The sequence below is a fragment of the Mycobacterium sp. HUMS_12744610 genome, from assembly GCF_041206865.1.
In the GTDB taxonomy this organism is placed as follows: domain Bacteria; phylum Actinomycetota; class Actinomycetes; order Mycobacteriales; family Mycobacteriaceae; genus Mycobacterium; species Mycobacterium servetii.
In genome coordinates, this window is the sequence record NZ_JBGEDP010000001.1 from 4,356,473 (window position 1) to 4,468,939 (window position 112,467).

The 112,467-nt window shown below is 69.9% G+C and carries 105 protein-coding genes and 14 pseudogenes (1 of these 119 running past the window's edge); 66 read left to right on the forward strand and 53 right to left on the reverse strand.

Annotation, left to right across the window (positions count from 1 at the left end; translation table 11 throughout):
• The first annotated feature begins 86 nt into the window (after positions 1-86).
• The 4 genes and pseudogenes from AB8998_RS20940 to AB8998_RS20955 all read left to right on the forward strand — a co-directional run bounded on the left by AB8998_RS20940 (position 87) and on the right by AB8998_RS20955 (position 2,559).
• Positions 87-672 (forward strand): annotated as a pseudogene (locus tag AB8998_RS20940) (IS607 family transposase).
• A 1-nt stretch (position 673) separates the two neighbouring features.
• Positions 674-826 (forward strand): annotated as a pseudogene (locus AB8998_RS20945) (helix-turn-helix domain-containing protein); the annotation flags it as partial.
• Between the two features lie 371 nt (positions 827-1,197).
• Positions 1,198-1,833, forward strand: a complete 636-nt coding sequence (locus AB8998_RS20950) for a helix-turn-helix domain-containing protein (protein ID WP_369738277.1) — start codon at positions 1,198-1,200, stop codon at positions 1,831-1,833.
• Between the two features lie 72 nt (positions 1,834-1,905).
• Positions 1,906-2,559, forward strand: a complete 654-nt coding sequence (locus tag AB8998_RS20955) for a helix-turn-helix domain-containing protein (protein WP_369739605.1) — start codon at positions 1,906-1,908, stop codon at positions 2,557-2,559.
• 19 nt (positions 2,560-2,578) lie between these two features.
• On the opposite strand, the gene AB8998_RS20960 is transcribed toward AB8998_RS20955, so the two are convergent.
• Complete coding sequence (locus AB8998_RS20960) at positions 2,579-3,814, reverse strand: IS256 family transposase (RefSeq protein ID WP_369741377.1); 1,236 nt, start codon at positions 3,812-3,814, stop codon at positions 2,579-2,581.
• Between the two features lie 117 nt (positions 3,815-3,931).
• Here AB8998_RS20960 and AB8998_RS20965 point away from each other — a divergent pair, with 117 nt between their 5' ends.
• Together AB8998_RS20965 and AB8998_RS20970 are read left to right on the forward strand one after the other, a co-directional pair.
• Entirely contained in the window at positions 3,932-4,699 is a 768-nt protein-coding gene (locus tag AB8998_RS20965) for an integrase core domain-containing protein (RefSeq protein WP_369739606.1), read from the forward strand.
• 55 nt (positions 4,700-4,754) lie between these two features.
• A complete protein-coding gene (locus AB8998_RS20970; RefSeq protein ID WP_369738281.1) occupies positions 4,755-5,585 on the forward strand; it encodes an ExeA family protein in 831 nt (276 codons plus the stop codon).
• A gap of 126 nt (positions 5,586-5,711) precedes the next feature.
• Here AB8998_RS20970 and AB8998_RS20975 read toward each other — a convergent pair.
• The 3 genes and pseudogenes from AB8998_RS20975 to ligA form a co-directional block, all read right to left on the reverse strand.
• Positions 5,712-6,164, reverse strand: a pseudogene (locus AB8998_RS20975) (glycosyltransferase); the annotation flags it as partial.
• Between the two features lie 134 nt (positions 6,165-6,298).
• Positions 6,299-7,192, reverse strand: coding sequence for a metal-dependent hydrolase (locus tag AB8998_RS20980; protein WP_369739607.1), 894 nt, complete (start codon positions 7,190-7,192; stop codon positions 6,299-6,301).
• A gap of 78 nt (positions 7,193-7,270) precedes the next feature.
• The gene (gene ligA, locus AB8998_RS20985) at positions 7,271-9,355 is read right to left on the reverse strand and encodes an NAD-dependent DNA ligase LigA (protein WP_369739608.1); all 2,085 of its coding nucleotides are present in this window, start codon (positions 9,353-9,355) and stop codon (positions 7,271-7,273) included.
• Between the two features lie 77 nt (positions 9,356-9,432).
• Here ligA and AB8998_RS20990 point away from each other — a divergent pair, with 77 nt between their 5' ends.
• Positions 9,433-9,681, forward strand: a complete 249-nt coding sequence (locus tag AB8998_RS20990; protein ID WP_369739609.1) for a type II toxin-antitoxin system VapB family antitoxin — start codon at positions 9,433-9,435, stop codon at positions 9,679-9,681.
• Positions 9,668-10,096 carry a type II toxin-antitoxin system VapC family toxin gene (locus tag AB8998_RS20995; RefSeq protein WP_369739610.1) on the forward strand — a complete coding sequence of 143 codons (429 nt, stop codon included), beginning with the start codon at positions 9,668-9,670 and terminating at the stop codon, positions 10,094-10,096. The genes AB8998_RS20990 and AB8998_RS20995 overlap by 14 nt, the downstream gene beginning before the upstream one ends.
• 13 nt (positions 10,097-10,109) lie before the next feature.
• Here AB8998_RS20995 and AB8998_RS21000 read toward each other — a convergent pair whose 3' ends face one another.
• Positions 10,110-11,132 (reverse strand): uroporphyrinogen decarboxylase/cobalamine-independent methonine synthase family protein, encoded by a 1,023-nt coding sequence (locus AB8998_RS21000; protein ID WP_369739611.1) that lies wholly within the window; start codon positions 11,130-11,132, stop codon positions 10,110-10,112.
• Positions 11,133-11,232: 100 nt separating this feature from the next.
• Between AB8998_RS21000 and AB8998_RS21005 the strand changes: the two genes are divergently transcribed.
• Positions 11,233-11,868, forward strand: coding sequence for a sensor domain-containing protein (locus AB8998_RS21005; protein ID WP_369739612.1), 636 nt, complete (start codon positions 11,233-11,235; stop codon positions 11,866-11,868).
• Here AB8998_RS21005 and mnmA read toward each other — a convergent pair.
• The 4 genes from mnmA to AB8998_RS21025 are packed head-to-tail and all read right to left on the reverse strand — an operon-like array spanning position 11,865 to position 15,852.
• Entirely contained in the window at positions 11,865-12,941 is a 1,077-nt protein-coding gene (mnmA, locus tag AB8998_RS21010) for a tRNA 2-thiouridine(34) synthase MnmA (RefSeq protein ID WP_369739613.1), read from the reverse strand. The two genes, AB8998_RS21005 and mnmA, sit on opposite strands and share 4 nt — an antisense overlap.
• On the reverse strand, positions 12,942-14,120 hold the full coding sequence (locus AB8998_RS21015; protein WP_369739614.1) for a cysteine desulfurase family protein: 1,179 nt from the start codon (positions 14,118-14,120) through the stop codon (positions 12,942-12,944).
• A 26-nt stretch (positions 14,121-14,146) separates the two neighbouring features.
• Positions 14,147-15,004, reverse strand: coding sequence for a lysophospholipid acyltransferase family protein (locus AB8998_RS21020; protein WP_369739615.1), 858 nt, complete (start codon positions 15,002-15,004; stop codon positions 14,147-14,149).
• Complete coding sequence (locus AB8998_RS21025) at positions 15,001-15,852, reverse strand: GNAT family N-acetyltransferase (protein ID WP_369739616.1); 852 nt, start codon at positions 15,850-15,852, stop codon at positions 15,001-15,003. The genes AB8998_RS21020 and AB8998_RS21025 overlap by 4 nt, the downstream gene beginning before the upstream one ends.
• A 238-nt stretch (positions 15,853-16,090) precedes the next feature.
• Between AB8998_RS21025 and AB8998_RS21030 the strand changes: the two genes are divergently transcribed.
• Both AB8998_RS21030 and AB8998_RS21035 read left to right on the forward strand, forming a co-directional pair.
• On the forward strand, positions 16,091-16,696 hold the full coding sequence (locus AB8998_RS21030) for a cryptochrome/photolyase family protein (RefSeq protein ID WP_369741685.1): 606 nt from the start codon (positions 16,091-16,093) through the stop codon (positions 16,694-16,696).
• Positions 16,693-17,082: an SRPBCC family protein gene (locus tag AB8998_RS21035; protein WP_369739618.1), complete on the forward strand. Its 390-nt coding sequence runs from the start codon at positions 16,693-16,695 to the stop codon at positions 17,080-17,082. Before AB8998_RS21030 ends, AB8998_RS21035 begins: the two co-directional genes overlap by 4 nt.
• An 84-nt stretch (positions 17,083-17,166) precedes the next feature.
• Here the strand turns inward: AB8998_RS21035 and AB8998_RS21040 are convergent, their stop codons facing one another.
• Entirely contained in the window at positions 17,167-18,123 is a 957-nt protein-coding gene (locus AB8998_RS21040) for an electron transfer flavoprotein subunit alpha/FixB family protein (protein WP_369739619.1), read from the reverse strand.
• A gap of 41 nt (positions 18,124-18,164) precedes the next feature.
• A complete protein-coding gene (locus AB8998_RS21045; protein ID WP_369739621.1) occupies positions 18,165-18,965 on the reverse strand; it encodes an electron transfer flavoprotein subunit beta/FixA family protein in 801 nt (266 codons plus the stop codon).
• A 227-nt stretch (positions 18,966-19,192) separates the two neighbouring features.
• Between AB8998_RS21045 and AB8998_RS21050 the strand changes: the two genes are divergently transcribed.
• The 4 genes from AB8998_RS21050 (at position 19,193) to AB8998_RS21065 (ending at position 24,302) form a co-directional block, all read left to right on the forward strand.
• Positions 19,193-20,020: a class I SAM-dependent methyltransferase gene (locus AB8998_RS21050; protein WP_369739623.1), complete on the forward strand. Its 828-nt coding sequence runs from the start codon at positions 19,193-19,195 to the stop codon at positions 20,018-20,020.
• A gap of 26 nt (positions 20,021-20,046) precedes the next feature.
• Positions 20,047-21,597, forward strand: a complete 1,551-nt coding sequence (locus AB8998_RS21055) for a 1,4-alpha-glucan branching protein domain-containing protein (RefSeq protein WP_369741686.1) — start codon at positions 20,047-20,049, stop codon at positions 21,595-21,597.
• 94 nt (positions 21,598-21,691) lie between these two features.
• Positions 21,692-22,936: a glycosyltransferase family 4 protein gene (locus tag AB8998_RS21060; RefSeq protein WP_369739624.1), complete on the forward strand. Its 1,245-nt coding sequence runs from the start codon at positions 21,692-21,694 to the stop codon at positions 22,934-22,936.
• A 13-nt stretch (positions 22,937-22,949) separates the two neighbouring features.
• The gene (locus tag AB8998_RS21065) at positions 22,950-24,302 is read left to right on the forward strand and encodes a TIGR01777 family oxidoreductase (protein ID WP_369739625.1); all 1,353 of its coding nucleotides are present in this window, start codon (positions 22,950-22,952) and stop codon (positions 24,300-24,302) included.
• Positions 24,303-24,304: 2 nt separating this feature from the next.
• Here the strand turns inward: AB8998_RS21065 and AB8998_RS21070 are convergent, their stop codons facing one another.
• The 3 genes from AB8998_RS21070 to AB8998_RS21080 all read right to left on the reverse strand — a co-directional run bounded on the left by AB8998_RS21070 (position 24,305) and on the right by AB8998_RS21080 (position 26,722).
• A complete protein-coding gene (locus AB8998_RS21070) occupies positions 24,305-25,750 on the reverse strand; it encodes a GH12 family glycosyl hydrolase domain-containing protein (RefSeq protein WP_369739626.1) in 1,446 nt (481 codons plus the stop codon).
• Between the two features lie 73 nt (positions 25,751-25,823).
• Positions 25,824-26,498, reverse strand: coding sequence for a phosphodiesterase (locus tag AB8998_RS21075; RefSeq protein WP_369739627.1), 675 nt, complete (start codon positions 26,496-26,498; stop codon positions 25,824-25,826).
• 53 nt (positions 26,499-26,551) lie between these two features.
• Positions 26,552-26,722, reverse strand: a complete 171-nt coding sequence (locus tag AB8998_RS21080) for a hypothetical protein (protein ID WP_369739628.1) — start codon at positions 26,720-26,722, stop codon at positions 26,552-26,554.
• Positions 26,723-26,821: 99 nt separating this feature from the next.
• Here AB8998_RS21080 and AB8998_RS21085 point away from each other — a divergent pair, with 99 nt between their 5' ends.
• From AB8998_RS21085 to AB8998_RS21135, 11 genes are all read left to right on the forward strand, one after another.
• On the forward strand, positions 26,822-27,295 hold the full coding sequence (locus tag AB8998_RS21085) for a hypothetical protein (RefSeq protein ID WP_369739629.1): 474 nt from the start codon (positions 26,822-26,824) through the stop codon (positions 27,293-27,295).
• 262 nt (positions 27,296-27,557) lie between these two features.
• Complete coding sequence (locus tag AB8998_RS21090; RefSeq protein ID WP_369739630.1) at positions 27,558-28,664, forward strand: polyprenyl synthetase family protein; 1,107 nt, start codon at positions 27,558-27,560, stop codon at positions 28,662-28,664.
• Between the two features lie 13 nt (positions 28,665-28,677).
• Positions 28,678-30,201: a phytoene desaturase family protein gene (crtI, locus tag AB8998_RS21095; RefSeq protein ID WP_369739631.1), complete on the forward strand. Its 1,524-nt coding sequence runs from the start codon at positions 28,678-28,680 to the stop codon at positions 30,199-30,201.
• Complete coding sequence (locus AB8998_RS21100) at positions 30,198-31,151, forward strand: phytoene/squalene synthase family protein (RefSeq protein WP_369739632.1); 954 nt, start codon at positions 30,198-30,200, stop codon at positions 31,149-31,151. The genes crtI and AB8998_RS21100 overlap by 4 nt, the downstream gene beginning before the upstream one ends.
• Positions 31,148-31,471 (forward strand): lycopene cyclase domain-containing protein, encoded by a 324-nt coding sequence (locus tag AB8998_RS21105; RefSeq protein WP_369739633.1) that lies wholly within the window; start codon positions 31,148-31,150, stop codon positions 31,469-31,471. Before AB8998_RS21100 ends, AB8998_RS21105 begins: the two co-directional genes overlap by 4 nt.
• Positions 31,468-31,779: a lycopene cyclase domain-containing protein gene (locus tag AB8998_RS21110; protein WP_369739634.1), complete on the forward strand. Its 312-nt coding sequence runs from the start codon at positions 31,468-31,470 to the stop codon at positions 31,777-31,779. Before AB8998_RS21105 ends, AB8998_RS21110 begins: the two co-directional genes overlap by 4 nt.
• A complete protein-coding gene (locus AB8998_RS21115; RefSeq protein ID WP_369739635.1) occupies positions 31,766-32,509 on the forward strand; it encodes a class I SAM-dependent methyltransferase in 744 nt (247 codons plus the stop codon). Before AB8998_RS21110 ends, AB8998_RS21115 begins: the two co-directional genes overlap by 14 nt.
• Positions 32,506-34,026, forward strand: coding sequence for a hydroxysqualene dehydroxylase (locus tag AB8998_RS21120; RefSeq protein ID WP_369739636.1), 1,521 nt, complete (start codon positions 32,506-32,508; stop codon positions 34,024-34,026). The genes AB8998_RS21115 and AB8998_RS21120 overlap by 4 nt, the downstream gene beginning before the upstream one ends.
• Positions 34,027-34,076: 50 nt before the next feature.
• A complete protein-coding gene (locus AB8998_RS21125) occupies positions 34,077-35,021 on the forward strand; it encodes a DUF5914 domain-containing protein (protein ID WP_369741687.1) in 945 nt (314 codons plus the stop codon).
• Positions 35,018-35,422, forward strand: coding sequence for a DUF2784 domain-containing protein (locus AB8998_RS21130; protein WP_369739637.1), 405 nt, complete (start codon positions 35,018-35,020; stop codon positions 35,420-35,422). The genes AB8998_RS21125 and AB8998_RS21130 overlap by 4 nt, the downstream gene beginning before the upstream one ends.
• Positions 35,423-35,476: 54 nt before the next feature.
• Positions 35,477-36,043 (forward strand): MarR family winged helix-turn-helix transcriptional regulator, encoded by a 567-nt coding sequence (locus AB8998_RS21135; protein WP_369739638.1) that lies wholly within the window; start codon positions 35,477-35,479, stop codon positions 36,041-36,043.
• Here the strand turns inward: AB8998_RS21135 and AB8998_RS21140 are convergent.
• From AB8998_RS21140 to AB8998_RS21150, 3 genes are read right to left on the reverse strand one after another with little or no spacing between them, the layout of a single operon-like run.
• The gene (locus AB8998_RS21140; RefSeq protein WP_369739639.1) at positions 35,984-37,282 is read right to left on the reverse strand and encodes a glycosyltransferase; all 1,299 of its coding nucleotides are present in this window, start codon (positions 37,280-37,282) and stop codon (positions 35,984-35,986) included. The genes AB8998_RS21135 and AB8998_RS21140 overlap by 60 nt on opposite strands.
• A 14-nt stretch (positions 37,283-37,296) precedes the next feature.
• Positions 37,297-38,340: a type 2 isopentenyl-diphosphate Delta-isomerase gene (gene fni / locus AB8998_RS21145; RefSeq protein WP_369739640.1), complete on the reverse strand. Its 1,044-nt coding sequence runs from the start codon at positions 38,338-38,340 to the stop codon at positions 37,297-37,299.
• Positions 38,337-38,846 carry a MarR family winged helix-turn-helix transcriptional regulator gene (locus AB8998_RS21150; protein ID WP_369739641.1) on the reverse strand — a complete coding sequence of 170 codons (510 nt, stop codon included), beginning with the start codon at positions 38,844-38,846 and terminating at the stop codon, positions 38,337-38,339. Before AB8998_RS21150 ends, fni begins: the two co-directional genes overlap by 4 nt.
• Before the next feature lie 46 nt (positions 38,847-38,892).
• Here AB8998_RS21150 and AB8998_RS21155 point away from each other — a divergent pair, with 46 nt between their 5' ends.
• Genes AB8998_RS21155 through AB8998_RS21165 form a run of 3 tightly spaced genes read left to right on the forward strand, consistent with a single transcriptional unit; the run spans position 38,893 to position 42,839 of the window.
• Positions 38,893-41,013 (forward strand): MMPL family transporter, encoded by a 2,121-nt coding sequence (locus AB8998_RS21155; protein ID WP_369739642.1) that lies wholly within the window; start codon positions 38,893-38,895, stop codon positions 41,011-41,013.
• Positions 41,010-41,489 carry a TspO/MBR family protein gene (locus AB8998_RS21160; protein ID WP_369739643.1) on the forward strand — a complete coding sequence of 160 codons (480 nt, stop codon included), beginning with the start codon at positions 41,010-41,012 and terminating at the stop codon, positions 41,487-41,489. The genes AB8998_RS21155 and AB8998_RS21160 overlap by 4 nt, the downstream gene beginning before the upstream one ends.
• Positions 41,490-41,504: 15 nt before the next feature.
• Positions 41,505-42,839: a cryptochrome/photolyase family protein gene (locus AB8998_RS21165; protein ID WP_369739644.1), complete on the forward strand. Its 1,335-nt coding sequence runs from the start codon at positions 41,505-41,507 to the stop codon at positions 42,837-42,839.
• A 20-nt stretch (positions 42,840-42,859) separates the two neighbouring features.
• Here AB8998_RS21165 and AB8998_RS21170 read toward each other — a convergent pair whose 3' ends face one another.
• Complete coding sequence (locus AB8998_RS21170; RefSeq protein ID WP_369739645.1) at positions 42,860-43,597, reverse strand: acetyltransferase; 738 nt, start codon at positions 43,595-43,597, stop codon at positions 42,860-42,862.
• Positions 43,598-43,741: 144 nt separating this feature from the next.
• On the opposite strand from AB8998_RS21170, the gene AB8998_RS21175 reads away from it, so the two are divergent.
• A complete protein-coding gene (locus tag AB8998_RS21175) occupies positions 43,742-45,052 on the forward strand; it encodes an outer membrane protein assembly factor BamB family protein (RefSeq protein ID WP_369739646.1) in 1,311 nt (436 codons plus the stop codon).
• Between the two features lie 3 nt (positions 45,053-45,055).
• Here the strand turns inward: AB8998_RS21175 and AB8998_RS21180 are convergent, their stop codons facing one another.
• The 8 genes from AB8998_RS21180 to ctaD all read right to left on the reverse strand — a co-directional run bounded on the left by AB8998_RS21180 (position 45,056) and on the right by ctaD (position 53,564).
• A complete protein-coding gene (locus AB8998_RS21180) occupies positions 45,056-45,748 on the reverse strand; it encodes an esterase (protein WP_369739647.1) in 693 nt (230 codons plus the stop codon).
• Between the two features lie 70 nt (positions 45,749-45,818).
• The gene (locus AB8998_RS21185; protein WP_369741688.1) at positions 45,819-47,060 is read right to left on the reverse strand and encodes a class I SAM-dependent methyltransferase; all 1,242 of its coding nucleotides are present in this window, start codon (positions 47,058-47,060) and stop codon (positions 45,819-45,821) included.
• The gene (locus tag AB8998_RS21190; protein WP_369739648.1) at positions 47,018-47,980 is read right to left on the reverse strand and encodes a class I SAM-dependent methyltransferase; all 963 of its coding nucleotides are present in this window, start codon (positions 47,978-47,980) and stop codon (positions 47,018-47,020) included. Before AB8998_RS21190 ends, AB8998_RS21185 begins: the two co-directional genes overlap by 43 nt.
• A gap of 9 nt (positions 47,981-47,989) precedes the next feature.
• The gene (locus AB8998_RS21195) at positions 47,990-48,763 is read right to left on the reverse strand and encodes an enoyl-CoA hydratase (protein ID WP_369739649.1); all 774 of its coding nucleotides are present in this window, start codon (positions 48,761-48,763) and stop codon (positions 47,990-47,992) included.
• Entirely contained in the window at positions 48,751-49,581 is an 831-nt protein-coding gene (locus AB8998_RS21200; protein ID WP_369739650.1) for an NUDIX hydrolase, read from the reverse strand. Before AB8998_RS21200 ends, AB8998_RS21195 begins: the two co-directional genes overlap by 13 nt.
• Positions 49,578-50,420, reverse strand: coding sequence for an ABC transporter ATP-binding protein (locus AB8998_RS21205; protein ID WP_369739651.1), 843 nt, complete (start codon positions 50,418-50,420; stop codon positions 49,578-49,580). The genes AB8998_RS21200 and AB8998_RS21205 overlap by 4 nt, the downstream gene beginning before the upstream one ends.
• A 114-nt stretch (positions 50,421-50,534) precedes the next feature.
• Positions 50,535-51,770, reverse strand: a complete 1,236-nt coding sequence (gene serB, locus AB8998_RS21210; protein WP_369739652.1) for a phosphoserine phosphatase SerB — start codon at positions 51,768-51,770, stop codon at positions 50,535-50,537.
• Between the two features lie 48 nt (positions 51,771-51,818).
• Positions 51,819-53,564, reverse strand: coding sequence for an aa3-type cytochrome oxidase subunit I (ctaD, locus tag AB8998_RS21215; RefSeq protein ID WP_369739653.1), 1,746 nt, complete (start codon positions 53,562-53,564; stop codon positions 51,819-51,821).
• Between the two features lie 176 nt (positions 53,565-53,740).
• Between ctaD and AB8998_RS21220 the strand changes: the two genes are divergently transcribed.
• Together AB8998_RS21220 and AB8998_RS21225 are read left to right on the forward strand one after the other, a co-directional pair.
• Positions 53,741-54,853 (forward strand): iron-siderophore ABC transporter substrate-binding protein, encoded by a 1,113-nt coding sequence (locus tag AB8998_RS21220; RefSeq protein WP_369741689.1) that lies wholly within the window; start codon positions 53,741-53,743, stop codon positions 54,851-54,853.
• A gap of 347 nt (positions 54,854-55,200) precedes the next feature.
• Positions 55,201-56,241: an NAD(P)-dependent alcohol dehydrogenase gene (locus AB8998_RS21225; RefSeq protein ID WP_369739654.1), complete on the forward strand. Its 1,041-nt coding sequence runs from the start codon at positions 55,201-55,203 to the stop codon at positions 56,239-56,241.
• On the opposite strand, the gene AB8998_RS21230 is transcribed toward AB8998_RS21225, so the two are convergent.
• Positions 56,230-56,655, reverse strand: coding sequence for a DUF3349 domain-containing protein (locus tag AB8998_RS21230; RefSeq protein WP_369739655.1), 426 nt, complete (start codon positions 56,653-56,655; stop codon positions 56,230-56,232). The genes AB8998_RS21225 and AB8998_RS21230 overlap by 12 nt on opposite strands.
• Positions 56,656-56,810: 155 nt before the next feature.
• Between AB8998_RS21230 and AB8998_RS21235 the strand changes: the two genes are divergently transcribed.
• The 3 genes from AB8998_RS21235 to AB8998_RS21245 all read left to right on the forward strand — a co-directional run bounded on the left by AB8998_RS21235 (position 56,811) and on the right by AB8998_RS21245 (position 58,239).
• Entirely contained in the window at positions 56,811-57,134 is a 324-nt protein-coding gene (locus AB8998_RS21235) for a hypothetical protein (protein ID WP_369739656.1), read from the forward strand.
• A gap of 60 nt (positions 57,135-57,194) precedes the next feature.
• Positions 57,195-57,737, forward strand: a complete 543-nt coding sequence (locus tag AB8998_RS21240; protein ID WP_369739657.1) for a restriction endonuclease — start codon at positions 57,195-57,197, stop codon at positions 57,735-57,737.
• Positions 57,738-57,810: 73 nt separating this feature from the next.
• Entirely contained in the window at positions 57,811-58,239 is a 429-nt protein-coding gene (locus AB8998_RS21245; protein ID WP_369741690.1) for a pyridoxamine 5'-phosphate oxidase family protein, read from the forward strand.
• A gap of 1 nt (position 58,240) precedes the next feature.
• On the opposite strand, the gene nrdF is transcribed toward AB8998_RS21245, so the two are convergent.
• The gene (gene nrdF, locus AB8998_RS21250) at positions 58,241-59,215 is read right to left on the reverse strand and encodes a class 1b ribonucleoside-diphosphate reductase subunit beta (protein WP_369739658.1); all 975 of its coding nucleotides are present in this window, start codon (positions 59,213-59,215) and stop codon (positions 58,241-58,243) included.
• 173 nt (positions 59,216-59,388) lie between these two features.
• On the opposite strand from nrdF, the pseudogene AB8998_RS21255 reads away from it, so the two are divergent.
• A pseudogene (locus AB8998_RS21255) lies at positions 59,389-59,848 on the forward strand (SRPBCC family protein).
• Positions 59,832-60,372, forward strand: a pseudogene (locus AB8998_RS21260) (TetR family transcriptional regulator). The pseudogenes AB8998_RS21255 and AB8998_RS21260 overlap by 17 nt, the downstream one beginning before the upstream one ends.
• On the opposite strand, the gene AB8998_RS21265 reads toward AB8998_RS21260, so the two are convergent.
• Both AB8998_RS21265 and AB8998_RS21270 read right to left on the reverse strand, forming a co-directional pair.
• Positions 60,362-61,915, reverse strand: a complete 1,554-nt coding sequence (locus tag AB8998_RS21265) for a flavin-containing monooxygenase (RefSeq protein ID WP_369739659.1) — start codon at positions 61,913-61,915, stop codon at positions 60,362-60,364. The pseudogene AB8998_RS21260 and the gene AB8998_RS21265 sit on opposite strands and share 11 nt — an antisense overlap.
• Before the next feature lie 91 nt (positions 61,916-62,006).
• A complete protein-coding gene (locus tag AB8998_RS21270; protein WP_369739660.1) occupies positions 62,007-62,672 on the reverse strand; it encodes a TetR/AcrR family transcriptional regulator in 666 nt (221 codons plus the stop codon).
• A 394-nt stretch (positions 62,673-63,066) separates the two neighbouring features.
• On the opposite strand from AB8998_RS21270, the gene AB8998_RS21275 reads away from it, so the two are divergent.
• Both AB8998_RS21275 and AB8998_RS21280 read left to right on the forward strand, forming a co-directional pair.
• Positions 63,067-63,477, forward strand: coding sequence for an MmpS family transport accessory protein (locus AB8998_RS21275; RefSeq protein WP_369741691.1), 411 nt, complete (start codon positions 63,067-63,069; stop codon positions 63,475-63,477).
• Positions 63,474-66,404, forward strand: coding sequence for an MMPL/RND family transporter (locus AB8998_RS21280; protein ID WP_369739661.1), 2,931 nt, complete (start codon positions 63,474-63,476; stop codon positions 66,402-66,404). Before AB8998_RS21275 ends, AB8998_RS21280 begins: the two co-directional genes overlap by 4 nt.
• Positions 66,405-66,461: 57 nt before the next feature.
• Here the strand turns inward: AB8998_RS21280 and AB8998_RS21285 are convergent, their stop codons facing one another.
• The 5 genes from AB8998_RS21285 to AB8998_RS21305 form a co-directional block, all read right to left on the reverse strand.
• On the reverse strand, positions 66,462-67,190 hold the full coding sequence (locus AB8998_RS21285) for a TetR/AcrR family transcriptional regulator (protein WP_369739662.1): 729 nt from the start codon (positions 67,188-67,190) through the stop codon (positions 66,462-66,464).
• A 134-nt stretch (positions 67,191-67,324) separates the two neighbouring features.
• Positions 67,325-69,490 carry a class 1b ribonucleoside-diphosphate reductase subunit alpha gene (nrdE, locus tag AB8998_RS21290; RefSeq protein ID WP_369739663.1) on the reverse strand — a complete coding sequence of 722 codons (2,166 nt, stop codon included), beginning with the start codon at positions 69,488-69,490 and terminating at the stop codon, positions 67,325-67,327.
• Complete coding sequence (nrdI, locus tag AB8998_RS21295; RefSeq protein ID WP_369739664.1) at positions 69,460-69,939, reverse strand: class Ib ribonucleoside-diphosphate reductase assembly flavoprotein NrdI; 480 nt, start codon at positions 69,937-69,939, stop codon at positions 69,460-69,462. Before nrdI ends, nrdE begins: the two co-directional genes overlap by 31 nt.
• A 69-nt stretch (positions 69,940-70,008) precedes the next feature.
• Complete coding sequence (locus tag AB8998_RS21300; protein ID WP_369739665.1) at positions 70,009-70,248, reverse strand: redoxin NrdH; 240 nt, start codon at positions 70,246-70,248, stop codon at positions 70,009-70,011.
• Between the two features lie 522 nt (positions 70,249-70,770).
• Positions 70,771-71,340, reverse strand: coding sequence for an NAD(P)H-dependent oxidoreductase (locus tag AB8998_RS21305; RefSeq protein WP_369739666.1), 570 nt, complete (start codon positions 71,338-71,340; stop codon positions 70,771-70,773).
• Between the two features lie 91 nt (positions 71,341-71,431).
• Between AB8998_RS21305 and AB8998_RS21310 the strand changes: the two genes are divergently transcribed.
• Positions 71,432-72,034: a TetR/AcrR family transcriptional regulator gene (locus AB8998_RS21310; RefSeq protein ID WP_369739667.1), complete on the forward strand. Its 603-nt coding sequence runs from the start codon at positions 71,432-71,434 to the stop codon at positions 72,032-72,034.
• Positions 72,034-73,066 (forward strand): annotated as a pseudogene (locus tag AB8998_RS21315) (DNA polymerase IV); the annotation flags it as partial. The gene AB8998_RS21310 and the pseudogene AB8998_RS21315, both read left to right, overlap by 1 nt.
• Positions 73,067-73,392: 326 nt before the next feature.
• On the opposite strand, the gene AB8998_RS21320 reads toward AB8998_RS21315, so the two are convergent.
• Together AB8998_RS21320 and AB8998_RS21325 are read right to left on the reverse strand one after the other, a co-directional pair.
• Positions 73,393-74,289: an SDR family oxidoreductase gene (locus tag AB8998_RS21320; protein ID WP_369739668.1), complete on the reverse strand. Its 897-nt coding sequence runs from the start codon at positions 74,287-74,289 to the stop codon at positions 73,393-73,395.
• A 29-nt stretch (positions 74,290-74,318) separates the two neighbouring features.
• On the reverse strand, positions 74,319-74,963 hold the full coding sequence (locus AB8998_RS21325) for a TetR/AcrR family transcriptional regulator (protein WP_369739669.1): 645 nt from the start codon (positions 74,961-74,963) through the stop codon (positions 74,319-74,321).
• 115 nt (positions 74,964-75,078) lie between these two features.
• Here AB8998_RS21325 and AB8998_RS21330 point away from each other — a divergent pair, with 115 nt between their 5' ends.
• Entirely contained in the window at positions 75,079-76,560 is a 1,482-nt protein-coding gene (locus tag AB8998_RS21330; RefSeq protein ID WP_369739670.1) for a cytochrome P450, read from the forward strand.
• A gap of 17 nt (positions 76,561-76,577) precedes the next feature.
• Here AB8998_RS21330 and AB8998_RS21335 read toward each other — a convergent pair whose 3' ends face one another.
• Positions 76,578-77,051 (reverse strand): 2-isopropylmalate synthase, encoded by a 474-nt coding sequence (locus tag AB8998_RS21335; protein WP_369739671.1) that lies wholly within the window; start codon positions 77,049-77,051, stop codon positions 76,578-76,580.
• Between the two features lie 363 nt (positions 77,052-77,414).
• Here AB8998_RS21335 and AB8998_RS21340 point away from each other — a divergent pair, with 363 nt between their 5' ends.
• Entirely contained in the window at positions 77,415-77,567 is a 153-nt protein-coding gene (locus AB8998_RS21340) for a hypothetical protein (RefSeq protein ID WP_369739672.1), read from the forward strand.
• 84 nt (positions 77,568-77,651) lie between these two features.
• On the forward strand, positions 77,652-77,807 hold the full coding sequence (locus AB8998_RS21345) for a hypothetical protein (protein WP_369739673.1): 156 nt from the start codon (positions 77,652-77,654) through the stop codon (positions 77,805-77,807).
• A 22-nt stretch (positions 77,808-77,829) separates the two neighbouring features.
• Here AB8998_RS21345 and AB8998_RS21350 read toward each other — a convergent pair whose 3' ends face one another.
• The 3 genes from AB8998_RS21350 to AB8998_RS21360 all read right to left on the reverse strand — a co-directional run bounded on the left by AB8998_RS21350 (position 77,830) and on the right by AB8998_RS21360 (position 81,581).
• Entirely contained in the window at positions 77,830-78,825 is a 996-nt protein-coding gene (locus AB8998_RS21350; RefSeq protein WP_369739674.1) for an anti-sigma factor RsbA family regulatory protein, read from the reverse strand.
• Between the two features lie 85 nt (positions 78,826-78,910).
• Positions 78,911-80,362 carry a FadR/GntR family transcriptional regulator gene (locus AB8998_RS21355; protein WP_369739675.1) on the reverse strand — a complete coding sequence of 484 codons (1,452 nt, stop codon included), beginning with the start codon at positions 80,360-80,362 and terminating at the stop codon, positions 78,911-78,913.
• 22 nt (positions 80,363-80,384) lie between these two features.
• A complete protein-coding gene (locus AB8998_RS21360; RefSeq protein WP_369741692.1) occupies positions 80,385-81,581 on the reverse strand; it encodes a thiolase family protein in 1,197 nt (398 codons plus the stop codon).
• Between the two features lie 52 nt (positions 81,582-81,633).
• On the opposite strand from AB8998_RS21360, the gene AB8998_RS21365 reads away from it, so the two are divergent.
• The gene (locus AB8998_RS21365) at positions 81,634-81,966 is read left to right on the forward strand and encodes a Zn-ribbon domain-containing OB-fold protein (RefSeq protein ID WP_369739676.1); all 333 of its coding nucleotides are present in this window, start codon (positions 81,634-81,636) and stop codon (positions 81,964-81,966) included.
• A gap of 134 nt (positions 81,967-82,100) precedes the next feature.
• Positions 82,101-82,468 (forward strand): annotated as a pseudogene (locus tag AB8998_RS21370) (winged helix-turn-helix transcriptional regulator); the annotation flags it as partial.
• A gap of 31 nt (positions 82,469-82,499) precedes the next feature.
• On the opposite strand, the gene AB8998_RS21375 reads toward AB8998_RS21370, so the two are convergent.
• Both AB8998_RS21375 and AB8998_RS21380 read right to left on the reverse strand, forming a co-directional pair.
• Positions 82,500-84,668, reverse strand: a complete 2,169-nt coding sequence (locus AB8998_RS21375; RefSeq protein ID WP_369739677.1) for an acyl-CoA dehydrogenase family protein — start codon at positions 84,666-84,668, stop codon at positions 82,500-82,502.
• A gap of 104 nt (positions 84,669-84,772) precedes the next feature.
• Entirely contained in the window at positions 84,773-85,531 is a 759-nt protein-coding gene (locus AB8998_RS21380; RefSeq protein WP_369739678.1) for an SDR family NAD(P)-dependent oxidoreductase, read from the reverse strand.
• A gap of 101 nt (positions 85,532-85,632) precedes the next feature.
• Here AB8998_RS21380 and AB8998_RS21385 point away from each other — a divergent pair, with 101 nt between their 5' ends.
• On the forward strand, positions 85,633-87,162 hold the full coding sequence (locus AB8998_RS21385; RefSeq protein WP_369739679.1) for an ATP-dependent DNA ligase: 1,530 nt from the start codon (positions 85,633-85,635) through the stop codon (positions 87,160-87,162).
• A gap of 217 nt (positions 87,163-87,379) precedes the next feature.
• A pseudogene (locus tag AB8998_RS21390) lies at positions 87,380-88,453 on the forward strand (carbon starvation CstA family protein).
• Positions 88,454-88,468: 15 nt separating this feature from the next.
• On the opposite strand, the gene AB8998_RS21395 reads toward AB8998_RS21390, so the two are convergent.
• A complete protein-coding gene (locus AB8998_RS21395) occupies positions 88,469-89,974 on the reverse strand; it encodes an FAD-dependent oxidoreductase (protein ID WP_369739680.1) in 1,506 nt (501 codons plus the stop codon).
• Between the two features lie 291 nt (positions 89,975-90,265).
• Here AB8998_RS21395 and AB8998_RS21400 point away from each other — a divergent pair, with 291 nt between their 5' ends.
• From AB8998_RS21400 to AB8998_RS21410, 3 genes are all read left to right on the forward strand, one after another.
• Positions 90,266-91,780: an Hsp70 family protein gene (locus tag AB8998_RS21400; protein WP_369739681.1), complete on the forward strand. Its 1,515-nt coding sequence runs from the start codon at positions 90,266-90,268 to the stop codon at positions 91,778-91,780.
• A 10-nt stretch (positions 91,781-91,790) separates the two neighbouring features.
• Positions 91,791-92,456 carry a nitroreductase family protein gene (locus AB8998_RS21405; RefSeq protein WP_369739682.1) on the forward strand — a complete coding sequence of 222 codons (666 nt, stop codon included), beginning with the start codon at positions 91,791-91,793 and terminating at the stop codon, positions 92,454-92,456.
• 293 nt (positions 92,457-92,749) lie between these two features.
• The gene (locus AB8998_RS21410) at positions 92,750-94,117 is read left to right on the forward strand and encodes an MFS transporter (RefSeq protein WP_369739683.1); all 1,368 of its coding nucleotides are present in this window, start codon (positions 92,750-92,752) and stop codon (positions 94,115-94,117) included.
• Positions 94,118-94,133: 16 nt separating this feature from the next.
• Here AB8998_RS21410 and AB8998_RS21415 read toward each other — a convergent pair whose 3' ends face one another.
• Positions 94,134-94,355, reverse strand: a complete 222-nt coding sequence (locus tag AB8998_RS21415) for an alcohol dehydrogenase (protein WP_369739684.1) — start codon at positions 94,353-94,355, stop codon at positions 94,134-94,136.
• A 46-nt stretch (positions 94,356-94,401) separates the two neighbouring features.
• The gene (locus AB8998_RS21420; RefSeq protein ID WP_369739685.1) at positions 94,402-94,866 is read right to left on the reverse strand and encodes a cyclic nucleotide-binding domain-containing protein; all 465 of its coding nucleotides are present in this window, start codon (positions 94,864-94,866) and stop codon (positions 94,402-94,404) included.
• 231 nt (positions 94,867-95,097) lie between these two features.
• Here AB8998_RS21420 and AB8998_RS21425 point away from each other — a divergent pair, with 231 nt between their 5' ends.
• The 4 genes from AB8998_RS21425 to AB8998_RS21440 are packed head-to-tail and all read left to right on the forward strand — an operon-like array spanning position 95,098 to position 99,520.
• On the forward strand, positions 95,098-96,306 hold the full coding sequence (locus AB8998_RS21425; protein ID WP_369741693.1) for an acetyl-CoA C-acetyltransferase: 1,209 nt from the start codon (positions 95,098-95,100) through the stop codon (positions 96,304-96,306).
• The gene (locus AB8998_RS21430) at positions 96,303-97,076 is read left to right on the forward strand and encodes an enoyl-CoA hydratase/isomerase family protein (RefSeq protein WP_369739686.1); all 774 of its coding nucleotides are present in this window, start codon (positions 96,303-96,305) and stop codon (positions 97,074-97,076) included. Before AB8998_RS21425 ends, AB8998_RS21430 begins: the two co-directional genes overlap by 4 nt.
• On the forward strand, positions 97,073-98,221 hold the full coding sequence (locus tag AB8998_RS21435) for a CaiB/BaiF CoA transferase family protein (protein WP_369739687.1): 1,149 nt from the start codon (positions 97,073-97,075) through the stop codon (positions 98,219-98,221). The genes AB8998_RS21430 and AB8998_RS21435 overlap by 4 nt, the downstream gene beginning before the upstream one ends.
• Positions 98,222-99,520 carry an acyl-CoA dehydrogenase family protein gene (locus AB8998_RS21440; protein ID WP_369739688.1) on the forward strand — a complete coding sequence of 433 codons (1,299 nt, stop codon included), beginning with the start codon at positions 98,222-98,224 and terminating at the stop codon, positions 99,518-99,520.
• A gap of 73 nt (positions 99,521-99,593) precedes the next feature.
• Here the strand turns inward: AB8998_RS21440 and AB8998_RS21445 are convergent, their stop codons facing one another.
• Together AB8998_RS21445 and AB8998_RS21450 are read right to left on the reverse strand one after the other, a co-directional pair.
• Positions 99,594-100,541 carry a phosphotransferase family protein gene (locus tag AB8998_RS21445; RefSeq protein ID WP_369739689.1) on the reverse strand — a complete coding sequence of 316 codons (948 nt, stop codon included), beginning with the start codon at positions 100,539-100,541 and terminating at the stop codon, positions 99,594-99,596.
• Positions 100,542-101,342: an SDR family NAD(P)-dependent oxidoreductase gene (locus AB8998_RS21450; RefSeq protein WP_369739690.1), complete on the reverse strand. Its 801-nt coding sequence runs from the start codon at positions 101,340-101,342 to the stop codon at positions 100,542-100,544.
• Between the two features lie 284 nt (positions 101,343-101,626).
• Between AB8998_RS21450 and AB8998_RS21455 the strand changes: the two genes are divergently transcribed.
• The 3 genes and pseudogenes from AB8998_RS21455 to AB8998_RS21465 form a co-directional block, all read left to right on the forward strand.
• On the forward strand, positions 101,627-102,064 hold the full coding sequence (locus tag AB8998_RS21455) for a hypothetical protein (RefSeq protein WP_369739691.1): 438 nt from the start codon (positions 101,627-101,629) through the stop codon (positions 102,062-102,064).
• Positions 102,065-102,143: 79 nt separating this feature from the next.
• Positions 102,144-102,467: a DMT family transporter gene (locus AB8998_RS21460; RefSeq protein WP_369739692.1), complete on the forward strand. Its 324-nt coding sequence runs from the start codon at positions 102,144-102,146 to the stop codon at positions 102,465-102,467.
• A 71-nt stretch (positions 102,468-102,538) separates the two neighbouring features.
• Positions 102,539-102,670: pseudogene (locus tag AB8998_RS21465) on the forward strand (diguanylate cyclase); the annotation flags it as partial.
• A gap of 109 nt (positions 102,671-102,779) precedes the next feature.
• On the opposite strand, the pseudogene AB8998_RS21470 reads toward AB8998_RS21465, so the two are convergent.
• Positions 102,780-103,794 (reverse strand): annotated as a pseudogene (locus AB8998_RS21470) (amidohydrolase family protein).
• A gap of 84 nt (positions 103,795-103,878) precedes the next feature.
• On the opposite strand from AB8998_RS21470, the gene AB8998_RS21475 reads away from it, so the two are divergent.
• The 4 genes and pseudogenes from AB8998_RS21475 (at position 103,879) to AB8998_RS21490 (ending at position 107,394) form a co-directional block, all read left to right on the forward strand.
• Positions 103,879-104,019 (forward strand): hypothetical protein, encoded by a 141-nt coding sequence (locus AB8998_RS21475; RefSeq protein ID WP_369739693.1) that lies wholly within the window; start codon positions 103,879-103,881, stop codon positions 104,017-104,019.
• Positions 104,020-104,145: 126 nt separating this feature from the next.
• Positions 104,146-106,313 (forward strand): annotated as a pseudogene (locus AB8998_RS21480) (glycogen/starch/alpha-glucan phosphorylase); the annotation flags it as partial.
• 6 nt (positions 106,314-106,319) lie between these two features.
• Positions 106,320-107,062, forward strand: a pseudogene (locus AB8998_RS21485) (alpha/beta fold hydrolase).
• Positions 107,063-107,163: 101 nt separating this feature from the next.
• On the forward strand, positions 107,164-107,394 hold the full coding sequence (locus tag AB8998_RS21490) for a hypothetical protein (RefSeq protein ID WP_369739694.1): 231 nt from the start codon (positions 107,164-107,166) through the stop codon (positions 107,392-107,394).
• 13 nt (positions 107,395-107,407) lie between these two features.
• On the opposite strand, the gene AB8998_RS21495 is transcribed toward AB8998_RS21490, so the two are convergent.
• Positions 107,408-107,833 (reverse strand): hypothetical protein, encoded by a 426-nt coding sequence (locus AB8998_RS21495; RefSeq protein ID WP_369739695.1) that lies wholly within the window; start codon positions 107,831-107,833, stop codon positions 107,408-107,410.
• Positions 107,830-108,840, reverse strand: a complete 1,011-nt coding sequence (gene fdxA, locus AB8998_RS21500; RefSeq protein ID WP_369739696.1) for a ferredoxin — start codon at positions 108,838-108,840, stop codon at positions 107,830-107,832. The genes AB8998_RS21495 and fdxA overlap by 4 nt, the downstream gene beginning before the upstream one ends.
• Positions 108,841-108,977: 137 nt before the next feature.
• Between fdxA and AB8998_RS21505 the strand changes: the two are divergent.
• Positions 108,978-109,254: pseudogene (locus AB8998_RS21505) on the forward strand (cupredoxin domain-containing protein); the annotation flags it as partial.
• A 24-nt stretch (positions 109,255-109,278) separates the two neighbouring features.
• Here AB8998_RS21505 and AB8998_RS21510 read toward each other — a convergent pair.
• Both AB8998_RS21510 and AB8998_RS21515 read right to left on the reverse strand, forming a co-directional pair.
• Complete coding sequence (locus AB8998_RS21510; protein ID WP_369739697.1) at positions 109,279-109,653, reverse strand: DUF488 domain-containing protein; 375 nt, start codon at positions 109,651-109,653, stop codon at positions 109,279-109,281.
• Between the two features lie 155 nt (positions 109,654-109,808).
• A complete protein-coding gene (locus AB8998_RS21515) occupies positions 109,809-111,020 on the reverse strand; it encodes an N-acetylmuramoyl-L-alanine amidase (protein WP_369739698.1) in 1,212 nt (403 codons plus the stop codon).
• Between the two features lie 480 nt (positions 111,021-111,500).
• Here AB8998_RS21515 and AB8998_RS21520 point away from each other — a divergent pair.
• The 3 genes and pseudogenes from AB8998_RS21520 to AB8998_RS21530 form a co-directional block, all read left to right on the forward strand.
• Positions 111,501-111,761, forward strand: a pseudogene (locus AB8998_RS21520) (type II toxin-antitoxin system antitoxin MazE5); the annotation flags it as partial.
• The gene (locus AB8998_RS21525; RefSeq protein WP_369741694.1) at positions 111,758-112,087 is read left to right on the forward strand and encodes a type II toxin-antitoxin system PemK/MazF family toxin; all 330 of its coding nucleotides are present in this window, start codon (positions 111,758-111,760) and stop codon (positions 112,085-112,087) included. The pseudogene AB8998_RS21520 and the gene AB8998_RS21525, both read left to right, overlap by 4 nt.
• Before the next feature lie 339 nt (positions 112,088-112,426).
• A protein-coding gene (locus AB8998_RS21530; protein ID WP_369739699.1) for a type IV toxin-antitoxin system AbiEi family antitoxin crosses the window boundary here: on the forward strand, positions 112,427-112,467 show its 5' end (the start). Its footprint extends 742 nt past the window's final position; only the first 41 of its 783 coding nucleotides appear in the window; the start codon lies at positions 112,427-112,429; its stop codon lies beyond the right edge, outside the window.

Genomic DNA, 112,467 nt, shown 5'->3' on the forward strand with positions numbered 1-112,467 from the left:
AAGCCGCACTCTCCTTTTGGGGGGCTGCCGGCTGTTGCGGGGTGAGTGGTCGGTAGTTGTCGGTGGTGTGCTGTAGGAACAACGGTATGAACCTGGCGGCGTGGGCTGAGCGCAACGGTGTTGCGGGGGTGACCGCGGATCGCTGGTTTCGGGCCGGGCTGTTGCCGGTGTCGGCGCAGCGAGTGGGTCGGCCTATTCTCGTCGATGAGGAGCCGATCGGCGCGGCTGGTCGAAGATCACGGACGGCTGTCTATGCGCGGGTCTCGTCGGCGGATCAGAAGGCGGATTTGGATCGGCAGGTCGCGCGGGTGACTGCGTGGGCCACGGCCGAGCAGATAACTGTCGGCACGGTGGTGACCGAGGTCGGGTCGCGCGCTGAACGGGCATCGCCGTAAGTACCTTGCGTTGCTGCGTGATCCGGCGGTGACGCGGATCGTGGTGGAGCACCGGGATCGGTTCTGTCGGTTCGGGTCGGAGTATGTCGAAGCGGCACTGGCCGCGCAGGGGCGTGAGCTGGTGGTGGACTCGGCGGAGGTCGATGCCGACCTGGTGCGCGATATGACCGAGATCCTCACCAGTATGTGCGCGCGGTTGTATGGCATACGCGCTGCACAGAACCGGGCCAAGCGCGCCCTTGCCGCTGCGGCATCCGACGGCGTGGAGGCGGCCTGAGATGCCGCGGTTCGAGGTTCCTGAGGGCTGGTGTGTGCAGGCGTTCCGGTTCACCCTGGACCCCACCGAGGACCAGGCCCGGTCGTTGGCCCGGCATTTCGGGGCTCGGCGCAAGGCATTCAACTGGACGGTAGCCACTCTCAAAGCTGATATGGCGGTGCTCGAAAGAGGCCTACGCCGATGGGATCGCCGGCGCCGCACGGCCGCCGAACAACCCCGAGACGGGGTGCAAGTCGCGTGACCACTAAAGATCACTCACTTGCAACGGTCAGCAGGAAGTCCTGGGCGATGTAGCGCCGCTGCCCCTTGTGGCGCGACTCTTTGGGTGAGCACGGCGGGGTGGTGGTGCGTCATGTGGGTTGAGGACGGGCTGGGCGTGACGCCGACCGGCGGGCGGGTTGTGGGTGGTGCTGTCACGGTGAGGACGGTCGGTTTAGGGTCCGGGTGATCTTGAAAGTCGACGGCCCTTCCCACGTGCTTTGACTGGGCTACTGGGAAGGGCCGTCCGAACGCCCGGAGGCGTCGTTGCTCAGTGTAGGTGTCGATCCTGTTGTTGTTGAACGTCAGTTGCGCTCGGGCGTGCTGAGCTGCCCGCGGTGCGGGCAGCGGTTGGCGCCGTGGGGGCACGCCGCGCCGCGGTTTGTGCGTCGTGCGACGGCGGTGGTGGAGCGGATCTGGCCGCGGCGGGCGATCTGTTCGAGCGCGGCGGGCTGTGGCCGCTCACACGTGCTGCTACCCCGGTTCTGTCTGGGCCGGCGGGTCGACGCGGTTTCGGTGATTTGGGCGGCGCTGCTGGCCCGGGCGGCGGGTTGGGGGTGGCGGCGGATCTGCGCGGCGGCGGGTCGCCCGGCCTCCACGGTTCGGGGCTGGCTGTCGCGGTTTTGCGTGCATGCCGAGTCGATCCGGGTCGGGTTCGCCCGGCTGGAACGCCACGCCAATACCGGCGCCGACATGGATCGTCTGGCTCCTGCGGCAAGCCCGGTCGCCGATGCGGTCGCCCAGATCGGTGTGGCGTGCGCGGCGGTGCGCCGGGTGGCCGGTTCGGCCGTGTTCGAGGTGTCGGCGGCCGAGCTGGTGGCGGCGTGCTCGGGTGGCTGGCTGTTGGGGTCGGGGCCGCCGGCGGTGGCGGCGTTGTCGATCAACATGAGCCCGCGTCTGTGAACGGCCGCCTCGGCGCGTCAGGGTCGAGCGCGTCACTGCCGTCGACCGTGGGAAGCGTTGAGGTGCCAATAGATGTCGAAGAAGAAGTCGCGGGCCGAGCGGGCGCGCGATATCGCGCTGTACCGGTATGCGCTGATTAGGCCGCTGGCCGATCCGGGCCTGTCAGCGACCGAGCGGGGTCGGCTGGTGCGGGAGCTGGCCGCCCAGGTGCATCTGGGCCCATCCGGTGAGCCGGTGACGGTGTCCCGCGCCAGCCTGGACCGCTGGATTAGGGCGTGGCGGGCCGGCGGGTTCGACGCGCTGATCCCGCCCGAACGCCAGGTGGCCCCGCGCACCGACGCCGAGGTGTTGGAGCTCGCGGCGCGGCTCAAGCGCGAACACCCCGCCCGTACTGCGGCCCACATCGCCCGCATCGTGGAGGCCGAGCAGGGGTGGGCGCCCTCGGCGCGCACTTTGCAACGCCACTTCGCCCGGCTCGAGCTCAACACCCGCCCGGACGGCAACCCGCCGGCCGCGTTCGGCCGATTCGAGGCCGAGGCGCCCGACCAGATGTGGATCAGCGACGGGCTGCACGGCCCGATCGTCGCCGGCCGCCGGGCGGTGTTGTTCGCGCTGCTTGACGACCACTCCCGCTACGTGCCCGGGCACCGGTGGGGCCACGGCGAGGACACCCTGGGCATGCAGGCCGCGCGAGCCTGTCACGATTTCTGTGTAAGTCAGAGGTGATTTGACTACGAGTTGTATTCTAGCACAATGGGATTCGCCCAGGGAATAGTCTGGCGAGTGTGTTGAGCGCCACAGTCCAGTTGTGCGTTCCAGTACCCGAATAGCCTCCTCTCTCGCTGGAGATGTTGCGCAGCCCGAGGTACAGCAACTTCATCGCGGCGTCCTTGTCCGTGAAATGACCACGGTTCTTGGTGATCTTGCGCAACTGGAAGTTGATCGACTCGATCGCATTGGTGGTGTAGACGATCTTGCGCAACTCCACCGGATAGTCCAGGAACGGAACGAATTCCCCCCAGGCGTTGTGCCACACGTCAATTGCACCCGGATATTGGGCGCCGAATTGCTGGTCGAACTCCTTGAGTGCGAGTTCGGCTCCATCGACGGTCGGCGCACTGTAGATCGCCCGCATCGCGGTGGCGACCTTCTTGCGGTCCTTATAAGACACGAAGCGCATCGCATTCCTAATGACGTGCACGACGCAGGTCTGCACCACGGTATCGGGATAGATCGAGCGGATCGCATCAGGCAGACCGGTCAGCCCGTCGCAGCAGGCGATGAGGATGTCGCGCACCCCGCGGTTGCGCAGGTCGATGACGACCTTCTGCCAGAACTTCGCCCCCTCGGAGTCCTGGATCCAGCAGCCCAAGGCGTGTTTGCGGCCCTCCAGATCCACGCCAATGGCCAAATAGGCGACCTTGGTGGTGATGACCCCGTTGTCGCCGATCCGCAGCCGCAGCCCATCGATGTAGAGGATCGGGTAGACCTCATCGAGCGGGCGGGCCTGCCAGGCCTTGATCTCATCGACCACCACCTCGGTGATATTGGAGATCAACTCCCGCGACACCGACGCCCCATAGACCTCCTGCAGGTGGGCTTCGATATCGCGGGTGGTCATTCCCCGTGAATACAGCGACAACACCACCGAATTGATGTTGTTGAGCCGGCGGGTCTTCTTCGGCACAATCGCCGGCTCAAACGAGCCGTTGCGATCACGCGGCGCATCGATCTGCACCGGGCCGTTGACGGTGGTCACCGTTTTCGGCGTGGTGCCGTTGCGCGAATTTCCCGATCCGCGTCCGGCCGGATCGCCGGCCTCATAACCCAGATGGTGGGTTAGCTCCGCATTCAGCGCCCGCTCCAGCACGGCCTTAGTCAGCTGGTTCAGCAAACCGTCCGCGCCGTCGATCGGGGTCCCGGTCTTCACCGCATCCTTAATCAACGAGTCCAGCGTCTCTTCGGTGAACATCTCGGCCAGCCGCCGCGCCGCGGTCGTCTCCTCAGCCGGCATCTGCATGGTCTTGGTCACAAAACACTCCTTCTGTCCGCCCAACGGCGGTCCGATGATGGACCACCCCGGACTTACACAGATGGAATGACACGCCCTGCGATGTGGGTCGCGGTCAAAACCCACGGCTGCCCGCGAAAACTGTACTGCGACAACGGAGCTGCCTACGTCAGCGGTCAGCTGGCCTGGTCGGCGGCGGTGCTCGACATCGCGCTGGTGCACAGCCGGCCCGGAAAACCGCAAGGGCGGGGCAAAATAGAACGCTGGAACCGCACCGTGCGCGACCAGTTCCTGGTCGAGATCGAGGCCGCCGGGGAGGTGGCCTCGCTCGAGGAGCTGAACCGGTTGTTCACCGCCTGGTGCCACCAGCACTACCACCGCAGCGTGCATTCAGAAACCGGCGCCACCCCGCTGGCGCGCTATCACGCCCAGGGCCGCACCCCGGCGCCGCGCCCGGACGCGGGGCTTTTGCGGCGCGCGTTTTTGTGGCGCGAGCAGCGCAGGGTCACCGCCACCGCCACGGTGTCGTTGCACGGCAACCGCTATGAGCTCGACCCCGCCCTGGTCGGCCGTGTCGTGGATCTGCTGTTCACCCCGTTCGACCTGACCGTCATCGACATCGAATACCAGGGCAAGGCGATGGGCCGGGCCATTCCGCACACCATCGGCCGCCACACCCACCCCGCGGTCAAACCCGACATCCCCGCACCGGTGCAAGCCACCGGCATCGACTACCTGCACCTGCTGGAGCAGGCACATCAAGCCGATGTGGGTCAGGCGATCAACTATCTCGCCCTGGCCGACAGCGACATCCAAGCACCCCGCCACGACCAAACCGGACCGCAAAACCCTTAAGCAGCAACGCTATCCACCTCGACCACCGTGGCGAGCCCACGGGGAACGGACCATCATGCTCGACAAGATCCAATCCTATTTCGGTTTGACGACCATGCCCTTCGGCCGCGCCCTGGCGCCGGGCATGCTGTTTCCCAGTGCCGACCACTCCCAGGCCGCCGCCCGCATCGGCTACGGCATCGCCACCCGCGGTATCACCGTGATCACCGGCGAAGTCGGTGTCGGCAAGACCGTCGCCGCCCGCGCCGCGATCGAGCGCGCCGAACCGGCACGTCACCACCTGATCTACATCCCCGACCCCACCGTCGCCGCCCGCGGCATCTACCACCACATCGTGACCGCGCTGGGCTGCCGGCCCAGCTTCCACAACGCCGCCCTGGTTCCCCAAGCCCGCGATGCGCTGGCCGCCGAAGCCGCCGAACGCGGCCGCGTCCCCATCTTGTGCATCGACGAGGCCCACCTGCTTTCCCACGACGCCCTCGAAGCGCTGCGGCTGCTCACCAATCACCGTCTCGACACCGAATCACCGTTCGCCACAATACTTCTCGGCCAACCCACACTCGCCGCCAAAATGTCCCTGGGCATCTTGGCCGCCCTGGAACAACGCATCACCGTGCGCCGCACCATGACCGGCATGACCAGCGAGGAGACCGCCGGATACATCCGCCACCACCTACAGCTCGCCGGCCGATCCGACCCGCTGTTCACCGACGATGCCCTCGCCCTGATCCACGACTCCGGTCGCGGCAAGCCCCGCGGTGTCAACCGGCTCGCCATCGCCGCGCTCATCGCCGCCTGCGCCGCAGGCAAAAACCTCGTCGACGAGTCCAGCGCACGATCGGCGATCACCGAAACCAACCACGACATCCAGCCCGCGACACCCTGAGCACCGCCGCGACATCACGACCACCGACAGCCCCGCTCGACACGATTGAGCGGGGCTATTTCACACCCGAACCAGCCTCAACAGGAATGACGCCACCATGTCCAAGATCAGTGACGCGCAACACCCCTGGCTGACCAACATCGCCAAGGCCAGGGGGGCCGGGGTGGCTTGCTCGAAATACACGTCGTAGCGGGTGTGCTTGGTCTGGACGACCGGAACACCATGCCGGCGAGCGGCGTCCACGCCGGCTATCGCCACGCCCAAGTCACCGTGGGTGTGCACGATGTCGATGGGCCCGCGGCGGGCAAACGCCTCGTCGATGATCGCGCGATTCGTCTTGGACGGCCAGACGAGGGCGAAGTCCTCGTGCCTGCCCAGCGTGCGGATCAGCGGGTCGATGAGCGGGACCGGCCTCAGCTCGACGACGCGCGGGTCGGCGTCGACCGAGCCGGGCATCGGTGCCGAGAAGACCGTGACCCGGTGCCCACACTGCTCGAGCGCACGACGCTGCGTGGCCACCGCAACCTGCGCCCCTCCGAGGCCGTCGGGGTGGAGATCGGTGAAAAGCGCGACATGCATCCAGGGCCTCCCGAAGAATCGGGTGACGACCGGCCGCGGACAAACGGGAGCCCAGGCAACCGGTCGCACGTCATCCTACGGAGGGCGGCGACGCGTGGGTTCGGAGCGCGGAGGGCGCCGGGACGGGCGGGCCGCTAGCGCTCGGCCCCGTTCTGGCTCGCGGCCAGCGCGGCCGGCGAGTGCTCCAGATACTCCATCGCCATCTGCGTGGACGCCTCGGTGCTCGGGTGGTGGCTGGGCCGCAGGTACCGCAGCGGCACGGTCACGGTGAGCTTCCACGGTCCCGGCACCCGGTATTGGCGCGCGGCGCGCAGCCAGTCGCGCCAGCGCGGCTTGGCGTCGGTGGTGGGGTCGTTGGCCATCAGGTAGCGCACCCCGGCCAGCCACCAGAACACGAACTGCGGCATGGTCAGCAGCATCGACAAGGCGCGCAGCGGGTAGCTGCCGCACACGTTCTGGTAGACGTCGTAGACCAGGGAGCGGTGCTCGATCTCCTCGGCCCCGTGCCAGCGCAGCAGGTCCAGCATCGTCGGGTCGGTGCCGGCATAGTCGAGGCCGCGGTTCTGGATGACCCACTGCCCGAGCACCGCGGTGAAATGCTCGAGCGCGGCGACGTCGGCCAGCCGCCGGTACAGCCACCAGCGCTGCAACGCCTTGGGCCACTTCTCGTGCTGGTCGCCGAGGACGGACAGCCACTTCTGCAGCTTGTCGGTGTAGGGCGCGGTGTCGATCCCCTGGTCGGCCAGGTGGTCGAGCACCATCTGGTGCGCCCAGGCGTGCCAGGCCTCCTGCTGGATGAACGGCTTGATCGCGGCCCGCAGTTCGGGGTCGTCGACCATCGGCTCGGCCTCGTTGACGACCTGGATGAACCAGCGCTCGCCGGCCGGCAGCAGCAGGTGCAGCACGTTCATCACGTGCGTGGAGAACGGGTCGTCGGGCACCCAGTGCAGCGGGGTGCCCGACCAGTCGAACCGCACCTTGCGGCGGTACGCCGGGTATCCGTCGTGCTGAACTTCGACAGCGGTCATCGGTGTCCCCCAATCCAACAGCCCACCAATTGGCGTGTGAGTACCCTCACACGCGGGCGCGCAACCGGCCGCGGGGAACTATTCGGGGGTTTCCCCGTCCGGGGGCCCCTGCTCGAGCAACCGGCGGAAGCCGTCCTCGTCGAGGATCGGGACCCCCAGCTCGACGGCCTTGTCGTATTTGGAGCCGGGCGAATCGCCGGCGACGACGAAGTCGGTCTTCTTCGACACCGAACCGGCGGCCTTGCCGCCGCGCGCCACGATCGCCTCCTTGGCCTCGTCGCGGGAGAACCCGGTCAGCGAACCGGTGACCACGACCGTCAGACCCTCGCAGGTGCGCGGCACGCTCGTGTCGCGCTCGTCGGCCATGCGCACGCCCGCGGCCCGCCACTTGTCGACGATCGTGCGGTGCCAGTCCACGGTGAACCACTCGGTGACCGCCGCGGCGATGGTCGGTCCCACGCCCTCGACCGCGGCCAGCTGCTCGGTGGACGCCGACTCGACCGCCTGCAGGTCGCCGAACTCGGTGGCCAGGGCGCGGGCGGCCGTGGGTCCCACGTGCCGGATCGACAGCGCCACCAGCACCCGCCACAGCGGCGCGGCCTTGGCCTCCTCGAGGTTGGCCAGCAGCCGCGCGCCGTTGGCCGACAGCGTTCCGGCCTTCGTCCGGAACAGCTCGGTGCGCAGCAGGTCGTCCTCGGTGAGCGTGAACAGGTCGCCCTCGTCGGCGATCACCCCGGCGGCCAGCAGCGCGGCGGCCGCCTCGTAGCCCAGACCCTCGATGTCGAGGGCGCCGCGGCCGGCGACGTGGAACACGCGCTCCCGCAGCTGCGCCGGGCAGGACCGGGCGTTGGGGCAGCGGATGTCGGCGTCGCCCTCCTTCTCGGGGGCCAGTTCGGTGCCGCACTCGGGGCAGTGGGTGGGCATGACGAACGCACGTTCGGAGCCGTCGCGCAGGTCGACGACCGGACCCAGCACCTCGGGGATCACGTCGCCGGCCTTGCGGATCACCACGGTGTCCCCGATCAGCACGCCCTTGCGCCTGACCTCGGCGGCGTTGTGCAGGGTCGCCAGCGCCACCGTCGAACCGGCGACCTTGACCGGCGCCATGAGGGCGAACGGCGTGACGCGCCCGGTCCGGCCGACGTTGACCCGGATGTCCAGAAGCTTGGTCTGCACCTCCTGCGGCGAGTACTTGTAGGCGATCGCCCAGCGCGGCGCCCGCGACGTCGAGCCCAGCCTGCGCTGCAGCGCCACGTCGTCGAGTTTGACGACGACGCCGTCGATCTCGTGGTCCACGTCGTGGCGGTGCTCGCCCCAGTAGCGGATCCGCTCGTGCACGCCGGCGACGCTGTCGACCCGGGTGGTGTGGCTGGAGACGGGCAGTCCCCAGGCACCGAGCGCAAGGTAGGCGTCGTGCAGGGTCGCGGGCCGGAATCCCTCGGTGTGCCCGAGCCCGTGGCAGATCATCCGGAGCCTGCGGCGGGCGGTGACCGCGGGGTCCTTCTGCCGCAGCGAGCCCGCGGCGCTGTTGCGCGGGTTGGCGAACGGCGTTTTGCCCTCCTCGACGAGGCTGGCGTTGAGGGCCTCGAAGTCGGCGAGCCGGAAGAACACCTCACCGCGCACCTCGAGCACCTCGGGTATCGGGTGATTCGGGCCGGCCGTGAGCCGTTCGGGGACGTCGTCGATGGTGCGCGCGTTGAGCGTCACGTCTTCGCCGACCCGCCCGTCGCCGCGGGTCGCCGCCCGCACCAGCCGGCCCTCGCGGTAGACCAGCGACAGCGCCACCCCGTCGATCTTGAGCTCGCACAGGAAGGCCACGTCGGTGCCGACCTCGGCGTGGATGCGGGCGGCCCACGCGTCGAACTCGTCGGTGCTGAACACGTTGTCCAGGCTGAGCATGCGCTCCAGGTGCTCGGCGGAGGCGAAGTCGGTGGCGAAGCCGGCGCCGCCGACCAGCTGGGTGGGCGAATCGGGGGTGCGCAGCTCGGGATAGCGCTCCTCGAGCGCCGTCAGCCGCAGCAGCAGCTCGTCGAACTCCGCGTCGGAGATGATCGGCGCGTCGCGCACGTAGTAGCGGAACTGGTGTTCGCGCACCTCGTCGGCCAGTTCGCGCCACTGCCGCCGAACCTCGGGCGGGGCGGGGCCGGCCTCTGCTGAACTCACCTTGGCAGGCTAACGGAGGGCGCAGACACGGGAGCCGTGCGCATCATGATGCCGATAACTGATGCTATGATGCGCAGGTGCGGACGACGATCAACATCGACGCCGACTTGCTCGCCGAGGCAAAGGTCCTGGCGGCGAAAACATCCCGGCCGCTCGGAGCGATAGTCGACGACGCGTTGCGCGCACTGCTGCGGCGGTGCGGCGACGAAGGCGGCCGCACCGAGTTCCGGTTGCCGACCCACGGCAGCGGTGGGTTGCAGGCGGGCGTCGACCTGGAAGACAAGGACGCCCTCGCCGAGCTGCTGGGCGACAATGCTGCTCCTTGATGTCAACGTCTGCGTCTATGCCATCCGCCGCGACAGCGCCCGGCACGCCGCGTATCGTGCCTGGATGGAAGATCGACTCGTCGGCGACGAGCCGGTCGGGATGAGCGAGCTCGTGCTGTCGGGTGTCATCCGCTTGATCACCAACCATCGCGTCTTTCGACAGCCGAGCACCACGGCTCAGGCGCTCGAGGCGTGCCGCGCTCTCCGAACGGCTCCCGCGGCCGTCGCGCTGCGGCCGGGGCCGCGGCACTGGGACATCTTCGACGCGCTGTGCGACCGGATCGGCGCCAAGGGCAACGCGGTGGCCGACGCCTACCACGCCGCTCTGGCCATCGAGAACGGCGCGACCTGGGTCACCACCGACCGCGGTTTCGCCCGCTTCCCGGGCCTGCGCTGGCGTCCGCCGTTCGACTGACCCGGACGCTCCCCTATCCGGGGCCGATCGCGTCCGGATCCTGCGCGAACGCCTCGGCGGCCTTGCGCGCGAGCCCGATCGCGGTGCGGGCCCACTGCTGGGTCGCACCGGCCAGCCCGCACGCGGGCGTGACGCCGATCCGGTCGCGCAGCGCCGCGCGGGAGAACCCGAGCCGGTCGGTCACCGCGACCACCGCGGCGGCCACCTCCTCGGCCGACGGGCGCCGCTCGGGCGCCGTCACGGCGACCACGCCGAGCATGACGGTGCGGCCCGACTCGACGAACGCGGCGACGCCGTCCAGGTCCGCGGCACCCAGCGTGCCCGCGTCCACCGATACGGCGCTGATCGCACTGCGCTGCAACAGGTTCCACGGAAGCTCCGGAGCGCAGCTGTGTAACAGCACGTCGGCGCCCACCTTGTCGACGCAGGCGTCGAGCAGCGGGCCGGCCACCGCCTCGTCCAGCGCGGGGACCGTGCTCAGCGACGTCACCCCGGTCAGCCGCCCGCCCAGCGCCGTCGGCAGCGACGGCTCGTCGAACTGCACCACCACGGGCGTCTCGAGCCGCCGGGACAGCGCGGCGCGGTGCGCGGCGACGCCCTCGGCCAGCGAGGCCGCCAGGTCGCGCAGCGCGCCGGGGTCGGTGATCGCCCGGTGCCCGTTGGCCAGCTCCAGCCCGGCGGCCAGCGTGATCGGCCCCGGCGCCTGCACCTTGACCACGCGTCCCCCGCCGCGCAGGCCGGCGATCTCCCAGGCCTCTTCGAGCGCATCGGAGTCCTCGTCGAGCAGGCTGACGGCCCGGCGGGTCACCGCCCCGGGCCGGGCGACGATGCGGTAGCCGCGCGTCGTGGTGTCGATGGCCACGTCGATGAGCAGCGCCCCGGCCCGGCCGAGCAGATCGGCGCCCACGCCGCGGGCGGGCAGCTCGGCGATGTGGGCGAGCGCGCCCCCCAGTTCGCCGACGACGACCTCAGCCGCCTGCCGCGGGGTGACGCCGGGCCACGAGCCGACGCCGCTGGCGGTCGCGAACACACTCACCGGGCAACCGTATGCGACGCCCCGCAAGACGCGCCCCGTCAGGGGTGTTTGCCGGGGGCCCGCCGGGGTAGTTTCAACCCTGGAACGGACGGTGTGGCGGATGGTGAGATTCACGCGGCCCCTGCTGATCACCGGCGCGGTTTTGCTCACCGCGGCGTGCACGCGGGTGGTGGACGGCACGGCGCTGCCGGGCTACGGCGCCACCCGGCACCCCGTGCACGGCATCGACGTCGACACGGTGCTGCTGGACCAGCCCCGCATGCGCGCGATCACCGGCGCCGGCGAGCACCTCACGATCATCCCGTCGATGGACGGCATCAGCCCGGTGGACATCGACGCGCTGGCCGACAACGCGCCGCAAGAATGCCGGTTCCTGTTCGCCGAGACCGCGACGTTCGGGCCCGACATCGAGGAGTTCCACAAGACGACGTTCCAGGATCCGCCCGAGGGGGCGCTGATCTCGGAGGGCGCCGCCGCCTACCCGGACGCCGACACCGCCCGGCGGGCGTTCGGCGCCCTGGTGGCCACCGTCGGCAACTGCGCCGACAGCCCGGCCGGCCAGCTGCTCGTCGGCGACTGGCAGGCCGACACGCATTCGCTGCACCTGCGCCCCGGCGGCTGCGGGCGCGACTACCGGGTCCTGTCGGTGGCCCTGCTGGAGGTCACCTACTGCGGCTTCCCGCAGTCGGTGTCCGACATCGTGATGACCAACATCGTCGCCAACGTGCCGAATTAGCGCCCGGTGCCCGCGATGGTGGCGCTGCCGATCACCTCGTCGCCGCCGGGATCGGGCCGGTACAGCACCAGCGTCTGACCGCGCGCCACCCCGCGCAGCGGGTCACACAGCCGCACGACCAGCTCGTCGTCGACCAATTCCGCGACCGCACTTGCCGTTTCGCCGTGCGCACGCACCTGCACCGCGCATTCGATTGCGCCGGACGGCGCGGCGCCGGCGGTGAACACCGGCGAGCGCCCGACCAGCTCGACGACGTCGAGGTCGGTCGCCGCACCCACCCGCACCGTGGCGGTCTCGGCGTCGATCGCCGTCACATAGCGCGGGGCGCCGTCGGACCCCGGCCCGGCGATGCCCAGGCCCTTGCGCTGCCCCACGGTGAAGCCGTGCACCCCGTCGTGGGTCGCCAGCACCGCCCCGTCGGCGTCGACCACGCTGCCGGGCCGCACCCCGATGCGCTCGCCCAGGAAGGTCCGGGTGTCCCCGGACGGGATGAAGCAGATGTCGTGGCTGTCCGGCTTTTCGGCGACCGCCAGGCCGCGCCGGGCGGCCTCGGCGCGAATCTGCGGCTTGGGCGTGTCCCCGATCGGGAACACCGCGTGGCGCAGCTGCCCGGCGGTCAGCACCGCCAGCACGTAGGACTGGTCCTTGTCGCGGTCGACGGCGCGGCGCAGCCGCCCCCCGGACAGCCGGGCGTAGTGGCCCGTGGCCACGGTGTCGAAACCCAGCGCGAGCGCCCTGGCCGACAGCGCCGAGAACTTGATCCGCTGGTTGCAGCGCACGCACGGGTTGGGCGTCTCGCCGCGCGCGTAGGACGACACGAAGTCGTCGATCACGTCCGCCTGGAACTTCTCGGCGAAATCCCAGACGTAGAAAGGGATTCCGAGTACGTCGGCGACGCGGCGCGCGTCGGCGGCGTCCTCCTTGGAGCAGCAGCCGCGCGAACCGGTGCGCAGCGTGCCGGGTGCGGCCGACAGCGCCAGATGCACGCCGACCACCTCGTGCCCGGCGTCGACCATGCGGGCGGCGGCCACCGATGAGTCCACACCGCCGCTCATCGCAGCGAGGACCTTCACCTAGGAGGCCCCCGCGGCGGCCAGGGCGGCACGGCGGGCGCGGTCCACCGCGCCGGGCACCACGGCCAACAGCGCGTCGACGTCGGCGTCGACGCTGGTGTGGCCCAACGAGAACCGCAGCGAGCCGCGGGCGCTGGCCGGGTCGGCCCCCATCGCGATCAGCACGTGCGACGGCTGCGCGACGCCGGCGGTGCAGGCCGAACCCGTCGAACACTCGATCCCGTTGGCGTCCAACAACATCAGCAGCGCATCGCCCTCGCAGCCGCGGAACGTGAAGTGCGCGTTGCCGGGCAGCCGCAACGGATCGGGCGCGCCGTTGAGGCTGACGTCGTCGACGCCGGCCAGCACGCCGTCGATCAGCCGGTCGCGCAACGCCCGCAGGCGCAGGCTGTTGGATTCCAGACCATCCACCGCGATCCGGGCCGCCGCCGCCATCCCGACGACACCGGCCACATCAGCCGTGCCGGAACGGATGTCGCGCTCCTGCCCGCCACCGTGCGACAGCGGCACGCAGCCCACGTCGCGGCGCAGCAGCAACGCGCCCACGCCGGCGGGCCCGCCGAACTTGTGCGCGGTCACGCTCATCGCCGACAGCGCGCCGGCGGAGAAGTCGACGGGCAGCTGGCCCACCGCCTGCACGGCGTCGCTGTGCATCGGGACGCCGAATTCGGCGGCGACGGCGGCGAGCTCGGCGACGGGCAGCACGGTGCCGACCTCGTTGTTGGCCCACATCACCGACACCAGTGCGACGTCGTCGTGGGCCTGCAGCGCCTCGCGCAGCGCGGCCGCCGAGACCGACCCGTCCGCAGCCGTGGGCAGCCAGGTCACCCGCGCGCCCTCGTGTGCGACGAGCCAGTTCACCGCGTCCAGGACGGCGTGGTGTTCGACCTCGGTGGTCACGATGCGGCGGTGACGCGGGTCGGCGTCGCGCCGGGCCCAGTAGATGCCCTTGACGGCCAGGTTGTCGCTCTCGGTGCCGCCCGCGGTGAAGATCACCTCGGACGGGCGCGCACCCAGCCGGTCGGCGATGAGCTCGCGGGATTCCTCGACCCGCCGCCGCGCCGCCCGCCCGCTGGTGTGCAGCGAGGACGCGTTGCCGACCGACCCGAGCGCGGCCGTCATCGCCTCGACGGCGGCGGGGTGCATCGGGGTGGTGGCGGCGTGATCCAGGTAGACCATGACGCGCCCCACGTTACCTGCCTGTGTCAGGCCACCAGCACGTGTCCGTCGCCCTGGCGCCGGGCGGCCCCCACGACCACCGCGGACTGGCAGCGGCCGGCCAGGTCCCGCCGATCGGTGCCCGGCAACTGCAGGGCTTCGACCTGAACCCGCGCCAGCGTGCGGCGCACGGTGAGCAGGCGGCGGATCGACCGCGGCAGCGTCTCGTCGCCGACGAAGGCCGGCACGGTCGACACGCTGCCGTCGGCGTGGTGGTAGGTCAGCCGCAGCGGCTGCACCGGGCGCCCGGTATCGACGGCGGCCTGGAACATCGCCGGGTAAAACGACCCGCGGCCCTGGTGCGATCCCCGGGCCTGTCCGCACCAGGTGGTGCCCTCGGGGAAGGCCACGACCGTCTGCCCCGCGCGCAGCCGCCCGGCGACGGCGTCCACCACCGCGGGCAGGCGCCGCAGGCTGGACCGCTCGATCGGGATGATCTTCAGGATCCGGGCCACCACCCCCGTCCCGCGGCCGGTGAACATGTCGGCGCGGGCCACGAACGACCCTGGCAACACCGAACCGATGGCGAATACGTCCAGCCACGACGTGTGGGGGCTGACCACCAGCACCCCGCGCAGATTGCGGATCGGGTTGCCCGACACCGTGATCCGCACACCGAAACAGCGCAGCACCAACCGGCAGTACAGGCGCTGGACGCGGGTCCGGCCGGGCAGGGGCACCGCCAGCAGCGGCAGCCCCGGCGCCAGCAGCAGCGCCAGCGTGCAGCGCAGCGCCACCCGCAGCGCCACCCACAGGCCAAACTCGTCCTCCGCGGTGCGCCGGCCGATGCAGCCGACGTCGCACTTGTTGTGGGGCAGCCAGGCGTGGCCGGTGGCGGGGTTCACCGCGCACCGCCGGCCGCGTCGGAGGTCAGCTCGGCGGCCGCCGAGACCGACCGCAGCCTGCGCAGGTATCGGGTGTCGGCGCGCCGCTTGTCCAGCAGGACGCAGAAGTCGGCGACGCCGAAGGCCGGATCGTGGGCGGGCTCGCCGCAGACCTGGGCGCCCAGCCGCAGATAGCCGCGCAGCAGGGCGGGAACCGACGGCCGCGCCGGCGCGGGGATGTCGTCGAGGGCCCTGCCGTCGATGACCACCGGCCGGCGCGGATGCACCCGGTACTGCGGCGGCGCCGCGTGCCGGCCCAGGATGAAGTCGCGGACCCCGCGCAGCCGGCTGCCGGGCGCCTCGTCGCCGGTCTCGTCGCCGATCGGCACCGACACGCACCCGGTGACGTAGTCGTAGCCGCAGCGGTCCAGGTAGGCCAGGATGCCGGCCCACATCAGCAGCACCACGCCGCCGTTGCGGTGGCCGTCGCGCACCACGGCGCGGCCCATCTCCACCAGCGACGGCCGTAGCGGGTCGAACGCGCGGAGGTCGAACTCGGTCTCGGTGTAGAGCCCGCCGGCCGCGATCGCGCCCGCCGGCGCCAGCATCCGGTAGCAGCCCACCAGCTCGCCGCTGTCGTCGTCGCGGACCAGCAGGTGGTCGCAGAACTCGTCGAACCGGTCGACGTCGCGCCGTTCGTAGCCGCTGGCCGGCAGGACGAAGCCGGGGGTACTGCTGAGCACGTCGTAGCGCAGCCGCTGCGCCGCCTCGATCATGGCGGGGTCGGTGGACAGCAGCAAAGAGTAGCTGGGGCCGGCCGGCGCGCTGGCCGGTTTGGCGCCGGGTATGAGGACAGAAGCAATGCTCATGTCACGACCGTGTCGCAACCGTTCGGCGAGTCGGCATCGGCGCGCTGACGTGTCGGTGCACGTCAGATGACGAAATGCACGCGCGCGGGGGCGCAGGGGCCCGGCCGCGGTTAACCTGACGCCGACAGAGGTAGGCCGGTTCACGTAGCCGTCACCGACAGTTCGGATGGGGCGGGAGCACCATGTGGCGTAACTCACCGGGGGGCGATGACCGCGGCGGTGGTGTTTCGCCGACCAGCTGGGCCCGCACTTCCTGGACCGGCCCGACCAGCCGGTGCTGCTCGTCGAGTCCCGGGCGGTGTTCGAACGGCGCCGCTTCCACCGGCGCAAGGCCCACCTGGTGCTCTCGGCGCTGCGCCACCGCGCGGTCGAACCCGGCGACCAGGCCTTGTTCTTGCAAACCCGCACCTACGGCGAGGCTCTGGACCGTGTCGCCGGACCGCTCAGCGCCTGCCAGCCGACGTCGTGGGCTGCCGAGAAGTTCGTGCGGTCGCGGCCGGGGATCGAGGTGCTGCCAGCCCGCGGCTCCTGCACGAGCCGCGCCGAGTTCGGCGAGTGGGCCGGGCGGCGTGAGACCCTGCGCCTGGAGGACTTCTACCGCGACGCTCGAGACGCGATGCTCAGCGGCGACCGGGTGATGGCGCACAGCCCGCTGTCGGCCCCCATGAACCTGGGGCTGCTGGACCCCCTGGACTGCGCCCACGCCGCCGAGGAGGCCTACCGCGCCGGGCGCGCGCCGCTCGTCGGCGTCGAGGGCTACATCCGCCAGCTGATCGGCCGGCGCGCTTACATCTGGCACGAGGTTGTCGCCCAGCAGCACCGGCTCGGGCGGTCGGCGCCGTGACGGGCGGCGCCGTCATGCTCACCGCCGAGAGGGTGATCGCGGCGCCGCCGGCGGCGGTGTGGGCGCTGCTAATCGACCTCGACGCGTGGCCGCGGTGGGGTCCGACGATCCGGCGGGCACGGCTCGACGCGCCCCACACCGAATTGGGGTTGCAAGCGACCGGCGCGGTGCAGACCTCGCTGCTGGTCACGGTGCCCTTCGTCGTCACCGAATTCGACCCGGGGCGGCACTGGGCCTGGAAGGTGGCGGGGGTGCCGGCCACCCACCACCGGGTCGACCCGGTCGGCGACGGCGCGCGGGTGAGCATCGCGGTGCCGTGGTGGTCGGCGCCGTATGTGACGGTGTGCTCGGTCGCGGTGCGCCGTATCGAGACGATGCTGGGGTGAGCAGCCCCCCCGCAAGCGGGAGGTACCCCCAGCAAAACCCCCGCGATGCGCGCGGGGGTTTTTGCGTTTGTTCGCGGCGGGGACTCAGCCCTTGCGGGCCTTGATCGCCTCCGTGAGTTGCGGGGCCACCTTGAACAGGTCGCCCACGATGCCGTAGTCGGCGATCTCGAAGATCGGCGCCTCTTCGTCCTTGTTGACCGCGACGATGGTCTTCGACGTCTGCATGCCGGCGCGGTGCTGGATAGCCCCGGAGATGCCCAGCGCGATGTAGAGCTGCGGCGAGACCGTCTTGCCGGTCTGGCCGACCTGGAACTGGCCCGGGTAGTAACCGGAGTCCACCGCGGCGCGCGACGCACCGACGGCCGCACCCAGTGCGTCCGCGAGTTCCTCGACCACATGGAAGTTCTCCGCGCTGCCGACGCCGCGGCCCCCGGAGACCACGATGGTGGCCTCGGTCAGCTCCGGGCGGTCACCGGCGACCGCGGGCTCGCGGGCGGTGATCTTGGTGGCGTTCTCGGCGGCGGCCGGCACCGCCACGCTGACCTGCTCGCCCGCCCCGGCCTGCGGCTCCGCCTCGACCGCGCCGGCGCGCACCGTGATCACCGGGGTGTCGCCGTTGGCTTGCGCCTCGACGGTGAACGCGCCACCGAAGATGGAGTGGACGGCCTTGTTGCCCTCCTTGACCTCGACCACGTCGACCAGCAGCCCCGACCCGATCCGCGCGGCCAGGCGGCCCGCGATCTCCTTGCCGTCGGCGTTGGCGGCCAGCAGGATGGCGGCCGGGGTGGCCGACTCGGCCAGCGCGGCCAGCACGTCGACGTACGGGGTGATCAGGTAGTTGTCGACCTCGTCGGACTCGGCGACGTAGATCTTGGCGGCGCCGGCCTCCTTGAGCCCGTCGACCAGCGGCTCGGCCGTGGCCGGCTTGCCGATGACGACGGCCGCCGGCTCGCCCAGCGCCCGGGCGGCGGTGATCAGTTCGGCGGTGACCTTCTTCACCGCGCCTTCGGCGTGCTCGACGAGCACCAGTACTTCAGCCATGGGTTCTTCGCTCTTCTCGTGTCTGGGATGTGCCTGGGGTGCTAGATGATCTTCTGGGCGATCAGGTACTGGGCGATCTGGTTGCCGCCCTCGCCCTCGTCGACGACCTTCTCGCCGGCCGTCTTCGGCGGCTTCGGTGTCGACGACAACACGGTCGACCCGGCGTTGGCCAGCCCGACCTCGTCGGCCTCGACGCCGATCTCTGCCAGGGTCAGCACGGTGACCTCTTTCTTCTTGGCGGCCATGATGCCCTTGAAGGACGGGAAGCGCGGCTCGTTGATCTTCTCGGTCACGCTGACCACGGCGGGCAGCGTCGCCTCGAGGGTGAACAGGCCGTCGTCGGTCTCCCGCTCGCCGGTGACCTTGCCGTTCTCGAGCGAGAGCTTGCGCAGGTGGGTGAGCTGTGGCAGGCCCAGGTACTCGGCGATGATGGCGGGTACGGCGCCGCCGGAGCCGTCGGTGGACTCGTTGCCCGCGATGACCAGCTCGGTGCCCTCGATGGTGCCCAGCGCGCGCGCCAGCGCCCACGCGGTCTGCACGACACACGAGCCGTGCATGCCGTCGTCCTTGAGATGGACGGCCTTGTCGGCCCCCATCGACAGGGCCTTGCGGATCGCCTCGGTGGCGCGCTCGGGGCCCGCGGTCAGCACGGTCACCGATCCCTCGACGCCGTCGGCGGACTCCTTCTCCCGGATCTGCAGCGCCTCTTCCACAGCGCGCTCGTTGATCTCGTCCAGCACCGCGTCGGCGGCCTCGCGGTCCAGCGTGTAGTCGCCGTCGGTCAGCTTGCGTTCCGACCAGGTGTCTGGGACCTGCTTGATCAGGACCACGATGTTCGTCATGAGTGTGGCTCGTCCTCCTCGAAGGGGCCCCGCAGCGCCCGGCTGCGCGACCTCGGTACACGATTCGCAACGCACGGCCCTGTTACTACCCGGTAACTTTGCGCGCTCTGCCTTCACACCATAGCGGGTAGTCGTGCGCGTTCCCGCGGCCTGTCCGCCCTCGCGAAGCCAGGGGTGCCCGCATCGCGGTTCGCGAATCAGACACTTCGCGTTAGCCTGCCTATGCGATGAACGCCTCCGTCCCCGACGTTCCCCCCCACCGGTCCGGCGCCGCCCCGGCCAGCGATGCGACCGCACCGGCCGCGCTGACGCTGACGGGCGAGCGCACGATCCCCGGCCTCGACATCGAGAACTACTGGTTCCGCCGCCACCAGGTGGTCTACCGGCGGCTGGCGCCGCTGTGCGCCGGGCGCGAGGTCCTCGAGGCCGGGTGCGGCGAGGGGTACGGCGCCGACTTGATCGCCGGCGTCGCCCGCCGGGTCGTCGCGCTCGACTACGACGAGGCCACGGTGGCCCACGTGCGCGACCGCTACCCCCGCGTCGAGGTCATGCAGGCCAACCTGGCCCGGCTGCCGCTGCCCGACGCGTCGATCGACGTCGTGGTCAATTTCCAGGTCATCGAGCACCTCTGGGACCAGGGCCGGTTCGTGGCCGAGTGCGCCCGGGTGCTGCGGCCGTCGGGGCTGCTGATGATGTCCACGCCCAACCGGATCACGTTCTCCCCCGGCCGCGACACCCCGGTCAACCCGTTCCACACCCGTGAACTCGACGCCGCCGAGCTGGCCGACCTGCTGGTCGCCGGCGGTTTCGCCGGACCCGAGCTCAGCGGCGTGTTCCACGGTCCGCGACTGCGGGAGATGGATGCCCGCCACGGCGGATCCATCATCGACGCGCAGATCGCGCGTGCGGTCACCGAGGCGCCGTGGCCGCCGCAGCTGGCGGCCGACGTGGCCGCCGTGAGCGCCGACGACTTCGAGTTGATCGCGGCCGATACCTGTGACAGCCGGCACATCGATGACAGCCTGGACCTCGTCGCGATCGCGGTGCGCCCGTGAGCCCGGCCGCGCGCCCGGTCCCGGGCATGTTCACCCTGGTGCTGCACACCCATCTACCGTGGCTGGCCCACCACGGCCGCTGGCCGGTCGGCGAGGAATGGCTCTACCAGTCGTGGGCCGCGGCCTACCTGCCGCTGCTGCGGGTGCTGCGTACCCTGGCCGACGAGGACCGCCGCGGGCTGCTCACCCTGGGCGTCACCCCGGTGGTCAACGCCCAGCTGGACGACCCGTACTGCCTCGACGGCATGCACCACTGGCTGGCGAACTGGCGGCTGCGGGCGTCGGAAGCTGCGAGCGTGCGCTCCGCGCCCCGGTCGACGTCGGCCGAATACCCGTCGTGTTCACCGGAAGCGCTGCGCGCGTTGGGGATTCGCGAGTGCGCCGAGGCGGACCGGGCGCTGGACGAGTTCGCCACCCGGTGGCGGCACGGCGGCAGCCCGCTGTTGCGCCGCCTGGTCGAGGCGGGCACTGTGGAGTTGCTCGGCGGCCCGCTGGCCCACCCGTTCCAGCCGTTGCTCACCCCGCGGCTGCGCGAGTTCGCGCTGCGTGAGGGCCTTGCCGACGCGCGGCAGCGACTGGCGCACTTCCCGACCGGCATCTGGGCGCCCGAATGCGCCTACGCCCCCGGCCTGGAAGACGATTACGCCGCCGCCGGGGTCACCCACTTCATGGTCGACGGCCCGTCGCTGCACGGCGACACCGCGCTGGGCCGGCCTGTCGGCGGGTCCGGCGTCGTCGCGTTCGGCCGCGACCTGCAGGTCAGCTACCGGGTGTGGTCGCCGAAGTCCGGCTACCCCGGGCACGCCGCCTACCGCGACTTCCACACCTACGACCACCTCACCGGGCTCAAGCCGGCCAGGGTGACCGGCCGCAACGTGGATTCGGGGGCCAAGGCGCCATACGACCCGGACCGCGCCGACCGCGCGGTCGACGTCCATGTCGCCGACTTCGTCGACGTCGTGCGCAACCGGCTGGCCGCGGAGTCCGAGCGCCTCGGGCGGCCGGCCCACGTCGTGGCGGCCTTCGACACCGAACTGTTCGGCCACTGGTGGTACGAGGGCCCGACGTGGCTGGCGCGGGTGTTGCGCGCCCTGCCCGCCGCCGGCGTGCGGGTGGGCACCCTGCGCGACGCGCTCACCGACGGGTTCGTCGGCACCCCGGTCGACCTGCCGCCCAGCTCCTGGGGGTCGGGCAAGGACTGGCAGGTGTGGGCCGGGGAGCAGGTGGCCGACCTGGTCCGGCTCAACACCGAGGTCGTCGACACCGCGCTGACCACCGTCGACAAGGCGTTGTCGCAGGCCGCGCCACTGGGCGGCCCGGTCCCCCGCGACCGCGTCGCCGACCAGGTCCTGCGCGAGACCCTGCTCACGGTCTCCAGCGACTGGCCGTTCATGGTGAGCAAGGACTCGGCGGCCGATTACGCGCGCTACCGCGCCCACCTGCACGCGCACGCGGCCCGAGAGATCGCGGGCGCGCTGGCGTCGGGCCGGCGCGACACCGCCGAGCGGCTCGCCGAGGGGTGGAACCGCGCCGACGGACTGTTCGGGGCCCTGGACGCGCGTAGGCTGCCCCGGTGACTTTCGCCTCTTCCCGCGAGCGTGCGTGTCTGCTCGACGACACGCCGCTCCGGACGGCATTCTGCGCACCCTCGCCGCGAAAAGGCGCCCGCGCGTGAAGATCCTGATGGTGTCGTGGGAGTACCCGCCGGTGGTGGTCGGCGGCCTCGGCCGGCATGTGCACCACCTGTCGACCGCGCTGGCCGAAGCCGGTCACGACGTCGTGGTCCTGTGCCGGCGTCCCACGGGCACCGACCCCAGCACGCACCCGACCTCCGACCAGATCGACGAGGGCGTCCGCGTGATCGCGGCCGCACAGGACCCGCACGAATTCGGCTTCGGCACCGACATGATGGCCTGGACCCTGGCGATGGGCCACGCGATGGTGCGGGCCGGGCTGGTTATCAGACGGCACGGCACCAGCCGGCCGTGGCGCCCCGACGTCGTGCACGCACACGACTGGCTGGTCGCCCATCCGGCCATCGCGCTGGCCCAATTCTACGACGTGCCAATGGTTTCCACGATCCACGCCACCGAGGCCGGGCGGCATTCCGGCTGGGTGTCCGGGGCGATCAGCCGGCAGGTGCACGCCATCGAGTCGTGGCTGGTGCGCGAATCCGACTCGCTGATCACGTGTTCGGCGTCGATGGGCGAGGAGATCACCGAGCTGTTCGGCCCCGGCCTGGCCGGCATCACCGTGATCCGCAACGGTATCGACGTGACGTGCTGGCCGTTCGCGGACCGCCGCCCGCGCACCGGGCCGGCCGAACTGCTCTACCTCGGCCGGCTGGAATACGAGAAGGGCGTGCACGACCTCATCGCCGCCCTGCCAAGGATCCGGCGCACCCACCCCGGCACCACCCTGACCGTCGCCGGGACCGGCACCCAACAGGGATGGCTCGCCGACCAGGCCCGAAAACACCGGGTGCTCAAGGCGATTCGGTTCGTCGGGCATCTCGGCCACACCGAGCTACTGGCGGTGCTGCACCGCGCCGACGCCGCGGTGCTGCCCAGCCATTACGAACCGTTCGGGATCGTTGCCCTGGAGGCCGCCGCGGCCGGCACCCCGCTGGTGACGTCGGACGTCGGCGGCCTGGGCGAGGCGGTGATCAACGGACGGACCGGCGTGTCGTGCCCGCCGCGCGACGTGGCGAAGCTGGCGTCCGCGGTACGCGCGGTGCTCGACGATCCGGCGGCCGCGCAGCGGCGCGCCCGCGCGGCCCGCGAGCGGCTGACCTCCGACTTCTCCTGGCAGACGGTCGGCGAGCAGACCGCCCAGGTATACCTGGCGGCCAAGCGCGCCGAACGCCAGCCGCAGCCCCGGCTGCCGATCGTCGAGCACGCGCTGCCCGATCGTTAGCTACCTTCGAGGCATGGCTCTGGAATTCTCGAGCGTGGTCGATGCGCCCCGCGATGACGTCTTCGCCTGGTACGCCAGGCCGGGTGCTTTCGAACGACTCTCGCCGCCGTGGCAGCCGATGCGGCTCGTGGCCGAGGCCGCCTCGCTGAAAGACGGACGCGCCGAGCTCGCGCTGCCGGGCGGGCTGCGCTGGATCGCCGTGCACCAACCGGACGGCTACGACCCCCCGCGGCGTTTCGTCGACACCGTCGGCGGCGACGGGATCGCCTCGCTGCCGACGCGCATCGCCATGCGCTGGAAACACATTCACGAGTTCGAGGACCTGGGCGAACGGACCCGGGTGATCGACCGGGTCGAGACGCCGGTGCCCGGTGCGGCGCTGCGCGCGATGTTCGCCTACCGGTACCGGCAGCTGGCCGACGACCTGGCGGCCCACCGGCTGGCGGCCGAGCGAGGCCTCGCACCGCTGACCGTGGCCGTCACGGGGTCTTCGGGATTGGTGGGTTCGGCGCTGACGGCATTCTTGAGCACCGGCGGCCATCGCGTCGTGCGGCTGGTGCGCGGCGCCCCGCGCTCCGGCGACGAGCGGCACTGGAACCCCGACGATCCCGACCCCGACCTGCTGACCGGGGTCGACGCCGTGATCCATCTGGCCGGCGCCTCGATCGCCGGACGGTTCACCGGAGCCCACCGGCGCGCGATCCGCGACAGCCGCATCGGCCCCACCCGCCGCCTGGCCGAACTGGCGGGCCGCACCGACCCCGCGCCCGCGGCGTTCGTCTCGGCGTCGGCGATCGGGTACTACGGGTACGACCGCGGCGATGAGGTCCTCACGGAGGACAGCGGCCGCGGAGACGGGTTTTTGGCCGACGTCGTCGCCGACTGGGAGGACGCGGCCGCGCCGGCCGAGGAGGCCGGGGTGCGCGTGGTGCGGGTGCGCACCGGCATCGTGCAATCCCCCCGCGGCGGCACCCTGCGGCTGCTGCGTCCGCTGTTCTCCGCCGGACTGGGCGGGCGGCTGGGCAGCGGCCGGCAATGGCTGTCCTGGATCGGCATCGACGACCTGGTCGACGTGTACCACCGCGCGCTGTGGGACGACGCGCTGACCGGTGCGGTCAACGCCGTTGCCCCGCAACCGGTTCGCAACGACGAATACACCCACACCCTGGCCCGTGTGCTGCATCGTCCCGCGCTGCTGCCGGTCCCGCCGCTGGGCCCACGGCTGCTGCTCGGCGCGCAGGGCGCCCGCGAACTCGCGTGCGCCAGCCAGCGCGTGCTCCCCCGCAAGCTCGAAGCGGCCGAACACCGGTTCCGCCGGCCCGGCCTCGATCAGACCCTGCGTCACCTGCTTGGGCGCACCGGCTGAGGTCAGGGAGTGCCGTTGATGCTGGCGGAAAATGTATCGACCGCCGCGCCGACGCTGCCGTTCCAGGGCTCGAACCCCGCCTGGATGCTGGTCAGGTACCACGAGCTGTTCACCGACGGCTCCCAGGTTTCGGTGTTGTCGACGAAGCCCAACACATTCATGTTGTTCCACGAGTTGATCGGCGAGTCCGCGACGTAGGAGACCACCTGGTTCTGGCCGTTGTAGCCTTCCCACACCGCGAACTGCTTTCCGTCGATCGTGGCGGTGCCCACATCGGAGCCGACCGGCTGGATGGGGCCGACATGGTTGAACCAGATCATGATCTCCTGCTGGTTGACCGTGGATGTGTTCGGCGTGGGATTCAGCCAGATGTCGTAGGAGGCGTCGTAGGTGCCGCTACTGGGGTAGGTATAGCTGATGCTGCTCGTCGCGGTTTGGATTTGGCTCAGCTGGTCCGGCAAAGGGCTGTGCGGGGAGATGTTGTTGTAGGCCCCGCCCAAATAGACCGACGGGTAGGACAGCGGCGCGCCGTTGGTGGGAGCCGAGCCGGTCAGGGCGGTGATCGCGAAACCGGTGGAGCTGACGGTGATCGTCTGCTGCCCGCCCCCGATGTTGTACGCGTTGTTCTGCACTATGTAGGCGTTTTCGATGATGGCCGTTCCGTATTGATCGGAGATCACGGTGCCGCCGCTGGAGCCACCCCCGCCCGTCGACCCGCCGCCGCCGCCCGTCAAGGGCGCGCCGGTCTGACCGTCGCTTCCCGCGCGGCCGATCAATCCTGGCTGCCCGCCCATGCCGCCCGCGCCGGGATTTCCGCCGTTGACGCCCGCGACCGCCTGTCCGCCGGTGCCGCCGTTGCCGCCGTTGCCGACCAGCAGGCCACCATGACCACCGGTCCCGCCCGCCGCACCGGCCCCGCCGGTGCCCCCGTTGCCGCCGTTGCCGAACCACCCGCCGGCCCCGCCGGCCCCGCCGGTCTGGCCGGACGCACCGGTGCCACCGTTGCCGCCGTTGCCGATCAACCAGCCACCCGATCCGCCGGCCTGCCCCGTGCCCGCCATGCCGTTGGCGCCGTTGCCGAACAACGGCCGCCCGGTCAGATCCTTCACCGGGGAGAACCACGGCACCTGGGCGATCGCGTTCTCCAGCGTGCCCAGGGAGGTGGTGTTGGCCGCCTCTGCGGCGCCGTAGGCGCCCTGCACCCGGTGCAGCGCCGCCACGAACTGGGCGTGAAACGCCGCCGCCTGGGTGCCCAGAGCCTGGAACCGTTGGGCGTGTGCGGAAAACACCGCCGCGATCGCCCCCGACACCTCATCTTGGGCCGCGGTCGCCACCGAGGTGGTCGAGACGTCCGCGGCGCTGTAGGCCGAACGCAGCGAGGAGCCGATACCGGCCGCCTGCGACACGGCCGTCGACATCAACTCCGGGTCAAATGCGGTGAATGCCACACCGCAAGACATTAACGCGTTTGTCCCGTGTGGTTGAAAGGGCGGCACGGGTCGGCCTCGATCAGGCCCTGCGTCACCTGCTTGGGCGCACCGGCTGAACTGCTTCGGCGTCGCGGCCCTCCCGGCTGCGCCGGTATGCGCTTTCCCGCAGGCCGGCCAGCCAGGCCGGGCGCAGGTTCAGCCCGGGCGCGAGGTTGACGACCGGGTCGAGCGACACGTCCTCGCCCGGCGCCGGATCGAACGGCCCGGTCATCCTCAGCCGGGCCAGCGGCGTGAAATCGCCTCTGCCGCGAGCTTGGTCGAGCGCCATCCCGATTCCGCCGGCCACAAGCCGCCGCCGCACGGCGGCCAGCGACAGCCCCGGGCCGTCGATGTCGCTGCAGAGCCGCGCCCGCAGCCACCAGTTTCTACCCCGATAGCCGAACGGCATGAGGCCGGTCATGGTCTGCCCGGTCCACGAGGTGGCGGGCCGTAGCGCCACCGCCCGGGCCAGCACGCCCGAACCCGAGGAGACGACCAGGACGTCCCATGGCGTCGACGCCTGCAACCGCACGGCCGGGCCGACGAAGCCTTGCAGCGGGCCCGGTGTCCCGGCGGCCTTGGACACCCGCGCGAGCACGCTCGACGAGGCGATCGGCAGCAGCCGTCCGTAGCCGTTGGCGCGCACGCGGATTCTCCGCTCGGCGGTCGCGCTGTTGTGCTCGAGCCATGCGGCGATCGCCGTGTGTGTGGCGCTGAGCGCAGCCATGCCCGACACCCGGCAGCCGCGGCGTCGTCGTGCGGAATCGCGCGCTGTCCCGATCACCGCGTGGTCACGCGCACCCCCGTGGACGGCCGCTGCCCCGGCAACGGGACGTCGATGAAAAGCTGTTGCATGACGGCCTGCCAGGACTCCACCCTGGCCTCCGGTTCGCCGGTCCCCTCGAACAGCCCCACCATCACGGCACCGTCGTCGCCGGCCAGCGCGTACACCGGCCCACCGAAGTCGCCCGCGCGCGAGGCGACGTCGGCGACGACGAACCATCCCCGTTCGACGGAGTCGACGTGGCCGCAGTCCTGTGAACCGTCGAGATGCCGTCGTGGCAGAGCCGCTCGGCCGGTTGGGCGCGGGCGCCCGGCCTGGACTGCAACTGGCGCCCGGTGGGCAGCACGTCGGAGGCGCTGACGTTGTCGCCCAACCCGATGACCTCGTACTCCACGCCCGAGCCGCCGGCGGCGGCGGTCCCCGCGGAGTTGTACCGGGCCACGACCACCGTGCCGAGCACGTTCTGGTGGTCGTCGGTGACGACCGATCCGCAGTCGCGGTTCGACGAATCCCAGCGTGCACACGGTGTCGCCCTGATGGATCTGAATGCCGGGAAAGGCGGTGGCCCCCGTGTCGGCGCGGGCCGGCGCCGCCACCAGGACGCCAACCGTGCTCGCGACCAGCAACGCGAACCCGATCGCCAGGCGATGGCAGAGGTCGCGAGCGAGGTCCCATTGAACCGGGCCGTCTCTTGCGTCCGTCGGGTATGTGGGACCGGCTACCCGGCGGCGTCTGCGTGAAACGGTCCGCGCCTTCGCCCGCCTCGCCGGTCTCGCGGGAAAAGAACTCTGGCCAACCACCGACTAATTCAGTAGATTAATGTTTAAGTAACTGAATGACACGACGGCCGGCCCACGTCCGCGCCACGACGTCCGCCGCCGCGCGGTGGTTTGATTTCTCGCCAAAGGGGTACATCGCGTGAATCTGAGCCGTTCGAGCCGGAGGCTGACCGACGTTGCCGCAGGTGCTTCGGTGGGGGCCGTGGGCGCTTGTCCACGGCCTTTGCGCAGCGAAGTTCCCGCCGACGGCGTGGCCGCACCACCCGACATCACCCAGCTGGACTCCTGGCGGGCCTGGCTGCGGCGTGCGGTGCTCACCGCGGTCACCGACTTCGTCACCGATCGGTGCGACGAGGAGCTGGGCTCGGCCGGCGTCGACGTGGCCGGCGAGATCCTGCTGGAGTTCCTCGACGGCGGCAAATGCCTGCGCTCGACGTTCATATACCTGGGCTGGCTGTGCGGCGCACCGGCGAGCGACGCGGCCCTGTGGGCGGCCGGCAGCCTGGAGTTGTTGCACGCGTTCGCCCTGCTGCAGGACGACGTGATGGACGACTCGGCGTCCCGGCGGGGCCGGCCCGCTGCGCACGTCCAGTTCGCCGACTGGCATCGCGGGCGCGGGCTGTCCGGCTCGTCGCGCCGCTTCGGGGAATCGGCCGCGGTCCTGCTCGGCGACCTGTGCCTGATCTGGGCCGAACAGATGCTGCGCGACAGCGGGCTGGCGCCCGACCAGCTGCAGCGGGCCTGGCCGCGCTACGACGCCATGCGCAGCGAACTGGCCGTGGGCCAATTCGCCGACCTGGCGAACGACGTGCGCGACCTGCCCACGATGGAGTCGGTGCTGGCCGTGGCCAGGCTCAAGTCGGGTAACTACACCGTGCGCCGCCCGCTGGAGATCGGCGCCGCGATGGCCGGCTGCGGCGAGCGCGTGCTGGGCGGACTGGGCGACTACGGCTGCGCCGTCGGCGAGGCGTTCCAGCTGCGCGATGACATCCTCGGCGTGTTCGGGAGCCCCGCCGTGACGGGCAAACCCAGCGGCGGGGACCTGCTGGAACGCAAGGCCACCAGCGTGGTGGTCGCCGCCCACCAGCTGGCCGACGCGTCGACGCGCCGCCAGTTCCGGGAGCTGATGGACGACGACCGGCTCGACGCGGCCGCCGTCGACCACTGGCGCACCCTGATCCTGTCCACCGGTGCGGTGCAGTGGATCGAGCAACTGATCGCCGAGCGTGTCGCCGCGGCGCGGAAAGCCCTGGACCGCAGCGGGATCGGCGGCGAAATCCGGGGCGCGCTGGTCGACATGGCCGGTGTGTGCACGCGGCGGGCGGCATGAGAGGCTCAAACTGATGCGCACGATACGGGGGCGCACCGACCACGTCGTGGTCGTCGGCGCCGGATTCGCCGGGCTGTCCGCGGCGCTGCACCTGGCCGGCCGCGGCCGCGAGGTAACGGTGGTCGAGCAGCAGCCCTGGCCGGGCGGGCGGGCCGGGCGGCGCGACGTCGCCGGCTACCGCATCGACACCGGGCCCACGGTGATCACGATGCCCGACATCATCGACGAGGTCTTCGCCGCGGTCGGCGAAAACCGTTCGCAGCGGCTCGATCTGCGGCCGGTGGACCCGGCGTACCGGGCGATGTTCGCCGACGGCGGTGCGATCGACGTGCACACCGACGCCGACCGCATGACCGCCGCGGTGCGGGAATTCGCCGGGCCGCAACAGGCCGCGGGCTACCTTCGGCTGCGGGACTGGCTGGACCGGCTGTACCGCACCGAGTTCGACGGCTTCATCTCCGCGAACTTCGACTCCCCGCTGTCGCTGCTCAACGGCCGGCTGGCCCGGCTCGCGGCGATCGGCGGGTTCCGCCGCTGGGACACGATGGTCAAGCGCCACATCAGCGATCCGCGCCTGCGGCGGGTGTTCACCTTCCAGTCGCTCTACGCCGGGGTCGCGCCGCAGCAGGCCCTGGCGGTCTATGCGGTGATCGCCTACATGGACACGGTCGCCGGGGTGTTCTTCCCCCGCGGCGGGGTGCGGGCCCTGCCCGACGCGCTGGCCGCGGCGGCCGCCGACGCCGGGGTGCGGTTCCGCTACGGCACGGCCGTCACCGCGCTGGACCGCACCGTCGACCGGGTCACCGCGGTCCACACCGCGCAGGGCGAGCGCATCGCCTGCGACGCGGCCGTGCTGACCACCGAGTTGCCGCAGACCTACGCGCTGCTGGGCCACCGGCCGCGCCGGCCGCTCGGGCTGCGCGCCGCGCCGTCGGCGGTGGTGCTGCACGTCGGCTGCCGCGCCGCCACCGCACCGCCGCCGGCGCACCACACCATCCTGTTCGGCAGCGCCTGGGAGCAGACCTTCACCGACATCATCCGCGACGGCCGGCTCATGACGGACCCCTCGCTGCTGGTCACCCGGCCGACGGCAAGCGACCCGGCCCTGGCCCCCGACGGTCGCGACCTGCTCTACGTGCTGGCGCCGGCACCGAACCTGTCGCGCGGCGGTATCGACTGGGCGGCCACCGGCGAGCGCTACGCGGACACCCTGCTCGACATCGTGCAGGACAGGCTGCTGCCGGGCCTGCGCGCGGACGCCGAGGTGCTGCACGTCGATACCCCCGCGGACTGGGCCCACCAGGGCATGGCGGCCGGCACCCCCTTCGCGCTGGCCCACACGTTCGCCCAGACCGGGCCGTTCCGGCCGGCCAACACCGTGCGCGGCATCGAGAACGCGGTGCTCGCCGGCTCGTCGACCGTGCCCGGCGTGGGGGTGCCCACTACGCTGATCTCGGGCCGGCTGGCCGCCGACCGCATCACCGGCACCTCCGGGCGGCCGGCGAGACGTTTCGACCTGAAAGCGCGGCGACCATGATCCGCACCGAACTCGACGCCGCGGGAATCACCGACCCGGGGTTGCGTGCGGCGTACCGCCGGTGCCGCCAGATCGCGGCCGAGCACGGTCGCACCTACTTCCTGGCCACCCGGCTGCTCGCCCCGGACCAGCGCCCGGCGGTACACGCGCTGTACGGCTTCGCCCGCCACGCCGACGACATCCTCGACGACCTCGACCCGTCCGTGGACGTCGCCGCGCGCGCGGAAAGCCTCCAGCGGCTCTCCGATCGTTTCTTCGCCGGCGGCGACCTTCGTGAGGAGCCCGTGCTGGCCGCGGCCGACGACACCGTGCGACGTTACGGAATTGCCGCAGACCTGTTCGAGGACTTTCTCGCCTCGATGCGGATGGATCTGTCCGTCACCGATTATCCCGACCGGGCCGCGCTGGACCGGTACATGCGCGGCTCGGCGGAAGTCATTGGGCTGCAGATGCTTCCGGTGCTCGGCACGGTGGTTTCCAGCGACGAGGCGGCCCCGTACGCGGCCGCGCTGGGGCGCGCCTTCCAGCTCACCAACTTTCTGCGCGACGTCGACGAGGACCTGCGGCGCGGCCGGGTCTACCTGCCCGCCGACGAACTCGCCGCCCACGGCGTCGACCGCGAGCTGCTGACGTGGTGTCACGACCACCACCGCACCGACCCCCGGGTGCGCGCGGCACTGGCGGCCCAGCACGACGTCACCCGCGACATCTACCGGTTCGCCGCCGAGGGCATCGCGCTGCTGCAACCGCGTTCCCGGCCCTGTGTCGCCACCGCACTGACGCTCTACTCTGAGATACTCGACTGCATTGAGAGCAGTGATTTCTCGGTGTTCGGCCGGCGCGCCACCGTCGGCATCTCGCGACGGCTGCAGGTCGCCGGCGGCGGGCTGCTGCGGTCGTGGCGCGCGCGGCTGGCCCCCCCCGAGCACCGCAAGCCCGGTGCGGCATGAGCGAGGGCTGGCAATACCTGATCGTGCTGGGGCTGTGCCTGGCGATCACGGCGCCGCTGGAGTTCTTCGGCGCCGGCGTCTACCGCCGGCCCCGGCGGGTCGTACGTGCGGTGGCCCCGGTCGCCGCGGTGTTCCTGGTCTGGGACGCGGTCGCGATCGCCGCCGGGGTGTGGACGTACAACCCGTGCTACATCAGCGGCGTCCACCTCCCGTTCCGGGTTCCCCTGGAGGAGGCGCTGTTCTTCGTGGTGATCCCGCTGTGCGCGTTGCTGACCTACAACGCGGTCACCACGATCCTCGACCGGGCCAGGCGGCGATGACCGGCCTGGGCTACACCCTGCCGGCCGTGCTGGCCGTGTTCCTCGTCGTGGCGCTGGAGTTCGGGCTGCTGCACACCGGGCTCTTCCGGCGGCCCGCCTACTGGCTGTCGATGCTGATCGTGCTCGGCTTCCAGGTGCCGGTCGACGGCTGGCTGACCAAGCGCAGCGCACCGATCGTGATCTACGACCAGCGCCAGACCAGCGGCGTACGGTTCCCGTTCGACATCCCGGTCGAGGATTTCCTGTTCGGCTTCGCGCTGGTCACCGCGGTGCTGATGCTGTGGGAGGGCCGACGTGCGCGTCGCTAGGGCGGGCCTGCCGCGCGGTGAGGTGCCCGGCGCCTTCGACGTCGGCGCCGCCGCCTACGACCGGCTGGTCGGCGCCAACCCGGGCTACCACGCCAACCTGCGGCGGTCGGCGGAACGCATGCGAATTCCCGGTCGCGGCAAGGGTTTACGGCTGCTCGATGCGGGCTGCGGCACCGGCGCGTCGACGGCCGCGCTGCTGTCGGTGGCCCCCGAGGCCGAGATCGTCGCCGTCGACGCCGCCGGCGGCATGCTGGAGGCGGCGCGCGCCAAGCCGTGGCCGCCGTCGGTGCGGTTCGTGCACTCGCGCATCGAGGACCTCGCCGCGCACGGTGAGGTCCGGGGGCCGTTCGACGGCATCCTGGCCGCCTACCTGCTGCGCAACCTCGCCGACCCGGACGGCCAGCTGCGGGCGTTTCGGGCGCTGCTGCGCCCCGGCGGGACCCTGGCGGTGCACGAGTACTCGGTGCGCGACTCGCGCGCCGCGACCAGGATCTGGCACGCGGTGTGCTGGGGCATCATCATCCCGTCGGGCTGGTGGCGCACCCGCGACACCACGCTGTACCGGCACCTGTGGCGCAGCGTGCTGGCCTTCGACGGTGCGGCGCGCTTCCGCCGCCGGATGCTCGAGGCCGGGTTCACCGACGTGGACAGCCAGACCATGCCGGGCTGGGAACGCGACGTCGTGCACACCTTCCTGGGATACGCGCCACCGGAGGACGCGAAACGATGACCGACCGCCGCCGCCAGATCCATCCCGCCCGGCCCGGGCTGCCCGACGCGAGCGGGCTGCCGTCGCGGCCCCGCGCCGTCGTCGTGGGCGCGGGCATCGCCGGGCTGACGGCCGCCACCGGGCTGGCCGAACGGGGGGTCGCCGTGGACCTCGTCGAACGCCAGGAGTACCTGGGCGGGCGGGTCGGCGGCTGGACCGAACACGACGCCGAGGGCGCCGGGCTGCCGATGAACCGCGGGTTCCACGCCTTCTTCCGCCAGTACTACAACCTGCGGGCCCTGCTGCGCCGCGTCGACCCGAAGCTGCGCATGCTCACCCCCGTCGAGGACTACCCCCTCATCGACGGCGCCGGCCGGCGGGACACGTTTCGCGGGCTGCCGCAGCTCCCGCCGTGGAACGCACTGGCGTTCGCGTTGCGCAGCCCGACGTTCCGGCTCGCCGACCTGGCGCGCCTCGACGTGCGCGCCGCCGCGCCGCTGGCGGCGGTGTCGGTGCCCGAGATCTACCAGCGGCTCGACCACGTCGACGCCGACACCTTCCTCAAAGACATCAACTTCCCCGAGTCGGCGCGGCACCTCGCGTTCGAGGTGTTCTCGCGCAGCTTCTTCGCCGAACCGGCACAGCTGTCGGCCGCCGAGCTGGCGACGATGTTCCACATCTACTTCCTCGGCTCCAGCGAGGGCCTGATCTTCGACGTGGCCAACGCGAACTTCGATGCGGCCCTGTGGGATCCGCTGGCCGCACACCTGGGCGGCCAGGGTGTCCGGGTGCACCTTGGCGACCAAGTCTCGCGCGTGGAACCCGCCGCGGCCCAAGGTTTTCACGTGCACACCGCGGCCGGCGAGCGACTGGAAGCCGACGCCGTGGTGCTGGCCCTGGACGTGCACGGCCTGCAGCAGGTCGTGCACGCCTCACCGGGCCTGGGCGACGAGCCGTGGCGCTCCCGGGTCGGCGGGCTGCGCACGGCGCCGCCGTTCCTGGTGCACCGGCTCTGGCTGGACCGGCCCGTCGACGCCGATCGCCCCGCCTTTCTCGGCACCGCCGGTCACGAGCCGCTCGACAACATCAGCGTGCTGGAGCGCTACGAACGCGAGGCAACCGACTGGGCCCGCCGCAATCGCGGCTCCGTGGTCGAACTGCACTCGTATGCCGCGCGCTCGGAATCCACGGCCGGCGCCCTCGACCAACTGCACGCCCTCTACCCGGAAACCGCGGCGGCCCGGGTGCGCCACGAGCGGGTGCTCCGGCGAAGCGACTGCCCGCTGTTCGCCCCTGGCACCCACCAATGCCGTCCGGCGGTGGTCACGCCGCAGCCGGGGCTGGTGCTGGCCGGTGACGGCATCCGCGTCGACCTGCCGGTGGCGCTGATGGAGCGTGCGGCCACCTCGGGCTGGCTGGCCGCCAACCACCTGCTGGGCAGGTGGGGGCTCGCCGGTCACCCGCTGTGCACCGTTCCCACCCGCGGGCGGTCGGCGGTGCTGCGCCGGCTGGCCACCGGCCGGGAGCGCCGACCGTGAGCGCCGCCGACCGCCTGCGTGGGCGCTGGCCCAAAGACTGGCCGCTGCAGATGGTTCCGCGGGTGGCGTGGACGAAGCAGGAACCCACCTACCGCGAGGCCAGGCCGGACGTCATCGACGCCGCGCTGGCGCGGTCGAAGCGCAGGCCGACCGGCAACTGGTTCGTGTTCGCGGCCAGCCGCGACGTGGGCGCCGGCCGGCCGCTGGGCGCCCGGGTCGGCGGGGTGGAACTGGTCGCCTGGCGCGACCGGCGGGGCCTGCTGCGGGTCGGTCCCGCCGGTTGCCCGCACCTGGGGGCCGATCTCGCCACCGGGATCGTGCGCGACGGTGTCCTGTTCTGTCGCTGGCACGGTCTGGCCCTCGACGGCGAGCGCTGCGAGTTCGGTTGGCGGCCTTTGCCCGCTCACGACGACGGCGTGCTGGCGTGGGTGCGGCTCGATGCCGTCGGCGGCGAGGCGCCGCTCGACGCGCCGGTGATCCCGCTCAGACCGGCCGGGGGCACGCTGGCGGCCGTCACCCGCCTGGACGGCAGCTGCGAACCCTGCGACGTCATCGCCAACCGGCTCGACCCGTGGCACGGTGCATGGTTTCACCCGTATTCGTTCACCCGGCTCGAGGTGCTCGCCACCCCGACCGAGGAGGACGACCGCTTCCTGGTGTCGGTCACCTTCCGGATGGGCCGGTTCGGGGTGCCGGTGATCGCGGAGTTCACCACCCCGGAGGCGCGCACCGTGCTGATGCGCATCGTCGAGGGCGAGGGAACCGGAAGCGTCGTCGAAACCCACGCCACCCCAACCGGTCCCGGCCCGGACGGGCGCCCCGGTGTCGCCGTGGTCGAGGCCACCGTCGCGACGTCGCAACGCCCCGGGTTCGCGGCCGCACGCCGCGCCGCCCCGCTGGTCACGCCGCTGATGCGCTATGCCGCCACCCGGCTGTGGCGCGACGACCTGGCCTACGCCGAACGCCGCTACCGGGTGCGCACGGGCGCTCGATGAAGAACCCGCATGCCGCGGTGGTGGCCGCCACCGTCGGCGCACACCTCGGGTACCTGATCTACCTGCCCAGCGGCGGCTTCCTGGCGTTGCGCTGGCCGCGCACCATCTGGCTGCACGTGGCAACGGTCTGCTGGGGCGCCGGCGTCGTGGCGCTCGGGTGGTCGTGCCCGCTGACGCGGCTGGAACGGTGGGCCCGGGACCGGGCGCGGATGGCTCCGCTGCCTGAGGGCGGGTTCATCGACCGCTACGTCGCGGGCGTGTGCTACCCGGCGGGCCGCACCGAAGCCGCCCAGGCCCTGGCCTTCGCCGCGGCCGCCACCTCCTGGATCGCCGTGGCCGCGGCGAAGGCCAGGCCGCGGGGCGCCGGCAGCCGACTTCCGCCACACGGCGGGGCGCATTAGGTCTTTCGACGACTGCGCCGATACCCTGGTACTTCTGATGAAGGATGCGGGTAGGTGACCAAGCGCCGCGCACAGAACCCACCGCCCGGCCGGACCGAGCTGGAAAAGCAGCTTTCGGCCGACATGCGGGAGATCACGGCGCAATCCGACCGCATCGGCCGGCACTTCGCCCGGACCAACGAGGTGAACAGCAACGACTTTCACGCCCTGCTGCACATCATGGTCTCCGAGACCGCCGGAAAACCGCTGACGCTGGCGCAGCTGGGTCAGCGGATGGACGTCTCGCCCGCGGCGATCACCTATCTCGTCGACCGGATGATCGAGTCGGGTCACATCCGGCGCGAACCCGACCCCGACGACCGCCGCAAGTGGCTGCTGCGCTACGAGAATGGCGGCATGGAACTCGCGCGCGAGTTCTTCACGCCGCTCGGCAAGCATCTGTCCGCCGCGATGGCCGATCTGAGCGACGACGACCTGCGCGCCGCCCACCGGGTCTTCACGGCGATGATCGAAGCGATGGGCAATTTCCAGGACGAGCTCGCCCCCGAGCCCGGCCGACGGTCAGCCGACATCGGGCGACACGCTGCGGCCCCGCGCCGGCGGCAGGTCAACCCGCGGTAGCCCCGGCGAAACCCCCTGTAGCAAGCGCTTTTCGATTAGGTCCGCGCCGCGCGCCACACCGCCGGTCGCGGCGAAGCCGGCCGCCACCCGGCGCGCGCCGTCGGCCATCGCGATCGCCGTGCGCACCGCCTCCCGCAGCCGGGCGGCAGTCAGCCTCTTCGCCGGCAGGCGGACGCCGCAGCCGGCCACCTGCACGCGGCGCGCGACCTCGGCCTGGTCGCGGCCGAAGGGCACCACGCAGACCGGGATGCCGCGATCGAGGGCCTTGACGGTCGTGCCCATGCCCCCATGGGTGACGGCGCAGACCGCGCGGTCAAGGACCACACCGTGATTCACAAACCGGCACACCGTCGCGTTGGGCGGCTGCGGCAGCGCGGGGGGCACGCCGGCGGGAAAGGTGGCGACCACGTGCACCGGCTCGTCGGCCAGCGCCTGCAGGGCGATACGGCCGAGCCGGGAGTCGGCCTGGGCGATCGAGGACGTGGTGACCAGCACGACCGGGCGGTCGACGGCGGCCATCCAGTCCGGTACGGCCACCGGGGCCGGCTCGAACTCACAGGCGCCGATGAAGTGCACGGCATCACCCCAGTCGGGGTGGGGATACTCGAAGGGCTCGCCGCCGACGGCCAACAGCAGCGGGGCGCGGCGCATCAACGCGTCCACCGAGTCGACCGCCGGCACACCGAGATCCGCGCGGACTGCGTTGACCCGCGGCATGACCCGGCGGTCGAAGAGGTGGGTCACGAACGGGCGCATCGACGCGTCGCGGACCGCACCCAGGACACCGGGCAGCGGCCGCAGGCCGGGGCCGAACGGCGGAGCACCGCGCGAGCGCAGGTAGGGGGTGAACGGCGAGAACACCAGCCAGGGAACACCGGTGGCTTCGGCCAGCGACATCGCCCCCCAGCAGTTGGCGTCGACGATGACCGCGTCGGGCCGCAGCCTCTCGATCCCGCGGCGCAGGTCCTCGACTTCGATGACTGCACGCCGGCACAGGACGTCGATCGTTTCCCGCAGGACGTCCAAGGCGTTGCGCGCCAGCCAATCCCGCCCCGTGATGGCCTCGATCCGCGGGTCTACGGCCTCGGTGTGGATGCCGAGCCTGCCCATGGCGTCGACGTCGGCGGCCAGGGTGCGCAGGTGCACCGCGTGGCCGCGGCCGGCCAGCTCCCGCAGCAGGGCTCCCATCGGGTACAGGTGCCCCAGTGCGGGGGACCCGTACGCCAGAATCACCGCCATGCGCGTTCCCGCCGTCAGGTGTCGGTCAGGCAGACGGAACGCAGGGCCCGCAGATCCGGTGCGCCGCAGCCGTGCAGGCACACCCGCAGCTCGTCGATGAACCGCTGCAGCCACGCCGTCGCCGCGTCCGCGGACTCGATCGCCGCGGGTAGCAGCGGGCGCGCGATCGCCACCACGTCGGCACCCAGGATCAGCGACTTGGCCGCGTCCATGCCGCTGCGGATACCGCCCGAGGCCACCAGCGGGATGTCCGGCAGGGCGGCGCGCACCTCCCGGATCGCCTGCGCGGTGGGTATGCCCCAGTCGGCCAGGTCCGGGTAGCGCAGTTCGCCGTAGCGGACCAGCTGCTCGACGCGCGACCACGACGTGCCGCCGGCGCCGGCCACGTCGATGGCGGCCACCGGCGGCGCACCCGAGAGCCGCAACAGATCGGCGACCGCCGCTCCGCCGAGGCCGTGGCCGACCTCCTTGAGCAGCACCGGATAGCCCAGCAGGTCGCTCAGGTCGTGCAGGCGGTCAAGCGACCCGGAGAAATCGGTGTCGCCGCCCCGCTGGACGGCCTCCTGAAGCGGATTGGTATGCACCGCAAGCGCATTGGCTCCGACACGGTGCAGGGCCCGGACGATGTCGGGCACCGCGTCCTTGGTCAGCTGGGCCAGGCCGATGTTGCCGAACAACAGCACGTCGGGTGCCACGTCGCGCACGGCGAAGCTGGAGGCGGCGGCCTCCCCCAACACGCTGTCGAGCATCACGCGCTGCGAGCCGAGCATCATGCCGATGCCAAGTCGCTGTGCGGCGGTGGCCAGATTACGGTTGATGGTTGCAGACAGCTCGGCGCCGCCGGTCATGGCGCCGACCAGCACGGGCGCCCGCAACGGCGCGCCGAGGAACTCGGTGGAAAGGTCGATATCGTCGAGATTGGTCTGGGTCAGCGCGTTATAGGGCAGGCGGTAACGCTCCAACCCCGTCGTGACGCCCCGGTAGTCGACGTCGCCGTCGAGGCACACGTCGATGTGGCGGCGCTTGCGCGTGGTCATCTCGCCCCGATCCATCCTCATGTGACACCCAAGTCGGCGCGCGCGACTTCCAGGTCGTCGAGGAACCGTCGCATCGCCATGATAAGCGCGGTCAACACCCGGTGCCCGGCGATCAGGTCGTCGTCGGGCAGGTCGGCCATGGCGGCGTAGGTATGCGCGGCCAGCGGGGTGAAGAAAGCCTCGGCGATGTCCCTGTGTTCGCCCGAGTACCGCAGGATGACCTTGCGGCGGTCGGAGGGGTCGGATTCGCGCCGCAGGTGACCGGAGTTGATCATCCGCTCGACGAGGTAGGTGATGGCAGCCGCGGACAGACGCATTTTGTCCCGCAGCTCTCCCGACGTCAGCGGGGCGCCCTCGCTCTCGGCCACCAGTATGTGCACCAGGGCGCGGAAATCGCTGGGGTGCACCTGGTGGGAGGCGGCGAAAACCCGCCCCAACTGGTCGGATTCGGCCGCAAGAGCGCGCGCGTCGGCCGCGATCAGCGCTTCGAGTCCCATCCGCTCCGGGGCACTCCGATCCGGGTTCATCAGAATGCCAGCGTACAGCGACCACGACTAGTTGTTAATTGGATTAATGTTTAAGTTAGTGAAACTCTCGGGCTGGGACGCAGTGGCGGCCACGGTGACGCGCCGGCGATCGTGGCTGCCCGGACTGGCCGCGGTGCTGCTGGGCGTCGGCGTGATGGTGCTCGTCGGCGGCAACGCCGCCGCGGGCCAGGCGCCGCAGTCGGTGCCGGCCGCCTCCGACTCCGCGAAAGTCGCCGCCCTGGCCCGCCAGTTCCCCGGCGGCGACCGCGTGCCGCTGATCCTCGTCGTCACCCGCGCCGACGGCGCACCGCTGGACGCCGCCGACGTCTCGGCGGCCCGGGCGGCCGGCGCCCGGATGCGGGCGGCCACCGGGCCCGGCGCGCCCGCCGCGGCCGCGCCGCCGATGGTGTCGGCCGACGGCAGGGCGGCCCTCGCAGTGGCGCCGGTGAGCGCCGACCTGTCGGGCCTGGACTTGGACAAACAGGTCGCCGCCGCACGTGCCGCCGCACGCGACGGCCTGCCGGCCGGCCTGCGGGCCCAGGTCACCGGGGGGCCCGCGTTCGGCGCCGACATCGCCAACGCATTCACCGACGCCAACGTCACCCTGCTGGCGGTGACCGCGGCGGTGGTCGCCGTGCTGCTGGTCGCCACCTACCGCTCGCCGGTGCTGTGGCTGGCCCCGCTGCTGGTGATCGGATTCGCCGACCGGGTCGCCACGGCGGTGGGCACCGCCGTGGCGAGGCTGACCGGACTCAGCTTCGACGGCTCCACCGCGGGGATCACCAGCGTACTGGTGTTCGGGGCGGGCACCAACTACGCACTGTTGCTGATTTCGCGCTACCGCCAGGAACTCCGGCGCCGAAGCGCGCACCCGGATCACCGGGAAGCGCTGCGCCGCGCGGTACGCAGGGCCGGGCCGGCCATCGTGGCCAGCAACGCCACGGTGGTGCTGGCGTTGCTGACGCTGCTCTGCGCGTCCACCCCCAGCACCCGCAGCCTGGGTGCGCTGGCAGCGTGCGGCCTGCTCGTCGCCGCGGTCTCCGTGCTCGTGGTGCTGCCGCCGGTGCTCGCGCTGTGCGGACGGCGACTGTTCTGGCCCTTCGTTCCGCGGCCGGCGGGCCACGCCCGCGAGTCGGGCCCCTGGCTGCGGGTGGCGCAGTGGGTCGACCGGCGTCCCGCCGTGGTCGCCGCGGTCGCGATCACGGCGCTGGCGGCCCTGGCCACGGGACTGCTGGGCACCCGGATCGGGTTGTCCCAGACCGAGCAGTTCCGGGTCCGGGCGGACTCGGTGGCCGGGTACGACGTCGTGGCCGCGCAGTTCCCGGCCGGCCTGGTCAACCCGACCCTGGTCGTCGCGCCCACCGCGCGGGCGCCGCGCGTGCAGCGCGCCATCGACTCGACCCCCGGGGTCGTCTCGGCGACCGAGTCGGGCCGGTCACCCTCGGGGCTGACCGAGTGGTCGGTGGTGACCGACGCTCCGCCCTCGTCCGATCGTGCCTTCGAAACCGTTGCGGCGCTGCGGCATTCGACGAAGGAGGCCGACCCAGGCGCGCTGGTGGGCGGGGCCGACGCGCAGGCCCTCGATGTTCGCGACGCCGCCACCCGCGACCGCCGGGTGCTCGTCCCGGCGATCCTGGCCGTGATCCTGGCGGTGTTGTACGCGCTGCTGCGCTCGGTGCTCGCACCGCCGATCCTGCTGGGCGCGACGATCCTGGGCGCCCTGGCCGCGCTCGGCGCCGGCGGCTGGTCCAGCAGCCACGTCTTCGGATTCCCGGCGCTGGACAACAGCACGCCGCTGTTCGCGTTCCTGTTCCTGGCCGCCCTGGGCGTCGACTACACCATCTTCCTGGTCACCCGCGCCCGCGAGGAGGCCGCGCGGCACGGCGCTCGCGACGGCATGGTCCGCGCCGTGGCGGCCACCGGTGGCGTGATCACCAGCGCGGGAATCGTTCTGGCGGCGGTCTTCAGCGTCCTGGGAGTGCTGCCGTTGATCGTGCTGACGCAGCTGGGCATCATCGTCGGCCTGGGAATCCTGCTCGACACGTTCGTCGTGCGCACCCTGGTCATCCCCGCGCTGTTCGCCCTAGCCGGTACCCGCATCTGGTGGCCCGCCGATCCCGTCCGTACCGAAAGCGTTGCACCCCAACAAGAACGGAGCACAGCATGAACAAGTCGATACTGGCCGGCACCTCGCTGGCCGTCGCCGCCGCCGCCGGCACCGGGAGCGTCGCCAGCCCGAACCGGGTACCCGCGTGGTACTCGCGGCTGCGCAAGCCGCGCTACCAGCCGCCCGGGGTCGCGTTCCCGGTGGTGTGGACCAGCCTCTACGCCGACATCGCGGCCACGTCCGCGGTGGTGATCGACCGGTTCCGCGCGGCCGGACAGCACGAGGAGGCGCGCGCCTACGCCGCCGCGCTCGGCGTCAACCTGACGCTCAACGCCGGCTGGAGCTGGCTGTTCTTCCGGTACCACAAACTCGGCGCGTCCGCCGTGGGCGCCGCGGTCCTGGCGGCCAGCAGCGCCGACCTGGCCCGGCGTGCCGCGCAGGCCGACCCCCGGGCCGGGCTGGCGCTGGCGCCCTACCCGCTGTGGTGCACCTTCGCCACCATGCTGGCCACCCACATCTGGCGACTCAACCGCTGAGCGGCGCGCCGAAAGATGCCGAAACTGTTCTGGTTTCGCCGCGACCTGCGACTGTCTGACCACCCGGCGCTGGCCGCCGCGGCGGCCGACGACGGCGAGGTGCTCGCCTGTTTCGTGCTCGATCCGCGACTGGAGGCGTCGTCGGGGCGGCGCCGCCTGCAGTTCCTGGGCGACTCCCTACGCCGACTGCGCGAGGACCTGGACGGCCGGTTGCTGGTCACCCGCGGACGGCCCGAGGAACGGATCCCCCGGATCGCCGGAGAGATCGGCGCGACGGCCGTGCACATCTCGGAGGACTTCGCACCGTTCGGGCGGCGCCGCGACGAGCGGGTCCGCGCGGCCCTGGACCCGGTGCCACTGGTGGCCACGGGCTCGCCGTACCTGGTGTCGCCGGGACGGGTCACCAAGCCCGACGGCAGCCCCTACCGGGTTTTCACGCCGTTCTTCCATCGGTGGCGCGACGTCGGTTGGTGGGGACCCGCCCGTTCCGGCGCCGAGCCGGCGCGCTGGATCGATGCGGCGAACGTGGGTATCGAGCAGTGCGAGATCCCCGACCCGGGCGCCGCGCTCGACCTCGCCGCCGGGGAACGCGCGGCCCTGGTGGAGTGGGACGCGTTCGTCGCGGACGGGCTGCGGCGTTACGCCAAGGACCGCAACCGGCCCGACCTCAATGGCACCAGCCGGATGTCGGCACACCTGAAGTTCGGCACCATCCATCCGCGCACCCTGGCCGCCGACCTCGACCTGCGGGGCAGCGGAGCGCAGGCGTACCTGCGGGAGTTGGCATTCCGCGACTTCTACGCCGACGTGCTGTACCAGTGGCCGGCCAGCGCCTGGAGCAACTGGAACGGCGATTTCGACGGCATCCGGACGGACAGCGGGATCGCGGCGAAACGCCGCTTCGAGGCGTGGAAGGCGGGCGAGACCGGGTTTCCGTTCGTCGACGCCGGAATGCGCCAGCTGCGCGAGACCGGCTTCATGCACAACCGGCTGCGGATGGTCGTCGCGTCGTTCCTGGTGAAGGATTTGCACCTGCCGTGGCAGTGGGGCGCCGAATGGTTCCTGGAGCAGCTCGTCGACGGCGACATGGCCAACAACCAGCACGGCTGGCAGTGGGCCGCGGGGTGCGGGACCGACGCCGCGCCGTACTTTCGGGTGTTCAACCCCGACAAACAGGGCGAGCAATTCGACCCCGAGGGCGACTACATCCGGCGCTGGGTCCCGGAACTGGCCGGCGCCGACGACGCGCACCTACGCAAAGGCGAACGGCCCCAAGGGTATCCGGAACCGATCGTCGACCACGACACCGAGCGGGTCGAGGCGCTGCGCCGCTACCGCGACCTCGGCTGAGTGCGGCCGCTACCGACGCCTCAGCGGGCCGCCTTCTTGCGCTCGATGTCGGCCAGCGCGGCGGCCAGTTCCGCGCGCTGGGCGGCCGAACTCTCCCACGACAGCTTCCGGTTCTTGACCACCTTGGCCGGCGCGCCGACCGCGATCGAGAAGTCGGGGATCACGCCGCGGACCACTGCGTGCGAGCCCAGCACGCAGCCCCGCCCGATGGCCGTGCCGCGCAGCACCGTCACCTTCACCCCCACCCAGGTGTCCGGGCCGATGCGGACCGGGGACTTGATGATGCCCTGGTCCTTGATCGGGACGTTGATGTCGTCCATGCGGTGGTCGAAGTCGCAGACGTAGCACCAGTCGGCCACGAGCACCGAATCGCCGAGCTCGATGTCCAGATAGCAGTTGATGACGTTGTCGCGGCCCAGCACCACCTTGTCGCCGAACCGCAGCGAGCCCTCGTGGGCGCGGATGGTGTTCTTGTCCCCGATGTGCACCCAGCGGCCGATCTCGAGCTGCGCCAACTCCGGTGTCGCGTGGATCTCGATGTTCTTGCCTAGGAACACCATGCCGCGGGTGATGATGTGCGGGTTGGCCAGCTTGAACTTCAGCAGCCGCCAGTAGCGCACCAGGTACCACGGGGTGTAGGCGCGGTTGGCCAGCACCCACCTCAGCGAGGCCAGCGTGAGGAACCGGGCTTGGCGTGGGTCCCGCAACCGTGATCCACGCCAGCGGCGATGGACCGGGGCACCCCACATGGACGTCATGGCCGGACAGCATAGCCGGATGGCGGAGTCGGCCGGCCGCGGAGCCGGGCAATCCGGCACCCGCGTGCCGACGCGGGTTACCCTCACCTGTACTCGTTCGCTGCTCGTGCCGAACGCCGTTGCGGAAGGATCTGGGAAACCGAGGTGCTTGCCCGACATCTCCTGCCTGGGCTCAGGCGCTGGCCGGCTGCGGTGCTGGCGGCCGTCGCCTCGGTGGGGCTGGGCGGATGCGGCAACACCGATTCGTGGGTCGACGCGGCACCGGCGCAGGGCTGGCCCGCCCAGTACGGCGACGCCGCCAACAGCAGCTACACCACCACGAGCGGGGCCACCAGGCTGTCGTTGCAGTGGACGCGTGCGGTCAAGGGCTCGCTGGCGGCCGGTCCGGCGCTCAGCGCACGCAGCTATCTCGCGCTGAACGCGCAGACGCCGGCCGGCTGCTCGCTGATGGAGTGGCAGAACGACGACCACGGCCGGCAGCGCTGGTGCGTGCGGCTCGTCCAGGGCGGCGGCTTCGCGGGCCCGTTGTTCGACGGCTTCGACAACCTCTACGTCGGCCAGCCGGGCGCCATCGTCTCCTTCCCGGTGACGCAGTGGACGCGGTGGCGCAAGCCGGTGATCGGGATGCCGACCACCCCGCGCTTCCTGGGGCACGGCCACCTGCTGGTCGTCACCCACCTCGGACAGGTGCTGGTCTTCGACACCCACCGCGGCGAGATGGTCGGTAGCCCGCTGGACCTGGTGGACGGCGTCGACCCGACCGATGCGACGCGCGGGCTGGCGGACTGCGCACCGGCCCGGCCGGGCTGCCCGGTCGCGGCGGCCCCCGCCTTCGCGCCGGCCAACGGAACGATCGTGCTCGGCGTCTGGCAGCCGGACGCGCCGGCCGCGCAGCTCGTCGGCCTGAAGTTCCGCGCCGGGCAGCTCTCCCGCGACTGGACGAGCGACGCGGTGGGCGGCGGCGTCATCGCCAGCCCGGTGCTCTCCGCCGACGGCTCGACGGCCTACGTCAACGGCCGCGACGAGCGGTTGTGGGCCCTGAGCACCGCCGACGGGAAGGCGAAGTGGTCGGTGCCGCTGGGATTCCTGGCGCAGACCCCCCCCGCGGTGAGCCCGCAGGGGCTGATCGTGTCCGGCGGCGGCCCCGACACCCGGCTGGCCGCCTTCACCGACGCCGGTGACCACGCCGAGCAAATCTGGCGCCGCGACGACCTCACCCCCCTGTCGTCGTCGAGCCTGGCCGGCGGCGTCGGCTACACCGTGGTCGCCGGCCCGCCGCAGGGCGAGGCGCCCGGCTTGTCGCTGCTGGTGTTCGATCCCGGCAACGGCCGCACCACGAACAGCTACCCGCTGCCCGCGGCCACCGGATACCCGGTCGGGGTCGCGGTCGGCAAGGACCGCCGGGTGGTGGCCGCCACCAGCGACGGCCAGGTGTACGGCTTCGGCCCGGCCTAGCAGCTACAGCGCCAGCGGCGGGATGGCGTTGCGGGGCACCTGGGCCTGCACGGGGCCGGAGAACGGTGGCAGCATCTCACCCGGTGCGAAGTAGAAGATCAGCGCGTCGTCGGTGATGGCGAAGTTCTGGTAGTGCGAGGGGTCCGTGCCGGTCGAGGGCAGGATGGTCGCCCCGAAGGGACTCTGGCGTTCCAGGTCGCGCTGCACGATCGGGAAGATGGCGTCCAGCGGCGCGGGGCCGGGCGCGAACAGGGTGTCGAAGGTGATGGGTTTCTTGGTGCCCAGGTTGTAGTTGAAGGCCTTGTACCAGTTGGACGGGTGCGCCCCGAGGTCCTCGAAGAACTTGAGCACCACGCTGCGGGTGGCGTGCGGCGGCTGGCCGGAACTGTGCTGTTCGCTGGTGGCCTCCAGCTGGTAGGGCTGGTTACGCGAACCCGAACTCTGCGCCACATTGACGAACCCGTCGCGGTTCCTGGTGATGTAGTCGGTCAGCGCCTGCTGATCGGGGTAGTCCACCGGAAACGTCAAGTCGAGGATGTAGGTCGGCGTCGTGACGTGCACCCGGCACATCTGGGTGACCTCCACAACGCCGCCCAGGCCGGCGCACGCCGACGGCGCGGCCCAGGCCGATGACGGGCCCGGCCAGCCCAGCAGCACCGCCGGTGCCAGCACCGCGGCCACGATCAGGGAACGCATCGTCGAATTATCCTCGCAAACTGAACAGGCAGGACGCCTGGAAGAATGACCGCCGTCAGCGTACCTGGCGTTATCGCGACGGGCGGCAGACGAACGCCGTCGCCCGCCCCGCGGCCCCGGCGCCGATCCGGGTGATGACCACCGACAGCGGCAGGCCACCGCGCAGCCGGAGCCGCCGCCGCAGCGCGTCGGGGTCCACGCGCACCCCGCGGACCAGGATCTCGAGGGCCCCGCAGTCCTGCGCCGCCAGCACCTGGCGCAGCCGGCGCTCGTCGAAGGCCACCTCGTCGAGCACCTCGAACCCCCGCACCCCCGGCGGCAGCCGATCGCCGGACAGGTAGGCGATGTCGGGGTCGAGCTGCCACAGACCGTGGCGGGCGCCGTAGTGCCGCACCAGCCCGGCCCGCACCACCGCGCCGTCGGGGTCGACGATCCATCGTCCGGGCGGCCCCACACCGCAGTCGTCGGGCTCGGCGTCGGTGACCTGTTCGCCCGGCGAGGCCCCGTCGAGGATGCTCGCGCGGCGGCGCACACCCGCTCCGGCCAGCCCGGCCGACCACAGGCACGCCTCCCGGACCGCACCCCGGTACGACGTCACCTCGATCTCGCCGTCGAACCCGCGGCGTCGCAGCGCGTCGAAATCCATGCCCGGACCGCACTTCACGACGAGGTGCCGCTCGCGGTAGGTGTCGATCAGCCGGTCCAGCGCGGGCCGGTAGTCCTCGGGGCGCAGCCGCCGGCGGCCGCCTTCGCGGCGCGCCGGGTCGACGAGGACGACCGTGTCGCGGGTCACCGGGTGCAGCGCGTCGGCGCGGCAGAGCACGGTCGTCGCTCCCACGTTGTGGCGTGCCATCGCGACCCGCACCGGGTCGATGTCGCTGCCGAGCGCGCGCACGCCCGAGCGGTGCAGCGCCGCCAGTTCGGTGCCGACCGAACAGGTCGCGTCGTGCACCGGTAACCCGGCCCGGCCCAGGCGCGCGGCCCGGTGCAGGGCCACCGCCGCCGCGGTCGCCTGCTGTAACGCCTCGTCGGTGAACAGCCACTGCGACACCTGCGGGCCCAACGACCCGAGCTTGTCTGCGGCGCGCCGGCGCAACAGCGTCGTCTCGACCAGCACCGCGGCCCGGTCGGCGAACCGGGCTCGCACCGCGGCGATGTCGGCGATGCGGGTGACATCGGTCAGCTCGAGTTCGGCGACCGCTGCCAGCGCCGAGACGCCCGGGGGCGAGGCCAGGTAGCTGACGTCCTCGGGGCCAAAGGCGAGCTGGCTCAGGAGGGTTTGACCCCGGTGATCATCACGTTGTAGAACCAGGCCTTCGGCACCACGTGCCGCCAGACGCCGGCGTCCACCCAGCTCAACGCCTTCCAGCTGGTGAACGCGAACCGTGCCCAGCCCCAGCCCAGGCGCCCGGGCGGCACCGACGCCTCGAAAGTGCGGATCGGCCAGCCCAGCATCGCGGCGGTGAACTCCTCGCTGGCGGTGCGCACCGCGGCGGCCCCGGCGTTGCGCGCCATGCGCTCCAGCTGCTCCGGTGTGAACGTGTGCAGGTCGACGATGGCCTCCAGCGCGGCGACGCGCGAGGACTCGTCGAGCTCGGCCTGCGGCCGCCGCCAGCCACCCAGACCCGGCAATTTGGTCACGGTGGTGGCGACCCGCCAGGTCAGCGTGGACAGGGTGCGTGCGTAGACGTCGCCGGCGCTGGTCGGCTCGCCGGCGAACACGAACCGGCCGCCCGGCCGCAGCACCCGCAACACCTCCCGCAGCGAGAGTTCGACGTCGGGGATGTGGTGCAGCACGGCGTGCCCGACCACCAGGTCAAACGTGTCGTCGTCGTAGGGGATGCCCTCGGCGTCGGCGACCCGGCCGTCGATGTCCAGGCCTAGCGCCTGCCCGTTGCGGGTGGCGACCTTGACCATGCCGGGCGACAGGTCGGTGACCGAGCCGCGGCGGGCCACCCCGGACTGGATCAGGTTGAGCAGGAAAAAGCCTGTGCCACAACCCAATTCCAGGGCGCGATCGTAGGGAAGCTCGCGGGCGACCTGGTCGGGCACGATGGCGTCGAACCGGCCGCGGGCGTAGTCGACGCAGCGCTGGTCGTAGGAGATCGACCACTTCTCGTCGTAGGTTTCGGCTTCCCAGTCGTGGTAGAGCACCTGGGCGAGTTTGCTGTCGTGCCGGGCGGCCTCCACCTGCGCGGCGGTGACACGGGCGGCGTCGGTCGAACTGCTCATCGGGGCAGCCTATCCGCCGCCTGGGGCCGGGTTCTGGGCAGCGGCGGCGAACACCTCGACGTAGCGGCGCCGTTCGGCGGCGACACGCTCGGCCGACGGGAGTTCAACCAGGTCGCCACAGGCGGCGTTGATGCCGGCTTTCGCGGCGGCCAGCGCGTGCGCCGGCGCGCCGAGGAAGCGCCCCGCCCACGCGACCGCGGCCTCGTAGACGTCGTCGGGGGCCACCATCTCGTCGACCAGGCCCAGTTCGGAGGCCTCCCGGGCGTCGAAGAATCGCCCGCTGAAGACGAGCTCCTTGGCCCGGCTCGCCCCCACCGCGCGGGTCAGCCGGTCCATTCCGCCGCCGCCGGGGATCAGGCCGGCCAGGATCTCGGTGGCGCCGAACTTGACGTTGTCGCCGCTGACCCGCCAATCGGCGGCCAGGGCCAGCGTCAGTCCGGCGCCCAGCGCGTAGCCGGTGACGGCCGCCACGGTGGGCTTGGGGATGGCGGCGACCGCGTCGATCGCCGCGCGGCGCACCCGGGCCGCGGTGTCGGCCTCCGGCACCGTGAGGGTCCGCAGTTCGGGCATGTCGTCGCCGGCCGAGAAGATCTCGTGACCCCCGAAGAGGATCACCGCGGCGACGTCGTCACGCCCCGCCACCTCGTCGGCCGCGGCCGCGATCTCGCGGTAGACCTGCCGGGTCATGGTGTTGGCGGGCGGCCGCGACATCACCAGCGTGGCCAGTCCATCGCCGGCCACGACGCTGACGAACTCGCTCCCCGGAGCAGTCAATGCCGCCATCCCAGCCCGCCCGACTCCCGGGCCCGGTGGTAACGGTCGGAGTCGAAGAACTCGAAAACCCAGTTTTCGCCCTGGATTTCGACGTTCGGCTGCACGGTGACGATCTGGCGTTGCAGGGTCAGCACGTCGGCGACCGTCCGGCCCACCAGCGAGTCCAGTTGCGTCCAGGTCGGGGGCAGCAGGAAGCTTCGGCCGGCGGCGAAGTCGTCGATGGCGGCCTGCGGGGTCGTCCAGCCGGCGCGGTCGGACTCGGTGTTCTCGCCGTCGGCGCGCTGCCCCTCCGGCAGGGCCGCCACGAAGAAGTAGGTGTCGTACCGGCGGGTGCGTTCGGCCTCCGGGGTGACCCAGTTGGCCCACGGCCGCAGCAGGTCGGACCGCAGCTCCAGGTTCTCTTCGCGCAGGAAGTCGGCGAACGACAGCGTCCCGACGGCGAGCGCCCGGCGGGCTTCGCGGTACACCGAGGCGTCGCCGACGATCCCGTCCGGGTCACCGGCCGGCCCGGCGAACAGCACCCCCGATTCCTCGAAGGTCTCCCGGGCCGCCGCGCAGACCAACGCCTCGGCCTGGTCGGTGTCGATGCCGAAGCGCTGTGCCCACCACTGTGGCGGCGGCCCGGCCCAGGCGCCCAGCCGCGCCAGCCCGGCGTCGCGGTCGCGGTCGTCGACGCCGCCGCCGGGGAACACCATCGTTCCGGCGGCGAAGTGCATCTTGGCGTGGCGGCGCATCAGGAAGACGTCGAGGCCGTCCGCGCCGTCGCGGACCAGCATCACGGTAGCCGCGGGGCGCGGAACCAGAGGGGGCTCGGTTGTTGACGTCATAGTTGCCTCCTGTGGGCCGCGCGGCTGCGGACCCGCCGCGCGAAATACCGTCCGTCGATGACGTCCAGGGCGATCGACTGGCCGAACGCGGTGGACAGGTTTTCCGCGGTCAGGACGTCGGGCAGCAGGCCGGCGGCGACCGCCCGGCCCTCCGACAACAGCATGCAGTGGCTGAAGCCGGGCGGGATCTCCTCGACGTGGTGGGTGACCAGCACCAGCGCGGGGGCGTCGGGGTCGGCGGCCAGGTCGGCCAGGCGGGCCACCAGCTCCTCGCGGCCGCCCAGGTCCAGGCCGGCGGCGGGCTCGTCGAGCAGCAGCAGCTCCGGGTCGGTCATCAGCGCGCGGGCGATCAGCACCCGTTTGCGCTCGCCCTCCGAGAGGGTTCCGTAGGTGCGGTCGGCGAGGTGCTCGGCGCCCAGACTCTCCAGCATGTCGACGGCGCGCCGGTAGTCGATGTCGTCGTAGCGCTCGCGCCAGCGGCCCAGCACGGCGTAGCCGGCCGAGACCACCAGGTCGCGCACCAGCTCGTCGCCGGGCACCCGCTGCGCCAGCGACGACGAGCTCAGCCCGATCCGCGAACGCAACTCCGACACGTCGACCCGGCCCAGCTTCTCCCCCAGCACGACGGCGGTACCCGTCGACGGGTGCTCGGCGGCCGCCGCGATGCGCAGCAGCGACGTCTTCCCGGCCCCGTTGGGGCCGATGATCACCCAGCGTTCGTCCAGCTCGACGGCCCAATCCAGCGGCCCGACCAGGACCCGCCCGTCCCGGCGCAGCGAAACGTTGCTGAAGTCGAGCAGCAGATCGGGGTCGGCCGACCCGCTTCCGTTCCCGGGCACCCGACCATCGTGCCGTACCGCGCCGCCGCCGCGGGTGCCGGGTCACCCCGCCCCGGTGCGACGTTCACCGGAATCCGCGCCCCGAAAAGGGGCTTTTGCATCTGCCCGGCCGGCTCAGGCGGGGGGAATCTCCACGCGGCGCACCTCGCCGTCGACCGCGTCGGCGGCCTCGATCTCCCCGCGGGTGATGCCCAGCAGGAACAGCACCGTGTCCAGGAAGGGGTGGCTCAACGACGCGTCGGCGACCTCGCGCAGCGCCGGCTTGGCGTTGAACGCGATTCCCAGCCCGGCGGCGGCCAGCATGTCGATGTCGTTGGCGCCGTCGCCGACGGCGACGGTCTGGGCCATCGGCACCCCCGCCTGCTCCGCGAAGTCCCGCAGCGCCGCGGCCTTGCCGGCCCGGTCGACGATCGGGCCCACGACCCGCCCGGTGAGGATGCCGTCGACGATCTCCAGCTCGTTGGCGGCGACGAAGTCCAGCATCAGCTCGTGTGCCAGCGGGTCGATGATGCCCCGGAAACCCCCGGAGACCACGCCGCAGCGGTACCCCAGCCGCCGCAGCGTGCGCAGCGTGGTCCGCGCGCCGGGCATCAGTTCGAGCTGGTCGGCGACCTCGTCGATCACCGTGGCGGGCAGGCCCTTCAAGGTCGCGACCCGTTGCTGCAGCGACTCCGCGAAGTCCAGCTCGCCGCGCATGGCCGCCTCGGTGATCGCGGCGACGGCGCCCTCCGCGCCCGCGCGCGCCGCCAGCATCTCGATGACCTCGCCCTGGACCAGGGTGGAGTCGACGTCGAACACGATGAGCCGCTTGGAGCGCCGTTCCAGGCTGTATTCCTCGAACGCCACGTCGACACCTTCGTCGCAGGACACCCGGTTCAGGGCGGCACGCAGCGGGACGTCGGCGCCCGGCGGCACCGAGACCCGCAGCTCCAGCCCGGTGACCGGGTAGTCGGAGACGCCGCGGATGAGGTCGATGTTGACACCCAGCGCGGCGACCTCGCGGGCCACCGCGCTGAACGCGCCGGCAGTGATCGGCCGGCCCAGCACGAAGATGGTGTGGGTCGAGGGCTCGCGGATGATCGGCACGTCGTCGCTGCGCTCGATGCTGACCTCGAGACCGAGCCCGAAGATGGCCGATTCGACGTCGCCCCGCAACGCGGCGCCGTCGGCGACCTGCGGCGGGCAGGACACCAGCACACCCAGCGTCAGCCGGCCCCGGATCACCACCTGTTCGACGTTGAGCAGTTCCACGCCGTGCTTGGACAGAACCTCGAACAGAGCCGAAGTCACCCCGGGCTGATCCACGCCGGTGACGGTGATCAGCGCCGAAACCTTGGGCGGTGCGCTCACCCGCGGCTCCCTTCGTGGCTCATTCGCGCCGGGGGCCGCTGCCGCTCATCAACTGCGGACTTGTATGTCGTCGGCTCGGGTGACGTCCTTGTCCGCGGGGCCGTGGGCGCGACCGACGTGGGCCTCGCGCCGCATCCGCTCCACCATGTGCGGGTAGTGCAACTCGAATGCCGGGCGCTCCGAACGGATCCGGGGCAGCTCGGTGAAGTTGTGTCGCGGCGGCGGGCAGCTGGTCGCCCATTCCAGCGAGTTGCCGTAACCCCAGGGATCGTCGACGGTGACGACCTCGCCGTACCGCCAGCTCTTGAAGACGTTCCACACGAACGGGAACATCGACACGCCCAGTATGAAGGCCCCGATCGTCGAGACGATGTTGAGCGGCTGGAACCCGTCGGTGGGCAGGTAGTCGGCGTAGCGGCGCGGCATGCCCATGTCCCCGAGCCAGTGCTGCACCAGGAACGTGGTGTTGAACCCGATGAACGTCAGCCAGAAGTGCAGCTTGCCCAGCCGCTCATCGAGCAGCCGGCCGGTCATCTTCGGGAACCAGAAGTAGGTGCCGGCGAAGGTGGAGAACACGATCGTGCCGAACAGCACGTAGTGGAAGTGCGCCACCACGAAGTAAGAATCGGTGACGTGAAAGTCCAGCGGCGGGCTGGCCAGCAGCACGCCCGTCAACCCGCCCAGCAGGAAGGTGACCAGGAAGCCGACCGAGAACAGCATCGGCGTCTCGAAGGTCAGCTGGCCCTTCCACATCGTTCCGATCCAGTTGAAGAACTTGATCCCGGTCGGCACCGCGATCAGGTAGGTCATGAACGAGAAGAACGGCAACAGCACCGCGCCGGTGGCGAACATGTGGTGCGCCCACACCGCCACCGACAACCCGGCGATCGACAACGTCGCGTAGACCAGCGTGGTGTAGCCGAACACGGGCTTGCGGGAGAACACCGGGAAGATCTCGGTCGCGATGCCGAAGAACGGCAGCGCCACGATGTAGACCTCGGGGTGGCCGAAGAACCAGAACAGGTGCTGCCACAACAGGACCCCGCCGTTGGCCGGGTCGAAGACGTGCGCCCCGAGGTGGCGGTCGGCGGCCAGCCCGAACAGCGCCGCGGTCAGGATCGGGAACGCGATCAGGATCAGGATGGACGTGACCAGGATGTTCCAGGTGAAGATCGGCATCCGGAACATCGTCATCCCCGGAGCGCGCATGCACACCACGGTCGTGATCATGTTGACCGCACCCAGGATGGTGCCCAGACCGGCGACGATCAGGCCGGTGATCCACAGGTCGCCGCCCGCGCCGGGCGAGTGGATGGCGTCGGTCAGCGGGGTGTAGGCGGTCCAGCCGAAGTCAGCGGCTCCTCCCGGGGTGATGAAGCCCCCCAGGGCGACCAGCGCGCCGAACAGGAACAGCCAGAACGAGAACGCGTTCAGCCGCGGGAACGCCACGTCGGGTGCGCCGATCTGCAACGGCAGCACCAAGTTGGCGAACCCGAACACCACCGGCGTGGCGTACAGCAGCAGCATGACGGTGCCGTGCATGGTGAACAGCTGGTTGTACTGCTCGTTCGACAGGAACTGCAGTCCCGGCGCGGCCAGCTCGGTGCGCATCAGCAGCGCCATCAACCCGCCGATGAAGAACATCACGAAGCAGGTGACCACGTACATGATGCCGATCACCTTGTGATCGGTGGTGGTGATCAGCTTGTAGACCAGATTCCCTTTGGGACCTGTCCGCGGTGGGTACGGTCGGACGGCCTCGAGTTGTCCCAAGGGGGGCGCTTCGGCTGTCAACTGCTCCTCCAAACATCCTTCTCAGAAACGTTCACCACGCATCCTAGCTTCCGATCATGCCGATGGCAGCGCGAGTCCTACAAACCGTCGTATATAGCGCTGCGACGCGGGCGTGTCGTCGCTAACACCGGGCGCCGACCCGGCCGGATGTTAGCGTCGGGCTCGTGCTCTCCGGCATGCTCCGCGCGATCCGCACCGCCCCCCTGCTGCCGACCGCCGCCGGCCTGGCAGCCGTGGTGGTGGCGGCGTGCAGTGCCTGCGGGTCCGCGGGCCCGGGCACCAAAGCCACGTCCCCGACCCGGTCGCTGGTCACCCCGACCACCCAGATCGCCGGCGCCGGGGTGCTGGGCAACGACCGCCGGCCCGACCAGTCGTGCGCGGGCGAACCTGCCGCGGCCGACCCTGGGCCGGCGACCCGGGAGGCCCACAACGCGGCGGGGGTCACCCCCGACGTGGTCCGCGTGCCGGCCGAGGCACAACGCATCGTGGTCCTCGCCGGTGACGAGCTCGACGCGCTGTGCGCCCTGGGGCTGCAGTCGCGGGTCGTCGCCGCCGCGCTGCCCGACGGCGCGTCGAGCCAGCCCTCGTACCTCGGCAACGCGGTGCACGACCTGCCTGGGGTCGGTACCCGCGCCAAGCCCGACCTGGGTGGCATCGCGGCGGCGCACCCCGATCTCATCCTGGGTTCGCAGGGGCTGACGCCCACCCTGTACCCGCGGCTGGCGGCGATCGCCCCGACCGTGTTCACGGGGGCCCCCGGGGCGGCGTGGGAGGACAACCTGCGCGGTGTCGGCGCCGCCACCGCCCGCGCTGGCGCGGTCGACGGGCTCATCGACGGGTTCGCCGCACGGGCCACCCGCGTGGGGGCCAAGCACGACGCAACTCACTATCAGGCCTCGATTGTGCAGTTGACCACGGACACCATGCGCGTCTACGGCGCCAGGAACTTCCCGGCCAGCGTGCTCGACGCCGTGGGCGTGGACCGGCCGGCGTCGCAGCGGTTCACCGACAAGGCCTACGTCGAGATGGGCACCACCGACGCCGACCTGGCCGGGTCGCCCGACTTCTCGGCCGCCGACGCCGACATCATCTACGTGTCGTGCGCCTCGCCGGCCGCCGCGCAGCGGGCCGCCACCCTGTTCGACAGCGCGCCCTGGCGCAGGCTCTCGGCGACTCAGGACAACCGTGTCTTCGTCGTCAACAACCAGATCTGGCAGACCGGGCAGGGACTGGTCGCGGCCCGCGGCATCGTTGACGACCTGCGCTGGGTGAACGCCCCGATCAACTAGCTTCGCTTGGTCAGGGCGAAGTTCACGGGCAGGCCAACTTTTCGTTGTGGGGTTAAGTGCGCGGGCGTGACGTCTGCAGTGGCTCTTCGGATCGCCAAAGCGCCGACCCGCCACTTTGCTTGGCTTACAGCCGGTTTCATCGGACCGGCACCTTGGGTGGAGAGAGTCGCGGACGTGATCTCGTAAGTGGGAGCGTCCGAAAGGTCGTATGCCCAGAAACGTCACGCCGACAAGGCGGTATGAGGTCGCGCGCTACACCTAAGGTGGTGAGCGAACCGTCACATGGCCGGAGAAACTTACCCTGGCTAAACTTCTTCGAAGCGCGCTAGCACCGAAAAGGACTGTTGATGAGCACTGTTTCCGCGTACGCCGCCACGTCGCCGACCGCACCGCTGACCAAGACCACCATCACCCGTCGCGACCCGGGTCCGCACGACGTCGCGATCGAGATCAAGTTCGCCGGGATCTGCCACTCGGACATCCACACCGTCAAAGCCGAATGGGGGCAGCCCGACTACCCCGTGGTCCCCGGGCACGAGATCGCCGGCGTGGTGACCGCGGTGGGCTCCGAGGTGACCAAGCACAAGGTCGGCGACCACGTCGGCGTGGGTTGTTTCGTGGACTCCTGCCGGGAATGCAGCAGCTGCCTGGCCGGTAACGAGCAGTACTGCAAGCGCGGCATGACGACCACCTACAACGCGATCGGACGCGACGGCCAGCGCACCTACGGCGGCTACAGTCAGGCGATCGTCGTCGACGAGAACTACGTCCTGCGGATCCCCGCCTCGCTGCCGCTGGACAAGGCCGCCCCGCTGCTGTGCGCGGGCATCACGCTGTATTCGCCGCTGCGGCACTGGAATGCCGGTCCCGACACCCGGCTCGCCGTGATCGGCCTGGGCGGGCTCGGGCACATGGGCGTCAAGCTGGGGTCGGCGATGGGCGCCGAGGTGACGGTGCTGTCGCAGTCGCTGAAGAAGATGGAGGACGGGCTTCGGCTGGGGGCCAGCCACTACTACGCGACCTCCGACCGCGACACGTTCCGCAGCCTGCGCGGCAGCTTCGACCTCATCCTGAACACCGTCTCGGCGAACCTGAAGCTCGGCGACTACCTCAACCTGCTGGACGTCGACGGGACGCTCGTCGAGCTGGGCATCCCCGAGCACCCGATGGAGGTGCCGGCGTTCGCGCTCGCCCTGATGCGGCGCAGCCTGTCGGGGTCGAACATCGGCGGGATCGCCGAGACCCAGGAGATGCTCGACTTCTGCGCCGAGCACGACGTGACGCCCGAGATCGAGCTCATCGAGCCGGACTACGTCAACGAGGCCTACGAGCGCGTGCTGGCCAGCGACGTGCGCTACCGCTTCGTCATCGACACCTCAGGCCTCTGAGGAAACCGCCGGCCGCGCCGCCATCCGCTCGGCCGCCTCTCCATCCTCGTCGCCGGGGATGACTTCGCTGACGTCGATGCCAGCCAGCGGCCACCCGGCCGCGGCCAGCGTGGCGGCCACCCGGATGACGTTCTCCTTGCCGGCGTCGTAGTGGGTCATGTCGGAGATGAAGTCGGCGATCTCGTCGCGATCGATGGGATGGTCGATCGTCTCCGGGGATCCTTCCTGCGCGGTGATGTTGCGCACCACATCCCGGATCTGGTCGTCGGTCAAAGGGGTGCTGCGCAGCAGGGCCATCAGCGGCACCCGGTCGGGGCCGGGCACGCCGTTCGGGTAGCCGACCTGCAGCCAGCGGATCACTGAACGGCAGAAATTGTGGTGGTGATCGTTCTGCGAGGAGGGGGTTTTCGTCACCCACACAGTGTCACGGCAGCGGTCTCACCGGCGCCACCGCGGCGTCTCGCCATCCCCACAATTCATATCCCGTTCACGGCCCGACAATGTCGGGGTTGTGAAGTGACCGGTGTGCGAAGCTGAGCGGGAACCGGCACCGTTAGGGGACCACCACCGTGACCACGAGAACGCGATCGGCGGCAGTAGTGCTGGCTGGCGCCGGAATCATTGCGGCAACGTGGGGCCCGTGGCTGCCGCGGGCCTCGGCCGACCCGCCCGAGGAAGAGCTGGAGCGGCTGTCGAGCCGGTACGCGCAGACGACGTGCGCACAGTTGGGCCAGTACCCGGACATGCAGGGCTTCAACGCCGCCGTCGCCGACACGATGGACCGCAACGCGATCTCCAGGACGGCGGCCCAGCGAGTGGTGGGGCTCTCCGTGAAGAACTACTGCCCGCAATACCTGCCGGTGGTCCGCGAGGTCGTGCCCGATTTCTCCTAGCGACGGCCTTGTCACCGCCCGTTCCTACCATCGAGTCGTGCACAGGGACCTGGCCCGCGAATGAGCAAGGCACTCTTCGTCATTCCGCTGGCCTGCGGGCTGCTCGCCGGGGTCGTCCAGCGCAGCCTGGGGACGGGCGTCGTGGGCTTCTACGTGACGTTGCTGCTCGAGGTGCTTCTGGCGTGGGCCACCAACCGCCAGTGGCCGCGCGGGAGGCGGGGCCTCGCCACGATGCGTGCGATCGACGCCATGGACGGGGTCGCGTTCGAGAATTACGTCGCCGCACGCCTCGGCCGGGCCGGCTGGCGGGTCGGGACCACCCCGGCGGTCGGGGACTACGGCGTTGACCTGATCGCCGAGAAGGACGGACAGCGGGTGGCGGTCCAGTGCAAGCGCTACGGCAAACCGGTCGGCGTCGCGGCCGTCCAGCAGGTGGTCTCCGGCGCACGCCACCACGGATGCACGCGCAGCATCGTGGTGAGCAATCAGGAGTTCACAGCCGCCGCCAAGCAACTGGCACACACGCACGGCTGTCAGCTGATCGGCCGCAAAACTCTGCAAGCCTGGGTGCCGCCCGCAAGTATGGGCCGAAGGGGGTCCTAAGGCCCTACCGTCCACTTAGCGTTGCTTAACAATTAAGAATGTGGATCAACAAGAGTACGACGGCGGCCTCGGCTTGGCGCAGCTTCCGGACGGCGCCGAGCGGTTGGACGCCGCCGAGGCGATGCGGTTGCTGGCCGGCATCGACGTCGGACGGGTCGTCTTCGACCTGCAGGCACTGCCGGCGATCCGCCCGGTCAACCACCTGGTGGATGAGGGCGTTATCATCATCCGTTGCCGGCTGACCTCGGCGATCTCCGCCGCCGTGCGCAACTCGGATCGCGTCGTCGTGGCTTACGAGGCCGACGACCTCGACAGCCGCACCCGGACCGGCTGGAGCGTTGTCGTGACCGGCCGCGCACGAACCGTGACCGATCCCGGCCTCATCGCCCGCTACGAGCGAGTGCTGCACCCGTGGGTGAACCACGCCGACACCGTCGTGGCGATCGAGCCGGAGATCGTCACCGGCCTGCGCCTGACGGGCCCGAACACCGAGACCGGCTGATTTAGAAGTCCCAGTCCTCGTCCTCGGTGACGACGGCCTTGCCGATCACGTAGCTCGACCCGGACCCGGAAAAGAAGTCGTGGTTCTCGTCGGCGTTGGGCGACAACGCCGAGAGGATCGCCGGGTTCACGTCGGTCTCGTCGCGCGGGAACAGCGCCTCGTAGCCGAGGTTCATCAGCGCCTTGTTGGCGTTGTAGCGCAGGAACTTCTTGACGTCCTCGGTCAGCCCGACCTGGTCGTAGAGATCCTGGGTGTACTCCACCTCGTTGTCGTAGAGCTCGAAGAGCAACTCGTAGGTGTAGTCCTTGAGCTCGGCCCGCTTGGCGTCGTCGACCAGCGCCAGGCCGCGCTGGAACTTGTAGCCGATGTAGTAGCCATGGACGGCCTCGTCGCGGATGATCAGCCGGATCATGTCGGCGGTGTTGGTCAGCTTGGCCCGGCTCGACCAGTACATCGGCAGGTAGAACCCGGAGTAGAAGAGGAAGCTTTCCAGCAGCGTGGAGGCGACCTTGCGCTTCAGCGGCTCGTCGCCGCGGTAGTACTGCATGACGATCTCGGCCTTGCGCTGCAGGTTGGGGTTCTCCTCCGACCAGCGGAACGCGTCGTCGATCTCGGCGGTCGAGCACAGCGTGGAGAAGATCGAGCTGTAGCTCTTGGCGTGCACCGACTCCATGAACGCGATGTTGGTCAGCACCGCCTCCTCGTGCGGGGTCAGCGCATCGGGGATCAGGCTGACCGCCCCGACCGTGCCCTGAATGGTGTCCAGCAACGTCAGCCCCGTGAAGACGCGCATCGTCAGCTGCTTCTCGCCGGCGGTCAGCGTGCCCCAGGACGGGAGGTCGTTGGACACCGGTACCTTCTCGGGCAGCCAGAAGTTGCCGGTCAGCCGGTCCCAGACCTCGGCGTCCTTGTCGTCGTGCAGCCGGTTCCAGTTGATCGCCGAGACGCGGTCAATCAGCTTCATGTTGTCGGTCACCAGAACCCCACTTCACCAGACGGTTGCCTGCCGTTACCTAGAGCCCAAACACTACCCCTGGGGTGCGACAAGCCGGGGTAACACAACACGTTGTGTTCGCGTGTCGCCGCGCCGCGGCGCATCGGCGGCGGGCCCACCCATCGCGGGACCGCATGTGCAAACCCGTCCGATTGATGCACCATTTGGGGTTTACTGGCGACAGCATCGAGATAGACGCCGCACCGCAGCGCGTCTGGGACGTCTTCAGCGACGTCGAGCGCTGGCCCGAATGGACCGCCTCGGTGACGTCGCTGTCCGGGCTCGACGGAGCCGGCCTCGCCGTCGGCAAACGGTTCGCGATCAAACAGCCCGGCCTGCATACACCCATCTGGCGGGTCACCGAGCTCCAGCCCGGTGCAGCGTGGACGTGGGTGCACCGCTCCCCCGGCGTGCGAGTGACCGCCCGCCCCCACGTCAGCGCGCTGCCCGGCCGGGCGCACCCTGGTACGCCGGGAACTCGACCAGAACGGCGTGCTCGGCGCGCTGGTCGGGCGCCTAACGGTCAAGCGGACCAAGCGTTTCCTCGAACTCGAGGCGCGCGGCCTCAAAGCCCGCGCCGAGCGGCTGAGCGGTGCCGATGGTCCGCACTCCTGACCTGCAGCGGCGCCAGCACCTGCTCCAGGCCGTCTTCGACGAGTTCGCCGCGGGCGGCATCGGCGACCGCTCGCTGCGCGACGTGGCCGCGGCGGTCGGCACCAGCCACCGGATGCTGTTGCACCACTTCGGTTCTCGCGAAGATCTGTTGGTCGCTATCGTCGAGGAGGCCGAACGCCGCCAGATGGCCCTCGTCCCCGATCTGCCGACGGATCCGGCCGAGGGGTTCGCCGCCATGTGGGCGGACCTGCGCCGCCCCGAAACTCCGGCAGCTGGAACGCCTCTTCTTCGAGTGCTATTCGCGCGCGGCCCAGGGCGAGAAGCCGTTCACCCGCATGGTCCCCGGCGCCGTCGAGGACTGGCTGCGCGACGTCGAGGCCAACGCCGTCGCGCCCTACGACCGCGCGATGGCAAGGCTGGGGCTGGCCGTGACCCGCGGGCTGCTGCTGGACCTCGTGGCCACCGACGACGACGCCGGTGTCGACGCGGCCGCGCGGGCCTTCATCGAGCTGCTCAGCCGTTGACTGCAGCCCCCAGCGGGGCTGCCGACGGCCGGCCCGGGTTGCCCTGCCCGAAGAACTGATACTCCTCGGGCTTGACCGAACGGGTCTGCCGCCAGTACTGCCAGGTGTATCCGCCCCACAGCACCGTGTTCTTGCCGTGTTCGTCCAGATACCAGCTGCTGCAGCCGCCGCTGTTCCACACCGACGGCCCCAGCATGCGCTGCAGCTCGTCGTTGAACGCGTCCTGGGCGGCGCGCGTGGGCGCCAGCGCCTGCGCGCCGCGCTTATCGCAGGCCGCGATCGCGTCGGCGACGTAGTGGATCTGGGATTCGATCATGAACACCACCGAGTTGTGCCCCAGCCCGGTGTTCGGCCCCAGCAGGAAGAACAGGTTGGGCATGCCGGCCACGGTGATGCCGCGGTGCGCGGCGATCCCCTCCCGGTTCCAGCGATCCACCAGGTCCTCGCCGTCGTGCCCCTTGATCTGGACGTAGGTGTAGGAGTCGGTGACGTGGAAGCCGGTCGCGAAGACGATCACGTCGGCCTTGTGCTCGACGCCATCGGCCGTGACGATACCGTCGGGCGTGATCCGCGCGATGTGCTCGGTGATCAGTTGGGTCTTCGGGTCGGCCACCGCGCGGTAATAGGTGGAGGAGTTCAGGATTCGCTTGCACCCGATGCGGTAGTGCGGGAGCAGCTTGCGGCGCAGCTCGCGATCCTTGACCGAGCGGCGGATGTTGTATTTGACGTAGGCCTCGATGAACTTCAGCAGGTCCGGGCGCTTGGTCATGCCGATGGCCAGCGCCTCCTGCGCCCAGTAGATCCCGGCGCGCACCAGGGCACGCAGCCCGGGAACATTCGCCATGGCCCGGCGCAGCGCCGGCGGGAACTCGGGGTTGGAGCGCGGCACCACCCACGGCGGGGTGCGTTGGTAGAGCTGCAGTTCGGCGACCTGCCCGACGATCTCCGGCACGATCTGGATCGCGCTCGCGCCGGTCCCGATGATCGCCACCCGCTTGCCGGTCAGGTCGACGCTGTGGTCCCACTGCGCGGAATGGAAAGCGGAGCCGCGAAATTCGTCGCGGCCCGCGAAGTCGGGGATGGCCGGGATGTGCAGCGCCCCCGCGCCCGAGATCAGGAACTGCGCGACGTATTCGCGGCCGTCGGCGGTGAATACGTGCCAGCGGTTCTCGGCGTCGTCCCAGTGGGCGCGGTCGACCAACGAATCGAACACAATGTGGCGGCGCAGCCCGTATTTGTCGGTGACTCCCCTGAGGTAGTCCCAGATCTCGGGCTGATAGGAGAACGGGTTGCGCCAGTCCGGCTTGGGCTCGAAGGAGAACGAGTACAGGTGCGACGGGATGTCGCAGGCACACCCGGGGTAGCTGTTGTCCCGCCAGGTGCCGCCGACGTCGTCGGCCTTTTCCAGGATGACGAAGTCCACGCCCCGCCGCTGCAGCGTGATGGCCATTCCCAGACCGGAGAAGCCGGTGCCGATGATCAGGGCACGGGTGTGCACGGGGGTCTGCCGTTCGCGGCTCTGGGCCGGCTCGCCGAGGGACATCGCGCGGTCCTTCCTGGGAACGCCGGTACCGGATATTCGATCCACTTCAGTGTGTCGACCGCGATTAGGGCTGTCAAACCGACGTCGCTGTTCAGCGCCCCTCGGTCAGCAACGCAACCGAGCGGCGCAGTTGCTGCTCGGGCGGAGCCGGCGGCAACGGCGAATCGGGATGGGCACCGAACGCGTCGACCATCAGCGCGGCGAACCGCCGCCAGGCATCCGGAGCCGCGGTGCCGGTGGACTTCAGCACGCCGGCATTGGCCATCAACAGGACCACGACGTCGCCGGCCACCGCATCGGGCCGCAGACGACCCTCGGCCTGTGCCCGCCGGATGAGCAGTCGCAGCTTCTCCAGCGTCTCACCGGTACGTTGTTCGACGGTGCTGCTCGCCGGAAAAGCCGTGGTCAACAAATCACGCAGGCCCGCATCGGTGGCCTGTAGCTCGCAGAGCTCGACGATCAGCGCCTGAAATCCGTCCCAGGCGCAGGCGCTGGCCAGCGCACGATCCATCGCCTCGGTGTACCGGGAGATGTTGCGCTCGAAGGCGGCGGCCGCCAAGTCCGCGCGGGTCGGGAACCGCCGGTAGAGCGTCGCCACGCCCACACCGGCGCGGCCGGCGATCTCCTCCAAGGGCACCGACAGTCCCCGCTCGGCAAATAATTCCGCGGCGGCGGACAGAATCCGGTCCCGATTGAGCTTCGCGTCGGCGCGCAGTGGTCTGGTCCCCCGTGGTTGCGGCGCTGCGCCTGAAATCACACCTCGAGTGTAGCGATCTAACTGGAGAACGTCATCCATTTTTGCGTATCCTCGCCAGAAGTAAGTGGTGAACAACCTCCATATAAGAATGGATCCCACCCATGGCCATCGTGCTCACAGGCCCGACGCGGGCGCCGGGCGCGACGCTGATCGCGCCACCGACCCTGCGCTTGTGCGCCGAGTCGGCCCAATTGCGTTTTCACGCCTGTGTTTTCACGCCTCGGTTTCAAAGTTGCGCTTCGAGTCACCCGATCAAGGAGTTCGCATGGGTCCGGCACCCCAACCACTGGACGACGAACGGACCGGGCCGATGCCCGCGCCGCCGTTGAGCTCCGCCATCCGCGACGCCACGCACCGGCGCGTCGGCGTAGATGCCCCCACACTGCTGCACGCGTTGTGGTTACCCGCAGTCATCCTGGCTGTCGTCGGTCTGGTCGGATACGGCGTCAACGCCGTTCGACAGGAATCCGACCTGATCACCGCCCCTCCGGCCGACAACTCCGTCCCCGCCACGGTTGTCCAGGTCAATCCGAAGGACATCACTTACGAGGTGTTCGGCGACCTGGGCAGTGGCGGAAAAGTCAGGTACGCCACTGTCAACAGCGAGCCCGTCGAGGTCGTCCTCGCCGCGCTGCCGTGGTCGCATTCGGAAACCACGACGGCCCCCTCGGCCAGCCTCAGTATGGTGACTCAGGTCTCCGGCGATGCGGTGGGCTGCCGCATCCTCGTCAACGGAGTCGTTCGCGACCAGCAGTCCGTCAGGCATGGCAATGCCGCCGCAGCGTGCACGGTGACCGCAGCATGAGCGCCCCGGTCTCCACCGAGCCGAGCGCGACAGACAAGGCGGTGCGTCGGCCGCGCGGGGCGAAAATACTGCGGGCACTGTCCATCCCCATCGTCCTGTTCTGGCTGGCCGTCGCCGTTGTGACGAATGCGATGTTCCCGTCACTGGAGGCAACCGTGAAGGCCCACGCCGGTGCCATGGTCCCGCGGGATGCCCCCTCGTCGCGGGCCGCCATCATCAGCGGTAAAGCCTTCAACGAAACCGATTACACCAGCGCCGCGGTGATCCTGCTGGAAACGCCCGGCCGCGATCTCGGCGCGCAGGACCACGCGTTCTACGACGCGTTGGTGCGCCGGCTCCGCGCGGACAACACGCACGTGCAATCGGTGATGGATCTGTGGGGCAAACCGGTCACCATGTCGGGGCAGCAGAGCGCCGACGGCCGGGCCGCCATCCTCAACGTCCGGCCGACCGGCGATCTCGGTGACGCCCGAGCCAATCAGGCCACCGAAGCCATCCGCGATATCGTCGCCGGGCTGCCGAAACCCCCTGGCCTCAACGTCTACGTGACGGGACCGGCGCCCCTGGCCACCGACACTCTCGAGGCCGCCGACAAAAGCATGCTCAAGCTGACAATCATCACCATCGTGATGATCATCGCGATGCTGTTCATCGCCTATCGCTCGCTGACGGTGGCGCTCATTCCGCTGACTGGCGTACTGATCATCCTCGCCGCGGCCCGGGGCATCGTCTCGATCCTGGTCAACAGCCACGTCATCGGCATCTCCTCGTTTGCCGCGAACATGATGGTGTCCCTGGTGCTCGGAGCCAGCACCGATTACGGCATCTTCTTCCTCGGCCGGTATCGGGAGGCGCGGCGCGCCCGCCGCAACCGCGAAGACGCCTGGTACACCGCCGTGGCCACGGTGCCGCACGTCGTGCTGGGATCCGGCCTGGCGATCTCCGGGGCCTGCCTCTGCCTGAGCCTGACGCACCTGGACTACTTCCGCACCCTGGGCCCGCCATGCTTCGTGTCCATGATCGTGGCAGTGGTGGCGGCACTCACCCTCGGGCCCGCGCTCCTGCACCTCGGCGGCAAGATCAACTATCTCAACCTCGCGCCGGAAGGCGCGCGCGACAGCCAACTCTGGCGCAAACTCGGCATCATGATGGCCAAATGGCCGTTCGCCATGATCGCAGTCGCCGCCCTGGCGATCCCACTGTGCATCGTCAATCTCACGAACTACAAGGTCAGCTACAACGACCGAGACTTCGCCCCGTCGCGTGTCGAGTCCAGCCGCGGATATGACGCAGCCGACAAGCACTTCCCGAAGAGCCAACTCAGCATCGACAGCCTCTACATCCAGTCCGCTCACGACATGCGCAACACCGCTGACATGATCTCGCTGGACCGGATCGCCAAGGCGGTCTTCCACGTCCCCGGTATCTCGATGGTGCAGGGCATTACCCGGCCCAACGGCCGACCTCTGGAACACGCATCACTGCCGTACGCCATGGGATCCATGGGTACCAAGCTCGGAGAGAACGTCGGATTCCTCAAAGAGCGGGTCGCCGACCTCGACGCCCTGGTGGCCAAGATGGGCGACATGGTCGCCACGACCCGGCAGATGACCGCTACCACCGACCATCTCGTCGACCTCACCAACCAGCTGTCGACAGGCACGCACCTGTCCCGGCAAGCCGCCGACGACCTCGCGGCAACGGTCACCGAAGCTCGCGACCATCTGGCCGATTTCGACGACCTCGTCCGGCCGGTGCGCAGCTACCTCTACTGGGAACCGCACTGTTTCGACATCCCCGCCTGCTGGGCCATGCGCTCGCTGTTCGAGACCACCGACAACGTCGACGCGATGAGCGATGAACTCGCCACAATGACCAAAGGGTTGACCACCATCGACTCCGCTACACCGCAGATGGTCGCCCAACTGCAAGGCATGGCCGCCAACATGCGCTCCATGGCCGCCACGATGACCGAGATGCAACACCTCACCGGCGCGATTCAAAGCTTCACCAGCACCACCATCCCGCAGTTCGATGCCATGATCCACCCGATGATCGATATGGCACAGGCGTTCGACAACGCCAAGAACGACGACTTCTTCTTCCTGCCCCCAGATGCGTTGAACAGCCCTGATTTCAAAGTCGCCGAGGATTTCTTCATGACCCCCGACGGCAAGGGTGCCAGGCTGATGATCTACCACAAGGGCGAGGCCATGAGCCCCGAAGGCATCCGCCAGATCGAAAACGCGATGGCCGCCGCGCAGGAATCCATCAAGGGCACCTCACTGTCGCGCGCCAAGCTCTACATGGCCGGCGCGGCATCGAACTACCGTGATGTGCAAGACTATTCGCGCAATGACATCACCATCATGATGATCGCTACATTCGGGCTGGTCTTTCTCATCGTCCTCGTCATCACCAGAGCACTGGTCGGCGCGATCATCGTCATCATCACCGTGGTGGCATCCTTCGCCGGCGCATACGGCCTGTCCGTGTTGATCTGGGAGACCGTTCTCCACGTACAACTGCATTGGTTGACATTGCCGATCGCCTTCATCGTGCTGGTCGCGGTGGGCTCGGACTACAACCTGCTGCTGTTGTCCCGATACCGCGAAGAGCTCGGCGCGGGCATCAGAACGGGCATCATCCGCACCATGGCCGGCTCCGGCACCGTCGTGATGACCGCCGGCTTCGTCTTCGCGTTCACGATGCTGGCTCTGGTCTCCAGCGACGTGGTCAACATCGGCCAAGCCGGCTCGACGATCTTCATCGGCCTGCTCTTCGACATGCTGATCGTCCGACTGTTCCTGGTGATGCCACTCGCCCGGGTACTCGGCGCATGGTTCTGGTGGCCAACCAGGATCCCCCGAAACACCCCGGCGCCGTGGCCAACCCAACGTGGCAGCGCGGCGCCTGCTCAAGCCTGATGAACGTTGAAAAACGCCCGCACAGGCCGCCGGACTCCGTCCACGGGATAGCGGCGCTCAGCCGGCGGCCGGATTGGCGAGCACCATACTGTGGAGCGGCCGGTCGGGATCCATCGAGATGCCGAGCGCCTCGGCGGTACCGACGATGACCCCCACCATGATCGTCGTCAGGTGGGCGACGAACCGCTCGCGCGGCATGCGTCGCGGGCTATCCGCGTCGGGACCCAACCACCACTCGGTGGCCGAGGCGGCCGACCCGAAGGCCGCGTGCCCGGCCAGTTCGACCGCCGCGTGGTCCAGTTCCATCTCGCGCAGCTCGTTGTCGAACATGTCGGCCACGGCCAGCGTGATGCCGCGGCCCTCGTCGAGGATCTGGGGGCTGGCCGCCGAGCGGCCCTGGATGAAGACCCGCAGCACGTTGGGGTGCTGGTCGACGAGGTTGACGTACTCCTCGACGGCGCGCCGGATCACCTCGCGGGCCGAGTCGGTTTTCAGGTCGATCGAGGTGAAGATCGCCGCCCACAGCATGTCGCGCAGACGTTCCCCGATCGCCTGGAACAGGTCGGACTTGTCGTGAAAGTGCCGGTAGATCTTCGGTTTGGCGGTGCCGGCCTCCTCGGCGATCTCTCGCACGCTGAGCTCGGGGCCCAGGCGGTCGATGGCCCGGAACGCCGCGTCGACGATCTCGCCGCGCACCTTCGTGCGGTGGTCACGCCAGTGTTCGCTGCGCGCGTCGACCTTGGCCCCGGGCTTGACGCTGGGGTGGGGCCGAGCAGGTCGAGGCATTCTCACCACGCCAAGCACCATACCGCGTTGCGGCGGCTGACCTGGGCAGACTGGCTGGCCGCCGCCGCGTGAGTGTGCGTTTGGCGATGGGACACATCGTGAGGCCGTCGCCAAACGCGCACCCGGCCAAAGTCCTACAGCATGCAGGACACGCAGCCCTCGACCTCGGTGCCCTCCAACGCCATCTGGCGCAGCCGGATGTAGTAGAGCGTCTTGATTCCCTTGCGCCAGGCGTAGATCTGCGCCTTGTTCACGTCGCGGGTGGTGGCCGTGTCCTTGAAGAACAACGTCAGGCTCAGCCCCTGGTCCACGTGCTGGGTGGCCGCGGCGTAGGTGTCGATGATCTTCTCGTAGCCGATCTCGTAGGCGTCCTGGTAGTACTCCAGGTTGTCGTTGGTCATGTACGGCGCCGGGTAGTAGACCCGCCCGATCTTGCCTTCCTTGCGGATCTCGACCTTGGACACGATCGGGTGGATCGAGCTCGTCGAGTAGTTGATGTAGGAGATCGACCCGGTCGGCGGCACCGCCTGCAGGTTCTGGTTGTAGATGCCGTTGGCCTGGACCGACTCCTTGAGCCGCCGCCAGTCGTCCTGGTCCGGGATGCGGATGCCCGCGTCGGCGAACAGCTGACGGACCTTGTCGGTCTTGGGCTCCCACACCTGCTCGGTGTAGCGGTCGAAGAACTCACCCGAGGCGTACTTGGACTTCTCGAAACCCTTGAAGTGGGTACCGCGTTCGATGGCGATTCGGTTCGAGGCCCGCAGCGCGTGGTACAGCACCGTGTAGAAGTATATGTTGGTGAAGTCGACGCCTTCCTCGGAGCCGTAGAAGACACCCTCGCGGGCCAGGTAGCCGTGCAGGTTCATCTGCCCCAACCCGATCGCGTGGGAGTCGTTGTTGCCCTGCTCGATCGAGGGCACCGAGGTGATGTGGGTCTGGTCGCTGACCGCGGTCAGCGCGCGGATGGCCACCTCGATGGTCTGGGCGAAGTCCGGCGAGTCCATCGTCTTGGCGATGTTCAGCGAGCCGAGGTTGCACGAAATGTCCTTGCCCACTTTGGCATACGACAGGTCCTCGTTGAACAACGACGGCGTGGACACCTGCAGGATCTCCGAGCACAGGTTCGAGTGCGTGATCTTGCCCTCGATGGGGTTGGCCCGGTTCACCGTGTCCTCGAACATGATGTAGGGGTAGCCCGACTCGAACTGCAGCTCGGCCAGCGTCTGGAAGAACTCGCGCGCCTTGATCTTGGTCTTGCGGATACGCGCGTCGTCGACCATCTCGTAGTACTTCTCGGTCACCGAGACGTCGGCGAACGGCACCCCGTAGACCCGTTCTACGTCGTAGGGCGAGAACAGGTACATGTCCTCGTTTTTCTTGGCCAGCTCGAAGGTGATGTCGGGTATCACCACGCCCAGACTCAGCGTCTTGATCCGGATCTTCTCGTCGGCGTTCTCCCGCTTGGTGTCCAGGAAGCGGTAGATGTCGGGGTGATGGGCGTGCAGATAGACCGCCCCCGCACCCTGCCGGGCACCCAGCTGGTTGGCGTAGGAGAAGGAGTCCTCGAGCAGCTTCATGATCGGGATGACGCCCGAGGACTGGTTCTCGATGTTTTTGATCGGCGCGCCGTGCTCGCGAATGTTGCTGAGCAGCAACGCCACTCCTCCGCCGCGCTTGGACAGCTGCAGCGCGGAGTTGATCGAGCGGCCGATCGACTCCATGTTGTCCTCGATGCGAAGCAAAAAGCAGCTCACCGGCTCGCCGCGCTGCTTCTTGCCCGAGTTGAGGAACGTCGGGGTGGCCGGCTGGAACCGGCCCTCGATGATCTCGTCGACCAGCTTCTCGGCCAGCGCGGTGTCGCCGGCGGCCAGGGTCAGCGCCACCATCACGACGCGGTCCTCGAAGCGCTCCAGGTAGCGCTTGCCGTCGAAGGTCTTCAGCGTGTAGGAGGTGTAGTACTTGAACGCCCCCAGGAACGTCGGGAACCGGAACTTCTTGGCGTAGGCGCGGTCCAGCAGCTCCTTGACGAAGTTGCGCGAGTACTGGTCGAGAACCTCACGCTCGTAATAGTTCTCGCGGATCAGATAGTCGAGCTTCTCGTCCTGGTTGTGGAAGAAGACGGTGTTCTGGTTGACGTGCTGCAGGAAGTACTGCCGCGCCGCCAGCACGTCCTTGTCGAACTGGATCCTGCCGTCGGCGTCGTACAGGTTGAGCATCGCGTTCAGCGCGTGGTAGTCCGTCTCCCCCGGCAGCGCGTGGGTGCCGGACGTTACAGGTTCTGCAGCGACGGTTGGTGACACGTCTGTTCCTTCCAGAAGTCGGCGAGCCCGGCGCGGACGGCATCCACGTCGTCCGGGGTCCCCATCAGTTCGAAGCGGTAGAGGTAGGGAACACCGCACTTGCGGGAGACCACGTTGCCCGCATAGGCGAATTCCGCACCGAAGTTGTTGTTGCCCGCGGCGATGACGCCGCGGATCAGCGACCGGTTGTGTTCGTTGTTCAAGAAGGTGATGACCTGTTTGGGTACATAGCCTCCCGCATCGAGGTCGGGGGTGGCCCGGCCGCCGCCGTACGTGGGCAGTATCAGCACGTAGGGGTCATCGACCTCGATGCGACCGTGCAACGGTATCCGCGTGGCGGGAACCCCCAGCTTCTGCACGAAGCGGTGGGTGTTCTCCGACACCGACGAGAAATAGACCAGTGACGATCGCAAGCCCGGCGCAGCCGGGCGCAGCGGGTCGTCACTCATCAGATCCAGGTTGGGCCCCGTGACACCCATGGGCACCGCAACCTCCTCCTCGGCTGTCCGTCGACTGCGCTAGGCGCTGAGCACCGCGCCCGCGAGCGCCTTGATGCGGTCCGGCCGGAATCCCGACCAGTGGTCGTTTCCCGCCACGACCACTGGGGCCTGCAGGTACCCCAGGGCCATCACGTAATCCCGCGCCTCGGAGTCCAGCGTGATGTCGACCTTCTCGTAGGCCAGACCCTGCTTGTCCAGAGCCTTCTGGGTAGCGGTGCACTGCACGCAGGCTGGCTTGCTGTACACGGTGATGCTCATGGGATGCCGCTCCTTCGCGGGAGATGGGGACTCGAAAACGGTCTGGGGAAACGATCCGGGACACGATCTGGCAACTGCTCGGGTACTACATCTGTGCTGTGTTCAGCGATCCGCCAAGCCCCTGAATTCCCGTTGAGCGGCTGCCGCGCCGGGCGGACCGGCGCTGCCGGTTCCGGGAACCTCGCCAGCCCGGCTGGCTTGGCGAATCTGGGATCTGCCGGTGCTCGAAACACTACACCTAGTGGGTCATGAGAAGAAGAATACAAGATGTTCTGAACAACATTTATGAAATTCCCTGGTCGTAAGCACTGCGGCGAACACCCGCCCGGCGTGTCGCGCGTCACAATGCCCGCTGAAGCAATCCATGCGTGCCGGTATATCACCGGCCACCGACAAACCGGCCGCGTCGGCCCGCATCCCGACCGGCAGCAAATCCGCTGGCCCCTGGGCCGGCGGCTTCGGCTGTCCGTTCCCGACGAGGCGGCCGCTCGGCGGCCTGCGGTTTGTCGGTCGTCGACGCGCTCAGCCGACCTCGGCGACGAGCTTGCCGACGGCCTCCCGCACATTGGCCGACAACTCGGCATGGTCCGCCGGGGCCGTGCCCTCCAACGTGGCGAACGGCACCGACAGCTTGATCGACTCGACCACGCGGGCGCCGGCGATGCCGAAGGACTTGCGGGTTTCTTCGTGTGCCCACACCCCGCCGTAGCGGCCCATGGCGCCCCCGATCACGGCCAGTGGCTTGCCCTTGAGCGCGCCGCCGCCGAACGGGCGCGAAAGCCAGTCGATGGCGTTCTTGACGACCGCCGGGATGCTGCCGTTGTACTCGGGGGTGACCACCAGCGCGGCGTCGGCCCCGGCGGCCGCGGCACGCAGCGCCGCGACGGGGGCGGGCGCCTGCGCGATCCCGTCGGTGACGGCGGGGTCGATCTCCTCGTTGTAGAAGGGCAACTCCCCCAGTCCCTCGAACACCGTGACGGTCACGCCGTCGGGAGCGACCGCGGCCGCCAGTTCGGCGATCTGGCGATTGATCGACGCCGCCCGCAGGCTGCCCACCAAGGCCAAGATCGTGATGTTGGAGTTCTCTGGCACCGTTACGTCCCTTTCAGCTCGTTGGCTTACAGCTTTCAGCACCAAAGCGGACTATAGTCCGATTTATTCCCCGTGGCGTTACAGTGCAGGAGTGAGCGAGGTCCTGAGTCCCGGCGAGCTACCCGTGTCCGCCCCGCACGAGCGGGGCGACGCGGCCCGCAACCGCGCGCTGTTGCTCGACGCGGCGCGGCGCCTGGTGGCCGCGCGCGGCGCGGACGCCGTCACGATGGACGACGTCGCGGCGGCGGCCGGCGTGGGCAAGGGCACGCTGTTTCGCCGGTTCGGCAGCCGCGCGGGCCTGATGATGGTGCTGCTCGACGAGGACGAGCGCGCCGCCCAGCAGGCGTTCCTGTTCGGGCCGCCGCCACTGGGACCCGGCGCACCCCCGCTGGACCGGCTGCTGGCCTTCGGCCGCCAGCGGATCGAGTTCGTGCATGCCCACCACGCGCTGCTGTCGGCGGCCAACCGCGACCCGCACAGCCGGTTCAACGCGCCGTCGATGGTGCTCCGCACGCACGTACGGATGCTGTTGCGGGCGGCCGGGACCACCGGCGACCTCGAGGCCCAGACCGACGCGCTGCTATCGCTGCTCGACGCCGATTACGTCGAGCATCGGCTCCACGACGGCGGGTACACCCTCGCCACGCTCGGCGACGCATGGGAGAGCCTGGCCCGCAAACTGTGCGGGGAGTGATGGCCGGCTGGATCCTGCACGTCGACCTTGACCAATTCCTCGCCTCGGTCGAACTGCGCCGCCGTCCCGAACTGGCCGGGCTGCCGGTCATCGTCGGCGGCAGCGGCGACCCGGCCGAACCGCGCAAGGTCGTGACCTGCGCCTCCTATGAGGCCCGCGAATTCGGGGTGCGCGCGGGGATGCCGCTGCGGGCCGCCGCGCGGCGCTGCCCCGCCGCGACATTTCTGCCGGCCGACCCCGTGGCCTACGACGCGGCGTCCGCTCAGGTCATGGGCGCGCTGCGCGACCTCGGGCACCCCGTCGAAGTGTGGGGCTGGGACGAGGCCTACGTCGCGGTGGGCGACGACGACCCCGTCGAGGTCGCCGAGCGGATCCGCGAAGTCGTCTCGGCCGAGACCGCGCTGTCCTGCTCGGTCGGCATCAGCGACAACAAGCAACGCGCCAAGGTGGCCACCGGCTTCGCCAAGCCGGCCGCGTCTACGCGCTCACCGACGCCAACTGGATGAGCGTGATGGCCGACCGCCCGGTAGACGCCCTCTGGAGCGTGGGCCCCAAGACCACGAAAAAGCTTGCGACGCTGCGGATCACCACGGTAGGAGAGCTCGCCGGCGCCGGCGCCGATGCCGAGCTGCTGACCTCGGCCTTCGGCGCGCGCACCGGACTGTGGCTGCTGCTGTTGGCCAAGGGTGGTGGTGACACCCACGTCAGCACCGAGCCGTGGGTGCCACGTTCGCGCAGCCGCGTCGTCACCTTCCCCCGCGACCTGACCGACCGCGCGCAAATGGCCGAGGCGGTAACGGAATTGGCCCGCAAGGCGCTCGACGACGTGGTGGCGTCGGGCCGGGTCGTCGCCCGGGTGGCGGTGACCGTGCGAACCGCGACCTTCTACACCCGCACCAAAATCCGCAAGCTCGACGAGCCCACCACCGCCGCCGACGCCGTCGTGGCCGCAGCCCTGCGGGTCTTCGACCTCTTCGAGCTCGACCGGCCGGTCCGGCTGCTCGGGTTCGACTCGAACTGACCATGCCGCGGTAGCTCGCCCGGATCACGGGGTGGTGCCCTCGTAGTACAGGCCGGCGAGCTCGTACCCGGCGTTCTGGAAGCCGCAGGCCAGAGCCGGCCGCCTCGGGCGGCCCGTTCAATCGGGATCACAACACCGGTCGGGCACTGCCCGCACCCGCGTGTTGTTCAGCAGTCCGTGGCGCAAGAACTTACGGCCGCAGGGCCGGCGATCTGCATCGCTTTGAAGCGAGATCTGACCGTTATCGAAAGAAATCAACTTTGGCGACAATGTCGACTCTGTTGACACCGAATGGCTGCCGAGATTGGAATTCCCGCAGTCAGCGCCGCCGACCCCGTTATCCGGAATTCGACCCGAACCCCGGCCGGGGCGCCGGCGCGGGCCGCAGCGCGCGCGTGAACCCCAGGTTCACCGCGCGCATCGCCACGCTGTAGGGCCACCAGGCGAATCGCTTGAACGCATATAGCGCCCGGATGTCCGCCGACGTGTAGATCAGGTACCGGTTCTTGGCGACCCCCGCGACGATCTTCTCGGCCGCCCGTTCCGGCGACACGGCGTGCCCGCCGAAGCGCTCGACCCAGCGGGCGACCCTGGGGTCTTCGCGGTCGACGCCGGCGATCTCGACCGTGTCGATCAACGGGGTGCGCACCGCGCCCGGCACCACGACCGACACCCCGATGCGATGGCGGGCCAGGTCGAAGCGCAGCACCTCGGAAAGGCCGCGCAGCCCGTACTTGCTGGCGCTGTAGGCGGCATGCCAGGGCAGCGCGACCAGTCCGGCCGCCGAGGAGATGTTCACCAGGCGCCCACCCCGCCCGGCCGCGACCATCGGCGGGACGAACGCCTCGATGACGTGGATCGGGCCCATCAGGTTGATCGCGATCATCTTGTCCCACTGCTCGTGGGTCAGCCGGTCCACGGTGCCCCAGGCCGACACCCCGGCGACGTTCATCACGACGTCCATGCTCGGGTGCGCGGCGTGCACGTCGGCGGCGAACGCCGCGACCGCGTCATAGTCGGTGACGTCCAGGGCGCGGTGCTCGGGCACGCGCGCGCCCAGCGCGCGCGTGTCGGCGACGGTGAGCTCGAGGCCGTCGGCGTTGCGGTCGGTCAAATAGAGCTCCGCGCCGTCGGCGGCCAGCCGCAGGGCGGTCGCGCGGCCGATGCCGCTGGCCGCGCCGGTGACCAGACACCGCTTCTGCGTGAAATACCCCCCGGATGCGCTGTGCGCCATAGTCGAGACCATACCGGCGGCGGCCCCACTCACGGGTGGCCGCCACCCCACAGCGCGGCCAGCCACAGCCCCTCGAGCACCGCCACCCGCCGGTTCACGTCGTCCTCGGGGCCGACCATGACGGGGTCGCCGGTCAAAGCGAGCGCGGTGGTGCCCGCCAGGGTGCGCACCAGGGTCGGGATGTCGTCGCTGATCGGGTGCGCGGTCCCGGCCTGGATCTCGGCCTCGACGATCGCGACGATCTCGCGCAACACCACCTCGAACTGCTGCTCGAGGATGTCGCGGATCTCGGCGTCGGTGTAGCGGGCGGCGTTACAGGCCGTCATCACCGGGTCGTTGTGCACGTACACGGCGGCGGCGCTGCCGACCATCCGCTTGGCGAACCGCTCCGGCGACTCCCCGGGCTGGCGGGGCGCGAAGTACTGGGTGAGTTCCTCGAGTTCCTCGGTGGCGTCGGCCACGATCTGGGCGAGCACCGAGTATTTGGAGTCGAAGTAGAAGTAGAAACCGGATCGCGCCACCCCGGCCCGGGCGCTGATCGTGGCGACCGACAGTTCCGCGAACGGTCTTTCCTGCAACAGTTCGCGCGTGGCCTGCAGGATCGCCTGCCTTTGCTTGTCTCCACGCCGCTGCGGGGCCGGCCCCGGCTGCGGATCGGCGGCGTCGGTGCCCATCTCCCGACCTTGCACCACGCCGACCGAAAAGCAAACTTGACAGCCGTCAAGTTCGTCCCGAAGGATAGCGATAAGTGACCGCAGTCACCTGTCCCGAGCACCCCAAGGAGCGTTTATGGTCGCCACCATCAGCACCCCGCACTACCTGCTCGACCAGGCGCGGCGCCGCTTCACCCCGTCGATCAACAACTTTCCCGGCATGGGCCTGGTCGAGCGCAAGCTGCTGAACACCCAGTTCCCGGAGCACAAGCTGGCCGACCCACCGCCCGGCAGCGGACTCAAACCGGTGCTCGGCGACTCCGGGCTGCCGTTGGTCGGGCACCTCATCGAGATGTTGCGCGGCGGACCGGACTACCTGATGTTCATGTACCGGACCAAGGGTCCCGTCATCTTCGGGGACTCGGCGGCCATGCCGGCCGTCGCGGCACTGGGGCCCGACGCCGCCCAGGTCATCTACTCCAACCGCAACAAGGACTACTCCCAGCAGGGCTGGGTCCCGGTGATCGGGCCGTTCTTCCACCGGGGGCTGATGCTGCTCGACTTCGAGGAGCACCTGTACCACCGCCGCATCATGCAGGAGGCGTTCACCCGCTCGCGGCTGGCCAGTTACGTCGAGCAGATGGACAAGGTCGTCTCGCAGGTGATCGTCGACGACTGGGTGGTCAACGACGCGCGCTTCCTGCTGTACCCCGCGATGAAGGAACTGACCCTCAACATCGCCTCGATGGTGTTCATGGGCCACGAGCCGGGCACCGACCACGACCTGGTGACCAAGGTGAACAAGGCGTTCACGGTCACCACGCGCGCGGGCAACGCGATCATCCGCACCCCGGTACCGCCGTTCACCTGGTGGCGGGGCATCAAGGCGCGCGAGCTGCTGGAGAACTACTTCCGCGAGCGAGTCGCCGAACAGCGCGGCAAGGACGGCAACGACCTGTTGTCGGTGTTGTGCCAGAGCGCCGACGAGGACGGCAACAAGTTCACCGACGAGGACATCGTCAACCACATGATCTTCCTGATGATGGCCGCGCACGACACCTCGACGTCGACCGCGACGACGATGATCTATCACTTGGCCGGCAACCCGGAATGGCAGGAACGCTGCCGCGACGAGTCCAACCGGCTCGGCGACGGGCCGCTCGACATCGAATCGCTCGAAAAGCTCGAGTCGCTCGACCTGGTGATGAACGAGGCGATCCGGCTCGTCACGCCGGTGCAGTGGGCGATGCGCCAGACCGTCCGCGACACCGACCTGCTGGGCCACTACATCCCCAAGGGCACCAACGTCATCGCCTATCCCGGGCTGAACCACCGGCTGCCCGAATTGTGGACCGACCCAATGAGATTCGACCCCGACCGGTTCACGGAGCCGCGCAACGAGCACAAGCGGCACCGCTACGCCTTCTCGCCGTTCGGCGGCGGCGCGCACAAGTGCATCGGGTCCGTGTTCGGGACGCTGGAAATCAAGACGATCCTGCACCGCCTGTTGCGCAGGTATCGGCTCGAACTGCCCCGCCCCGGATATCGGGCCGAGTGGGACTACGGCGGCATGCCGGTGCCCAAGGACGGCATGCCGATCATGCTGCGCCCGCTCTGACCGCTTCCCCGCGGCGGTCAGGTGAGGAGCCGGTTGGCGCAGGCGATCACGGCGAGCAGCGCCGACTGCGTCGGATCGTCCGAACAGCCCAGTGCCCAGCGGGCGCGGGCGCCGTCGGTGCCGCGGACGAAGGTCACGGTGTCGCCGCCCGACCGTTTCTGATGGAAGTTCAAGACCTCCACGGTGATCCCGCGTTCGTGCAGCATCGCGGTGAGGGCCGCGATCGGGCCGCTCGCGGCGGCGGTCGAGTTGCCGATGCGGTCGCCGACGGCGATCACGGCCCGGAAGTTGCGTGCCTGCGGACCGAGCCGACCGGGGGGCCGCTGCGCGTCGGTGCACTCCCATTGCCCCAGCCGCACGGGGCCTGCGGTGTGACCGTAGGTCGCGAGAAGGCTCTCCCAGGACATGGCGCCGGCTTCCTCCCGCAGGCCGCGCGGCAGGGTGGCACCGCAGCGGTGCAAAGATCGGGAAACCGGCCGGGAAAAAAGCATTTCGGTCTTCTTCGGTCGACGGGGGCGACCGACGGCAGTAGCTTGCGATCCACAGCGGGGGGTCGGTCTTGGTCAGACCCCGCTGCGGGTGCCGGCTACTACAGCACGCGTAAGAAGACGCATTCGCGAAACAGTAGACGCCGCGCCGCGGCGAAGCAAATCAATGTGACGCAACCGCTTCCGGGGCGGGCGAGCGCCCGGCGTCACTTCGTCTCAGCACCTACGGTCCCGCGAGTTGAATTGGTGGCCAACACTTTCCGGATCCAGGCCCAAAAGGCTGCCGCCGTGCGGTGATGGCTATAGCATGCGGTGCGACGGAAATCGAAAAGACAACTGTTCCACCAGGCAACGAAAGGCGCTTCGATGAACGCGAAGAAAACGGGCAAGCGGATGCAGACGGTGAAGATCCTGGTTGCCGTGGGTGCGACGCTGTTCGCCGTGCTGTCCGCCGGTTGTGCGGCGGAGGCACCGACGGGCACCGGGGTGGCTCCGGTGTCACCGGCCCCCGCCCACTAGCGTTTCGCGTTCGCAGGCCTCGTTCGTCGCTCCGCCGGCCAGACCCGTGAAGTCCAGCACACCGCTCGAGGGGAGGTACGGTCCATGACAACTCACGGCAATGTCACGAAGCGGACGGTTCGGCGGGCGGCGGCGGTGCTGATCACCGCGTTCGCCGCGCTCGCCGCGGGCTGCGGTGCGAGCGCGTCGATTCCCCCGGTCCGCAATCCCGGGGGCGGGGGAATCGTACAGGGTGGCTAGCGGGCAGCCGGCGGGCTCGTTCTCATCCGGTCGACCGCGGCGAGGGCTCGCACCGCAGGTAGGCCTGGATCGTCGTGCCGCTCGAGGTGGTGTGGGTACGCACCAGGTCGGATATGGCATTGACCAGGAACAGTCCGCGACTGGCGGGGCCGGTGGAGCCCGGGTTGAGCCGCCCGGCCAGCGGGTCCTCCAGCCGCCCGCTGTCGCGCGCCTCACAGACCAGGTGCTCGGCTTCCCGCCAGAAGGACAACCGGCAGGCGCCGTCGGTGTACATGAGGCTGTTGGTGGCCAGTTCGGTGGCGACCAGCTGCAGATCCTCGATGCCGTCCCGAGACAGCCCCATCCAGCCGGCGTAGTCGACGGCGAAGGACCGTGCGGGCCGTAGATCCTCCGACGTCCGGACCGTGTAGGTGACGGCTCCCGGATCGGTGCTGAGCGGCTGGTTGCAGCTCGCCAACGCGTCGTCGGGCGCATAGTCGGCGCTGGGGTGCAGCGCACCGCAGCGCCACAGCAGCGGGTGGGTGGCACGGGCGCCGGCCAGGACGTCGTCGCCGAGCCGGTGCGCGTCGTACAGGCACAGCCCGGTCACCCGGCTGCCCTCGAACACCCCGTTGACCAGCGCCTCGTGTTGCGTGCAGGCGACGAACTCGTCGTTTGTGCGGCCGGGCCAGGCAAGCTGGCTGACGATCCGCACCCGGCGGTCCGCGTGTTCCTCGGCGAAGGAACCCGCGACCGCCAGGAACCGGCTCGGGTTGCGCGCGGTCTCGGCGATGTCGGCCAGGCGCAGCCCGGTCCGCGTCGGGTAGGCTCCGCCGCACAGTTCGTCGCGCAGCGTCGCCAGGTTGCCGTCTGGCATGGCGACCAGCACGGGCTCGCCGGCCGCCAGCCCGTCGGCGACGAAGCGGGCGACGAGCTCCCGGCACTCCCGCTCGGATCGGTACAGGAGCGCGGAGTGAACGAAACCCTCTCGTTCGTACCCCATGTCCAAGGACACCTCGGCGATCCCGCTTTCGATCAAAGCGCCGGTCCCCTGCCGGACCGGCGGTGGCGAATGTTCCTAGTGCCATACCCCCGAAGGGCCGCGGCTATACGCGCAAACCGAGCTACAGCCACCAGGACGCGGCGGCATCGAGATGGCGCCGGAGACGGTAGCGGGCCAGGCTGTCGTCGCCCGCCGCGACCGCCTGCAGAATCCGCAGGTGGGCGTGTTCGACGGCGACGACATCACCCCATGTCGGCGGCGGCCGGCCGGTGTTGCTCGACCAGTGCCGCTGGAACAGTTCGACGATGATCCGCAGGAACAGGTCGAGCAGCGCGTTCCCGGCCAGCTGCGCCAGGCCGACATGGAACCGGAACTCCTCGACGGCGACCAGGCCGACGTCCCCGGTCGCTCCCTGTCCGATGGCGCTCTGCGCGTTCAGGAAGGCCGACACCTCGGGCCGGGCGCGGCCCTGCACCACCCTGGCCACGTTGTCGATCTCGATGGCTTCGCGGACGCAGCGCAGGTCCTCGCGGCTCGGCTTGCGGTATTGCAGGTACAGCGCGATGGTGTCGATGCTGGCCCGCGCCTGCGGCGTGGTCACGACCAGCCCGCCGCCGGGTCCGCGGCGCATCCGTGCGATCGAATGGTGTTCGAGCAGCCGCACCGCTTCGCGCAGCACCGCCCGGCTCACGCCGTAGCGTTCCAGCAGCGCCGTCTCGGTTCCGAAGACCGAGCCGACGTGCCACCCGCTGGCGGCGATGTCGTCGCCGATGGTGGCCGCCAGCCCCTCGGCCAACTTGCCGCGCGGCGCCTGGGTGTCGAGCCTGCGCGCGTGTGCGGCTCGGGTGCCACGGCCGGCGCCGCCGGCGGGATGATGCTCCTGCAACCAGGCGGTCACCCGTTCCACGTGGCGCTCGCTGAGCGCCTTGGCCCGGGCCGCGTCGCCCGCGGTGACGGCGGCGGAAATCTCGGAGTGGTCGCCGTGCATGTGCTCGATCGCTTCGATGGCCTCATCCGCCGAGTCCGTGCGCGCCGCGCGCGCGTAGCGCGCGGTGAGCCTGATCAGAACGTCGACGAACAGTTGCAGCACCGGGTTCTTCGACCGCTCCGCGAGCGCGACGTGGAATTCGTCGCGGGGCGTGGGCAGGCCCGGCTTCCAGTGCTCTTCGGCGCGCAGCACCGCTCGCAGCCGCGCGATCCCGGCCTCGTCTATGCAGTCGGCGGCAAGCGAGGCCGCCAGCGGCTCCAGGACCCGGCGCGCGTTGAGCAGGTCGCCCAGCGTGGTGCCCAGGTATTCCAGATAGATCACGACGGCCCGGGTCGCGGGCCCGGCGTCGGGCTCGCAGACCAGCAGCCCGCCGCCCGGTCCGCGTCGCATCCGGGCGACCTGGTGGTGCTCGACGAGACGAACCGCCTCGCGCAGCACCGATCGGCTCACCCGAAAGCGTTGCTGGAGTGCCTGTTCGGAGCCCAGGGACTCCCCGATCGGCCAGCCGCGGCGAACGACGTCCGCCTCGATGTCGCGGGCGATTCTCGAAGCCAGTTTGTCGGACTGGCCGACCGCTGCGCTCACCTACGCCCTCCCACAGCCGATTTCAGCAGGTCAGCAACATGCACCCCGCGACCGGACCACCGCCCACGGAGACCACCCCGACCTCGGGGCGCTGCGCCACCTGCCGCTCCCCCGCCTCGCCGCGCAGCTGCAGGCAGCCTTCGTGCAGCGCCCAGTAGCCGTGCATGCGCCCCGCCGAGAGCTGGCCGCCGTAGGTGTTGAGCGGCAGCGTACCGTCGCGGGCGATCCGCACCCCGCCGTCGACGAACGGCCCGGCCTCGCCGTCGCCGCAGATTCCGAGGGCCTCCAGCCAGGCGATCGTCAGGAACGTGAACCCGTCGTACAACTGCGCGACGTCGAGATCGGCGGGCGTCAACTCGGTGCGCGACCACATCTGGGCCGCGGCATCCGACATGGCCATCTTCGGGTAGTCGTCGCGGTGGAACCAGCCGCCGGCGCCGTCGGACCCGCCGATCGCCTCCACCGACACCGCCCGGTGCGGGCAGTCGCGGGCGTACTCCGCGTTCGACACCACCACCGCGACCGATCCGTCGATCGGCACGTCGCAGTCCAGCAGCCCGAACGGCGTCGACACCGGGCGCGCGCCCAGGTAGTCGGCCATCGTCATCGGTTCGCGGTACACCGCAAGGGGATTGCGCGCCGCGTTGCGCCGGGCGTTGAGCGCGACCCAGCCCAGCTGCTCTTTGGTGGTGCCGTAGAGCTCCATGTGGCGGCGGCAGTTCAGCGCCAGCCAGTTCGCGGCTGAGTAGGCGTGCGCGGCGATCAGGTCGTTGACGTCGTCCATCGGGCCGACCGCCGGCCGCGGCGCCCCGTCGGGCGCGTCGAACATCCGCGCCAGCGGCGGGGCGGGAGCCTCGTCCCCCTGCTGCTGCACCGGGACCGTCCCGCCGAGCATCTGGACCGTCCGGTACACCACGACGTGGCGGGCCCGCCGCTCGGCGACCGCGCGACAGCCCGACATCACCGGACTGAGCAGCCCACCGGTGCCGAAACCGGATCCGCAGTCGGCGGCGGCGATCCGCAGTTCGGCGTTGACGACGCCCGGCGGGGTGTCGCCCAGGGTCGCGATCCCGTCGATGTCGTCCGCCTGCAGACCGGCGTCGGAGATGGCCGCCCGGACCGCCTCCAGCGTCAGCTCCGGCCCGGCGATGCCGGTGCGGCGCCCGATCCGGGAGATGCCGATGCCGGACACGATCGCGTCTTTCTCGAAATACATCATCCCCACACCGCCGTCGACCAACCCATGAGCAATTGAGTGTACTGTATTGCACGTGTCGGCCGAGTTGCTCATCGAACATTGCGTCGCCTGCGCGCGCTGGGTACATCCGCCGAGCGGCGAATGTCGCGACTGCGGCGCCCCGCTGGTCGCCCGGCCGGTCTCCGGCCGCGGGACGGTGTTCACCTATACGGTCAACCACCATCCGTACAACCCCGAGATCCCGACGCCGTACGTGATCGCCATCGTTGAGCTCGCCGGGCAGAGCGGGTTGCGTGTGGCCTCCAACATCGTTGGCTGCGAACCGGATTCGGTGGCGTGCGGGATGAGCGTGGACCTCCGCCCGGAGCGGGGCAGCGGCGGCGCCCCGGTGTTCGCGCCGGCCTGACGAGGGCGCGAGCAGGGGTGCGCGGGGCGCTCAGCGCTTGCGCGCGGTGACCAGGTCGTCGAACTCGCCGCTGCCGCAGGGGCAGCGCTTCGGCGTTGGCCTGCACCCAGCGCAGGCGAGCGCCGCAGCGGCGGGTGTCGACATACGGCCAGTTCTGCCCGGTCGCCAAGGCGATGGAGCCGCTCGACAAGGCTGGACGTTGCCCGCCGTGCGCGAGTTGCTTTGTGGCAGAATTCATTTCAAAGACATGCGGCGTGGCGTGCCGAAGATGTCACCGGCGCCGCTGTCCAAGCGGCTCGAGTCGCTGCAGCGCGCCGCTGTCGTCGAGCGCACCGAGGTCGAGGGCCGCACGTCGTATTCGCTGACGCAGTGCGGCCGCGAGCTCGCGACGGTGGTCGACACGCTCGGCGAGTGGGGGGTCCGGTGGATTCCCGAACTCGGCGAGGAGGACCTGGATCCGCACCTGTTGATGTGGGACATCCGCCGCACCGTCTCCGAAGATGGCCGGTTCTCCGAGCCCCGCGTAACGGGCGCTAGTTGATCAGCGGGTCGCGCGGCATGCCGAGGATCCGCTCGGCGATCTGGTTGCGGGTGACCTCCGAGGTACCGCCCGCGATGGCCATGCCGCGCGCGCCCATCGCCATCCGGCCGACGACCGCGCCGGGCCCGTCGGTCAGCGCGACCTCGGGTCCCACCAGCGCGGCCCAGATCGCGGCGCCCTCGATCATGTGGTCGGCCAGCTTGAGCTTGGTGATGTTGCCCTCCGGGCCGGGACCGGCCCCTTCGACGCTGCGGGCCGCGCGCCGCAGGTTCAGCAACCGCAGGGCGTGATCCTCAGCCAGGAACCGACCCACCCGGGCCTTCGCGCCCGCCAACCGGTCCCCGCTCTGCCCGGCCAGCTGCACCAAAGTGGGGGCCAGCCCGCCGTAGAACGCCCCGCTGCCGCCGCCGATGCTGACCCGCTCGTTGCCCAGCGTGGCGCGCGCGACCGTCCACCCCGAGTTGGGCGTGCCGACGACGTCCTCGTCGGGGACGAAGACGTCGTTGAAGAACACCTCGTTGAACTCCGAGCCGCCGGTGATCTGCCGCAGCGGCCGCACCTCGACCCCGGGACCCTTCATGTCGATGATCACGGTGGTGATGCCGGCGTGCTTGGGCGCGTCGGGATCGGTGCGCACGGTGGCCAGGCCGCGGGCGCAGTACTGGGCGCCGCTGGTCCACACCTTCTGCCCGTTGATCTTCCAGCCGCCGTCCACCCGGACCGCGCGGGTCTTGACCGACGCGGCGTCCGAGCCGGCCTCGGGCTCGGAGAACAGCTGGCACCAGATCTCTTCCTGGCGCAGCGCCTTCTCGACGAATCTCTCGATCTGCCACTCGGTTCCGTGCTGAATCAAAGTCAGGATGACCCACCCGGTGATCGAGTAGTCGGGGCGCTTGATGCCCGCGGCGCGGAACTCCTCCTCGATCACCAGTTGCTCGACGGCGTCGGCGGCGCGGCCCCAGGGCTTGGGCCAGTGTGGCATCACGTAGCCGGTCTCGATCAGCTTGTCGCGCTGCGCCTTGTCGTCCAGCGCCGCGATCTCGGCGGCGTCGGCGCGGATGTGGGTACGCAGCTCTTCGGCTTCGGGCGGCAGGTCCAGGCTGTTCTCCCGGGTCACCCCGGCCGCGGTGCGCTCCAAGACGTCGCACGGCGGCGCGTCACCGCCGAACAGGGCCGCACTCACCAGCGCCCGGCGCAGGTGCAGATGCGCGTCGTGCTCCCAGGTGAAGCCGATCCCGCCGTGTACCTGGATGTTGAGCTCGGCGTTGCGCGCGTAGGCCGGGAAGGCCAGCGCCGCCGCGACCGCGGCGGCCAGCCTGAACTGCGCCTCGTCCTCGGCTGCCGCGCGCGAGGCGTCCCACACCGCGGCGACGCCGGACTCGGCGCCGACCAGCATGTTCGCGCAATGGTGCTTGACCGCTTGGAAAGTCGCGATGGTGCGGCCGAACTGCTGGCGCACCTTCGCGTAGTCGACGGCGGACTCGACGCAGTCCGACGCCCCGCCCACCGCCTCGGCGGCCAGCAGCGTCCGGGCCCGGGCCAGCGCGGATTCCCGCCCGCCCGCCACCACGTCGTCGGCGGTGATGCTCACGTTCTGCAGGCGGACGCGTCCCGACCGCCGGGTCGGGTCCAGATTCTCCGGGACCTCGACCGACACCCCGGCGCGGTCGCGCTCCAGCAGCAGGACGTCGTCACCGGCGGCGATCAGCAACAGCTCGGCCAGCCCGGCCCCCAGCACGATCCCGGCCTCGCCCTCGGCGACACCGTTTTCGAACCGCACCCGACCGTCCAGGCCGATGCCCGCGGTGACGGTTCCGTCGATCAGGCCGGGCAGCAGCCGCGACTTCTGCGCGGCGGTGCCGTCCTTGGCGATCACCGCCGAGGCGATCACGGTCGGGACGAAGGGTCCCGGCGCGACCGCGCGCCCGAGTTCCTCGACCACCACCACGAGTTCGGGCAACCCGTAGCCCGACCCGCCGTGCTCCTCGTCGATGTGCAGCCCGAGCCACCCGAGTTCGACCAGGTTCGGCCAGAATCCCGGCCGCGCCTCGTCGGGGGCGTCGAGCAGCGACCCCGCCGCCCAGCGCGCCTTCTGCGAGGTGAGGAACGCGCGCGCCACCTCGGCGAGCTCGCGGTGGTCGTCGGTCAGTGCGATAGCCATGGGTTCTCCTCGCGGGGGGCTGACCGCCTGCCCCGCTCCGGAAGGGAGCGGGGCGGCTGCCTAAAGAGTGTACTTATTCCCGTCAGGAACCCGACCCGGGGTGGCTACTTGGGCGCGAACCGCTGCCCGGCGTCCAGCCGGATGCACTGGCCGTTGAGCATCGGGTTGTCCACGATGGCCGCCGCCAGCTTCGCGTACTCGATGGGCCGGCCCATCCGCTTGGGGAATGCCGCGTCCTTGACCAGGGCGGTCGCCATCTCGTCGGGAACCATGGAGGTGATCCCGGTCAGGAACAGGCTCGGGGCGATCGCCAGCACCCGGATGCCCAGCGACCCCAGGTCGCGGGCCATCGTCAGGCACATGCCCGCGATCCCGGCCTTGGCGGCGGTGTAGGCGATCTGCCCGATCTGGCCCTCGAAGGCCGCGATCGACGCGGTGTTGATGATGACGCCGCGCTCCTCGTCCTCGGGGTCGTTCTTGGCCATGTGCGCGGCGGCCAGGCGGCTGATGTTGAACGTGGCGATGAGGTTGAGATCGACGACGGACTGGAAGGATTCGAGGTCGTGCGGGCCGTCCTTGGTCAGCGTCCGCTTGGCGATGCCGCCACCGGCGGTCGTCACCACGACGTGCAGGCCGCCCAGCTTGTCGACGGCGCTCTGCAGGGTCTGCTCGGTGCCGGTGAAGTCGGTGACGTCGACGGGATAGAACGCGCCGCCGAGCCCGTCGGCCACGTTCTTGCCGTCGGAGTTCTCCCGGTCCAGGACCGCGACCTGGGCGCCGCGCTGCGCCAGCAGTTCGGCGGTGGCGCGGCCCATCCCCGACGCGCCGCCGATGACGACGACCTTCTTTCCGTTGATCTCCATCCGGTGCTCCTTGTCAGAATGCCTGGTATCTGTAACGTTACGTAGGCACGCTAGCGCGTCGCCCCGGCGGGGTTGTCGGCGAGCCGTGCCAAGCTGGTTTCGTGCTCCTCCTCGATGTGGCCGCGGCGTCGCTGGCCGTGGGCGGCACGTCGTCGCGCCTGGCCAAGGTCGCGCTCATCGCCGAGCTGCTGCGCCGCGCCGCGCCCGACCCGGAGCTGGTGGCCGTCGTGGTGTCCTGGCTCTCCGGCGAGCTGCCGCAGCGCCAGATCGGTGTCGGCTGGGCGTCGCTGCGGTCCAGGCCCGCGCCCGCGGCCGAGCCGTCGCTCACCGTCGCCGGCGTCGACGCCACCCTTTCCGAGATCGGCGCGGTGGCGGGGAAGGGCGCGCAGGCGCGCCGGGCCGGCCTCGTGGTCGGATTATTCGGCGCTGCAACGGAACCCGAGCAGACGTTCCTGCTCCGGCTGCTCGGCGGGGAGCTGCGCCAGGGCGCGCTGGCCGGGATCATGGCCGACGCCGTGGCCACGGCCGCCGATCTTCCCGCCGCCGCGGTCCGGCGCGCCGCGATGCTGGGCGGAGACCTGCCGGCGGTGGCCGCGACCGCGCTGTGCGGCGGCGCCACCGCCCTGGACGCGTTCGCGCTGCGGGTCGGCCGCCCGGTGGGCCCGATGCTGGCACAGACCGCGACCGGCGTGACCGATGCGCTCGAACGCCACGGCGGCACAACGATTTTCGAAGCAAAGCTGGACGGCGCCCGGGTGCAGATCCACCGGTCCGGCGGCGCGGTGAGCGTCTACACCCGCAGTCTCGACGACGTCACCGCCCGCCTGCCCGAGGTGGTGGAGGCGACGCTGGCGCTGCCGGTGCACGACCTGATCGCCGACGGCGAGGCGATCGCGCTGCGGCCGGACAACCGGCCGCACCGCTTCCAGGTGACCGCGTCACGGTTCGGCCGCTCGGTCGACGTGGCCCGAGCCGTGGCGGCCCAGCGGCTCTCGGTGTTCTTCTTCGACATCCTGCACTGCGACGGCACCGACCTGATCGACGCTGCGACCACCGAACGGTTGGCCGCCCTGGACGCGTTGGTGCCGGCCGCGCACCGGGTCGACCGGCTGGTCACGTCCGACCCCGAGGCGGCGGCCCGTTTTCTCGACGCCACACTGGCCGCCGGCCACGAAGGGGTGCTGGCCAAGTCGGCGGACGCACCTTACCAGGCGGGGCGCCGCGGCGCGGGCTGGCTCAAGGTCAAGCCCGTGCACACGCTGGATCTGGTGGTGCTCGCCGTGGAGTGGGGGTCCGGGCGACGCCGCGGCAAGCTGTCCAACATCCATCTGGGCGCGCGCGATCCGGTCACCGGTGAATTCGTGATGGTGGGAAAGACTTTCAAGGGCATGACCGACGCAATGCTCGACTGGCAGACGGCCCGGTTCAGCGAACTCGCCGTCGGCGGAACCGAGGGCCACGCGGTGCGGCTGCGCCCCGAGCAGGTGGTCGAGGTGGCGCTGGACGGGGTGCAGAGGTCGACGCGCTATCCCGGCGGGCTGGCGCTGCGCTTCGCCCGCGTGGTGCGCTACCGCGACGACAAGGGCCCGGCCGACGCCGACACCATCGACACCGTGCGCGCGCTGTACTGAGCCGCGCCGCGCTCGCCGTAGGGTTTGTCCGTGGCAAAGCAGCACGGCGACATCGGCTACCTCCGCACCCATCAGGACCTGCCGCCCGTCGCGATCGTCGACCGCTCCCCCATCACCACCCGCCACAAGATGGTGTTCGGGGTGATCGCTCTGGTGTGCGCGGTCGCGTGGGCGATCGTCGGGGACGACGCCAAAGCTGTTGGAAAAGGAAAGCCAGATGCGGCTCATCGGCTACGGCGGCATGCTCACCGAGTCGTTCCTCGCCGTCATGGCGCTGATCGCCGCGGCGATTCTGGACCGGCACCTGTACTTCACCCTCAACGCACCGGCCGCCGCCACCGGCGGCACCGCGGCAACCGCCGCGGACTACGTCAACCGGCTCGGGCTGTCGGGGCCCCCGGCGACCGCCGACCAGGTCAGCCTGTCGCCGGTGACCGGTTTGGGCGAGAAGTCCATCGTGAGGCGCCCCGACGCTGGCCGTCGGCATGTCCGAGGTGCTGGGACGGGTATTGGGCGGCGCCCGGCTGCAGGCATCCTGGTATCACTTCGCGATCATGTTCGAGGCGCTGTTCATCTTGACCGCCGTCGATGCGGGCACCCGGGTCGCACGGTTCATGCTCTCGGACCTGCTGGGCAACCTCGGCGGTCCGCTGGCCAGGCTGCGAAACCCGGGCTGGCGCCCGGGCGTCTGGGATGCAGCGTGGCCGTGGCCGCGGCATGGAGCGGCATCCTGTTGATGGGGGTGACCGATCCGCTCGGCGGCATCAACACGCTGTTCCCGCTGTTCGGTGTCGCCAACCAGCTGCTCGCGGCGATCGCGCTGAGTGTCCTCATCGTCGTCGTCATCAAGAAGGGCCTGCTGAAGTGGGCGTGGATCCCCGGCATTCCGCTGCTGTGGGACCTGGCGGTCACGCTCACCGCGTCGTGGCAGAAGATCTTCTCCGGGGATCCGGCGGTCGGGTACTGGACCCAGCACGCCCGCTATCTGGCGGCGCGAAACGCGGGGAGGACGTCGTTCGGCTCGGCCACCAGCGCCCGCCAGCTCGACGACGTCATCAGGAACACCGGCGTCCAGGGCACGCTGTCGGTCCTCTTCGCGGTGCCCGTCGTCATTGTGGTCGTCGCCGCGACCATCGTGGCACTCAAGGCAATTCGCGGCGACTCAAAGCCGTTGACCGAGGACGACCCGGTGCCGTCGAAAAGGTTCGCGCCCGCCGGCCTGATCCCCACGGCCGGTGAGCGGGAGTTGCAGAAACGCTGGGACGCCCGGTCCGGATCGGCGCGGCGCTGACGGCTCGACGCCGCCTCACTGCGAGTCGGAATGCCACCGCCAGTCGGGCCGGTGGACGTATTGCAGCGCCTCGGCCACCGTCAGCCCGCTCGCCGCGCGGGCGCGGTTGTCCGCGCAGTGCCGGCGGAAGATTGCCATTTCGGCCTCGCTCGGCGGATGCGCATCGCGATAGGGCACTTTCTGCCCCACCAGCATCACCAGATGTCCTTCGAGCCCGAACTGATTGTCCTGCCCGATCGTGCTGGTCACATAGTGCCGGCAGAAGGTCGTCGGCCCGTTGTCGCGATAGAAGTCCAGCAGCGGCTGCACCGGTGTCACGTCCACCTCGTTGCAGCACGCGGTCCAGAAGTCGTTCTGGATGCGCGTGTTGAACCGGTAGTGGATGGACAGGAAGTCCCTGATGCCGTCCCACCAGTCGACGAACAGCGTGTTGTACAGCGCCTGAAGGCTCGGGGTCGGGTCGCACCGCGACTCCACGAGCATCTCGACCATCGCCTTGATCTGCGACGAGGCGACCATGAGCGCCGTCGCCTCGAGCGGCTCGACGAAGCCGCACGCGTTGCCGATCGCGAAGACGTTCTTGACCCAGCCCTTCTCGTAGCGCCCGGAGCGGAACTTCACGACGTGATCCCACGTCGTGGCCTTCGGGTTCTTCTGCACGAACTCCTCGCGCGCCTGGTCGTCGCTGAGGAACTGTGACGAATAGACGTAGCCGCGGTTGATCGCGTGCTCGTGGTCGATCTGCCAACACCAGCCGGCCTCCATCGTCTCGGCGATGGTGTAGGGATAGATGAACTCGTCGGTCCGGTCCCAGCTGCCGACGATGGCGCGGTCACAGAACAGCGAGCTGTCGTAGGGGACGAACGGCGTCCCCAGCGCGCGGCCGAGCAACTCGGAACGAAAGCCGGTCGCGTCGACGTACAGGTCGGCCGAGAACGTGCGGCCGTCCTCGAGGATGACGGACTGCACACCCTGCTCATCGACGGGCACGCCGGTGATGCGGGCGTCGATGATCTCGATGCCCCGCGTGCCGCAAGCGGCCTCCAGCGCCTCGACCAGCGCGGGATTGTACAGGTGCAGCGCCACGTTGGGCGTGACCAACGGCCCCTCGCCGGCCGGATGCCGCTCGAACGCTTTGCCCTGGGCCATCAGCGCGGCGTTCATGTCGACGCTGTCGAACTCATCGTTGCAGTAGAAGCCGTTATAGCGATCCAGGTCGGTGTAGTAGGCGTCGAGCTGGAACTGGAACCCGTAGTCGAACGACTTGCGCGGTCCCCAGAGGAAGTGGATGCCCGTCTTCCAGGTCGGCCGGACGATCGAATAGAACTGCTTCTGCGGCAGCTTCAGGTAGTCGAAGAGCAGGTTGACAATCTGCGGCGTGGTGCTTTCGCCGACGCCGATCACACCGATGTCCTTGCTGCGCACGACGCGGACCTCGAGCTGAGGAGCCCGCTGTTTGAGCGCAAGCGCGGTCATCAGGCCAGCGCTGCCGCCGCCTACGACGAGTACGGATTCGATCATCGCCTCCCTGCTTCCCGTGCGCGCGACCGCCCGCCGACACGATCTTAAAAGTGGTGGCGGGTTGGGTTCATCCCCCGCTGATCCGGTAGACGGACCGCTCCGGCGGGCTGAGAGGCGGCTGACTCCCGGGGTCAGCCGATAAGCCCGTGACAGAGCGGACTCATTCAAACAGACTCCACGGCATCCCGCTTGCCGACCGTACCCACCGGCGACCGCCGGCAGGCGGGGCCCAGGTCGCCACGCCGGGAAAAGGGTGTGCCCAAACCGGTGGCGCGGCCCTAAAATCGGGCGATGCGAGTCGGTATCGACTTCGGCACCACCCACACCGTCGTTGCCGCCGTCGACAGGGGCAACTACCCGGTCGTCTCCTTCGACGGGGCGGACACCTGGCCTTCGATCATCGCGGCGAACGCCGCCGGAGAGTTGCGGTTCGGCCCGGACGCCGCCGCCGTCCGCCACGAGCCGGGATGGTCGGTGCTGCGGTCGTTCAAGCGTCTGCTCAACGACGCCGGCCCCCAGACCGAGGTGACCCTGGCCGGGCGTAGCCACCGCCTGGCCGACCTGCTCACCGGCTTCCTGGCCCGGCTGCGGGCCGACCTCTACGACCGCTCGAACGCCGGGCTCGCGCCGGGTGAAACCGTCGAGGCCGCAATCAGCGTGCCGGCGAACGCCTCGAGCGCGCAGCGCTTCCTCACCCTGGACGCGTTCGTGGCGGCCGGCTTCCACGTCGTGGCCCTGCTCAACGAGCCCTCCGCCGCGAGCCTGGAATACGCCCACCGGTACCGCTCCACCATCACCGCCAGGCGCGAGTACGTCCTCGTCTACGACCTGGGCGGCGGCACCTTCGATGCCTCGCTGCTGAAGATGACCGGGCCCGCCAACGACGTCGTCCTCAGCGAGGGCATCCAGCGACTGGGCGGCGACGACTTCGACGGGGCCATCGTCGACCTGGTCCTGGCCGGGGCCGGGCTGGGCGCGGTGGACGACGAGCGCTACGACCTGCTGAAGGAAGAGTGCGCCGCCCGCAAGGAGGCCGTCGGACCGCAGACCCGCCGCTTCCTGGTGGACCTCACCGCGGTCGACCGGCCGCCGTTCGCCTGCGCGATCGACGACGTCTACGCGGCGTGCACCCCCCTCGTCGACCAGACCGTCGAGATCCTGCGTCGCGTGCTGCACGACCCGGCCGCGGGCGAGGTGACGGCGTCCGAGGTGGCGGGGATCTACGTGGTGGGCGGGGCGGGCAGCTTCCCGCTGGTCTCCCGGGTGCTGCGCGCGGCCTTCGGCGACAAACGCGTGAAACGCTCGCCGCATCCGTTCGCGGCGACGGCCATCGGCCTGGCCGTCTACCTCGACACCGAGGCCGATTTCGAGCTCTCCGAACGCTTCTCGCGACACTTCGGGGTGTTCCGCGAGGCCGAGGCCGGGACCGGCGTCGTCTTCGACCCGATCGTGCCCAAGGACGCGCCCCTGCCGGCCGACACGCGTTCCCCGCTGGTCGTCCGGCGCACCTACCGGGCCGCGCACAACATCGGCTGTTTCCGGTTCGTGGAGTGCAGCCGCATGGTCGACGGCCGGCCCGACGGCGACGTGATGCCGTACGACCCGGTGTACTTCCCGTTCGACCCGGCCCTGTACGACCGCCCCGATCTCGGGCGGCACGCCGTCGGCCCGTGGACCAACGGGCCGGACGTCGAGGAGCGCTACGAAATCGCGCCCGGCGGCGCGGTGGAGGTCACGCTCACCACGCAGCCGGCCGGCTTCCGGCGCACCTTCCGGCTGGAGCGGCGCGCCGCCGCGGCCTCGTAGCCGGCCCGCCATGGACCTCTACGACGTCATGCGAACCGCCTTCGCGGCGCGCGAGTTCACCGGCGACGCGCTGCCCGACGACGTGTTGTGGCGCATCCTCGACAACGCCCGGTTCGCCCCCAGCGGGGGCAACCGTCAGGGCGCACACATCACCGTGGTGCGCGACCCCCAGACCCGTCGCCGGCTCGCCGAGCTGGGCGCTCCCGCCGCCCGCCGCTACTTCGCCCAGCTCACGGCGGGCGAGAGCCCGTGGAACCCGCTGCACCCCAGCGGTGTGCCCCGGGACGTCATCGAGGCGACCGAGATTCCCGACACGTTCGTCGCGCCGCTGGCGAACGCGCCGGTCCTGCTGGTCGTCTCCGTCGACCTGGGCGTTCTCGCCGCCCTCGACCAGGACCTGGACCGCGTCGGCATCGCCGGCGGGGCCTCGGTCTACCCGCTGGTGTGGAACATCCTGCTGGCCGCCCGCAGCGAGGGCTACGGCGGCACGATCACCACGATGGCCATCGCGGCCGAGGACCGGGTCCGAGCGTTGCTGGGCATCCCCGACACGCACGCGGTCGCCGCGCTCGTGCCGCTGGGCAAACCCACCCGCCGGCCGACCATGCTGCGCCGCCGGCCGGTCGCGGAGTTCGTCACCCGCGAACGCTTCGACGGCCCCGCGTTCGAGGGCTGAGGCCACCGCCGTTTACCCCCGCGACCGCGCGGGAAGTGCTCATGGATGGCGCCGTCGTCCGCACCGGGAACCCGGTGCGCCGTGCCCGACCGTTCGACGAGCCCGCGTGGGTGAGCGGTCCCGCCGGGTGAGGGGCAGGCCGGCTTCGGCGGTGGGCGGGCGGGCCTTGGCCAACTGACCGGAAAAGGCGACGAAACACCTTGACGCACAATGCTTCTCAGGCCAGATCCGTACAGGAGTACATCGACGAAAGGCCGCGGTGGCCGGATGGCACCGAGACGCCCGCCACGCCGATGACCTCGATGCAGCTGCGGATATGGGCGCTCGCTTCGGCGGGAAAGTTCTTCGAGGGCATGGTGGTCTTCATGACCGGGGTGGCCCTGCCGCTGATCTCGATCGAGTTCCACCTGGCCGCCTCGGACCAGGGCTTCGTTACCGCGGCCTCACTGGCGGGCATCCTGGTCGGGGCCAGCGCCCTGGGTGGCCTGGCCGACAGGTACGGGCGCAAGCGCATGTTCGTCGTGGAGATGGTCATCTTCTCGGTGTTCCTGGTGGCGTTGACCATGTCACCCAACTTCGTGCTGCTGGTGGTCTTCCTGTTCGGCGCCGGGCTGGCCCTGGGCTGCGACTACCCGACCGCGCACATGGTCATCGCCGAAAGCACTCCGTCGTCGCGGCGCGGCCAGCTGGTGTTGAGCGCGTTCGCGTTCCAGGCCGTGGGCGCGCTCGTCGGCACGGGAGTCGGCTTCGTGATCCTCTACCAGAACCCGGACGTCACGGCGTGGCGGTGGATGTACGGCGTCGCGATCGTGCCGGCGGTCCTGGTCATCGCCGGTCGGCTCTCCGTCACCGACAGCCCGCAGTGGCTGTTGTCGCGGGGCCGGACAGCCGACGCCGAGAAGGCCACCCGCGAGTTGCTGAAGCGCGACCCGCAGTACCCGCAGCAGGTGTCGCTGCGCCGCCCGGGCGGCGCGACCGACGCCAAGCCGGAAAGCGGCTACCGGGCGCTGTTCACCGCGGGCAACCGCCGGGCAACCGTCCTCGCTTCGGTTCCGTGGTTCCTGCAGGATCTCGGTGTCTACGGCATCGGCATCTTCACGCCCACGATCCTGGCCGCGCTCATCGGCAAGAAATCGCAGGCACACACGCTGCCCGGCACCGTCCACAACGACATCCTGGGGATCAAGGGTTCGGCGCTGATGGATGCGTTGTTCGTCCTCGGCGTCGTGACCGCCATCGTGGTGGTGGACAGGGCGGGGCGCATGCGGCTGGAGATCCTCGGTTTTCTGGGCTGCGCGGCGGGCCTGGCGCTGGCCGCGCTGTCGATCCGGCAGGGCGGCGGCCACGACATGGCACTGCTCTTGACCGGCTTCACGCTGTTCTACTTCATGTCGAACCTGGGTCCCAATTCGATGACCTACCTGGTGGCCGGCGAGGTTTTCCCGACGGGCTTGCGCGGCAAGGGCGCGGGGTACGCCGCGTCCTTCGCCAAGGTTGCCGCGGTCACGGCCGCGTTCCTGTTCCCCATGCTGCTCGACTCCATCGGCACCGCCGCCCTGCTCTGGATCCTGGTCGGCGCGTTCCTGACGGGCGCCGCGGTGACATTCCTGTTCAGGATCGAGACCAGAGGCGTCGACTTGGAGCGCGTCGGCCGCGCGTGAGGAGCTCGCCCGCAACTCAGAACCGGATGAGCCCGCGCAGGTTCACCCCGGCGTGCAGGTCGGCGTAGCCGGTGTCGATCTCCTCGAGGGTGTACTCGCGGGTGACGAGCTCGCCGAGCTTGAGCCGTCCGGCGCGGTGGAGGTCGAGCATGCGCGGGATGCCGCTCCCGGGGTTCGACGATCCGAAAAGCGATCCGCGCGAATGCTTTTCGTACAGGTTCAGATCGAACAGCGACAAGTCGACAGAGGTGACTGGGTTACTACGTTGGCGACGGTCCGGCCCCTCAGTCCAGCGCATCCCCGTAGAGGTCCAGGAGCCGAAACCTCGTCGCGTCGAGATGCTGTCCGAGTACCGCGATCACACGCTTCTGCAGCTCGTATCCGAGTTCGTGATCCTGTTCGCACTTCTCGCGCAGGCATTTACCGTCGAAGACGATCGCGCGGGTCGTCTCCGCCGCGCGCACATCGAACCGCCAGGTGTAGGGCGGCACCAACCACGACCATCCGAGGATGTCACCGGCCCCGAGCGTCTGGATCGTCAGGCCACCGCGGCCCAGCACGGCGATTTCGAGTGCGATCCGGCCGGCGCGGATGAGGTGGAAGTGGTCGGCCGGGTGGCCTTCACGGCAGATCAGCTCCCCGGCGTCGAAGCGCATGTTCGACGCGCAGCCGACCGCCAGCTCCAGGTAACGCGGGTCCATTCCGTCGAAGAACGGATGGCCGGCCAGAACGCCTTCGAGCGTCCTCATTGCGTGTTCCTCTCACGGCGCCGAACAGCTGCTTGGGACGGACCATAGAGGACGCGACGGCCTTCGTCCACGATCCAGCAAGATCCGCGGAAAGCGGTTGCCGGCGGCTTGCGCGGCGGGCAGCGGGTAGCGCCGAGAATGGCTTCCCCTTTCCGGAGAAGACTATTCTCCTCACTTGAGAGACACATTACGATCGGCTGAGGAAGATTGGAGCCCGACATCGACGCCTGGATCCTCGACGCGGTACGCACACCGCGCGGCCGCGGCCGCCCCGACGGGGCGTTGCACGCCGTACACCCGCAGGCCCTGTTCGCCCGCTGCCTGACCGCACTGGCCGAGCGCACCGGTTTCGACCCGGCCGACGTCGACGACGTCATCGCCGGCAACGGCATCCTCAGCGGGGACCACACCGACGACATCGCGCGCCTGTCGGTGCTGCTGGCCGGCTGGCCCGAGACCGTGCCGGGGATGACGCTGAACCGGTTCTGCGGGTCGGGGCAGCAGGCGGTCACCGTCGCGGCGTCGGCGATCGCGGCCGGCAGCGAGGACCTGATGGTCGCCGGCGGCGTCGAGTCGATGTCCCGTTGGGGCGTCGCGGCCGGGATCCCGACGATCGACGGCGGCAACCCCGACTTTCGTAAGCGTTACCCGACCGTCCCGCAGGGAATTTCGGCCGACCTCATCGCCACCCTCGAAGGGTTCGGCCGCGACGACGTCGACGCCTATGCGGCGCGCAGCCAGCACCGGGCCGCCGCGGCGGTCGACGACGGCCGGTTCGAGCGATCCCTGGTCGGGGTTACCACCCCCGACGGCTGCGTCGAATGCGACGAGCATCCGCGCCCCGGGACCACCGCCGAGACGCTGGCGCGCCTGCAGCCCGCCTTCGCCGCGATGGGCGCGGCCCGTGCCGAGGGCGAGCGGTTGACCTTCGACGAGATCTGCCTGCGCCGCTACCCGGGCATCGACCGCGTCGAGCACGTCCACCATGCGGGCAACTCGTCGGGGGTCGTCGACGGCGCCGCGGCGGTGCTGCTCGCCTCCGCGAAATGGATTCAGGCACAAAGGGTTTCATCGCGTGCACAGATCCGCGCCACGGCCGCGGTCGGCAGCGAGCCCGTCATCATGCTCACCGCGCCCGGGCCCGCCGCGCAGCGCTGCCTGGCCCGCGCCGGCATGAGCGTGGCCGACATCGACCTGTGGGAGATCAACGAGGCCTTCGCCGCGGTCCCGCTCAAGACGATGCGCGACCTCGACATCGACCCCGAGCGGGTCAACGTCAACGGCGGCGCCATCGCCCTGGGCCACCCGATCGGCGCCACCGGCGCGATGCTGCTGGGCACCCTGCTCGACGAGCTCGAACGCCGGGATCTGGCAACGGGTCTGGTGACCATGTGCACCGGCGGCGGCATGGGCACCGCGACGATCATCGAACGCGCATGAGCACCCTGGAGCTCGACCGGCCCCGCGGCGGGGTCGTCGTCGTCCGCCTGAACCGGCCGCGGTGCCTCAACGCCGTCAACGAGGCCATGCAGACCGAATTGCGCGACGTGCTGGCCGATCTGGCCGGCGAGGACTCCGCGCGGGCCGTCGTGCTCACCGGCGCCGGCCGCGGTTTCTGCGCGGGAATCGACATGCGCGACTTCGGGCCCGCCATGCCGGAGGCCTCCGCGCCCGCGCTGGACCGGTTGCGTTTCCAGGAACGCATGACCGCACTGGCGGAGGCGATCCGCGGACTGCCGCAACCCGTCGTCGCCGCGGTCAACGGTCCCTGTGTCGGCGCGGGCTTCGCGTTGTGCCTGGCCGCCGACATCCGGATCTGTTCGACCGCGGCGTCGTTCGGCAACGCCGCGATCCTGCTGGGGCTCTCGGGCGCCGAGATGGGCATGAGCTACCACCTGCCCCGCATCGTGGGCACCAGCGTGGCCGCCGACTGGATGCTGACCGGGCGCACGATTCCGGCCGCCGAAGCCGACCGGCGCGGCCTGGTCAGCGAGGTGGTCGAACCCGACCGGCTGCTCGAGCGGGCCGTGGAACTGGCCACCCTGATCGCCGGTCTCCCCCCGCTGGGCGTGCGGCTGACCAAGCGCGCGCTGCAGGTCAACACCGACGCGGCGAGCCTGTCCGCCGCGCTGGAGCTGGAGAACCGCAACCAGGTCCTCGCCCACGCCACCGACGAGGCGGCCGACCGCCGCGCGAAGTGGACCACATGAGCGGCCCGCTGCGGGGCCTGCGCATCGTGATGATGGGCGGGCTGGGGCCCGCGCCGTTCTGCGGGATGCTGTTGGGCGACTTGGGCGCCGACGTGGTCCGCGTGGACCCCGTCGCGGGCGTGGACGGCCCGTTGCCGATCGACTACACGGTCCGGCGCGGCCAGCGGTCGCTGGCCGCCGACGTCAAAGACCCCCGCGGCCGCGACCTGGTGCACCGTCTGGTAGCCGGCGCCGACGCGTTCGTCGACGTGTACCGGCCGGGGGTCGCCGAGCGGCTGGGCATCGGGCCGGACGCGTTGCTGGGACGCAACCCCCGGCTGGTGTATGCCCGCATGACGGGATACGGGCAGGACGGACCCCTGTCCGGGCACGCGGGCCACGACATCAACTACATCGCCCTGGCCGGCGCGCTACACGGGATCGGCACCGCCGAATCGCCGGTGCCGCCGCTGAATCTGGTCGGCGACTACGGCGGCGGCGGGATGCTGCTGGCGGTCGGCCTTTTGAGCGCGATCCTGGAGGCCCGCGAGTCCGGAGCGGGTCAGGTGCTCGACGTGGCCATGGTCGACGGCGTGGCCACGCTGCTGGCGCCCTACTTCGGGATGGTGCCCACCGGCACCTGGCGCGACCGCCGCCAGGACAACCTGCTCGACGGCGCCGCCCACTTCTACGGCGTCTACGTCACCGCCGACGGCCGTCACGTCGCTGTGGGCGCGATGGAACCCAAGTTCTACGCCGAGCTGTGCGAGCGGCTCGGCGTCGGCGTTCCCCACGACGACGACGCACCGTCGACCTGGTCGGCGCACCGCGCGGCGCTGGCCGCGCGCTTCGCCGAGAAGACCCGCGACGAGTGGGAGCGCATCCTCGACTCACCGGGATGCTGTGCGACACCGGTGCTTTCGCTGTCCGAGGCACCGCATCACCCGCACCTGGCCGCGCGCGGGACATTCGTCGACGTGGACGGCGTCACCCAGCCCGCGCCGGCGCCACGCTTCTCGCGCACCCCGCCCGCGGCGCCCGGCGCCCCGTCGCTGCCCGGCGATCACACGCGTGCGCTGCTACGCGAACTGGGATTGGACCCCGAGGCCGTCACTGCCCTCGTCGATGCCGGCGTGGTGGCCCAGAGCAACCGGAAGGAACGATAGATGGCGTGGGACTTCTCCACCGACCCGGAGTGGGCGGCGCAACTGAAATGGGTCGAGGACTTCGTGCGCGAGGAGTGCGAACCGATCGACCTGATCGTCAAGGAGTCCCACGACCTCAACGACCCGGTGCGTCAGGCACTGATCCCGCCGCTGCAGGAGATCGTCAAGGAGCGTGGGCTGTGGGCCACGCACCTCGGGCCGCACCTGGGCGGTCCCGGCTACGGGCAGGTGAAGCTGGCGCTGCTCAACGAGATCCTGGGCCGCTCGGAGTGCGCGCCGATCGTGTTCGGCTCCCAGGCACCCGATTCGGGCAACAGCGAGATCCTCGCGCACTACGGCACACCCGAGCTCAAGGCGCGCTACCTCGAGCCGCTGCTGGACAACCGCATCGTGTCCTGTTTCTCCATGACCGAGCCGCAGGGCGGCGCCGACCCGAAGGTGTTCCGCACCACCGCCGTGCCCGATGGTGATAACTGGATCATCAACGGGGAGAAGTGGTATTCCTCGTTCGCGTCGATGGCGTCGTTTCTCATCGTGATGGCGATGACCGACCCCGACGCGCCGCCGTACCAGCGCTGCTCGATGTTCGTCGTGCCGGGCGACACCCCGGGCATCAACGTGCTGCGCGACGTCGGGCTCGGCTATCAGCCGCTGGGTGGCGGCGGGCGCGAGGGTTACGTCCGCTACGAGAACGTCCGCGTGCCGGGAGACCACATGCTGGGCCCGCGCGGCGGCGCGTTCGTGGTCGCCCAGACCCGCCTGGGCGGCGGGCGTATTCACCACGCCATGCGCACGGTCGGCTTGGTGCGGCGGATCTTCGACATGATCTGCGAGCGGGCGGTGTCGCGCTACACCCAGGGCGAGGTGCTGGCCAACAAGCAGCTCGTCCAGGAGATGGTCGCCGACTCGTGGATGGAGATCGAGGCGTTCCGGTTGCTGACGCTGCAAACCGCTTGGAAGATCGACCAGTTCAACGATTACCAGGCGGTGCGGGCCGACATCTCCGCGGTCAAGGCGATGATGCAGAAGGTGCTGCACGACGTATCGGCGCGGGCGCTGCAGCTGCACGGATCGCTGGGCACCAGCCACGAGATGCCCTTCGTGCAGTACCTGGTGGAGTCCTTCGTGCTCGGCCTGGCCGACGGCCCCACCGAGGTGCACAAGGTGACGCTGGCGCGCCAGCTGCTCAAAGACCGGCAGCCCGCTCCCGACCTGTTCCCCTCCGAGCATCTGCTGCGGCTGCGTGCGGCCGCGGAGGCGAAGTTCGCCGACAAGCTGGCCGGCATTCCGCGCGCGTAGCCGCCCCAGCGCGAGCGTGCGTGTCTGGACGCGACACGCCGCTGCACCGTGGCATTTCGCGCACCCTCGCGAGCTAGCGGCCCAGAATCGTCCGGGCGCGCTGCAGCAGCCGGGGCAGGGCCGCCGCCATGGCTTCCAGGTCGGCCCGCGGCGAACGCCTGCGGCGGTTGTGCTTGACGATCAGCGACCACGTGGCCGCCGACTTGAAGCACGCCAGGGCGGTGAACCAGTCCAGGTCGCCGACCTCGCGGCCCAGCCGGTCGCGGTAGATCGCGGTCAGCTCGGCGACCGGTGGGGCGACATCGCCGCGTGAAACGCGACGATAGGTGTCCGGATCGCAGTTGATCAGAAACCAGCCCGCATCGATGCGCGGGTCGCCGATCGACCAGATCTCCCAGTCGATCACCGCGTCGATGCGGGCCCCGGCGGCCATCAGGTTGCCCAGCCGGAAGTCTCCGTGAATCACGCTGGGCCCCATGACTTCCGGCGCACAACCCAACAGCGCGTCGCGCACGTCCTGCCACCCGGGCACCAGCGCCGGGTCGACGGTGCCCAGGGTGTCGCACCAGCGCCGGACTTCGGCGGCCGGGTCGACGACCGGTTCGTCGCCCAGCCCCAGCGCGGCCGGCGAGAGACGGTGCAGGGCGGCCATGACGCGGCAGGCGTTGCGGTACCGGTCGGCCAGGTCGGCATCCGGTGGGCAACCGTCGAACAACGGCTCCACGCACTCGCCGTCGATGCGCGACATCACGAACAGCGGCGGGCTGCCGGGGTCCTCCCACACCACGGCGGGCACCGGAAAATCGCTTTCCGCAAGCGCTTTGATGACGCGCGCCTGCCGCAGCACGTCGCGGTGCCCGATCGCCTCGACGCCCGGCGGGGCAACCTTGACCACCACGGGCCGGCCGCCCATCGCGGCGGCGAAGGTGAGGCTGGAGGCGCCCCCGGCGAGTGGATGGACGTCGCCGACGCCGGCGCGGGCGAGGCGCCCGCGCAGCTCGTCGAGGTCCAGTTCGGCCATTCAAACGGCGGGCTGGGTCCAGCCGGCCTCGGCGAGGAACGACTGGGTGTGCGCGATGCGGCCGGTCAGGGTTTTCGGATCGCCGGTGCACAACCGGAAGGCGGTCTCGGTGATCAGCTCGATGTCCTCGGTGTCGGCCTTGGCCAGGTCGAGGGCGCCGGCCCCCGGTGTCGCCACCGGGTCGGACGGGGCGGCGGCGTTGACGGCGATGCCGTCGTCGTACAGTTCGGCGGCAAGGCTTTTGGTCAGCCGGTTGAGGGCGGCCTTGGCCGTCCCGTAGACACCGAAGCCGGCGCTGCGGTCGAACTCGGAGAACGGCGGCCCCGGTGGCAGGTCGCCGCCCACCGAGGTCAGATTCAGGATCCAGCCCCGTCCGCGCTCGCGCATCGCGGGGATCGCCAGCTGGCACAGGTGCAGCGGTCCCAGGACGTGCATCTCCATCATCAGCCGCACCCGCTTCTCGGGGAATTCGTCGAGGGGCCGCAGGAAGGTCACGGCGGCGTTGTTGACGAGGATGTCCGGGGCGCCGACGGTGTCGTGCACCTCGGCGTAGAGGCGTTCGCGTTCGCCGGACTGGGACAGGTCGGCCTGGATCGCCACCGCGCGGCCGCCGGCGGCCGCGATCTCGTCGCGGGTCTGGCGCAGCGATCCCTGGTACTTGGGGTCGGGGTCCATGGTGCGGGCGGTCAGCGCGACCGTGGCACCCCGCGCAGCCAGTCGCGCGGCGATCGCCTTGCCCAGCCCGCGACTGCTCCCGGTGACCAGCGCCACCATCCCGTCACACCGTTGGCCGGCGTTCATTCTCGACCTCCTCCAGCCGCCCGAAAACGGCTTCTCCGATCTAGAGAATGCCATTATCGGCGGTGCCGGCAAAGTGCGGCCGGCGTGTCGACCCCGGCCGTGTGCGCCGGGGTCGCCGCCACGCCCTATCCACCCGGCGAAACGCATGTGGCTCCCGGCGAAATCATCGCCCGCCCGGGCCGCGCACGGGGCCGCGCGCCCGTAGACTCCGGGCCTCCGGATCGAGCCGTCGGGACGGCAGCGGCGCAGAGGAGAGCAACCCCCATGATCATCGTTCGCCCATCGTGATCGTCTTCTCGTTGCGCACCGCCGCCCGGTCCACCATCGAATTCGGCGCCCTTTACCGGGTCTCGGCGGGGGCCGTCTTCGCCGCGCTCGCCGATTGCGACTACCTCGTCGATGCGGGCCCCACACCGGAGCCGGGACGCGCACTGGGCCTGCACGAGGAATACCGCATCGAGGCGGGTCCCGCGCTGCTGACGGTGTCGGCCGACGCCTTCGCCGGCCACGTCCGATTCGTGCTCGACGGCCCGCGGTTCGGTTTCGATTTCGGAGCCACCCGCAACGACCCGGTCACGTGGATGCGGCTGGTCACACTCGCGGTTCAGTACGCCGACGCCTACCGGATCCTCGCGGACGTCGCAGACCCGCACGTGGGCTTCGGCCTCACGCGGGGCGTACGGCCACCACTGCGCGCGGTCCCCGACGTCACCGACACGTAGCTACGCCACGCGCGGCGGGCGACCGCCCGCACGCCCCCGTCGTGTACACCTACAGGGGGTTCGTACACCGGGAGGCGACGTGAGCTATCTGCTCCTCATCTGCGCGATCTTCGCCGAGGTGGCGGCGACCAGCCTGCTCAAGAGCACCGAGGGCTTCAGCCGGCCCTGGCCCACCGTGGCGTGCCTGGCCGGGTACGCGGTGGCGTTCGCGCTGCTGGCGCTGTCCATCTCGCGGGGTATGCAGACGGACGTGGCCTACGCGCTGTGGTCGGCGATCGGGACGGCCGCGATCGTGCTGATCGCCGTCCTGTTCCTCGGCTCTCCCCTGTCGGCCGCCAAGGTCGTCGGGGTCGGCCTTATCATCGCCGGGGTCGTCACGCTGAACCTCTCCGGTGCCCACTGACCGCCGTATTCGCGCACAGCGAAATTGCCACCGGCACAACGCGATGAGGTAGCCTGGGCCATCCGACTGGGGTGATGGTTCCCATCCGCAGGCTCGACCCCATCGGGGCGATCGGCAACTACTGGGCGGAAACGCACCGGCCGAGCGAACGAGAGGTTGCGCTGCGCCAGGCGCTCGCCGACGCCACGTCGGTCGCCATGGAAAAAACGGGGTCGTGTCCCGCGGCCGAATCCGGGCTGGATCGCATCGACTCCAACTACGACCTGTGTTTCGCCTTCCTCGCCCACACCGGACTTCCTTTATGACCATGAGTCACTGTATTACCGAAACCTTTTTAGTTGAGGCGTGCGAAGTCAGCTTGAAGAGCTTCTCGGAGTTGTCTCGCCCGATTTTGATGCGATCGGGTTCGCTGATCGGGGTGTCGTCGAACCAGGGGGCGATGTCGTCCATGGTCTCGTAGGGATAGTCGACGGAGAAGAGAATCCGGTCGGCCCCGACTTCGAGGAGGGTGTCGAGCAGCGTTTGGGTCCGGAAGACCCCGCTGGTGGTGAGATAAAAATTGCGCGGCAGGTAGTCCAGCGGCGGCAGCTCGTGCGGTCCGTGGGTCTCCCGGCGTTGGTGACGCAACCGGTGAGTGACCCGGTGCAAGGTGAATGGGAGCGCCTCACCGAGATGCCCGAGGATCACCTGGGCGGTCGGATGCCGGTCGAAAAGGCCGCTGAGAATCAACCGCAGCGCGTGGGTGGCGGTCTCCACACCGAACCCCCACGCGGAGCCCAGCAGCCCCTCATACCCCTGATAGATCCGTTGCTGGCTGGGCAGTGGGATACGGGGGTGCAGGTAAACCGGCACGTCGAGCTCGGTGAGCTTGGCCCAGAACGGCTCCACTTGCGGTTCGTCGAGATACTGCGCGGTGTCCTCGTCGCCGATGTTGCTATAGCCGTTGATCAGTGCGCCGACAAACCCCAGGTCACGAACAGCGCGTTCGAGTTCGTCGGCAGCCTTCTCCGGGTCCTGTAGCGGCAGGGCGGCAAAGGCCCGACCGGTCCGGGTATTTCGCGACCAGGTTCTCGGCGGCGAAGTCGTTCATCTTCTTCGCCGTATCGACCGCCAGCTTGGTGTTGGTGATTCCCTCGATGCCGGGCTGCGTCAACGACAGGATATCGATGGCGATCCCGTTGCGGTCCATGTCCTCGACACGCCGATCCACCTCCCGCAGCCGGCGCTGCACATCGGCGAAATACTCGGTGGCGGTGAAGTCATGTTCTCCGGTGGCCGGAAACTCGGCGGACTCCCAGTGCTCTTCGAGAGCGATCTTTCCCTTCATGGTTGAACCTCTCCAAACAACTATTCAAATGTACCGATAGGTAAGAGTATTAAGCGTGGTTGTTCCGGTCGATACAATCAAGGGGTGTCCCGAACGCCCGACCCGCATAAGCGGCAAGCCCTGCTCGAATCCGTGGTCGAGCAGCTCCAGGAGCGCGGCGTCAACGATCTGTCGCTAGCCCCGCTGGCCGAGGCGATAGGGATGAGCAAGCGAAAGCTGTTGTAATACTTCGGGGATAGAGGTCAGCTGCTGTCGCAGGTGCTGGAAGCCAGCCGGCCGAACGTCGGGCAAATGTTCGAGGGGGTGTGCGACACCGCTGACCTCTCGCCCGCCGCTATGGCGCTATGGACCGCGCTGGCGGCGATGGGCCAGAACCTGGACACGGTGCTGGCCTGCGCGGAGGGACCCGGGCTGGGCAACGGCGGCCTCGGCCGGCTCGCCGCGTGCTACCTGGACTCGCTGGCCACCCTCGAACGTCCGGCGATCGGCTACGGCATCCGCTACGAGTTCGGCATCTTCGACCAGGAGATTCGCGACGGCTGGCAGGTCGAGCAGACCGACAACTGGATCGACAACGGAAACCCCTGGGAGATCGCCAAACCCGACATCAACTATCTGGTGAAGTGGGGCGGCTACGCCGAGCACTACAGCGACGAGGCCGGCCACGACCGCGTGCGGTGGGTGCCGGGACGGGTGCTCAAGGGCGTCGCCTACGACACTCCGATCCAGGGCTACGGCGTCAACACCTGCAACGTGCTGACGCTGTGGAGCGCGCGCGCCGTCAAATCCTTTGCGCTGGAAGCCTTCAACACCGGCGACTACTACAAGGCGGTCGAGGACGAGATAACCTCGGAGACGGTCACCAAGGTCCTCTACCCCAACGACGAGCCGGACGTGGGCAAGCGGCTGCGCCTGCTGCAGCAGTACTTCTTCGTGTCCTGCTCGCTGCAGCGAGTGCTGGACCTGATGGAGGAGATCGCCGACGTGTCCGTCCGCGAGCTCCCCCAGCGGTTTGCCTTGCAGCTCAACGACACCCATCCATCGATCGCGGTCGCCGAGCTGATGCGGCTGCTCGTCGACGAGCGCCATCTCGACTGGGACGACGCGTGGGGCATCACGGTCGCGACGTTCGGCTACACCAACCACACCCTGCTTCCCGAGGCGCTGGAGACCTGGCCCCTGGCGATGTTCGCCGAGTCGCTGCCGCGCCACCTCGAGATCGTCTACGAGATCAACCACCGCTTTCTCGACGAGGTGCGCACGCGGTTCCCCGGCGACGCGGACCGGCTGCGCCGGATGTCGCTGATCGGCGAGGACGACGGCAAGAGCGTCCGGATGGCGCACCTGGCGACCGTGGGCAGCCACGCCATCAACGGCGTCGCCGCGCTGCACTCTGACCTGCTGAAAACCAGTGTGCTGAAAGACTTCTACGAGCTTTGGCCGGAGCGGTTCAGCAACAAGACGAACGGGGTGACGCCGCGCCGCTTCCTCGCGCTGGCCAACCCCGGGCTGCGGGAGCTGTTGGACCGCAAGATCGGTGAGGGCTGGCTGAGTGATCTGTCCCGGCTGCGCGGACTGGAGCCGTTCGTCGACGACGCCACCTTCCGTCAGCAGTGGCGCGACATCAAACGCGCGAACAAGGCCCGCCTGGCCACCTACGTCGGCTCGGTGGCCGGTGTCGAGCTGAACCCGGACTGGATGTTCGACGTCCAGGTCAAGCGCATCCACGAGTACAAGCGCCAGCACCTCAACGTCCTGCACATCGTCGCGCTCTACCACCGGCTCAAGTGCGACCCAGGGCTGTCGATTCCGCCGCGGGCGTCCGTGTTCGGCGGCAAGGCCGCTCCGGGCTATTTCATGGCCAAGCGAATCATCAAGCTGATCAACGCCATTGGGGAGAGCGTCAACGCCGACCCGGAGGTCAACCGGTTCCTCGAGGTGGCGTTCGTGCCGAATTTCAACGTGCAGAACGCGCACCTGATCTACCCGGCCGCCGACCTGTCCGAGCAGATCTCCACCGCGGGCAAGGAGGCCTCGGGCACCGGGAACATGAAGTTCATGATCAACGGCGCACTGACCATCGGCACGCTCGACGGGGCGAACGTCGAGATCCGCGAGGAGGCCGGGCCGGAGAACTTCTTCCTGTTCGGCCTGACGGAACGGGAGGTGCAGGCGGTCAAGGCGGACGATACCGCCCGGCCGACTACATCGACGGCGACGAGGAGCTGCGCACGGTGCTCGATCTGATTGCCGCGGGGGCGTTCTCGCGCGGCGACACCGAGGTGTTCCGGCCGGTGGTGGACTACCTCCGCCACGACGACCCGTTCCTGGTGTGCGCCGACTACCGCTCCTACGTCGACTGCCAGGAGCGGGTGAGCGCGGATTGGCAGGACCGGGGGGCGTGGACCAGGATGTCCATCCTGAACACCGCGCGCAGCGGCAAGTTCTCCTCGGACCGCGCCATCGCCGAGTACTGCGACGAAATCTGGAACGTCTGGCCGCTGACGGTGAAAGTCTGACAATATCTGGCCACGACGGTAGTTTTGGTGCACGGCAACCCGCAGACCGACGCGATCTGGGGCCCGCTGGCCGAGGCCCCTCGGGCGCACCGATGTAGTGCGACTGTCGCAGCCCGGGTTCGGTGCGCCGCTGCCCGACGACCTACCTGGCCTACCGTGACTGGCTCGAGGTCGAGCTGGACAAGTTCGGCGGACCGGTTGATCTCGTGGGGCATGACTGGGGTGGTGGCCACGTCGTGAACCTGGTGATGCACCGCCCCGAATTGGTGCGGAGTTGGGCGAGCGACATCGTCGGGGTGTTCGACCCCGACTACGTGTGGCATGACATGGCCCGGGTGTGGCAGACACCCGGCGACGGCGAGCGGCTGGTGGACACCATGCTGGACGGGACGGTCGAGGACCGGGCCGCCCGGATGGCCGCACTCGGCATCCCCTCGGGCGTCGCGACCGCGATCGCCGCGGCGCAGGCGCCGGAGGTGGGCCGGGCGATCCTGCTGCCGTACCGTTCGGCGCGCCAGCCGGCGCTGGCCGAAGCGGGACGTGGGCTCGGCAACGCGGCGGCCCGGCCGGGCTTGTCGATCCTTGCCACCGAGGACCACCATGTGGGCTCGGAGGCGATCCGGCGGCGAGCGGCCGAACGGGCCGGCGCCCGGACCGAAGTGCTCGACGGGCTGGGACATTGGTGGATGTTGGAAGACCCGGCGCGCGGAGCGGCGGCTCTGACCCGGTTCTGGGCGACGCTCGACTGACCGCCACTCATACCAGGTCGACGTGGAGGCCGGCGCACCCCCCTGCACGATTCCGTGGGCGCCCGACAGGGAACCCTTGAGGAATGAGCACGCCACCGGAAGTGAGGGAGCTAATCGACCGCCTCGCCGACGACATCTACGACGCCTACTACGGCATCGAGCATTCCGGCCCGGAATACAACGCGGCGCAGGGCCGGACGGCGGCACGCTTTCTGGCACGCAACCTGCTCCGCAAGGGGTGGCGGAAAGCCGGCGTGAGCGCGCTTCCGCACTGCCCCTACGGGACCTTGACCTGCTATGACCCGGATCCGCACGAGCGCTGCGAGTTGTAGGCGGGGTGTCGGTTCAAAGCGCCAGCAGCAGCGTCCCCGCAACCGCCAGGGCGACCGCCTTGGCCACCTCCAGACCGATGTACGCGTAGTGGCCGCGGGAGCGGGGTGCGTCCCGACCGGCGAGAACCTTGTCGGAACGTCGGGTCAGGAAGGGGCGCACCGCGATCAACTGGATGGCGAGCATCGCGCAGGCGGTCGCGATTGCCGCGGTTGCGCCCGCCGGCGGCGGACTAGGCACGACGACCGCCGCGATCAGGATTGCGAAAACGACCTCGATGCTGTTGAGCGCGCGGAACACCAGGCGCCCGATCCCCAGGCCGATCTGCGTCGTCACGTTGGGTGCGCGGAACTTCAGCGGTGCTTCCAGAAACGAGATGGCGAGCACCATGCCCAGCCACACGAAGGCCACGGCGACGACGATCGATGGTTGGCTGCTCATCTGGAATCTGCCTGCGGGGTCAGGTGGGCCAGGCACAGATCCGGTTCGACGAACGCGTCCAGTCGGTCGACGGCCACCAGCCCCGCCGGGCTCTCCACCACTCCTTGCATGAGGCCGAGGTGAACGGGACACACGATCTCGGCCCGGGCCTCGGCGAGTTCGAGGAAGGGACAGTGCCGCAAGCCGATCTTCCACTCGCCGCGACGCTCGGGCGCGAATCCGAGCTCGTCGAGAACGCCGACGAGCTGTTCGACCGATTCGTTTACGCCCGTCCTTCCTCCCTGCGGCACCGAGCCTTTCAGCTGCGTCCCCCACGCACGGCCCGCGGCGTGCGCCTTGGCGCCCGGGGCGTCACCGGCGGCGAGGCCCGCCGCGAGTATCTCGGCGAGCAGCCGGTAACGGCGCGGTCCGCCGCGGTCCATCTGCGCGATGGCACGGAACATCAGGGCCGGTCGTCCGGGTCGATTGACGTCGGGCTCGACATGTTCCACCCGGCCGTCGCTCACCAGCGTGTCGAGGTGGAGGCGGGCGGTGTTCGGATGCACGTCCAGCACTTCGGCGATCGCGTTGATGCTCATCGGGCCGGGCGCCGCCTTCAATACGCGCAGCACGTCACGACGGCGATCGGGCTGCCCATCGGCTGACATACCGACCGTGTTCACGCTCCCGGCGCGCCTGGGCAGGCCGGCCACCAGCGGTGTGTCGACGCCGAGCGGACCCATCTTGGCCGCCCCGCCGGGTGATCCGACGGGCTCGTCCCGGCCGGGCAGGGTTTCGGAGAAGAACGCCGCGTTGTCGGCCTGGTAGGGCTGCAGCTCCGCGGGCAGGTCGTCCTCGTAGTAGATCGCCTGGACGGGGCAGACCGGTTCGCACGCCCCGCAGTCCACACATTCGTCGGGATGGATGTAGAGGGCCCGACCGCCCTCGTAGATGCAGTCGACCGGGCATTCCTCCACGCAGGCCCGGTCCATCACGTCAACACAGGGCTTCCCAATCACGTATGTCATGGCCTAGAGTTTACACAATCCGATTTGTATAAACTAGAACTTGTGCGAGATCCGATGACCGACAACAAATCCGACGCCCGGTACGAGGCGGCGCCCCCGCCGCGGTCCGACCGCGGCGATGAGGCCGTGCAGGGACACTGGCCGCCTGGGTAGGCGAGCGCGTGCGCATCTGGGTAGCTGGCCGCCGGACCGAATCGGGGCAGCTCCTTCCATGTAGGGGGCCAGTTCGACACCGTCTGGCCCGAGGGCGACTACCGGCTCCGCCGGAGCGCGGGCGACTCCCAGATGCTCGGCTTGTTCACGGCCCGAAGCGGATTCGGCGAACTGACCTTCCTACAAACCGGCCGATACCCCTTCGTCTCACACGTGATGCTCGATGCCGGGCGCGGCGCCCACGGCGTCATCGAGGTGACCGGCTCATACCGCGCGACCGGCGGATCAGCGATTGCGACCGGGCGTGTCAGCGAGCCATGCCGCCAGGACGGCCGCCTGACTGTGCTCGACATCGCGGGTGGCCGTCAGCAAAACCACGTCCGTCTCGTCGGCGATCGCTTTGAGGTGCTCGACAGCCGTACGCCGTTCCGGCGACTTCAATTCCGCCACATACCGGCGCCGGAACTCCGCGAACTTCCCGGGATCATGCGAATACCACTTGCGTAGCTCGGTCGAGGGCGCAACGTCACGCAACCACTCGGTCAGATCGAGCGCTTCCTTCTTGATGCCGCGTGGCCAGACCCGGTCAACCAGGACGCGTGCGCCGTCGGACGGCGAAACCTCGTCGTAAACCCTGCGGTAGGAAACATGACCACTCATCGTTCACCCCAGTCGATCCCATCGGTAAGTCTAGTGGGACAGCGCTGAAAAAGCGGCCCCAGCGGCCGGGGGCGAACAGCTTTGACGATGCCCCGACCGCAAACTCCCACTCTCGACGGCTGCGCGGAGGCCGTCACCGCGCACCGGGCCGACCGTCAAACCCGGTTGCGCATCGGCGAAAATCGCTCGAGTTGCACGGGCGGCTCGGTGTCCGACGGCGACGGCACCGCACGCGCAACACCGTCGATCACGCTGACGACCACCTGCTTGCCACGCTCCTTGTTCAGCGTGCCGTGTTGAAAATTCTGGACGACCCACCCGGGCTCCTGGATTTCGGCACTGGTCGGGAGCCCCAGCGCGCTGTGCTCGAAACCCAAAGCACCCCAAGCGGTGTAGATGGAGCCGGCGACGGGTTGCGCCCCGGTGTCCGGTGACCAGTACACCGCCCCCTTCTGGAAGACGACGTAGCGAGTCGCGCCCATCCCGGTCGATTCGGGTGACGACGGTGCGCCCAGTGCGCTGTTCATGCCGCCCATCTCCTGCCAGCGGTCATAGATCGCGGTGCCCTGCAGCGACTGCGCCAACTCCTCGGCGCTGGGACGCTTGTTGAACCGCGCTGCGATGTCGCGGATCTGGTCCATCAAGCCATAACCGACCTGGCCGGGGCAGTCGGTATCGCTGACGTCGCGGTGGGCGAAAATGGTCGGCAGGCCCACGGTGGCACCCAGAGGGAAACGGGTGTACGGACCGCCCTCCGAGGTGAGCGGGACACTGCCCAGCGGGTCGATGCCGTCCAGGGCGAGCCGCCACCCGAGCAGGCGCCCGACGGTGCGCACCTGAACGGGCGTGGGGCCCACCGCGTCGAAATCACCGATCATGCACACGGCCCAGGTGTTGCGGTTGAATCCGCCGGTGTGGGTGCCGTGAACCGATCGGGTCATCCCGCCGAATCGGCCCTCGAACACCTGCCCGTACTTGTCCACCAGGGCGTTGTAGGCGATGTCCGGCCAGCCGAGAGTGCGGGTGTGGTAGGCGTAGATCGACCGCACCATCGCCGCCGAATCCTGCCGGCCGTAATCGTTCACCCCGGCGGTGTGGTGCACGACGCCCGCCTTGATTCCGTTGTCATACACGGGCGCTCGGCCACGAATCGACTCGTCGGCACCCCACTCGCCACGACCGATGATGTTGAGCGCCCGCCCGGGCGCTCCGAGCTCGGCAACCAGGCTCGTATCAGCCCCCGCGCTGGGCGCCTCGGCAAACCCGGACGCGCCAGTGCCCAAACCGAGCACAAGCGGTGCAGCCGCAGCGTATTTGAGCACACTACGGCGGGACACCGCCGTCGAGCACCCGCACCAATCACGCACGGCGACACGATAACTCGGGACACCCCTATTTGACGTGCGACCCGCCGCAGCCAACCCCGCCGGCGAGTAACGGGAATCGTAGCGATGCCGACGGCACTCGCGGGCGGACGCCCATACCAATGTGGGATTCTTCGCGGCCGAACAGCGCGTCGTCTGCCATTGACCGGCGAGCGCTTGGAAGCGGGCAGAAGCCATGGCCGGCAACGACGATGAGATCTCGCTCGATGTCGCCAGGCGGTTGAGGAAACGACCGTCGCTGTTTCCTTCGGCCGGATTTCGGCACGGTCGCCCCACCCGGCGCTCACCCCTGCTGACTCCTCCTCGGGTAACCGCGCCGCGATGACTGTCGATGACCGCCTGGTAAGCGTCAGGGAGCCAGGACATCGAAACAACTCGACCGTTGATCCATGTCAGCGCCTGCCGCGGGGTAAGCCCGGTATCACCAAGTCAGATGCGCCCGAAAGCATACGCGGGAGGTTGCCAGCGACGTGGCATACTAGTGGCATGAATCGCATACGCCTGAGCACTACGGTCGACGCTGGACTGTTAAGCAGCGCACGCAGCATTCGAGCAGGAATCACTGACGCAGTCCTCATCGATGAGGCCCTGGGCGCTTTACTTGCCCGTCACCGATCGGCCGAGGTGGATGCGGGGTATGCGGCCTACGACAAGCACCCGATTGATGAGCCAGACGAATGGGGCGACCTAGCGTCGTGGCGGCGAGCGGCCGCGGACTCGTGAGCGCACTTCCGGCACGCGCAGAGGTGTGGTGGTGTGAGATGGCCGAGATCGGCCGGCGTCCAGTCGTTGTGCTGTCGCGCGACGCAGCCATCCCCCGGCTTAAGCGCGCACTCGTCGCACCGTGCACCACCACCATCCGGGGTTTGGCCAGCGAGGTTGTTCTCGAACCTGGTTCCGACCCGATCCCACGCCGTTCCGCAGTGAATCTGGACTCGGTCGAAAGTGTCTCGGTCGGGGTGTTGGTGAATCGGCTTGGCCGACTCGCCGAGACGCGCATGCGCGCCATCTGCACCGCTCTCGAAGTCGCCGTCGACTGCTCCGGTTGACGCGTAAGCGATTTCGAGGGCCGGGGGCGACGAGATCGAACAACGACATTTAGGTTTCTTGGTGGAGCTAAGGGGACTCGAACCCCTGGATTCGGTGCGTGGCAGCTTCTCTAGCTGCGTCTTTGATGTTTTTCGATCGATTTCAGTGCTGTTCATCACCTGCGGATTTCGGTTCGGCATGTTGACGGCGTCAACGCGGCGGACCGCCCCCATAGACGGCGTGTTCTCCGCACGCCGCCCCAATTAGGGACTGTCATCTGCAACCGTAGTTCGTTAATATTGACCAAAGAAAGGTGGTGATTGACAGTGGCGCGAGTCATCCCACGCTCGGTCGCCGACGTGGTCGAGCAGCTCGAACTCGACGGCGACCTAGTCGTGAC

Excerpts from the sequence above, each read along its gene's own strand:
- AB8998_RS21435 (WP_369739687.1), top strand. The coding sequence starts at position 97,073 with ATGAGCGGCCCGCTGCGGGGCCTGCGCATCGTGATGATGGGCGGGCTG.
- nrdI (WP_369739664.1), bottom strand. The coding sequence starts at position 69,939 with ATGAGTGACGACCCGCTGCGCCCGGCTGCGCCGGGCTTGCGATCGTCA.
- AB8998_RS21325 (WP_369739669.1), bottom strand. The coding sequence starts at position 74,963 with ATGGGCACCGACGCCGCCGATCCGCAGCCGGGGCCGGCCCCGCAGCGG.
- AB8998_RS20965 (WP_369739606.1), top strand. The coding sequence starts at position 3,932 with ATGACACGCCCTGCGATGTGGGTCGCGGTCAAAACCCACGGCTGCCCG.
- AB8998_RS21150 (WP_369739641.1), bottom strand. The coding sequence starts at position 38,846 with ATGAACCCGGATCGGAGTGCCCCGGAGCGGATGGGACTCGAAGCGCTG.
- AB8998_RS21045 (WP_369739621.1), bottom strand. The coding sequence starts at position 18,965 with ATGACGAACATCGTGGTCCTGATCAAGCAGGTCCCAGACACCTGGTCG.
- AB8998_RS21015 (WP_369739614.1), bottom strand. The coding sequence starts at position 14,120 with ATGGTCTACCTGGATCACGCCGCCACCACCCCGATGCACCCCGCCGCC.
- AB8998_RS21065 (WP_369739625.1), top strand. The coding sequence starts at position 22,950 with ATGGCTCTGGAATTCTCGAGCGTGGTCGATGCGCCCCGCGATGACGTC.
- AB8998_RS21165 (WP_369739644.1), top strand. The coding sequence starts at position 41,505 with ATGCCGAAACTGTTCTGGTTTCGCCGCGACCTGCGACTGTCTGACCAC.
- AB8998_RS21025 (WP_369739616.1), bottom strand. The coding sequence starts at position 15,852 with ATGAGCATTGCTTCTGTCCTCATACCCGGCGCCAAACCGGCCAGCGCG.
- AB8998_RS21395 (WP_369739680.1), bottom strand. The coding sequence starts at position 89,974 with ATGATCGAATCCGTACTCGTCGTAGGCGGCGGCAGCGCTGGCCTGATG.
- AB8998_RS21495 (WP_369739695.1), bottom strand. The coding sequence starts at position 107,833 with ATGAGCAGCCAACCATCGATCGTCGTCGCCGTGGCCTTCGTGTGGCTG.
- AB8998_RS21400 (WP_369739681.1), top strand. The coding sequence starts at position 90,266 with ATGCGAGTCGGTATCGACTTCGGCACCACCCACACCGTCGTTGCCGCC.
- AB8998_RS20980 (WP_369739607.1), bottom strand. The coding sequence starts at position 7,192 with ATGACCGCTGTCGAAGTTCAGCACGACGGATACCCGGCGTACCGCCGC.
- AB8998_RS21450 (WP_369739690.1), bottom strand. The coding sequence starts at position 101,342 with ATGAACGCCGGCCAACGGTGTGACGGGATGGTGGCGCTGGTCACCGGG.
- AB8998_RS21085 (WP_369739629.1), top strand. The coding sequence starts at position 26,822 with ATGCCGTCGTGGCAGAGCCGCTCGGCCGGTTGGGCGCGGGCGCCCGGC.
- AB8998_RS21220 (WP_369741689.1), top strand. The coding sequence starts at position 53,741 with ATGCTCCGCGCGATCCGCACCGCCCCCCTGCTGCCGACCGCCGCCGGC.
- AB8998_RS21180 (WP_369739647.1), bottom strand. The coding sequence starts at position 45,748 with ATGCGTTCCCTGATCGTGGCCGCGGTGCTGGCACCGGCGGTGCTGCTG.
- AB8998_RS20970 (WP_369738281.1), top strand. The coding sequence starts at position 4,755 with ATGCTCGACAAGATCCAATCCTATTTCGGTTTGACGACCATGCCCTTC.
- AB8998_RS21155 (WP_369739642.1), top strand. The coding sequence starts at position 38,893 with ATGTTTAAGTTAGTGAAACTCTCGGGCTGGGACGCAGTGGCGGCCACG.
- AB8998_RS21285 (WP_369739662.1), bottom strand. The coding sequence starts at position 67,190 with ATGCCTCGACCTGCTCGGCCCCACCCCAGCGTCAAGCCCGGGGCCAAG.
- AB8998_RS21410 (WP_369739683.1), top strand. The coding sequence starts at position 92,750 with ATGACCTCGATGCAGCTGCGGATATGGGCGCTCGCTTCGGCGGGAAAG.
- AB8998_RS21050 (WP_369739623.1), top strand. The coding sequence starts at position 19,193 with ATGAACGCCTCCGTCCCCGACGTTCCCCCCCACCGGTCCGGCGCCGCC.
- crtI (WP_369739631.1), top strand. The coding sequence starts at position 28,678 with ATGCGCACGATACGGGGGCGCACCGACCACGTCGTGGTCGTCGGCGCC.
- AB8998_RS21345 (WP_369739673.1), top strand. The coding sequence starts at position 77,652 with ATGACAACTCACGGCAATGTCACGAAGCGGACGGTTCGGCGGGCGGCG.
- AB8998_RS21330 (WP_369739670.1), top strand. The coding sequence starts at position 75,079 with ATGGTCGCCACCATCAGCACCCCGCACTACCTGCTCGACCAGGCGCGG.
- AB8998_RS21120 (WP_369739636.1), top strand. The coding sequence starts at position 32,506 with ATGACCGACCGCCGCCGCCAGATCCATCCCGCCCGGCCCGGGCTGCCC.
- AB8998_RS21140 (WP_369739639.1), bottom strand. The coding sequence starts at position 37,282 with ATGGCGGTGATTCTGGCGTACGGGTCCCCCGCACTGGGGCACCTGTAC.
- AB8998_RS21335 (WP_369739671.1), bottom strand. The coding sequence starts at position 77,051 with ATGCTTTTTTCCCGGCCGGTTTCCCGATCTTTGCACCGCTGCGGTGCC.
- AB8998_RS20955 (WP_369739605.1), top strand. The coding sequence starts at position 1,906 with ATGTCGAAGAAGAAGTCGCGGGCCGAGCGGGCGCGCGATATCGCGCTG.
- AB8998_RS21240 (WP_369739657.1), top strand. The coding sequence starts at position 57,195 with ATGAGCAAGGCACTCTTCGTCATTCCGCTGGCCTGCGGGCTGCTCGCC.
- AB8998_RS21100 (WP_369739632.1), top strand. The coding sequence starts at position 30,198 with ATGATCCGCACCGAACTCGACGCCGCGGGAATCACCGACCCGGGGTTG.
- AB8998_RS21105 (WP_369739633.1), top strand. The coding sequence starts at position 31,148 with ATGAGCGAGGGCTGGCAATACCTGATCGTGCTGGGGCTGTGCCTGGCG.
- AB8998_RS21005 (WP_369739612.1), top strand. The coding sequence starts at position 11,233 with ATGGTGAGATTCACGCGGCCCCTGCTGATCACCGGCGCGGTTTTGCTC.
- AB8998_RS21320 (WP_369739668.1), bottom strand. The coding sequence starts at position 74,289 with ATGGCGCACAGCGCATCCGGGGGGTATTTCACGCAGAAGCGGTGTCTG.
- AB8998_RS21040 (WP_369739619.1), bottom strand. The coding sequence starts at position 18,123 with ATGGCTGAAGTACTGGTGCTCGTCGAGCACGCCGAAGGCGCGGTGAAG.
- AB8998_RS20995 (WP_369739610.1), top strand. The coding sequence starts at position 9,668 with ATGCTGCTCCTTGATGTCAACGTCTGCGTCTATGCCATCCGCCGCGAC.
- AB8998_RS21225 (WP_369739654.1), top strand. The coding sequence starts at position 55,201 with ATGAGCACTGTTTCCGCGTACGCCGCCACGTCGCCGACCGCACCGCTG.
- AB8998_RS21430 (WP_369739686.1), top strand. The coding sequence starts at position 96,303 with ATGAGCACCCTGGAGCTCGACCGGCCCCGCGGCGGGGTCGTCGTCGTC.
- AB8998_RS21440 (WP_369739688.1), top strand. The coding sequence starts at position 98,222 with ATGGCGTGGGACTTCTCCACCGACCCGGAGTGGGCGGCGCAACTGAAA.
- fni (WP_369739640.1), bottom strand. The coding sequence starts at position 38,340 with ATGAGGATGGATCGGGGCGAGATGACCACGCGCAAGCGCCGCCACATC.
- AB8998_RS21380 (WP_369739678.1), bottom strand. The coding sequence starts at position 85,531 with ATGGAGATCAACGGAAAGAAGGTCGTCGTCATCGGCGGCGCGTCGGGG.
- fdxA (WP_369739696.1), bottom strand. The coding sequence starts at position 108,840 with ATGACATACGTGATTGGGAAGCCCTGTGTTGACGTGATGGACCGGGCC.
- AB8998_RS21300 (WP_369739665.1), bottom strand. The coding sequence starts at position 70,248 with ATGAGCATCACCGTGTACAGCAAGCCAGCCTGCGTGCAGTGCACCGCT.
- AB8998_RS21110 (WP_369739634.1), top strand. The coding sequence starts at position 31,468 with ATGACCGGCCTGGGCTACACCCTGCCGGCCGTGCTGGCCGTGTTCCTC.
- AB8998_RS21265 (WP_369739659.1), bottom strand. The coding sequence starts at position 61,915 with ATGTCCCTCGGCGAGCCGGCCCAGAGCCGCGAACGGCAGACCCCCGTG.
- AB8998_RS21340 (WP_369739672.1), top strand. The coding sequence starts at position 77,415 with ATGAACGCGAAGAAAACGGGCAAGCGGATGCAGACGGTGAAGATCCTG.
- AB8998_RS21375 (WP_369739677.1), bottom strand. The coding sequence starts at position 84,668 with ATGGCTATCGCACTGACCGACGACCACCGCGAGCTCGCCGAGGTGGCG.
- AB8998_RS21055 (WP_369741686.1), top strand. The coding sequence starts at position 20,047 with ATGTTCACCCTGGTGCTGCACACCCATCTACCGTGGCTGGCCCACCAC.
- AB8998_RS21125 (WP_369741687.1), top strand. The coding sequence starts at position 34,077 with ATGGTTCCGCGGGTGGCGTGGACGAAGCAGGAACCCACCTACCGCGAG.
- AB8998_RS21190 (WP_369739648.1), bottom strand. The coding sequence starts at position 47,980 with ATGAGCAGTTCGACCGACGCCGCCCGTGTCACCGCCGCGCAGGTGGAG.
- AB8998_RS21195 (WP_369739649.1), bottom strand. The coding sequence starts at position 48,763 with ATGGCGGCATTGACTGCTCCGGGGAGCGAGTTCGTCAGCGTCGTGGCC.
- AB8998_RS21160 (WP_369739643.1), top strand. The coding sequence starts at position 41,010 with ATGAACAAGTCGATACTGGCCGGCACCTCGCTGGCCGTCGCCGCCGCC.
- AB8998_RS21360 (WP_369741692.1), bottom strand. The coding sequence starts at position 81,581 with ATGATGTATTTCGAGAAAGACGCGATCGTGTCCGGCATCGGCATCTCC.
- AB8998_RS21420 (WP_369739685.1), bottom strand. The coding sequence starts at position 94,866 with ATGAGGACGCTCGAAGGCGTTCTGGCCGGCCATCCGTTCTTCGACGGA.
- AB8998_RS21510 (WP_369739697.1), bottom strand. The coding sequence starts at position 109,653 with ATGAGTGGTCATGTTTCCTACCGCAGGGTTTACGACGAGGTTTCGCCG.
- AB8998_RS21280 (WP_369739661.1), top strand. The coding sequence starts at position 63,474 with ATGAGCGCCCCGGTCTCCACCGAGCCGAGCGCGACAGACAAGGCGGTG.
- AB8998_RS21075 (WP_369739627.1), bottom strand. The coding sequence starts at position 26,498 with ATGGCTGCGCTCAGCGCCACACACACGGCGATCGCCGCATGGCTCGAG.
- AB8998_RS21445 (WP_369739689.1), bottom strand. The coding sequence starts at position 100,541 with ATGGCCGAACTGGACCTCGACGAGCTGCGCGGGCGCCTCGCCCGCGCC.
- AB8998_RS21405 (WP_369739682.1), top strand. The coding sequence starts at position 91,791 with ATGGACCTCTACGACGTCATGCGAACCGCCTTCGCGGCGCGCGAGTTC.
- AB8998_RS21130 (WP_369739637.1), top strand. The coding sequence starts at position 35,018 with ATGAAGAACCCGCATGCCGCGGTGGTGGCCGCCACCGTCGGCGCACAC.
- AB8998_RS21200 (WP_369739650.1), bottom strand. The coding sequence starts at position 49,581 with ATGACGTCAACAACCGAGCCCCCTCTGGTTCCGCGCCCCGCGGCTACC.
- AB8998_RS21170 (WP_369739645.1), bottom strand. The coding sequence starts at position 43,597 with ATGACGTCCATGTGGGGTGCCCCGGTCCATCGCCGCTGGCGTGGATCA.